This window comes from Myxococcus sp. MH1, assembly GCF_059738865.1.
Map to the genome: position 1 here is coordinate 7,512,244 of NZ_AP026947.1, position 115,343 is coordinate 7,627,586.

General features: G+C 70.6%; 93 protein-coding genes and 1 tRNA gene (2 of these 94 only partly in view). 38 read left to right on the forward strand and 56 right to left on the reverse strand.

All coding sequences use genetic code 11. The features are described from left to right. The 6 genes from AC6JA9_RS29360 to AC6JA9_RS29385 form a co-directional block, all read right to left on the reverse strand. Positions 1 to 3,008: the 5' portion of a CHAT domain-containing protein gene (locus AC6JA9_RS29360; RefSeq protein ID WP_497958182.1), read on the reverse strand. 4 nt of this gene lie to the left of the window's left edge; 3,008 of the gene's 3,012 nt are visible here — the first part of the coding sequence; its start codon is at positions 3,006 to 3,008; its stop codon lies off the left edge, out of view. Further along, a complete protein-coding gene (locus AC6JA9_RS29365) occupies positions 3,005 to 3,601 on the reverse strand; it encodes an RNA polymerase sigma factor (RefSeq protein ID WP_223745623.1) in 597 nt (198 codons plus the stop codon). The genes AC6JA9_RS29360 and AC6JA9_RS29365 overlap by 4 nt, the downstream gene beginning before the upstream one ends. Before the next feature lie 224 nt (positions 3,602 to 3,825). Next, positions 3,826 to 4,017 (reverse strand): hypothetical protein, encoded by a 192-nt coding sequence (locus AC6JA9_RS29370; protein ID WP_223784056.1) that lies wholly within the window; start codon positions 4,015 to 4,017, stop codon positions 3,826 to 3,828. Positions 4,018 to 4,162: 145 nt separating this feature from the next. Then, positions 4,163 to 7,156 (reverse strand): CHAT domain-containing protein, encoded by a 2,994-nt coding sequence (locus tag AC6JA9_RS29375; RefSeq protein WP_408889774.1) that lies wholly within the window; start codon positions 7,154 to 7,156, stop codon positions 4,163 to 4,165. After that, complete coding sequence (locus AC6JA9_RS29380; protein WP_497958183.1) at positions 7,153 to 7,740, reverse strand: RNA polymerase sigma factor; 588 nt, start codon at positions 7,738 to 7,740, stop codon at positions 7,153 to 7,155. Before AC6JA9_RS29380 ends, AC6JA9_RS29375 begins: the two co-directional genes overlap by 4 nt. A gap of 146 nt (positions 7,741 to 7,886) precedes the next feature. Beyond that, entirely contained in the window at positions 7,887 to 9,494 is a 1,608-nt protein-coding gene (locus tag AC6JA9_RS29385; RefSeq protein WP_497958184.1) for a sensor histidine kinase, read from the reverse strand. A gap of 80 nt (positions 9,495 to 9,574) precedes the next feature. Between AC6JA9_RS29385 and AC6JA9_RS29390 the strand changes: the two genes are divergently transcribed. The 3 genes from AC6JA9_RS29390 to AC6JA9_RS29400 all read left to right on the forward strand — a co-directional run bounded on the left by AC6JA9_RS29390 (position 9,575) and on the right by AC6JA9_RS29400 (position 11,710). Further along, positions 9,575 to 10,444 (forward strand): DMT family transporter, encoded by an 870-nt coding sequence (locus AC6JA9_RS29390; protein ID WP_223745618.1) that lies wholly within the window; start codon positions 9,575 to 9,577, stop codon positions 10,442 to 10,444. 103 nt (positions 10,445 to 10,547) lie between these two features. Next, positions 10,548 to 11,096, forward strand: coding sequence for a hypothetical protein (locus AC6JA9_RS29395; RefSeq protein ID WP_141325169.1), 549 nt, complete (start codon positions 10,548 to 10,550; stop codon positions 11,094 to 11,096). Next, the gene (locus AC6JA9_RS29400) at positions 11,093 to 11,710 is read left to right on the forward strand and encodes a tRNA-uridine aminocarboxypropyltransferase (RefSeq protein ID WP_223745617.1); all 618 of its coding nucleotides are present in this window, start codon (positions 11,093 to 11,095) and stop codon (positions 11,708 to 11,710) included. Before AC6JA9_RS29395 ends, AC6JA9_RS29400 begins: the two co-directional genes overlap by 4 nt. A 33-nt stretch (positions 11,711 to 11,743) precedes the next feature. Here AC6JA9_RS29400 and AC6JA9_RS29405 read toward each other — a convergent pair whose 3' ends face one another. Beyond that, a complete protein-coding gene (locus tag AC6JA9_RS29405) occupies positions 11,744 to 13,186 on the reverse strand; it encodes a protein-disulfide reductase DsbD family protein (RefSeq protein WP_223745616.1) in 1,443 nt (480 codons plus the stop codon). Positions 13,187 to 13,253: 67 nt separating this feature from the next. Continuing rightward, positions 13,254 to 15,080 carry an SPFH domain-containing protein gene (locus tag AC6JA9_RS29410; RefSeq protein ID WP_223745615.1) on the reverse strand — a complete coding sequence of 609 codons (1,827 nt, stop codon included), beginning with the start codon at positions 15,078 to 15,080 and terminating at the stop codon, positions 13,254 to 13,256. Positions 15,081 to 15,450: 370 nt separating this feature from the next. On the opposite strand from AC6JA9_RS29410, the gene AC6JA9_RS29415 reads away from it, so the two are divergent. From AC6JA9_RS29415 to AC6JA9_RS29445, 7 genes are all read left to right on the forward strand, one after another. Continuing rightward, on the forward strand, positions 15,451 to 16,812 hold the full coding sequence (locus tag AC6JA9_RS29415) for an IscS subfamily cysteine desulfurase (RefSeq protein WP_223745867.1): 1,362 nt from the start codon (positions 15,451 to 15,453) through the stop codon (positions 16,810 to 16,812). A gap of 98 nt (positions 16,813 to 16,910) precedes the next feature. Continuing rightward, on the forward strand, positions 16,911 to 17,312 hold the full coding sequence (iscU, locus tag AC6JA9_RS29420; RefSeq protein ID WP_015351027.1) for a Fe-S cluster assembly scaffold IscU: 402 nt from the start codon (positions 16,911 to 16,913) through the stop codon (positions 17,310 to 17,312). Between the two features lie 46 nt (positions 17,313 to 17,358). Further along, the gene (locus AC6JA9_RS29425; RefSeq protein WP_141325174.1) at positions 17,359 to 17,760 is read left to right on the forward strand and encodes a HesB/IscA family protein; all 402 of its coding nucleotides are present in this window, start codon (positions 17,359 to 17,361) and stop codon (positions 17,758 to 17,760) included. A gap of 115 nt (positions 17,761 to 17,875) precedes the next feature. Continuing rightward, complete coding sequence (gene hscB, locus AC6JA9_RS29430; protein WP_223745614.1) at positions 17,876 to 18,424, forward strand: Fe-S protein assembly co-chaperone HscB; 549 nt, start codon at positions 17,876 to 17,878, stop codon at positions 18,422 to 18,424. Beyond that, positions 18,421 to 20,265 carry a Fe-S protein assembly chaperone HscA gene (hscA, locus tag AC6JA9_RS29435; RefSeq protein ID WP_426745661.1) on the forward strand — a complete coding sequence of 615 codons (1,845 nt, stop codon included), beginning with the start codon at positions 18,421 to 18,423 and terminating at the stop codon, positions 20,263 to 20,265. The genes hscB and hscA overlap by 4 nt, the downstream gene beginning before the upstream one ends. Before the next feature lies 1 nt (position 20,266). Continuing rightward, positions 20,267 to 20,644 carry a 2Fe-2S iron-sulfur cluster-binding protein gene (locus AC6JA9_RS29440; protein ID WP_046715064.1) on the forward strand — a complete coding sequence of 126 codons (378 nt, stop codon included), beginning with the start codon at positions 20,267 to 20,269 and terminating at the stop codon, positions 20,642 to 20,644. A 93-nt stretch (positions 20,645 to 20,737) separates the two neighbouring features. Continuing rightward, positions 20,738 to 20,821, forward strand: a tRNA-Leu gene (locus AC6JA9_RS29445). Positions 20,822 to 20,889: 68 nt separating this feature from the next. Here the strand turns inward: AC6JA9_RS29445 and AC6JA9_RS29450 are convergent. Both AC6JA9_RS29450 and AC6JA9_RS29455 read right to left on the reverse strand, forming a co-directional pair. Next, positions 20,890 to 22,005: a lysylphosphatidylglycerol synthase transmembrane domain-containing protein gene (locus tag AC6JA9_RS29450; protein WP_497958185.1), complete on the reverse strand. Its 1,116-nt coding sequence runs from the start codon at positions 22,003 to 22,005 to the stop codon at positions 20,890 to 20,892. Beyond that, positions 22,002 to 23,549, reverse strand: a complete 1,548-nt coding sequence (locus AC6JA9_RS29455) for an alkaline phosphatase family protein (protein ID WP_497960775.1) — start codon at positions 23,547 to 23,549, stop codon at positions 22,002 to 22,004. The genes AC6JA9_RS29450 and AC6JA9_RS29455 overlap by 4 nt, the downstream gene beginning before the upstream one ends. A gap of 182 nt (positions 23,550 to 23,731) precedes the next feature. On the opposite strand from AC6JA9_RS29455, the gene omp85 reads away from it, so the two are divergent. Both omp85 and AC6JA9_RS29465 read left to right on the forward strand, forming a co-directional pair. Further along, positions 23,732 to 24,904 (forward strand): Omp85 family outer membrane protein, encoded by a 1,173-nt coding sequence (gene omp85, locus AC6JA9_RS29460; protein ID WP_223745611.1) that lies wholly within the window; start codon positions 23,732 to 23,734, stop codon positions 24,902 to 24,904. Between the two features lie 199 nt (positions 24,905 to 25,103). Then, complete coding sequence (locus AC6JA9_RS29465; protein ID WP_223784051.1) at positions 25,104 to 25,511, forward strand: hypothetical protein; 408 nt, start codon at positions 25,104 to 25,106, stop codon at positions 25,509 to 25,511. A 28-nt stretch (positions 25,512 to 25,539) separates the two neighbouring features. On the opposite strand, the gene AC6JA9_RS29470 is transcribed toward AC6JA9_RS29465, so the two are convergent. Genes AC6JA9_RS29470 through fni form a run of 5 tightly spaced genes read right to left on the reverse strand, consistent with a single transcriptional unit; the run spans position 25,540 to position 30,983 of the window. Then, positions 25,540 to 26,619, reverse strand: a complete 1,080-nt coding sequence (locus tag AC6JA9_RS29470; RefSeq protein WP_497958186.1) for a mevalonate kinase family protein — start codon at positions 26,617 to 26,619, stop codon at positions 25,540 to 25,542. Next, complete coding sequence (gene mvaD, locus AC6JA9_RS29475; protein ID WP_141325180.1) at positions 26,619 to 27,608, reverse strand: diphosphomevalonate decarboxylase; 990 nt, start codon at positions 27,606 to 27,608, stop codon at positions 26,619 to 26,621. The genes AC6JA9_RS29470 and mvaD overlap by 1 nt, the downstream gene beginning before the upstream one ends. An 8-nt stretch (positions 27,609 to 27,616) precedes the next feature. Then, positions 27,617 to 28,549, reverse strand: a complete 933-nt coding sequence (gene mvk, locus AC6JA9_RS29480) for a mevalonate kinase (RefSeq protein WP_223784049.1) — start codon at positions 28,547 to 28,549, stop codon at positions 27,617 to 27,619. 7 nt (positions 28,550 to 28,556) lie between these two features. Further along, positions 28,557 to 29,888, reverse strand: coding sequence for a hydroxymethylglutaryl-CoA reductase, degradative (locus AC6JA9_RS29485; RefSeq protein WP_223745608.1), 1,332 nt, complete (start codon positions 29,886 to 29,888; stop codon positions 28,557 to 28,559). Positions 29,889 to 29,924: 36 nt separating this feature from the next. Continuing rightward, on the reverse strand, positions 29,925 to 30,983 hold the full coding sequence (gene fni / locus AC6JA9_RS29490; RefSeq protein WP_408889767.1) for a type 2 isopentenyl-diphosphate Delta-isomerase: 1,059 nt from the start codon (positions 30,981 to 30,983) through the stop codon (positions 29,925 to 29,927). A 158-nt stretch (positions 30,984 to 31,141) separates the two neighbouring features. On the opposite strand from fni, the gene AC6JA9_RS29495 reads away from it, so the two are divergent. After that, the gene (locus AC6JA9_RS29495) at positions 31,142 to 31,552 is read left to right on the forward strand and encodes a hypothetical protein (RefSeq protein ID WP_223745606.1); all 411 of its coding nucleotides are present in this window, start codon (positions 31,142 to 31,144) and stop codon (positions 31,550 to 31,552) included. Between the two features lie 49 nt (positions 31,553 to 31,601). Here AC6JA9_RS29495 and AC6JA9_RS29500 read toward each other — a convergent pair whose 3' ends face one another. Next, entirely contained in the window at positions 31,602 to 34,199 is a 2,598-nt protein-coding gene (locus AC6JA9_RS29500; protein WP_497958187.1) for a TonB-dependent receptor family protein, read from the reverse strand. 121 nt (positions 34,200 to 34,320) lie between these two features. Further along, positions 34,321 to 35,730: a hypothetical protein gene (locus tag AC6JA9_RS29505; RefSeq protein ID WP_497958188.1), complete on the reverse strand. Its 1,410-nt coding sequence runs from the start codon at positions 35,728 to 35,730 to the stop codon at positions 34,321 to 34,323. Between the two features lie 199 nt (positions 35,731 to 35,929). On the opposite strand from AC6JA9_RS29505, the gene AC6JA9_RS29510 reads away from it, so the two are divergent. The 3 genes from AC6JA9_RS29510 to AC6JA9_RS29520 all read left to right on the forward strand — a co-directional run bounded on the left by AC6JA9_RS29510 (position 35,930) and on the right by AC6JA9_RS29520 (position 40,312). Continuing rightward, the gene (locus AC6JA9_RS29510) at positions 35,930 to 37,162 is read left to right on the forward strand and encodes an imelysin family protein (protein ID WP_223784045.1); all 1,233 of its coding nucleotides are present in this window, start codon (positions 35,930 to 35,932) and stop codon (positions 37,160 to 37,162) included. Beyond that, positions 37,155 to 38,579 carry an HTTM domain-containing protein gene (locus AC6JA9_RS29515; protein WP_497958189.1) on the forward strand — a complete coding sequence of 475 codons (1,425 nt, stop codon included), beginning with the start codon at positions 37,155 to 37,157 and terminating at the stop codon, positions 38,577 to 38,579. The genes AC6JA9_RS29510 and AC6JA9_RS29515 overlap by 8 nt, the downstream gene beginning before the upstream one ends. Before the next feature lie 746 nt (positions 38,580 to 39,325). Next, positions 39,326 to 40,312 carry a zinc metalloprotease HtpX gene (locus AC6JA9_RS29520; protein ID WP_223745602.1) on the forward strand — a complete coding sequence of 329 codons (987 nt, stop codon included), beginning with the start codon at positions 39,326 to 39,328 and terminating at the stop codon, positions 40,310 to 40,312. A 48-nt stretch (positions 40,313 to 40,360) separates the two neighbouring features. On the opposite strand, the gene AC6JA9_RS29525 is transcribed toward AC6JA9_RS29520, so the two are convergent. Then, positions 40,361 to 41,176: a 2-oxo acid dehydrogenase subunit E2 gene (locus AC6JA9_RS29525; RefSeq protein WP_497958190.1), complete on the reverse strand. Its 816-nt coding sequence runs from the start codon at positions 41,174 to 41,176 to the stop codon at positions 40,361 to 40,363. Positions 41,177 to 41,417: 241 nt separating this feature from the next. Between AC6JA9_RS29525 and AC6JA9_RS29530 the strand changes: the two genes are divergently transcribed. Then, a complete protein-coding gene (locus AC6JA9_RS29530) occupies positions 41,418 to 42,449 on the forward strand; it encodes a coiled-coil domain-containing protein (RefSeq protein WP_223745600.1) in 1,032 nt (343 codons plus the stop codon). A gap of 104 nt (positions 42,450 to 42,553) precedes the next feature. Here the strand turns inward: AC6JA9_RS29530 and AC6JA9_RS29535 are convergent, their stop codons facing one another. Then, a complete protein-coding gene (locus AC6JA9_RS29535) occupies positions 42,554 to 42,976 on the reverse strand; it encodes a MarR family winged helix-turn-helix transcriptional regulator (protein ID WP_267700192.1) in 423 nt (140 codons plus the stop codon). A 143-nt stretch (positions 42,977 to 43,119) separates the two neighbouring features. Here AC6JA9_RS29535 and AC6JA9_RS29540 point away from each other — a divergent pair, with 143 nt between their 5' ends. From AC6JA9_RS29540 to AC6JA9_RS29550, 3 genes are all read left to right on the forward strand, one after another. After that, complete coding sequence (locus AC6JA9_RS29540) at positions 43,120 to 44,496, forward strand: TolC family protein (protein ID WP_497958191.1); 1,377 nt, start codon at positions 43,120 to 43,122, stop codon at positions 44,494 to 44,496. Further along, a complete protein-coding gene (locus AC6JA9_RS29545) occupies positions 44,493 to 45,632 on the forward strand; it encodes an efflux RND transporter periplasmic adaptor subunit (RefSeq protein WP_497960777.1) in 1,140 nt (379 codons plus the stop codon). Before AC6JA9_RS29540 ends, AC6JA9_RS29545 begins: the two co-directional genes overlap by 4 nt. A gap of 76 nt (positions 45,633 to 45,708) precedes the next feature. Beyond that, positions 45,709 to 48,855, forward strand: coding sequence for an efflux RND transporter permease subunit (locus tag AC6JA9_RS29550; RefSeq protein WP_223784133.1), 3,147 nt, complete (start codon positions 45,709 to 45,711; stop codon positions 48,853 to 48,855). Between the two features lie 88 nt (positions 48,856 to 48,943). Here the strand turns inward: AC6JA9_RS29550 and AC6JA9_RS29555 are convergent, their stop codons facing one another. The 15 genes from AC6JA9_RS29555 to AC6JA9_RS29625 all read right to left on the reverse strand — a co-directional run bounded on the left by AC6JA9_RS29555 (position 48,944) and on the right by AC6JA9_RS29625 (position 68,411). After that, a complete protein-coding gene (locus AC6JA9_RS29555) occupies positions 48,944 to 49,318 on the reverse strand; it encodes a DUF488 domain-containing protein (RefSeq protein WP_223784041.1) in 375 nt (124 codons plus the stop codon). A gap of 973 nt (positions 49,319 to 50,291) precedes the next feature. Beyond that, positions 50,292 to 51,206: a glutaminase gene (locus AC6JA9_RS29560; RefSeq protein ID WP_223745598.1), complete on the reverse strand. Its 915-nt coding sequence runs from the start codon at positions 51,204 to 51,206 to the stop codon at positions 50,292 to 50,294. 257 nt (positions 51,207 to 51,463) lie between these two features. Beyond that, positions 51,464 to 52,183, reverse strand: coding sequence for a 2OG-Fe(II) oxygenase (locus AC6JA9_RS29565; RefSeq protein ID WP_223745862.1), 720 nt, complete (start codon positions 52,181 to 52,183; stop codon positions 51,464 to 51,466). Positions 52,184 to 52,421: 238 nt separating this feature from the next. Further along, the gene (locus tag AC6JA9_RS29570) at positions 52,422 to 53,723 is read right to left on the reverse strand and encodes a PQQ-dependent sugar dehydrogenase (RefSeq protein ID WP_497958192.1); all 1,302 of its coding nucleotides are present in this window, start codon (positions 53,721 to 53,723) and stop codon (positions 52,422 to 52,424) included. Positions 53,724 to 53,828: 105 nt separating this feature from the next. Continuing rightward, on the reverse strand, positions 53,829 to 54,725 hold the full coding sequence (locus tag AC6JA9_RS29575; protein ID WP_408889761.1) for an NAD-dependent epimerase/dehydratase family protein: 897 nt from the start codon (positions 54,723 to 54,725) through the stop codon (positions 53,829 to 53,831). 143 nt (positions 54,726 to 54,868) lie between these two features. Next, positions 54,869 to 55,729, reverse strand: a complete 861-nt coding sequence (locus AC6JA9_RS29580) for an ion transporter (RefSeq protein WP_223745595.1) — start codon at positions 55,727 to 55,729, stop codon at positions 54,869 to 54,871. Between the two features lie 54 nt (positions 55,730 to 55,783). Further along, on the reverse strand, positions 55,784 to 56,431 hold the full coding sequence (locus AC6JA9_RS29585) for a cysteine hydrolase family protein (protein ID WP_223745594.1): 648 nt from the start codon (positions 56,429 to 56,431) through the stop codon (positions 55,784 to 55,786). Between the two features lie 130 nt (positions 56,432 to 56,561). Continuing rightward, on the reverse strand, positions 56,562 to 57,533 hold the full coding sequence (locus tag AC6JA9_RS29590; protein ID WP_267700189.1) for an AraC family transcriptional regulator: 972 nt from the start codon (positions 57,531 to 57,533) through the stop codon (positions 56,562 to 56,564). After that, positions 57,526 to 58,650: a metallophosphoesterase gene (locus tag AC6JA9_RS29595; protein ID WP_497958193.1), complete on the reverse strand. Its 1,125-nt coding sequence runs from the start codon at positions 58,648 to 58,650 to the stop codon at positions 57,526 to 57,528. The genes AC6JA9_RS29590 and AC6JA9_RS29595 overlap by 8 nt, the downstream gene beginning before the upstream one ends. A 4-nt stretch (positions 58,651 to 58,654) precedes the next feature. After that, the gene (locus tag AC6JA9_RS29600; protein ID WP_497958194.1) at positions 58,655 to 60,145 is read right to left on the reverse strand and encodes an aldehyde dehydrogenase family protein; all 1,491 of its coding nucleotides are present in this window, start codon (positions 60,143 to 60,145) and stop codon (positions 58,655 to 58,657) included. A gap of 42 nt (positions 60,146 to 60,187) precedes the next feature. Beyond that, entirely contained in the window at positions 60,188 to 60,967 is a 780-nt protein-coding gene (locus tag AC6JA9_RS29605) for an SDR family oxidoreductase (RefSeq protein ID WP_497958195.1), read from the reverse strand. 51 nt (positions 60,968 to 61,018) lie between these two features. Beyond that, on the reverse strand, positions 61,019 to 61,339 hold the full coding sequence (locus tag AC6JA9_RS29610) for a putative quinol monooxygenase (RefSeq protein ID WP_223745861.1): 321 nt from the start codon (positions 61,337 to 61,339) through the stop codon (positions 61,019 to 61,021). 654 nt (positions 61,340 to 61,993) lie between these two features. After that, complete coding sequence (locus AC6JA9_RS29615) at positions 61,994 to 65,179, reverse strand: efflux RND transporter permease subunit (protein WP_497958196.1); 3,186 nt, start codon at positions 65,177 to 65,179, stop codon at positions 61,994 to 61,996. After that, positions 65,176 to 66,237, reverse strand: coding sequence for an efflux RND transporter periplasmic adaptor subunit (locus AC6JA9_RS29620; RefSeq protein ID WP_223745588.1), 1,062 nt, complete (start codon positions 66,235 to 66,237; stop codon positions 65,176 to 65,178). Before AC6JA9_RS29620 ends, AC6JA9_RS29615 begins: the two co-directional genes overlap by 4 nt. 785 nt (positions 66,238 to 67,022) lie before the next feature. Continuing rightward, on the reverse strand, positions 67,023 to 68,411 hold the full coding sequence (locus AC6JA9_RS29625; protein ID WP_497958197.1) for a hypothetical protein: 1,389 nt from the start codon (positions 68,409 to 68,411) through the stop codon (positions 67,023 to 67,025). A 271-nt stretch (positions 68,412 to 68,682) separates the two neighbouring features. Here AC6JA9_RS29625 and AC6JA9_RS29630 point away from each other — a divergent pair, with 271 nt between their 5' ends. Together AC6JA9_RS29630 and AC6JA9_RS29635 are read left to right on the forward strand one after the other, a co-directional pair. Beyond that, positions 68,683 to 69,519 carry a dihydroneopterin aldolase gene (locus tag AC6JA9_RS29630; protein WP_267700184.1) on the forward strand — a complete coding sequence of 279 codons (837 nt, stop codon included), beginning with the start codon at positions 68,683 to 68,685 and terminating at the stop codon, positions 69,517 to 69,519. A gap of 157 nt (positions 69,520 to 69,676) precedes the next feature. Then, positions 69,677 to 70,456: an SDR family NAD(P)-dependent oxidoreductase gene (locus tag AC6JA9_RS29635; protein WP_497958198.1), complete on the forward strand. Its 780-nt coding sequence runs from the start codon at positions 69,677 to 69,679 to the stop codon at positions 70,454 to 70,456. 1 nt (position 70,457) lies between these two features. Here the strand turns inward: AC6JA9_RS29635 and queD are convergent, their stop codons facing one another. Both queD and AC6JA9_RS29645 read right to left on the reverse strand, forming a co-directional pair. After that, on the reverse strand, positions 70,458 to 70,856 hold the full coding sequence (gene queD, locus AC6JA9_RS29640) for a 6-carboxytetrahydropterin synthase QueD (protein ID WP_141332869.1): 399 nt from the start codon (positions 70,854 to 70,856) through the stop codon (positions 70,458 to 70,460). 74 nt (positions 70,857 to 70,930) lie between these two features. Continuing rightward, the gene (locus AC6JA9_RS29645) at positions 70,931 to 72,718 is read right to left on the reverse strand and encodes a serine hydrolase domain-containing protein (RefSeq protein WP_497958199.1); all 1,788 of its coding nucleotides are present in this window, start codon (positions 72,716 to 72,718) and stop codon (positions 70,931 to 70,933) included. Positions 72,719 to 72,978: 260 nt separating this feature from the next. Here AC6JA9_RS29645 and AC6JA9_RS29650 point away from each other — a divergent pair, with 260 nt between their 5' ends. After that, positions 72,979 to 74,523, forward strand: a complete 1,545-nt coding sequence (locus tag AC6JA9_RS29650) for a sensor histidine kinase (protein ID WP_426730343.1) — start codon at positions 72,979 to 72,981, stop codon at positions 74,521 to 74,523. Then, a complete protein-coding gene (locus AC6JA9_RS29655; protein ID WP_426730342.1) occupies positions 74,520 to 75,806 on the forward strand; it encodes a M16 family metallopeptidase in 1,287 nt (428 codons plus the stop codon). The genes AC6JA9_RS29650 and AC6JA9_RS29655 overlap by 4 nt, the downstream gene beginning before the upstream one ends. 15 nt (positions 75,807 to 75,821) lie before the next feature. Here AC6JA9_RS29655 and AC6JA9_RS29660 read toward each other — a convergent pair whose 3' ends face one another. Beyond that, a complete protein-coding gene (locus AC6JA9_RS29660) occupies positions 75,822 to 77,147 on the reverse strand; it encodes a tetratricopeptide repeat protein (protein ID WP_223784029.1) in 1,326 nt (441 codons plus the stop codon). A gap of 40 nt (positions 77,148 to 77,187) precedes the next feature. Here AC6JA9_RS29660 and AC6JA9_RS29665 point away from each other — a divergent pair, with 40 nt between their 5' ends. After that, positions 77,188 to 77,532 (forward strand): hypothetical protein, encoded by a 345-nt coding sequence (locus AC6JA9_RS29665; RefSeq protein WP_046715102.1) that lies wholly within the window; start codon positions 77,188 to 77,190, stop codon positions 77,530 to 77,532. Positions 77,533 to 77,578: 46 nt separating this feature from the next. On the opposite strand, the gene AC6JA9_RS29670 is transcribed toward AC6JA9_RS29665, so the two are convergent. From AC6JA9_RS29670 to AC6JA9_RS29715, 10 genes are all read right to left on the reverse strand, one after another. Beyond that, positions 77,579 to 79,465, reverse strand: a complete 1,887-nt coding sequence (locus tag AC6JA9_RS29670) for an invertase recombinase-like protein (RefSeq protein WP_305070916.1) — start codon at positions 79,463 to 79,465, stop codon at positions 77,579 to 77,581. 295 nt (positions 79,466 to 79,760) lie between these two features. Continuing rightward, positions 79,761 to 80,453, reverse strand: a complete 693-nt coding sequence (locus tag AC6JA9_RS29675; protein ID WP_141326959.1) for an SDR family oxidoreductase — start codon at positions 80,451 to 80,453, stop codon at positions 79,761 to 79,763. A gap of 208 nt (positions 80,454 to 80,661) precedes the next feature. Then, positions 80,662 to 81,018 (reverse strand): hypothetical protein, encoded by a 357-nt coding sequence (locus tag AC6JA9_RS29680; RefSeq protein WP_223745579.1) that lies wholly within the window; start codon positions 81,016 to 81,018, stop codon positions 80,662 to 80,664. A gap of 266 nt (positions 81,019 to 81,284) precedes the next feature. Continuing rightward, the gene (locus tag AC6JA9_RS29685; RefSeq protein ID WP_223745578.1) at positions 81,285 to 81,719 is read right to left on the reverse strand and encodes a DUF779 domain-containing protein; all 435 of its coding nucleotides are present in this window, start codon (positions 81,717 to 81,719) and stop codon (positions 81,285 to 81,287) included. Continuing rightward, a complete protein-coding gene (adh, locus tag AC6JA9_RS29690) occupies positions 81,719 to 83,239 on the reverse strand; it encodes an aldehyde dehydrogenase (RefSeq protein ID WP_046715106.1) in 1,521 nt (506 codons plus the stop codon). The genes AC6JA9_RS29685 and adh overlap by 1 nt, the downstream gene beginning before the upstream one ends. Before the next feature lie 256 nt (positions 83,240 to 83,495). Further along, complete coding sequence (locus AC6JA9_RS29695) at positions 83,496 to 85,907, reverse strand: sigma-54-dependent Fis family transcriptional regulator (RefSeq protein ID WP_223745576.1); 2,412 nt, start codon at positions 85,905 to 85,907, stop codon at positions 83,496 to 83,498. Positions 85,908 to 86,023: 116 nt separating this feature from the next. Then, on the reverse strand, positions 86,024 to 86,224 hold the full coding sequence (locus AC6JA9_RS29700) for a hypothetical protein (RefSeq protein WP_046715108.1): 201 nt from the start codon (positions 86,222 to 86,224) through the stop codon (positions 86,024 to 86,026). Between the two features lie 110 nt (positions 86,225 to 86,334). Further along, positions 86,335 to 86,703 carry a hypothetical protein gene (locus AC6JA9_RS29705; RefSeq protein ID WP_497958200.1) on the reverse strand — a complete coding sequence of 123 codons (369 nt, stop codon included), beginning with the start codon at positions 86,701 to 86,703 and terminating at the stop codon, positions 86,335 to 86,337. 47 nt (positions 86,704 to 86,750) lie between these two features. Continuing rightward, positions 86,751 to 87,488, reverse strand: coding sequence for a hypothetical protein (locus tag AC6JA9_RS29710; protein ID WP_223745574.1), 738 nt, complete (start codon positions 87,486 to 87,488; stop codon positions 86,751 to 86,753). Further along, positions 87,485 to 88,168, reverse strand: coding sequence for a hypothetical protein (locus AC6JA9_RS29715; protein ID WP_141326946.1), 684 nt, complete (start codon positions 88,166 to 88,168; stop codon positions 87,485 to 87,487). Before AC6JA9_RS29715 ends, AC6JA9_RS29710 begins: the two co-directional genes overlap by 4 nt. A gap of 156 nt (positions 88,169 to 88,324) precedes the next feature. Here AC6JA9_RS29715 and AC6JA9_RS29720 point away from each other — a divergent pair, with 156 nt between their 5' ends. Then, the gene (locus tag AC6JA9_RS29720; RefSeq protein ID WP_223784022.1) at positions 88,325 to 89,059 is read left to right on the forward strand and encodes a DUF6600 domain-containing protein; all 735 of its coding nucleotides are present in this window, start codon (positions 88,325 to 88,327) and stop codon (positions 89,057 to 89,059) included. Here AC6JA9_RS29720 and AC6JA9_RS29725 read toward each other — a convergent pair. Then, a complete protein-coding gene (locus tag AC6JA9_RS29725; RefSeq protein WP_223745572.1) occupies positions 89,051 to 90,103 on the reverse strand; it encodes a fatty acid desaturase family protein in 1,053 nt (350 codons plus the stop codon). The genes AC6JA9_RS29720 and AC6JA9_RS29725 overlap by 9 nt on opposite strands. Positions 90,104 to 90,408: 305 nt before the next feature. Between AC6JA9_RS29725 and AC6JA9_RS29730 the strand changes: the two genes are divergently transcribed. Further along, positions 90,409 to 90,879, forward strand: coding sequence for an FBP domain-containing protein (locus AC6JA9_RS29730; RefSeq protein ID WP_223784020.1), 471 nt, complete (start codon positions 90,409 to 90,411; stop codon positions 90,877 to 90,879). Positions 90,880 to 90,888: 9 nt separating this feature from the next. On the opposite strand, the gene AC6JA9_RS29735 is transcribed toward AC6JA9_RS29730, so the two are convergent. The 4 genes from AC6JA9_RS29735 to AC6JA9_RS29750 are packed head-to-tail and all read right to left on the reverse strand — an operon-like array spanning position 90,889 to position 101,610. Beyond that, entirely contained in the window at positions 90,889 to 92,388 is a 1,500-nt protein-coding gene (locus AC6JA9_RS29735) for a DUF4388 domain-containing protein (protein WP_223745570.1), read from the reverse strand. 19 nt (positions 92,389 to 92,407) lie between these two features. Beyond that, positions 92,408 to 94,258 carry a GGDEF domain-containing protein gene (locus AC6JA9_RS29740; RefSeq protein ID WP_497958201.1) on the reverse strand — a complete coding sequence of 617 codons (1,851 nt, stop codon included), beginning with the start codon at positions 94,256 to 94,258 and terminating at the stop codon, positions 92,408 to 92,410. A gap of 38 nt (positions 94,259 to 94,296) precedes the next feature. Continuing rightward, positions 94,297 to 95,148 (reverse strand): diaminopimelate epimerase, encoded by an 852-nt coding sequence (dapF, locus tag AC6JA9_RS29745; protein WP_223745568.1) that lies wholly within the window; start codon positions 95,146 to 95,148, stop codon positions 94,297 to 94,299. A 24-nt stretch (positions 95,149 to 95,172) separates the two neighbouring features. Further along, a complete protein-coding gene (locus tag AC6JA9_RS29750) occupies positions 95,173 to 101,610 on the reverse strand; it encodes a methyltransferase domain-containing protein (RefSeq protein WP_497958202.1) in 6,438 nt (2,145 codons plus the stop codon). A gap of 197 nt (positions 101,611 to 101,807) precedes the next feature. Here AC6JA9_RS29750 and AC6JA9_RS29755 point away from each other — a divergent pair, with 197 nt between their 5' ends. The 5 genes from AC6JA9_RS29755 (at position 101,808) to AC6JA9_RS29775 (ending at position 108,271) form a co-directional block, all read left to right on the forward strand. Further along, positions 101,808 to 102,533 carry an IF-2 protein gene (locus tag AC6JA9_RS29755; RefSeq protein WP_426745636.1) on the forward strand — a complete coding sequence of 242 codons (726 nt, stop codon included), beginning with the start codon at positions 101,808 to 101,810 and terminating at the stop codon, positions 102,531 to 102,533. Between the two features lie 453 nt (positions 102,534 to 102,986). After that, on the forward strand, positions 102,987 to 105,494 hold the full coding sequence (locus AC6JA9_RS29760; protein ID WP_497958203.1) for a ribonucleoside-diphosphate reductase subunit alpha: 2,508 nt from the start codon (positions 102,987 to 102,989) through the stop codon (positions 105,492 to 105,494). A 202-nt stretch (positions 105,495 to 105,696) separates the two neighbouring features. After that, entirely contained in the window at positions 105,697 to 106,707 is a 1,011-nt protein-coding gene (locus AC6JA9_RS29765; protein ID WP_223745564.1) for a ribonucleotide-diphosphate reductase subunit beta, read from the forward strand. A gap of 391 nt (positions 106,708 to 107,098) precedes the next feature. Further along, a complete protein-coding gene (locus AC6JA9_RS29770; protein ID WP_497958204.1) occupies positions 107,099 to 107,293 on the forward strand; it encodes a hypothetical protein in 195 nt (64 codons plus the stop codon). Positions 107,294 to 107,593: 300 nt separating this feature from the next. Continuing rightward, entirely contained in the window at positions 107,594 to 108,271 is a 678-nt protein-coding gene (locus AC6JA9_RS29775; RefSeq protein WP_267700169.1) for a site-2 protease family protein, read from the forward strand. Between the two features lie 111 nt (positions 108,272 to 108,382). On the opposite strand, the gene aqpZ is transcribed toward AC6JA9_RS29775, so the two are convergent. From aqpZ to AC6JA9_RS29795, 4 genes are all read right to left on the reverse strand, one after another. Then, the gene (gene aqpZ / locus AC6JA9_RS29780; protein ID WP_370640301.1) at positions 108,383 to 109,216 is read right to left on the reverse strand and encodes an aquaporin Z; all 834 of its coding nucleotides are present in this window, start codon (positions 109,214 to 109,216) and stop codon (positions 108,383 to 108,385) included. A gap of 224 nt (positions 109,217 to 109,440) precedes the next feature. After that, positions 109,441 to 109,974 (reverse strand): hypoxanthine phosphoribosyltransferase, encoded by a 534-nt coding sequence (gene hpt / locus AC6JA9_RS29785; protein ID WP_497958205.1) that lies wholly within the window; start codon positions 109,972 to 109,974, stop codon positions 109,441 to 109,443. 13 nt (positions 109,975 to 109,987) lie between these two features. Continuing rightward, complete coding sequence (locus tag AC6JA9_RS29790) at positions 109,988 to 110,803, reverse strand: uracil phosphoribosyltransferase (RefSeq protein WP_223745559.1); 816 nt, start codon at positions 110,801 to 110,803, stop codon at positions 109,988 to 109,990. 49 nt (positions 110,804 to 110,852) lie between these two features. After that, positions 110,853 to 111,452: a thymidine kinase gene (locus AC6JA9_RS29795; protein WP_046715130.1), complete on the reverse strand. Its 600-nt coding sequence runs from the start codon at positions 111,450 to 111,452 to the stop codon at positions 110,853 to 110,855. Between the two features lie 205 nt (positions 111,453 to 111,657). Between AC6JA9_RS29795 and AC6JA9_RS29800 the strand changes: the two genes are divergently transcribed. The 6 genes from AC6JA9_RS29800 to rpsF form a co-directional block, all read left to right on the forward strand. Next, positions 111,658 to 112,035 carry a DUF5658 family protein gene (locus AC6JA9_RS29800; RefSeq protein WP_174816712.1) on the forward strand — a complete coding sequence of 126 codons (378 nt, stop codon included), beginning with the start codon at positions 111,658 to 111,660 and terminating at the stop codon, positions 112,033 to 112,035. 134 nt (positions 112,036 to 112,169) lie between these two features. Next, positions 112,170 to 112,469 (forward strand): septation regulator SpoVG, encoded by a 300-nt coding sequence (gene spoVG, locus AC6JA9_RS29805; RefSeq protein WP_046715132.1) that lies wholly within the window; start codon positions 112,170 to 112,172, stop codon positions 112,467 to 112,469. Between the two features lie 45 nt (positions 112,470 to 112,514). Next, on the forward strand, positions 112,515 to 113,465 hold the full coding sequence (locus AC6JA9_RS29810) for a ribose-phosphate pyrophosphokinase (RefSeq protein WP_046715133.1): 951 nt from the start codon (positions 112,515 to 112,517) through the stop codon (positions 113,463 to 113,465). Between the two features lie 179 nt (positions 113,466 to 113,644). Further along, positions 113,645 to 114,319, forward strand: a complete 675-nt coding sequence (locus tag AC6JA9_RS29815) for a 50S ribosomal protein L25/general stress protein Ctc (protein WP_223745558.1) — start codon at positions 113,645 to 113,647, stop codon at positions 114,317 to 114,319. Between the two features lie 72 nt (positions 114,320 to 114,391). After that, a complete protein-coding gene (gene pth, locus AC6JA9_RS29820) occupies positions 114,392 to 114,967 on the forward strand; it encodes an aminoacyl-tRNA hydrolase (protein ID WP_497958206.1) in 576 nt (191 codons plus the stop codon). Positions 114,968 to 115,222: 255 nt separating this feature from the next. Further along, positions 115,223 to 115,343, forward strand: partial view of a 30S ribosomal protein S6 gene (gene rpsF, locus AC6JA9_RS29825; RefSeq protein WP_046715136.1) — the start only. Its footprint extends 356 nt past the window's final position; only the first 121 of its 477 coding nucleotides appear in the window; it begins with the start codon at positions 115,223 to 115,225; its stop codon lies beyond the right edge, outside the window.

The window sequence follows — 115,343 nt, forward strand, 5'->3', positions numbered from 1 at the left end:
TCGAACAGCAGGACGAGGGCGGGCCAGGTCGCGGAGGGCTCGCGCGACAGCCACGCCAGGCGCTCGTCGCGCAGGGCCTGGGAGGCCGGGGCTCCGGCGCGGATGCGCTCGCGCACGGACTCGAAGAAGCGCCCCGCGGTGTCGGGGATGTCGCCGGTGGAGGCGAGCACGGTGCGCGCGCCCGCCTCGATGAAGGCCACCGGCAGGCTCACCGACTCGTGGAGGAAGGGCGCGGCGCGGGCGGCGCCACACGCGGCGAGCAGCACCAGGGGCGCGCCGTGCAGCGGCTGCTCGCGCACCTGCGTCGCCGAGAGCGCGTAGCGGCCATCCTCCTCGGGCGCCAGCACCAGCAGCGAGGCGTCCGACAGCTCCGGGCTGAAGAGGCCATGGGTGTGGAGCTCTATCTCCCGCGCCTGGGCCATCTCGCGCAGCACGCGCGAGGGGGTGGCCGCCGCGCCTCGCAGCTCCACCCGCAGCGGGTCCGGGACGCGCGGCGCCTCCAGGGGCTGGAGCTTCTCGAGGCCCAGCGAGCGGGGCGCCTCCACGCCCGTCACCACCAGGTGATGGCCCGCCTGTCCGCGCGTCTCCGGGGCGACGCCCGAGCGACCCACGCGGTAGCTCCACGCCAGGTCCGCCGGCAGGAGGCCCGGCAGGCCATGCACGGGAGGAAGGGCCAGCACATCCACGTGCGCGCAGCCGCGCAGGGCCGCCACCAGCCTCGCCGGGACGAGCCCGTCGGCGGAAGCATGCAGGGGCGCGGTGCGGTGGTCGTCGTACGTGCCCACGAGCGCCCCCTGGGAGTCCTTCACGGCGGCCACCGTGCGCTCGTGGTCCACCGCCACGGCGAGCACGCAGCGCTCCGGCACGGGCACGCGCAGGGCCTGGCCCATCAGCTCCAGCACCTGCTCCTGCGCGCCGGCGCGGCCCGCGTCGCTCACCAGCACGCCATAGGCGAAGGTGCGGGCCTTGCGCGCGTCCACGTCGAACGGGAGCGCCTGGGCCGCGTCGATGGCGCCGAGCAGCAGCTCACGCCCGGACGCGCGCTCGCGCTCCAGCATGAACTGGCCCTCCAGGAAGGACAGCAGCGCCAGCTCCCCCGGCGTGCGCGGGCCGCGTCGCAGCTCGCCCAGCGTGCGCCGCATCAGGTCCTCGTCGCGCACCGGCGCGCCATGGCGGGCCAGATGGGACAACACCCAGGCGCCGGGCATGCCCAGGGGACGTCCGCAGCGCGTGGCCTGCTCCAGCTCGTCGCGCGCCTCGTCCGGACGGAAGTCCGCCCACGCCACGGAGGCCAGGTTGCGGTGCACGTACGTGCGCTGCTCGCAGTCATCGGGGATGCGCGACAGCGACTCGCGAAGGAACGCGCGCGCGCTGGCGGCGCTGTGGCGGTAGCGGGCGATCTGCGCCATCTCCTGGAGGAACTGCTGCTCCAGGTTCCACTCGCCCAACTCACGCGTCAGACGCAGGCCCTCGCGAGCCTCCTCCAGCGCGTCGGCCGGGCGGTGCAGGCGCACGAAGAGGTCCGCGAGCCTGCGCCGCAGCGTCGCGCACCGGTACGCCAGCCCCCGCCCCGTGCAGGACGCCAGGGCCGCGCGCAGCCGCTGCTCCGCCTTCCACCACTGCCCCTCGCGCTCCTCGCGCACGGACAGCTCGCGCTCGGCCAGCAGCACCAGCCACGCGTCCTGGCTGGCCCGCGCGATGCGCTCGAAGTCGTCCAGGTGCCGCTCCGCCGCGTCCAGCGTGACGAGCGCGCCCAGGTACAGGTCGTCCTCTCCGGAGCGTCGCAGCGTCTCCAGGAACGCGTCCGGGGCGGCGTGCTCCTGGCGAAGCAGCCGGGCGTAGTCGCGCGCCAGGGGCCCTCGGCGCTCGAAGTCCGCGAGCGAGACGCGGTTCACGGTGTCGGCCAGCGTGGAGCCCCCCTGGACCTCGTCCAGCACCCGCGCGAGCGGCAGCAGTCGCAGCACCGCCTCGCGCGTGGGCGCGGCCCTCACCGCGTCATAGAAGACCAGGCGCACCACGCCCGGGAAGCGGCGGGCCTCCTCGAGCGGAAGGCGCGAGCCATCCAACGAAGCGAGGTTCTGCGCCGCCGCGCGGGCATCGTGGAAGTCGCGCGAGCGCAGGTTCGTCTCGCTGCGCAGCGCCGTGGCGCGAAGGCGCGCCTCCTCGCTCCAGCCCGGCTCTGCCAGCCTCACCACCGCATCGAAGGCCTCGGCCGCCTGGAGCGACAGCCCCAGCTCGCGCAGCACCAGCGCCCGGTTCCACAGGGCCTGGGGATGGTCCGGCGCCGCGCGCAGCACGGCCTCCAGCAGCTCCAGCGCCTCCTCGCGCCGCCCCTGCTCCAGCGCGATGAGGGCCAGGTCGCTGTCGCGGTCGACGGAAGGCCGCGTGCGTCGCAGGAAATCCGACGCCTGACGCCAGTCCTGCCGCACCAGGTACGCGGCGGCGATGCCGTGCAGGTCTCCTTGCTCCTCCAGCTCGGCGAGCTCGCTCAGCGGCAGGGGCGTCGTCGACTCCGGCGCCCCGGGCCCGGCGCGCATCGGCACGTAGCGCCGATACCCATCCGCCCGCGCATACGCCACGCGCCCCTCCAGCCCTCGCTGCTCGACATGGGTGCCCCACACCTCGGGCGGCGCCTCGCGCGACATCGGCACGGCCAGCACCAGCGCCAGCAGCACCGCGGCCAGCGCCACGCCTCCCACGGCCCAGACATGCACGGCGCGCGGCCGCGTGGGGCTCAGCGAGCGCAGCCGCTGTCGCCACGACGGCCGGGGCCAGGGCGGCGTGGGCCACGCGGGCAACACCACCTCCGGCGCGGCGGTCAGCGCGTCATCGGACGGCAGCCCCTCCTCGTGGAGCGCCTGGAAGCCGAGCAGCTCCAGTTGCATCGCCTCGTGCAGGCCCGTGGCGCACATGGGACAGCGCGCCAGGTGGTGGCGGAAGTTCTCTTCGTCGACCGGGGGCAGCTCACCATCCAGGAACAGGTACAGCTTGTGACACGGGGGGCTCATGCGTCCCCTCCGCCATCCGTCAGCGGCATCAGCAGCTCGCGCAGCTCCTTGCGCGCCTGGAACAGCCAGCTGCCCACGGTGCCCTCGGGCACGCCCATGCGCTGGGCGATGGCCCGGTAGCGCAGGCCCTTGGCGTGCAGCTCGAAGGCCTCACGCACGCGGGCGTTGGGCAGCCGGGCGATGGCCTTGAGCAGGTCCGCGTCGGAGATCCGCTCCCACATCTCCCCCGTCACCGCGTCGGGAGAGCCCACGTCCTCGCGCACGAGCCGGATGTCCCGGCGCTCCTGCTCCAGCAGCTCCGTGCGGCGCTTGCGGCACTGGTCCAGGAAATGATTGGTCAACGCCCGGCACAGCCACGCGCGATACACGGGCTCCGGCTGCGCGGACAACGCCGCGTGGTGCACGAGCGCGCGCACCAGCGCCTCCTGCGCCAGGTCCTCCGGGTCGATGCCCCCCTGACCGCACAGACGCTTCGCCAGGGCCACGAGCATGGGCCTGACGCGCTGAGCAAACTCCTCGAAGCCTTCGTGTGCCACGCTGGCACTGTAGGCCACGGCGAATCGCTTCACCGAGGCAATGCGATGGTCCTTCATCGACCCCTCGCCCTCCTTCCACGCCCACTCGAAACGCAGCCACCCGGAATCCTTGGGTCGTCGTCTGGAAACCGACGCAGTCACGCTGGGTTCCGGTGGCTCCAGGACATCGCTCCGGGCCCTGGGGCCGGGTGGCCCCGGGACGTGGTGGGACTGACACCGAGCACCTCGGACGCCCGCTCGGATGCCCTACGAGCAACGCGCGCCGTCGGCCGCGCACGCGCTCAGCCCGGCGGCCCACCCGGAGGCGGGTCCCTCACGTCCGGTTTGGAGGAAGGCGGCGGCACGGCCACCTCCCCGGCGCCACCCGGCTCCACGTCGGAGGACTGTCCCGGAGTGGGGGGGTGGACCTCCGGGAGCATCACCGTCGCGGTGAGCTGCTCCGAAGACTGCGCCTCGTTCATCCTGCCCGTCATGGCACGCGGCTCCTGGGACCTCGCCCCTCTCCCGCCGGATGCGGGAGCGCGCGGTCCTCATGGAACAAAACGCCCCAGGTCCTTCTTGTTGCGTTGAACCTCCCACATCTCAGCGGGCAGGGAGCGCGCGTGCCGCGAGGCGGGCTCACTCGAACAGCAGCACGCGCGACAGCCAGCGGGCGTCGTCGGGGCGCTCGAGCAACCACGAGGCGCGCAAGTCCCTCAACGCCACCGAGGGGCGCTCTCCCGCGCGGATGCGCTCGCGCACCCGCTCGAAGAAGGCGCCCGCGGAGTCGGGAATCTCCACGGACGCCGCCAGCACCGCGCTCGCGCCCGCCTCGATGAAGGCCATGGGAAGGCTGAAGGACTCGTGGGGAAAGGGCGCCGTCCTCGCGGCCCCACAGGTGGCCAGCAACACCAGCGGCGCGTGGCTCAACCGCGCCTGGCGGACCTTGTCGACCGTCAGCACGTAGCTGCCGTCGGCCTCCGGCGCGAGCACCACCATGGACGCATCCGACTGGGACGCGCTGAACAGCCCATGCGTGTGGAGCTCCACCTCCGACGCCTGGGCCATCTCGGAGAGCACGCGCGAGGCCGTGGCCTCCGCGCCGCGCAGCTCCACGCGCCACGGGTCCGGCACGCGAGGCGGCGTCAACGGGGCCAGCCTCGACAGCCGCAGGGAAGGCGGGCTCGCCACCTCGGTGACGACCAGGTGGGTCGAGGGCCCGGTGCGAGCAGGCACTCCCCGCGCCCCCCGCCCCACGCGGTAGCTCCACGCGAGCGAGTCCGGCAACAACCCCGCGAGCCCATGGACCGGAGGACGGGTGAGCACGTCGACGTGGTCGCAGCCCGACAGCTCCTTCACCAGCTCGGCGGGCACCAGGCCCGTGGCCTCGTCGCGCAGCGGCACCTGGCGCCCCGTGGAGTACGCCCCCTTCAGCTCTCCCAAGGGCCCACGCACGAGGACGAGGGTCCGCTCGTGTTGCACGGACACCGCGAGCAGGCAGCGCTGCGCCACGGGCTCCACACGCAGCTCGTGTGCCATCAGCGTCAGGGCTTCATCCCACGCCCCCGTGCGCCCCGCCTCGGAGAGCAGCGCGGAGTAGCCGAAGGCGCGGGCCTTGCGCGCATCGACGCTGTCCGGCTCGAGGTCCGCCATCGACAGTGCCCGATGCACCAGCTCACGGCCGGAGCTGCCCGGTTGCGCGAGCAGGAACTGCCCCTCGATGACGAGCAGCAGCGACTCCAGCCCGGGAGAGACAGGCCCCCGTCGCAAGTCAGCCAGGGCCCGACGCAGCAGCGCGCCGTCCTGCGGCCGGGGCACCGAGCGCGCCATCTCCGACAACACCCAGGCGCCCGTCAGCCCCAGCGGCCGCTCACACTCCATCGCGCGCTCCAGCGCCGCGCGCGCGGCCTCCGGTCGGAAGCGCTGCCACTCCAGCAACGCCACGGTCCGATGCACATGCGTGCGCTGGGCGCAGTCCTCCGGCATGCGGCCCAGGGACTCCTCCAGATACGCGCGCGCGGTGGTGAACGCGTGCTGGTAGCGCGCCACGTCCGCCAGCTCCTGGAGGAACTCCTGCTCGAAGCGCCACTCCCGGGCCTCCAGCGCGCGCGCCCACCCCTTCCACGCGTGCTGGAAGGCCTCCGCGGGGCGGTGCTGGTCCAGGTAGAGGTCGGCGAGCCTCCGCTGCAGGCCCAGGCAGCGGTACACCAACCCCTGCTTCTGGCAGGTATCCAGCGCATCCAACAAGCGTTGCTCGGCCTTCCACCACTGGCCCTCGCGCTGCCAGAGCTTCGCCTGCTCCTGGTCCGCGAGGACGCGCATCCACGGGTCCCCGGAGGCACGCGCCAGACGAATCACCGCCTGCGAGTCGACGGGCTGCCGCTGTGCGTCCGCGAGGACCAGCGCGCCCAGGTACAAGTCCTCCTCGCCCGAGCGCCGGAGCGTCTCCAGCACCTCACCCGCCGGAGCGAGCGAGCCCATCACGAGCCGCCCATACAACCGCGCGAGCGGCCCCCGGTGCGTGAAGTCCCGCTCCGCCACCCGCGCGAGCCACGTGCGAAGGACGCTCCCGCCGTAGCGCTCGTCGAGCACGCGCGCCAGCGGCTCCAGGCGCAGCACCGCCTCACGCGAGGGCGCCGCCCTCACCGCATCGTAGAAGCCGAGCCGGAGGATGCCGGGATGCTCACGCGCCGCGGCGAGCGGCAGGGGCGCGGACGAATCCGTCACCAGCTCCCGCACCGACGCGTAGGCGTCCTTCCAGGCCCGGGCGCGCAGCGAGGTGGACTCGCGAAGCACGCGCTCGCGCTGCGCCGCCTCCTCGCTCCACCCGGGCTCCCCCAACCGGGCGACCTCACCGAACGCGTCGGCCGCCAGGAGCGGCAGCCCCAGCTCGCTCAACGCCAGGGCCCGGTTCCACAGGGCCTGGGGGTGTCGAGGCCACTCGCGCAGGACCCCCGAGAGCAGCTCCAGCGCTTCCTCCAGCCGCGCCGGTCGGGTGTCGAGCGAGCCCTCCTGTCGCGCCTGCTCCAGGGCCAGCAGCGCCAGGTCGCAATCCCGGTCCGCCGAGGCGGGCATGCGCTTCAAGAAGGCCTGTGCCTGTCGGGGCGCGCCATGGAGCAGATAGGCCGTGGCGACGCCGTGGAGATCTCCGCGCGCCTCCATCCGCCACAAGTCCTGCAGCGGCAGCGAGGGTACCGGCGATTGCGCCGCGTCAGCCCCCCGGTCCGGCACATACGGTCGATGGTGGGCATCCACCGCCCGATACGTCACCCGCCCCTCCAGCACGCGAGGGCCTTCCGCGGACAGCCAGGCGCTCTGCTCCCCGCCCCACGGGAGGGAGAAGGGCAGGAGCATCCACACCGCGACGCCCGCCACCAACACCTCGAGCCCGCGCAGCCCCCGGAGCCACGTCCGCCGAGCCCGCCGCTCCGCGGGCGCCGATGGCGCGGGCGCGTCCGACGAGGCCACCTCCTGCGCCTGCGCGAGGTGCGCGAGCAGCTCGAGCTGCATCGACTCCCGGAAGCGCGCCTCGCACGCGCCGCAGCCCCCCAGATGCTGTCGGAACCTCCCCTGCTCCCGAGCCTGCATCTGTCCATCGAGGAAGCGTTGCAAGTCCTTGCAATCAACCGTCATTGCCTCCGCTCCCGCCGACGCCGCTCAGCCGTCTCCCTCAAGACCTCGCGCAGCTCCAAGCGCGCGTGGTGCAGCCGCGCCCCCACCGTGCCCGGCGCCACGCCCGTCTCCCGGGCGATTCGCGAGTAGGACCACCCTTGGAGATACAGCTCGAACGTCCGACGCAGCGTGGGGCTCAGGAAGCTCAGCGCCCACCGCAAGTCCTCCACGCCGACGTAGCCCCAGAGCTCGTCCTGCTCCAGCCCGTCGTGCTCCTCCGCGTCCACCGACAGCTCGAGTAGCCCCCGCAGCCGGTCCGACTCACTGCGGCGACGCCGACACCGGTCCAGGAAACAGTTCTCCGCCACCCGCCCCAGCCAAGAGCGCTGCTTGAAGCAGTCCCATCGCTGTAGGTGCTCCCACCGGAGGAGCGCACGAAGCAATACATCGTGCACCAAGTCCTCCACTTCGTGTTCAATCCCGACACAGTACTTGCGAAGAATGGCAAACAACAGCGGCTGATACTGACGGGCGAAGGCCTCGAAGTCCGAGCCTGGCGCCCCTGACGGAGGCTCCACCACCCTCAATCGCGGCCTCGAGCGCATTGCCCCTCCTCCTTGACCAGAGAACGCGTCAGGTCTGCTTTATTGCCGACACCCCCTTATTCTTACAAACACGCCACCCCTGGGATGAGGAGGGAACGTCCAAGGTGGGGTGTTGTGATGACAACACGACACGGCCCCGCGGGGTGTCATGACGCAGCGGCGGAGAGCGGTGCGGGCTGCTTCAACGGCAACGTGAGGGTGAAACATGCGCCCCCCAGCGACTCGGAGCGGCTGGCCCGCACGGTGCCTCCGTGGCGCTCCAGGATGCCTCGAGCGATGGCCAATCCCAGCCCTGTCCCCGGACGAGGACCCTCGCGCCGCCGCCCCGTGACGAAGGGCTGGAACAGCCGGGGCAACAGCTCCGGTGGGATGCCCGGACCGCTGTCCTCCACGTGGACCTGGAGCATCGTGTCGGATTGAGACAGGCGGACCTGGAGCCTGGGCCGCGCGACCTCCCCCAGCGCGAGCAAGGCATTCTCCAGGACAATGACAAACACCTGGGAGAGCTGGGATTGGTCCGCCTCGACGGCCAGGGGCTCGCCTTCCTCCAGGTCAAAGGAGACATCCGGCGCCAGGGTGCCCAATCCCTGTCGCGCGGTGGAGTACGCCAGCGCCACCGTGGCATGGACATCCACCCGGCGCAGCTCCAGCGGGCGGGGCCGGCCATAACGCAACAGCTCGTCGACGAAGTGCCCCGCGCGGGAAATCTGCTCGCGCATGCCGGCCAGGGTGTCCGCGTCCGCGCCCTGGTGCTCCAGCAGCTTCAGCTGCGCGGCGAGCACGCCCAGCGGGTTTCGCACCTCGTGGGCCACGGCCGAGGAGAACTGTCCCAGCTCCGCCAGGCGCGCGGCCTGGTCCGCGCGGGTCTCCTGCTCGGCCAGCGCCGCCACCAGCTCCGTGCCCGTGGCGCGCCCTCGCAGCAGCCTGCGTCCCAGCCACTCCTGGAGCCCCTGGCGCAGGGGCTCGAAGGCGAGCGCCGCCAGGGCGAGCAGGAAGAAGGCGCCCGCGCGGTACTCGGCGAGGAAGGGCTGGCCGCTGCCCGCCATCAGCGTCAGCACGCCGAAGAGGAAGCCCGCGGACAGCACCGCCGCCATCGCCGAGTAGACGAGGCTGCGCTCCAGGAGCCTGCGCTCGGAGGGCGGCTGGTGCGCGTTGATGACGTGCACGAGCACCAGCAACGAGGCCAGCACCAGGTACATCCCGAAGGGCAGCGCGTAGCCGGCGGACAGGAGCAGCGCCGTGGCCAGCCCGCCCGAGTACGCGAGCGCGCCGACGATGCCCAGGCTGCGCAGGAGCGGACGGCGCTCGGGCGTCTCCTTGCGGTACGAGCGCGCCAGGAGCACCAGGGGCACGCCCGCCGCGGAGACCGACAGCGCCATGGTGGGCCAGAACAGCGGGCCGCGCCTCATCGCCAGGGGGCCGTACAGCGCGTCCGGGAAGAGCGCCCCCACCAGCGTGACGACGGTGGCCACGACGTACGCGAGCACCACCAGCCGGGGGGAGCGCTGGCGCGAGACGTCCTGCGCGGTGTGGAAGAAGGCGGCGGCGGTGAAGGCGCCACTGGCGGCGAAGCGCTCACCGAGCCACGCGGCCTGGGGCACGCACAGCAGCAGCAGCGAGCCGCTCCAGAACGCGGTGGCCAGGCAGTACAGCGTCAGCCCCGCGGCGTCGCGGCCTCGCAGCGCGGCCGTGAAACACAAGAGGAGCGACACCGACAGGACCGGCACCAGGCTGTAGGCGAACAGGGGCCCCATGGACGGAGTGTGGCAGATGTTCCTAGTGTGCGCCCCGTCGGCGCCTCGAGGCGCTCCGACGTCACCAGGAGTCATGAGCAGTGCGGCATTTCGCGATGGTCGCGGCAGGGGCCACCCTGTGGGGGTGCTGGTCCCTCTTCCTCCGGCCCGCGGGCCTGTCCTGGGCGCAGAACGCGTTCCTGGCGCTGGTCGCCATGTCGCTGCCGGTGCCCCTGCTGCTGCGCGGCGCCCCGTTCCATGACCGGCGCGCCACCGTGGCCCTGCTCGTCGTGGCCCTGGCGGACGCGGCCAACATCAGCCTGTTCTTCGCCGCCATGAAGCGGGGCCCCGTGTCGGTGGCCGTGCTCACGCACTATCTCGCGCCCCTGCTGCTCGCGCTCGCCGCGCCCTGGGTGCTGGGGGAGAAGCGCTCCGTGCGGGCCCTGGTGGCCGGGCCAGTAACGCTGGCGGGGCTGGTGATGCTCATCGGCCGGCCCGACGGACAGGGAGGAACGGGGATGACGGCGGCGCTCGGCGCGGGCAGCGCCCTGTTCTTCGCGGCCATCGTCCTGGGGACGAAGGCGGCGACGCGAGCCTACTCACCCCTGGCCGTGGCCTCGCTGCACGCGCCGGTGTCCGCCGGGGTGCTGCTTCTCATCGCCGGGACGGACGCGCTGCCGACCGCGCTGGACCCGGCCACCCTCCAGGTGCTCGCCGGGGGCGCGGTGTGCGGCCTTGCCGGGACGTGCCTCTTCAATGCGGGGCTGAGCCGTGTGCCCACGGCGGCGGCCGGGGCGTTGACGTACCTGGAGCCGCTCACGGCCTCCCTGGTGGGCTGGGCCGTCTTCTCCGAGGCGCTCACACCCGTGGGCGTGGCGGGGGGACTCCTGGTGCTGGCCGCGGGGGTCTGGGTCGCCTCCGAGCGTCGGGCGCCCGCGTCAAGCATGGCCCTCCCGTCCGCCACGTCTTGAAATCTCCACCCAACTCCCCACTTGCAAGGTCGGGGAATCCTTTGGTCCTCTTGGGCCAACGCAGCTCCTCCCCGCAGCGCCGTGCTTGCGACGCCGTATGCCCATGGAAACCGCAGCAGACAGTCGTGAGTACCGCGTCCTCTTCTTCTGCCCCGCGTCGAGCGCGAGGTTGGAGCGGCTGGAGGCGCCCGTGCGACGGCTGCTGTCGCGCATCCAGGCCCCGCCCGCGGAGCTGACGCCCATCCAGGAGTCCGGGGCGCTGTCGGAGGCCGGGTGGCAGGTGTACCTGGTGCGCTCGCTCACGGAGCGCTCGGCGGCGCAGGCCATGGCCGCGTACGTCAGCGAGGCCACGTGCGCGCTGGCGGCCGAGGTCGACGCCGAGGTGCTGGGGCTCTACGTGGACGTCTCCGGAGACTCGGCGCGCATCTGTCGCTGCGGGCCGGAGGATGGACCAGAGACCTTCGCGGGCCGTCGGCAGGCCGCGCTCAACCGCACGGCCGAGTGGCTGGAGGTCGCGCCCATCCTGCTCTCCGCCATCTTCCAGCTCGACGTGCCGGACGCGGACTACGAGCCGGACGCGGATGACCGCTTCGTGGAGGAGAAGCTTCGTGAGGCGCGCGTCCTGATGGAGCGCTACCGTCAGGGGAAATGAGGTCTCGAACTCCGGAGGACCTCGCGGGCCGCTGTCCGCGCTGCTTCCTGCCTTCCCCGCTGTGCCTGTGCGCCGAGCTGCCGAGCATCCCCACGCGCACGGAGCTGCTCGTCATCCGGCACCACAAGGAGACGCTCAAGTCGACGAACACCGCGCGCATGGCGGCGCTCGCGCTGCCGCGCTGTCACATCGTCTCGTATGGCTCGCCGGGTCAGCGCTTCGATGCGTCGGTGCTGGAGGACGACGGCTCCACGTGGTTGCTCTTCCCGGACGCGCAGCAGACGGCCGCGCCGGAGGCCGAGAAGCCCCGGCGGCTCATCGTCCTGGATGGCAGCTGGGGACAGGCGCGCCGCATGGTGCAGCGACTGCCGGGGTTGCGCAGGCTGCCCGGACTGAAGCTGCCTCCGCCGCCCCTGGATTCACGCCGGCTGCGCAGGCCGCCGCATCCGGACGGCATGTCGACGATTGAGGCCATCGCCGGCGCGCTCACGTACCTGGAGGGTGAGGACGTGTCCCGCCCGCTCTACGACCTGCACGAGAAGATGATCGACCGCGTGCTCGCGAGCCGCGGCCGGGGCCCCGCGCCTTCGTGTGACGAGGACGACGGCGACTGAGCGTCGCGTCGTCTCACGAAGCGGACAGCGGACTCAGCAGGAGGCGCCCTCGGTGCAGCGCGCCTTGCGCATCTGCTCGGCGAACGGCACGGGCTCCAGGAAGCCGGTGACGCGCGGGCGCTTGAGCTCCGTGCCCGTCTGCGACACGAAGGCCACCGTGGGCAGGCCCTCCACGCCGAAGCGCTCCATCAGCGCGTCGAGCGCGTCGTCGCTGTTCGTCGCGTCGATCTTGATGGTGAGGAACTGCCCCTCGGACGACTGCGAGATGACCTGCGGCGCCGGGTACGTCTCGCGGTCCAGCTCCTTGCAGGCCGCGCACCAGTCCGCGAAGAAGTCGATGAGCACCGGCCGCCCCTCGGCCTTCGCCTGGGCCAGCACCTGGTCGAACGCCTCGCGGGAGAAGGTCGCCTTCTTCGCGGGCATCACGTGGTCCCACGCCCACGTCGGCGCACGCGGACGCTCGGCCATGCCCAGGCGCACCCACAGCTCGCCCACCGGGCCCGCGTCCAGCGCGCCGCCGCGCACCATCAGCGCCACCACCACCAGCGCCACACCGAACGCCTTGAACGAGAAGTCGCGCGCGCCTTCCTTGAACGAGCGGTGCACCGCGCCCAGGAGCACGCCCACCACCGCGAGCCCCCCCGCCAGCGCCGCGCCCGGCAGTCGCCCCAGCTCCGCGCCCGCCGCCTTCACCACGTCACGCGCCCACGGCGACGCGTCCTTCAGGTAGCTGAACGCCAGCGCGACGAGCATGATGCCCAGCACGCTCTTCACCCACTCCATCCACACGCCGCTCTTGGGCAGCCTCACCGTGGACACCCCGAGGATGAAGAACGGCACGCCGATGCCCAAGGCGTAGATGAACAGCAGCGACGCGCCGAGCGTCACGTTCGCCGTCTTCGCCACGAAGGCGAGCAGCCCCGTGAGCACCGGCCCCGTGCACGGCGCCGCCAGGAAGCCCGACACGCTGCCCATCAGGAACGCGCCCGCCACCCCCGCGCCGCCCACCGAGTTCAGCCGCGTCTGCAGCCCCGACGGCAGCGCCAGCTCGAACGCGCCGAACATCGACGAGGCGAGCAACAGCAGGAACACCGCCAGCCCCGTCACCACCGCGGGGTGCCCCAACATCGAGCCGAACGCCTGGCCCGTCTTCGCCGCCAGGATGCCCAGCCCGCTGAACACCACGCCCATGCCCACGATGTAGGACGTGGTGAGCAGCATCGCCTTGCCCCGGCTCTCCGCCTTGCGGGCCCCGAAGACGGAGACCGTGATGGGGATGAGCGGGTAGACGCAGGGCGTCAGCGCGGTGAGCAACCCGCCGCCGAAGACGATGGCCGCGCCGAGGAAGAGGCTGCCGGACTCCAGGAAACGCGCCGCGTCGAGCTCCGTGCTGGGGCCGGTGGGCAACAGCCACGGCACCACCACCACCGCCACGCCGGCCAGTACGGCCATCAACCCGAGCTTCTTGGCATCCATGCGCGCTCTCTTCCGTCATCCCCAGCAAAAAGGGCCCGCTTTGTATACGCAGGCCCCGGCCCGGGGGCTACTGCGCCGTGGGGGCAAGCGAGGAGGCGGGCACCTTCAGGCCCGCGGACCGCGCCAGCCCCATGACGCCCTCCACCGCGGCGGCGATGTAGCCAAAGGGGTTCGCCCCATCCACCGCCGTGACGTGGACCTCGCCCATCTTCTGCTGGAACGCGGCCGCCACCTGGGGGAGCTGCTGCGCCAGCGTCATCTGGATGACCTCCGGGCTGATGGTGTTCTCGATGTCCCGCAGGGCCCGGGCCCGCGACAGCTCCAGCTCCTGCCGCGCGTTCTCCCGCCGCACCTCCAGCTCCGCGATGGCCACCTCCGCCTCCGCGATGCCGCGCCGCGACTGCACCACCTGCAGCTGCGCCTTGAGCTTCTCGACCTCCTGGAGCTGCTCGGCCAGCTGCCCCTCGTGCCGGGCCGCCGCCTGCTCCTGCTCCCGGCGCAGCCGCTCCAGCTCCATCTGCGCCAGCGCGTTCTGCTGCTCCTGCTCACGGCGCAGCCGCTCCAGCTCGATGGTCGCCTTGGCGCTCTCGGTCTCCTGCTCGCGCTGCAGCCGCACCAGCTCGAAGCGCGCCTGGGCGGCCTCGGCCTCCTGCAACAGCTTCTGCTTCTCCAGCTCCAGCTTCGCGCGGCCCACGTCCGCGTCCTGCTCGCGCTTGAGCTTCTCCAGGGCGATGCGCGCGCGGGCCCCCTCCAGCTCCTGCTCGCGCGACAGCTTCTCCATCTCCACCTGCGCGCGGCTCGTCGCCAGCTGCCGCTCGGAGACGATCTTCGCCTCGGCCAGCCGCGCCTCGGCGGTGAGCGCCTCCAGCTTGGCCTGTTCGTCGGCCACCTGCTTCTTCTGACGCACGTCCTGCTCGGCGGCGAGCTTGGTGAGCGCCACCTCGCGCTCCACCGTGGCCTGCTCCTGCTTGAGCGTGCGCTCCTGGGCGAGCTTCGCCTCGGCCACGCGCGCCTCGACGGCCAGCGTCTCCAGCCGCGACTGCTCGTCCGCGGTCTGCCGGCGCTGGCGCACCTCGTCCTCGGCCTCGAGCTTCTGGAGGCTCAGCTGCCGCTCGGCCTCCGTCTCCTCGCGGTGGACGAAGCGCTCCTTGGCCAGCTCCGCCTCGCGGGCCTGGCGCTCCTGCTCGCGGCGGAAGCGCGCCTGCATGTTCTCGAAGACGGTGGACGACAGGACGCGCACGTCCTGGATCTCAATCGTGTCCAGCAGCACGCCCCAGCCCGCGTCCGTCGAGTCCGCCAGGCGCCCCTGCCCCGACAGCACCGGCGCGATTTCGCGCATCAGCTCCGCGGCGATGCCCTCCTTGCGCCGGGACAGGCACTCCTCCACGGAGAGGTTCGCCACCAGCCTGCGCGCGGCGCCCACGAACATCTCGCGCAAGAGCTCCGCCAGCTTCTCCTGCGCCCGCTCCGGGAAGGAGAAGTTCAGCATGCGGAAGGCCACCAACGGATCCGCGATGCGGTACACCGCCAGGCCCGTCACCTGCACGCCCACCTTCTCGCTCGTCACCTGGTCCGCGGTGAACTGCAGCCGCTGGATGCTGGTGGGGACGATCGCCACCGAGTCGCCCGGCAGCTTGAAGCAGCTGGCCCCCTGGCCGCTGATGTCGCGCACGCGGCCGCGGCGCATGTGGACCAGGAACTCGCTCGGCCGGGCGGTGATGAGGCCCCAGCGCTTCATCTTCTCCGGGTCCTCCGCGGGCTTCCCCGCACGCCAGCCGTCCGAGTAACGGTTCTTATCCATCCCCCCACCGCCACCCTCCATCCGGACGAGCTGTGCACGGCCCTGCTCTGTCGACTCCGACGACTCCTTCACCCGCTTCGCGTTCGCGCTCATGCCTGCCTCCTGGCGACGCGCCCCGGTTGCAGCCCCCCGGCCAGCCCCACGCCCCTCGGGAAATCAGCCGCTTGCGCGCGATGAGGCCCCCGCCTCGCCCCATTCCGGACCACCCCGCGCCAGGACGGCCCACCCGGGTGATCCACCCCGGCGCGGCCGTTCCAACGCCGACAGCCCCTCCTTCCGGCCAGTCCCAGCGGGTCTCCCGTACGCCTTATGTTCGCTTGACCCGAGGGCACCCGATTTTATAATTGACCAGTCCGGTCCACATTCATGTGTGACGGTGTATGCCCGCCGCAGCGCGCCCCCTGGGTGGCGCCGGGGTGCGGGGGCAGTCGCAAGCCCCTTCAGGAAGGTGTGGGACGCAATGGTGAAGCTGCCGATCTACATGGACAACCACGCCACCACGCCGCTGGACCCGCGCGTGCTGGACGTGATGCTCCCCTATCTGCGCGAGGACTTCGGCAACGCGTCCAGCCGCAACCACGTGTTCGGCTGGAAGGCCGAGGCGGCGGTGAAGAAGGCCCGGCAGCAGGTGGCGGAGCTCATCGGCGCGACGGAGCAGGAGATCGTCTTCACCTCCGGCGCCACCGAGTCCGACAACCTGGCCATCAAGGGGGTCATCGAGTACTACAAGTCGAAGGGTGACCACATCATCACCCTGAAGACCGAGCACAAGGCCATCCTGGACACCTGCAAGCGCCTGGAGCGCGTGCGCCAGGAGCGCCTGGACGAGCTCAAGCTCTTGCGCCTGTCGCAGCTCGCCGAGCGCGACGTGTCGCCCGAGGAGGTGGCGGAGCTCTCCGCGAAGCATGATTTGGAGAACGACGCGACGTACAAGAAGTGGGCGGACCTGCCCACCGGCGGCGCGCGCGTGACGTACCTGGACGTGGAGCAGGACGGCCGGGTCAACCTGGAGAAGCTCGAGGAGGCGATGACGCCTCGCACGGTGCTGGTCTCCATCATGTTCGCCAACAACGAGATCGGCGTGGTGCAGCCCATCGCGGAGATTGGCGCGCTGTGCCGCAAGAAGGGCATCCTCTTCCACTGCGACGCGGTGCAGGGCATCGGCAAGGTGCCCTTCGATGTCGAGGCCATGAAGGTGGACCTGGCCTCCATCACCTCGCACAAGATGTACGGCCCCAAGGGCATCGGCGCGCTGTACGTGCGCCGCAAGCCGCGCGTGCGCATCGCCCCCATCATCGACGGCGGCGGCCATGAGCGCGGCATGCGCTCGGGCACGCTCAACGTGTCGGCCATCGTCGGCTTCGGCCACGCGGCGCAGCTGGCGCGCGAGGAGCTGGCCGAGGAGTCCGCGCGGATCCTCCGGCTGCGCGAGAAGCTGCGCAAGGGCCTCACGGACGCGCTGGACATGACCATCATCAACGGCTCGCTGGAGCACCGCCTGCCGGGCAACCTCAACATCTCCTTCGCCCACGCCGAGGGCGAGTCCCTGATGATGGGCATCAAGGACGTGGCGGTGTCGTCCGGCTCCGCGTGCACGTCCGCCTCGCTGGAGCCCTCGTATGTGCTGCGCGCGCTGGGCGTGGATGAGGAGCTGGCGCACAGCTCCATCCGCTTCGGCCTGGGGCGCTTCACCACGGAGGAGGAGGTCGACTACGTCGTCCAGCTCGTCGTGGACAAGGTGCGCAAGCTGCGCGACATGAGCCCGCTGTACGAGATGGCCAAGGAAGGCATCGACCTCAAGAGCATCGAGTGGACGGCGCATTAGCGCGCCTTCCCGAGCAATCAGCGGGGCGCATGGCTCCCCGGACGGTGGGCATTGCTCGCCGGAACCTTTGGTGCGAAGCATCGGTTGAAGGAGTTGGCATGGCTTACAGCGACAAGGTCATCGACCACTACGAGAACCCCCGCAACGTCGGGACGATGGACAAGGAAGACCCGAACGTCGGCACGGGTCTGGTCGGCGCGCCCGCGTGCGGCGACGTGATGCGCCTGCAGCTGAAGATCTCGGACGACGGCCTCATCGAGGACGCGCGGTTCAAGACCTTCGGCTGTGGCTCCGCCATCGCGTCCTCGTCGCTCGTCACCGAGTGGGTGAAGGGCAAGACGGTGGACCAGGCGATGACCATCTCCAACAAGGACGTGGCCCGGGAGCTGGCGCTGCCGCCGGTGAAGATCCACTGCTCGGTCCTCGCCGAGGACGCCATCAAGGCGGCCATCGAGGACTTCAAGAAGAAGCGCGCCGCGCGCAAGGCCCAGGCATCTTGAGTCCTGGGAGCACGGTGCTCTCCACATGACTCCAGGAGGTGAACCCATGAGCGAACAGGCGACCCAGCAGATGACGCCCGGCCCGGTGGCCAACGCGGCGCCCGTGGCCAAGGCCGCCCCCAAGGGCATCGTCGTGGCGGACAGCGCCGTGGCGCGGCTCAAGGAGCTCCTGGAGCAGCGCCAGACGCCCGAGGCCGGCCTGCGGCTGGCCGTGAAGGGCGGCGGGTGCTCGGGCCTCCAGTACTCCATGGAGTGGTCCGAGAAGGCCCGCGAGCGCGACAAGATCTTCGAGAAGGACGGCGTGCGCGTCTTCGTGGACCCGAAGAGCTACCTGTACCTCATCGGCACGGAGCTGGTCTTCGAGCAGACGCTCATGGCCTCCGGCTTCAAGCTCAACAACCCCAACATCAAGGCCGCGTGCGGCTGCGGAGAGAGCTTCTCCGTCTGACGTGGGGACAGCCCTCGTCCCTCGCCTCGCGCGGGGGACCTCCAGTCACGCGGGGTCCGGCCAGCCGCCGGGCCCCTTTCGTTTATCCGCCCCCTGCCCCCATGGAGCACACCGAGTGAGGACCCACTTCGACGTCTTCGGGCTGCCGCGCGCCTATGACGTGGACGTGCCGGCGCTGGAGAAGCAGTACCGCGAGCTGTCGCTCCAGCTGCATCCGGACCGCGTGGCCCAGGCCGACGCGCGCGAGCGCCTCAAGGCCCTGGAGGGCACCACCGCCCTCAACGAGGCCTTCAAGGCGCTCAAGGACCCGGTGCGCCGCGCCTTCTACCTGCTCAAGCTCCACGGCGTGGACCTGGACCGCGAGGACGCGGGCGCGCAGAAGGACATGCCCCTGGAGTTCCTCGAGGAGGTCATGGAGCTGCGCGAGGCGCTCGACACCGCCATGGAGAAGAAGGACCTGGCGCGGGTGCAGGCCATGGGCACCCAGGTGGAGGGGCGGCGCAAGGCGGCGCTCGACGAGGCGGCCGGTGCCCTACGCGCCCTGGAGGGCGAGGGTGACTCACAGTCTCCGGTGAGAAAGGCGTCGCATGCCCTGGGTCGGGTGCGCTACTTCACGCGCTTTCTCGAGCAGGTGGAAGCGTTCGAGGAGGAGAGTCTGTCGTGAGCAAGAACGGCTACCTGCAGATCCATGATCCGCTCAAGCCCAAGGGCCAGGCGGTGGGCATCGACCTGGGCACCACCCACTCGCTGGTGGCGGCGGTGACGCAGGGCAAGCCCCGCTGCGTCCCGGTGGACGAGGGCGACTCGCTGCTCTTGCCCTCCGTGGTGCACTACGGCCAGGACGGCGGCGTGGTGGTGGGCGTCCGGGCTCGCGCGCTCGCGGCCTCGCACCCCACGGACACCATCGCGTCGGTGAAGCGCTTCATGGGCCGAGGCCCCGAGGACGCCGAGACGCGCAAGCTGGGCCACTACAAGTTCGTCCCCGGCGCCAAGGTGGTCCGCTTCGATGTGTCGGGCGGCAACCCGGTGACGCCGATTGAGGTCTCCGGCGAAATCCTGCGTGCGCTGAAGCGCCGCGCCGAGGCGCAGTTCTCCAGCAAGGTGGAGCAGGCCGTCATCACCGTGCCGGCGTACTTCGACGACGCCCAGCGCCAGGCCACCAAGGACGCGGGGCGGCTCGCGGGCCTGGAGGTGCTGCGCCTGCTCAACGAGCCCACCGCCGCCGCGCTCGCGTACGGCCTGGACAAGGGCAGCCAGGGCACGTTCGCCGTCTACGACCTGGGCGGCGGCACCTTCGACATCTCCATCCTCAAGCTGGTGGACGGCGTCTTCGAGGTGAAGTCCACCGGCGGCGACTCGGCCCTGGGCGGCGACGACTTCGACCGGGCGATTGCCACGAAGGTGTTCGAGGCGCTCGGAATCACCGAGCCCTCCCCTGCCCTGGTCGCCGAGGCGCTCGCGTCCTCGCGCAAGGCCAAGGAGGCCCTCACCGACGCTGCCGAGGCCACCGTCACGGTGGATGGCCGGACGCACGCGGTGAAGCGCGCGGACTTCGACGCCTGGATCCAGCCGCTGGTGGCGAAGACGGGCATCGTGTGCCGCCGGGCCCTGAAGGACGCGGGCGTGGCGGCGGGCGAGCTGGACGGCGTCATCCTGGTGGGCGGCTCCACGCGTGTGCCGGCGGTGCGCCGCTTCGTGGCGGAGATGTTCGGCCGCGAGCCGCTGGGCGACATCGACCCGGACCAGGTGGTGGCGCTGGGCGCGGCGGTGCAGGCGGACCTGCTCACCAACGCGGACCGGCAGGACGAGGTGCTGCTCTTGGACGTGATTCCGCTGTCGCTCGGGCTCGAGACGATGGGCGGCATCACCGAGAAGCTCATCCAGCGCAACTCCACCATCCCCACCGCGGCGGCGCAGGTGTTCACCACCTTCAAGGACGCGCAGACGGGCCTGGACGTGCACGTGGTGCAGGGCGAGCGGGAGCTGGTGGAGGACAACCGCAGCCTCGCGCGCTTCACGCTCTCCGGCATCCCCCCGCTCGCCGCCGGCATGGCGCGCGTGGAGGTGCGCTTCCAGGTGGACGCCGACGGCATCCTCTCCGTCTCCGCGAAGGAGCAGAGCACCGGCGCCACCCAGTCCATCACCGTCAAGCCCAGCCACGGCCTCACCGAGGATGAAATCGAGCGGATGCTGCTCGACTCCATCGAGTACGCCGAGGACGACATCCAGGCCCGGCAGCTGCGCGAGCAGCGGGTGGACGCCGAGCGCGTGCTGGCCGAGGCGGACCGTCAGCTGGGCGAGCACGCCTCGCTGCTCCAGGACGGCGAGAAGGCCACCATCGACGCGGCCATCGCCCGCGTGCGAGAGGTGGCCCAGGGCAACGACTACCTGAAGCTCAAGGAGGCCGTGCACGCCCTGGACGAGACGTCCCGGCCCTTCATCGAGCGGGTGATGAACAAGGCCATCACCCAGGTTGTCGCTGGCCACTCGGTGGAGGAGTACTGACGTGCCCAAGGTCACCTTCAAGAGCCCGCTGGCCGAGGTCAGCGTGGACGTCCCCCCCGGGACCATCCTCCTGGACGCAGCCGAACAGTCGGGGGCCCAGGTGGGCCACAGCTGTGGCGGGGTCTGCGGCTGCTCCACCTGTCACATCTGGGTCCGCAAGGGCCTGGACTCGCTCAGCGAGCAATCGGACGCGGAGGCGGACCGGTTGGACATGGGGTTCGACGTGCGTCCGTACTCCCGGTTGAGCTGCCAGACGGAGGTCAGCCAGGAGGACGTGGTGGTCGAAATCACCGAGGAGTCTCTCACGGCCTTCATGGACGAGAACCCGGTCATCCGCCGGGCCCTGGAGGCCGAGGGGAAATGGCCGCTGAAGAAGTGAGGTTGTTACGTAGTTCTTGACGAGCCGGGGCAGGACACCTATATGTCCGCCCCATCGCAGCGACGCCACGGCGCCGAGGCGGTGAAGCCACCTGCCCAGGTGGTGGAATTGGTAGACACACTAGATTCAGGGTCTAGCGCCTGCAAGGGCATGGAGGTTCGAGTCCTCTCCTGGGCACAAAGTCGATAAGGGGTCCCGGTTTCAAACCGGGGCCCCTTTTCGCTTTTCAGGGGTCCGCGCCCGGCTCACTGCGGCGCCGGCTCCACCGCTTCATGCGCCACGTGCTGCGCGGCCTCGCGCGCCAGGCTGCCGCCCTTCCTTAGGTCACGGATGCGAATCTTCCGGATGTAGACGGAGACGGCGCCCACGCCGGCCTGGCTGAACACCGTGCCCAGGTGGGTGAGCGTGGCGAACGCGGCCGCGTCCTCGGGGGTGGCGCCCAGGCTGCGGGCCGCCCAGCTGGTGACGAAGTAGTAGATGCCCATGCCCGCGGGCACGCCCGGGAGCGCCTGCCCCAGGGAGATGGCGCCCAGCACCACCGCGCCCGCGAAGAGGCCGCCGGAGATGCCGATGCCGTGGAGCGCCAGCCCGTAGGCCAGCGCCGACGCGAGCACCGGGCCCACCGAGTAGAAGAGCACCTTGCCCATGCCGATGAAGGAGCGCGCGGAGCCCAGCCCGTCGCTGACGTGGTGGAGGAAGCCCTCCAGCCGCGGGAAGCGGTGGCGCCGGTGCAGCGCGTTCGCCAGCGGGAGCGACCAGTGGGCCAGCAGCACCACGAGCGCGACGAGCCCCACGCACAGGGACACCGCCACCTTCAGCTGCCCCTGGAAGCGCGTGAGGGTGGAGCCGAAGGGCCCCAGCAGCGACAGCGTCACCAGCATCATCAGCGCGGCGAACTCCATCAGCTTGCCGACGGCGACGGTGCCCAGGCAGCGCAGGAACGGGATGCGCTCGGTGCGCGACAGCAGGAACGAGCGGAGGATGTCGCCCAGCTTCCCCGGCAGCGCGTTGTGGACGAACGCGCCGATGGCCACCAGGTGGTAGCGCTCGCGGAAGGGCACGCGCTTGCGCAGGGTGCTCTGCCACTGCACCGCGCGCAGCGGGATGATGGAGCCCTGCAGCATGACGAAGGGCAGCAGCCACACCAGGTGCCCGGGCAAGTCCCTCAGGAAGTCGTCCAGCGGGAAGCGCGGCTGCAGCAGGGGGCCTGGGCCCTTCGGGTTCCAGTGGAAGAAGGCAGTGGAGAGCAGGACGACGGACAGCACCAGCCCCACCACGCCGAGCAGCACCTTGGGCAGGCTCAGGCCCCGCGCGGACGGCCTGGGCCACGCCCCCTTCGCGCGACGCGTTGGGGTCTTCATTGCACCCACCTCAAGCGAGGCGCTTGGCGCACGTAGACCTCCGCGAGCCGGTCATGCAGTTGGGCGCAGTGCCCCAGTCCGGACAGGTCCACCGGCGCGTGCGCGGGCCAGCACACCAGGCTGTTGGCCTCCGTGCGAGTCAGGCCCCCGTGCGAGCCGAACTCCCACGCGAAGCCCACCGTGCCGCCCCGGCGCACCGCCTCTCCGAAGACGACCAGGTCTCCCGCCGTCGTCATCGCCGGCAGCCCTCGCAGGAAGTCCGCCACCGCGCGGCGGCTGAACTCGGGTGACAGCGGCGCGCGCTCCACCTCGTCCGGGCCGTACACGCCGCCGCGAATCACCGCCACCGCGGAGTGACCTCGTCTCAGCGCGACGATGCCGATGTCCTCGCTGCGCGTGGCGCGCGCCAGCACCTCCGGATGTCGCGCGAGCAGCTCGCGGGCCTCCAGCGGCTCTCGCGCACCGGAGAGATAGACGTGCGCGAAGTTGCCGCACTCGACGATGACGGGCTCGAAGGGCGCGCTCGGCACCGAGTCCTGAAGCGGACGTCCGTCGCGCAGTCCGCGCACCACGTCCTCGGCCAGCTCGCCGGGGGAGCCCTCGAGGAGCAGCGACTCCAGCCGTCGCCCCCGGCGCTGCTCCAACGGCAGGGCGTCCACGTGGCCGTGGTCCGACAGGATGATGACGTCGTAGGGGCGCTCCACCGATTGGGACATCGCGTACAGGTCCTCGAGGTACCCGTCCACGCGGTGCAGCTCGGACAGCGCCAGCTCCGAGCGAGGTCCCCGACGATGGGCCACCTCGTCGTAGTTTCCGAACACCAGGTAGATGGCGGGCACGCCGCGCACCATGTCCACCAGCGCCTTGGTGTACGCGAAGCTCCAACCCAGCCGCTGCAACAACACGCGGCTGACGAGGAAGGACTGCTCGTGCCGCCAGTCGTGCAGCGCGTGGGCCCAGTGGGCCACCTCGCGCGCCGAGCGCCACGTGTCCATGCCGAACGCGCCGAGGAAGTCCCAGAGGCCGCGCGTGCGCCCCGCCGACAGGCCCATCATCTCGTACGAGAACGCGCGCGACATCTGCTTGAAGCTCGCCAGCGTGCTCATGCTGAGCGCGTTCCGGGCGCCCGCGCGGAACAGCGAGAAGTAGCCGTGGCCGCCTCCATCCAACAGGCTCTCGCGCCCCTGGCCTCGCAGGCGCTCGTCGATGACGTGTGCGTCCGTGGGCGTGCTCATCCGCACCTGTCGTCCCAGCTCCCTGTCGAACCAGGAATATGCGGGCAGGTTCGAATTCCGCAGGCCGTACAGGAGCCCCGCCTGGAAGTACGGCGTGGAGGTGGGCGCGCCCCAGAAGGCGTCATCCAATTGAAACGTGCCGGAGCGGATGAGTCGTGAGACGAACGGGAGCTTGCCGGCGACAATCGCCTCGTCCAGCAGGGCCTTGGGTACGCCGTCGAGGTGGATGAGCAGCAGATTCCTGCGCCGATGCGCCGCTGCGGGCGGAACTTTCGTTCCAATCCGCCGCGCGAGCCCATGGGCCCACATCCAGGACGCCGGAGTAATCACACCACTCACGTTGACGCCTCCCCTCCCTCACCCGCCAGAATGAGCACTCGGGGGGACGGCCGCCTTCAGTCGAAGGCAGCCCTCCTGGAAAGCAGGCGGGCAGGTAGCGCCGTCCTTCTGTCGGGATGGTTCCGACTCAGAGAGACGTCACCACGGTCCCCATGCTCCTTCCCGCTGTCCTCCTCGTCGTGCTCGGCGCCGCTCCGGTGAAGTCGCCTTCCCGTCCAGCGCCCGGGCTGCCTCAAACGAAGGCGGACTCCGGCTCGGACATCATCGCCCTGCCGATGATGACGTTCAGCTCGGACCACGGCATCAGCTACGGCGCCGTCGGCGGCATCTACCTGTACGGCCCCGGCAAGACGCCGTACGCGCACGGCATCGGCGCGCAGGTGCTCTTCAGCAGCCGCGGCGTGCAGAGCCACTACGTGCGCTACGACGGGCCCCGGCTCATCGGCCCGCTGCGCCTGGAGGCCGGCCTGGAGTACAGGCGCGAGCTGAAGAGCCCCTTCTTCGGCGCGGGCAACCTCTCGGCGCCCGACTTCCGGGGCGACCTGGACAACGAGCGCTACACCTTCGACAAGGGCGCGCCGGGCGGCTGGTTCCGGCTGCGGGGGCGGCCCTTCGGTCCCACCCATCCGCTCCAGTCCTACGTGGGCTATGCGCTGCGCTACACCAGCGTGGACACGTACGACGAATCGATGCTCCACCAGCAGCGTCCGCTGGGCATCGAGGGCGGCATGACGGGGCAGCTGCTCGTGGGCGCGCTGTGGGACACGCGCGACGACGAGACGGACCCGCTGGAGGGCGGCGTGGAGGAGATCGCCCTGCGCGTCTCCGGCATGGCCACCGGCAGCCGGTACCAGTACGCGGGCATCACCTTGAGCGAGCGGCGCTACCTCAAGCTGTCGTCACGGCTGACGCTGGCGCAGCGGCTGACGTTGGACATGCTCTTCGGCGAGGTGCCGTTCTTCGAGTGGAGCAACACCGGCGGCGTCAACGTGTCGGAGGGCATCGGCGGGATGAGCAGCGTGCGCGGCATCGAGCGCAACCGCTTCTCCGGCAACGTGAAGGCCTTCAGCAACACGGAGCTGCGCTACCACGCCGCCAACCTCCAGGTGTTCGGCAAGAGCATGAAGGTGGGCGCGGTGATGTTCCTGGACCTGGGCCGCGTGTGGCACCCGGGCGTGCCCGACGGCAAGTGGCACGAGTGGCACCCGGGCATCGGCGGAGGCCTGCGCCTCATGCGCCGCGCCGCCGTGGTCCGCATGGACTACGCGCGCTCCACCGAGACGGGACGCCAGCGCGTCTACATCACCTTCGGCCACATGTTCTGACGCTTGCTCGCCATGACGCCGCGCGCTGTCTTCAACGCTGCGAGTCAAGCTCCGCGTGAGGCATGACAGAACCATGACAAAGGCATGGAGTCGTCATGGACCTTCCGACACCACCCCCGCTGTAGGTTGGCTGCAATCGCTGACCTGCAACGGGGCTTCTTCCATGCGTGTCATCTCCCCTGGCCTCCTCGTGGCGGCCGTGACGGAACTCTCCTTGTCGCGGAGCGCGAAGCTGGTCCGGCTCAAGGACGTCATCGCCTGGTGTGAGTGGAACGGCGTCGACTACGAGGGGACGGGCGGCAAGCAGCAGGCGCTGTGGGACGCGGACCGTGACGAGGCCCAGGGCCAGCACCGGCTGCTGAAGTTCAAGAGCGGTGAGTGCAAGCAGTCGCGCGCGGGCTGGGCGCTCATCGCCCACGGCGAGAAGGCGCGCGAGGCCGCCACCCAGCTGGGCTGGCGGGAGCAGCTGTGGGACGGAGAGAAGTGGGACTGGCTCGGCGGCAACGCCCCCGTGGTGGCCCGGCGCCCCAACGCCCGGCGCGCGCGCGCGAGCAACGAGCCCGCCCAGGAGCTCCTCGACGAGGGGCCGCGCCTCTCGGTCGGCTGATGCCTGAGGGGCCCACCGGGGCCCCGCTTCAGACGAGCGCGTCCACCCAGGCCCGCAGGCGCGCGTCCAGGTGCGCCTCGCCGCGGACGCCGGGCTCCGGCTCCAGCAGCAGCGTGTGGAAGCCGCGCGCCTCCAGGCCCTCACACAGCTCGGCGCGGGCCGCCACGTCCGGCGCGAAGAGGATGCAGCCGTCGCCTCCGCCCGCGCCGGACAGCTTCCCGACACAACCGTAGGCCGCCGCCAGCGACAGCACGCGGCGCATGCCTTCGGTCTCCAGCGGGCCCAGCTCCAACAGCAGCGCGTGCTGGGCCTTCACCGCCTCGGAGAACGCCCGGAAGTCCCAGCCGGCGAGCCCGTCCTCCACCGCCTGCCCCACCGCGTCCGAGCGCGCGACGAAGGCCTGACGGCCCAGCTCCTCCAGCCTCGCCTCCACCTGACCGATGAGCACGCGCGTGGAGGCGCTCTCGCCCGTGAAGGCATACGCCATGGGCACCCGGGGCGGAGGCAGCCGCCAGACGTCGACGGACGCGGACTCCGTCATGGCCGCGCTCAGCCGGCCGTGGTTGCTCGCCTCCACCAGCGCCGCCACGTCGTAGCGCCGGTAGCGCAGCACGCCGCCCGCGAAGCTCGTCGCCACGTCCCCGCCGCTGCCCTTGCCGCCCTGCCCCTGCGTGTGCGCCAGCAGCGCCAGCTTCAGCGCGTCGTAGCGCTCGTCCAGCACCCAGCGCGCGGCCTCCGACGCCAGCACCGTGGCGCAGGCGCTGCCGCCCATGCCCAGCTTCTGGCCGTTGGGCCCCACCGCGGACGGCGCCACCGCGAAGTCGAAGCCCTGGCTCGCCCGGCCGTGCGCGCGCAGCGCCTCGTCCAGCGTGCGCGCCACGAAGGAGAAGCCCGCCGGCACGTCGCGCTCCCAGCGGACCCCGCGCGGCGTCATGCTCCCGGCGAGCGTCCCCTCCTCCAGGCAGACGTGCACGCGCGCGTCCTCGCGCCGCCGCACGTAGGCGTGCGTGCGGGGCGCCACCGCCACCAGCCGCGCCACCCCACCCCACAGCACCGCGTACTCGCCGGAGACGAACAGCTTGCCCGGAGCCGAGAGCGCGCGCTCCATCAGAAGAGGTGCTCCGACTTCAGTGTCGCGTCACCACCGGGCACGCAGCGAATCACGTCCAGCGCGCCGCACGCGCGGGCCAGCGCCTCCGCCGCCACCTCGTTCGCCGCGTCCGTCAGCAGCACCGGGTTGGGGCCCGCGTCCAGCGTGAACCAGACGGGCACGCCCTTCTTGCGGTGCTCACGCAGGTGGTGGATGAGCCCCACCGTGGCCGCGTTCAGGTAGCAGAGCGGCGGGTCGGCCGCGAGCGACGTGGAATGCATCCGCCAGGCGTTGCGCTCACACATCTCGCCCAGCGCCTGCAAGTCCCGACGGGCGATGTACTCGCGCGCGCGGGGCACCTCCGCCTCCGCGTCCTTCACCCAGGCCGCGTAGTAGGGGCTGGTCTCCACCGCCTGCTTCATCCCGTCGCGCGACTTCACGTCCTTCTCGCCGCGGTCCAGGATGGCCACCACCATGCGCAGCTCCGGCCAGTGCGCCGCGTCGAAGCGCTGCACCGCGAAGCTGTCGTCGCCGTCCGGGCGCTCACCGCGCTGCCACTCGCAGAAGCCGCCCTGCACGCTGCGGCACGCCGAGCCGCTGCCCAGCCGGGCCAGGATGCTCTCCGCCTTCGTGTCCCGCGGCAGGCCCGCCGCCGCGCGCCCCGCCACCGCCAGCGCCGCGAAGCCCGCCGCGCTGCTGGCCAGGCCCGCCGCCATGGGGAAGTCGCCACGCGAGACGACCTTCGCCGGGCCCAGGGACTTGTCGCCGGCCTGCGCGCGCACGGACTCCAACAGGCGCAGCACCCGCTCGCGCTCGCTGCCCTTGGCGACGTGGCCGTTGAGCTCCACCGCGTCCGTGGGGACGCCGAACTCCACCGTCGTCGTCACCGACAGCGGGGAGAGCGTCAGCGACAGGCTGGACTGGTGCGGCAGGATGAGGGCGTCGTCCCGCTTCCCCCAGTACTTCACCAGGGCGATGTTGGGATGCGCCAGGACAGTGGCTTTCATGCGGACACCTAGGTCGCTCGCGGACCCGCGAGCTGGCTGCTGAAGCAGCGCACGCCGAGCCGGGTGAGCTGGTCCACCGCGGGCTCGGGTTCGAGGAACAGACCGACCACGGCCCCGCCGTCCCCACCGGCTCCGGTGAGCTTGGCGCCCAGCGCTCCCAGGCCCCGCAGTCGGTACACCATCTCTTCCAATGCCGGCGAGGACAGGCCCAGCGCCGCCAAGAGGCCCTGGTTGACGTTCATCGCGTCGCCCAGGCCCTCCAGGTCACCGGCCTCCACCGCCCGCGCGCCCTCCGACGCCAGCTTCCCCATCTGCGCGAAGAGGCGCTGGTAGCGCTCGGGCCAGCGCGCCTGCCGCTCGCGCAGCGCCCCGACGGTCTTCTTCGTGGGGCTGCGCTCACCGGCCAGCGCCACCACCACGCGCAAGGGACGCGGACTGTCCACCACCTTGCCGCGCCCCACGTCGGAGGAGCCCGGCGCGCGGCGGTACAAGAGCAGCTGCTCATGGGCGCTGGTGGTGTGGTCCACGCCCGAGGGCGTGCCGTGGAACTCCTGCTCCATCTCCCACGCCAGGCGTCCGGCCTCCTTGGGCGTGGGCTCCCGGCCCGCGGCACAGAGCAACATGCGCGCGCAGGCGACGGACACCGCTGCGGAGCTGCCGAGCCCCGCCGACAGGGGCAGCTCCGGGTCCAACGACACCTTCACGGGAGGCTCGCCCACCAGCCTCGCCGCGCGCAGGAAGGCGCCGGTGAGCTGGGCGCGCTGGGCGCGGCTCATCGTGGCGGGAAGCGTCAGCTGACACTTCCGGGCCGGCACGCCCCGCGCCTTCACCCCCTGCGACAGCGGCCCCGCGAGCGCGGGGTGGCCGTACACCACGCTGTGCTCGCCCAGCAGGATGACCTTGCCGGCGCCGAACGTGGACAGTGGGGGCGAGGTGGCCACGGGCGCGCTAGACGGTGGTACCGGTGGTGGCGGCCTTGGCGTCCTCGGCGGACAGGCTGGCGAGAATCTCCCGGGCCTTCTCCACCTTCACGTGGCCCGCCTTCACCAACAGGTCCGCCAGCTTCTCCACCCAGTCGCCGCGCGCGCCGGCCGTCACCGCCACGCAGCGCGCATGCAGCGCCATGTGGCCCTTCTGGATGCCGATGCTGCCCAGCGCCCGGAGCGCCGCGAAGTTCTGCGCCAGGCCCACCGCCGCGAACACCATGGACAGCTCGCGCACGCCCGAGGCGCGCAAGAGCTTGAGCGCCATCTGCACGCCGGGGTGCACCTTGATGGGGCCGCCCACCATGCCCAGCGCCATGGGCAGCTCGATGCGGCCCACCAGGTGCCCCTCCTCCAGGTACCAGGTGGACAGCGGACGGTACTGCCCGTTGCGGCAGGCGAAGGCGTGCGCGCCGGCTTCGATGGCGCGCCAGTCCTGGCCCGTGGCGATGGCCACCGCGTCGATGCCGTTCATCACGCCCTTGTTGTGCGTGGCCGCGCGGTACGGGTCCGCCTCCGCGAAGCGGCTGGCCTGGGCGATGCCCTCGGCGATGATCTCCCCCGGCATCTCGAAGTCCGCCAGCGCCGCCAGCGGGATGCGGCACGTGGCGCGCGCCAGCCGCCGGTCCGCCAGGTTGGAGAGGATGCGCAGGTACACCTTGCCGCCGGTGATCTGCTCGACGAGCGGCGCCACGCCCTCCGCCACGGTGTTGATGAGGTTGGCCCCCATCGCCTCCTGCGTGTCGATGAGGATGTGCACCACGAGCAGCGGCTCGCCCCTGGGGCCCTCGGGCGCCGGGAGGATGCGCACCTCCACGTCCCGGGCGCCGCCGCCGCGCGCCACCATGGCCGGGTGGAAGCTGTTGGCCAGCGCCAGCAGCTGCTCCTTGTGCGCCAGAATCTTCTCGGCCGCCTCCGTCGGGTCGCCGAAGCGCGTCACCTGGATCTGGCCGATCATCATCGACTCGTCCGCCTCGGCGCTGAAGCCACCGTTCTCGCGGACGATCTTCGAGGCGAAGGACACGGCCGCCACGACGGACGGCTCCTCCACCGCCATGGGCACCAGGTAGTCGCGCCCGTTCACCTGGAGGTTGAGCCCCAGGCCCAGCGGCAGGGAGAAGGTCCCCACCGCGTTCTCGATCATCTGATTGGCCAGCACCGGCTGGAGCGCCTCGGTCCCACGGAGCTGCTCCAGGTCCCCGGGCGACAGCCGGAACATGCGGGCGAGCGTCGCGAGGCGCTCGTCCATCGGCAGCTTGTGGAACCCGGATAGCCGGGACGTCACCGTCTCAGACATGATGAGTCTTCCCTCTTCCTGCGTTGGCGGTCCCCACTACAGCGCCGCCATCCAATCCTTCAATACACCGGTCACCACCCGCGGCCGCCGCCTCAGCTCAGCGCAGCTTCTGCTTCCGGTGAGCACGAGCGCCTGACGAAGCCCCGTCAGGATGACCTCCAGCGCCTGCTCGGCCGCCGCCACCCCGCCCGCCTGATGCGCCCGGAACAACGGCAGGGCCATGCCCGCCACGTCCGCCCCCAGCGCCAGCACCTTCGCCACCTCCAACCCCGTGCGGATGCCTCCGCTCCCCACCAGCCGCACGTCCGGGCCCACGGCCCCGCGGACGGTGGCCACCGCCGCCGCCGTGGGGATGCCCCACGCGCTGAATTCCGCGCCCACCTGGGCTTGTACGCCCGTGGCCCGAAGTTGTTCCACCCGGACCCACGACGTGCCTCCCAGCCCGGACACGTCGATGTTGCGCACACCCAACTCCACCAGGCGCCGCGCCACCTCCGGGCCGATGCCGCACCCGGTCTCCTTGACCAGCAGCCGCTCGCCCAGGGCGTTCACCAGCGACTCCACCACCGCGTAGCCGCCGCGGAAGTCCCGGTCGCCCTCGGGCTGGGTCAGCTCCTGCCCGGCGTTGAGGTGCAGCGCGATTCCGTCCGCGCCGATGCCGTCCATCAGCCGCCGCACGCCGTCCACGCCCAGCCGCACCGCCTGGTACAGGCCGATGTTGCCCAGGAGCGCCACCGTGGGCGCCACCTGCCGCACCTGGAACGAGGCCGCCCGCGTCGCGTCCTCCGACATGGCGCGCTGGCTCCCCACGCCGAAGGCCAGGCCGTGGCGCTCGGCCACCAGGGCCAGGTCGCGATTGACCACCCCCGCGCGCTCGGTGCCGCCGGTCATGCCCGTGACGAGCAGCGGGTGGCGCAGCCGCTTGCCCAGGAACAGCGTGGACAGGTCCACGTCCTCCACGGACATCTCCGGCATGGCGCAGTGGACCAGGTGGACCAGGTCCAGCAGGGTGCTGTTCTGACCGGGCTCCACGTCACCGGTGGCACACAGGTCGAGGTGAGCGTCCTTGCGCCGCGCTGTGATGTCCTCGACCATTTGGTGTGGGTCCGTCCCGGGTGCCCGACAAGGCGGAGGTGTGCGGAAGGCCCGAGTTACCTAGCAAGCGCCGGGGGAGGGGTGCAAGCCAAAGGGCCGAGCGGTCCAAGAGGGCATGCCAATGGACGAAATCCACTGCGGGACAGTATGAGGCCCGCATGAGCGCCCCCGCGTCGCCCAAGGTGGTCGTCTTCCTTCACAGTGGAGACTACGACCGCGTGCACCAGGGCCTGTCCATCGCGGCGGCGGCGACGGCGGCGGGACGGCGCGCGGAGATCTACCTCTTCTGGTGGGCGCTCGAGCGCTTCCTGAAGGACGCGCTGGATGAGCCGGACTTCGCGGGCCGCGAGGACGTGGCGGACCGCTTCGAGTCCCGGGGCATGCCCACGCTGCGCGCGCTGCTGGAGCACCTGACGGATTCAGGGCTGTGCACGCTCGCGGGCTGCACCGGCTCGCTCGGGGCGCTGGGCGGCGAGGCGCTCACCGGCGACAGCCGCATCCCGCTCTGGCTGGGCTGGAGCGCCATCCTCCAGCGCACCGCCGGGGTGACGGACCGCTTCTACCTCTAGGCCCACGCCGCCCCGGGAGTCACGGCCCGGGGCGGGGCCCGAGCGGGCCTCAGTGGGTGAGCTTGAAGCCCAGGATGACGGTGCGCGGCGCGTTGGGGCGCGCGCCGTACGGCCGGCGGGAGGCGATCTTCACCGTGTCGAGGATGTTGCGCGCGCTCAGGTAGAGCTGCCCCCAGCGCGAGAAGTTCCAGTTCGCGTTGACGTCGAACGTCAGCAGCGAGTCCGTCAGCTCCCCGGGAGGGGCCTCGCCCTGCCCCGCCTTCTCTCGCATCGTGTCGATGTAGAGGGCGCTCACGGCCACGCCGCCCAGCCGGCCCTCGACGCCGACGGACGCGGAGAGCTGGTGCCGGGGGACGTACGGCAGCTCGTCGCCGGCCTTCACGTTGCCGAACTGCGGGTCGGCGGACTGGAAGTCCTCGAGCAGCTCCGTGCGCGTGAAGGTGTACGACGCGGTGACGGGGAACGTCAGGCCGCCGCCGGGACGGAAGACCTTCTCCGCGAAGACCTCCAGGCCGTAGATGTGGGCGCGGCCCGCGTCCGTCTGGCGGTCCAGGTCGTCGTCCACGCAGCCGCTGGAGAAGGTGCAGATGGCGGTGAGGTTCGAGTAGTCGTTGAAGAAGCCCAGCACCTCGAGGCGCTCGCCGCGGCGGGTCCACCGCGCGCCCGTCTCGTAGTTGATGCTCCGCTCCGCGCCCACCGAGTCCGGCTGGCCGGGCGCCGGCGGTGAGAAGCCCCGGTACGCGCCGGCGAAGAGGCCCAGGTTCGGCGTCAGCGCGCCGAACGCGCCCATGCCTGGCATCAGCACCTCGAGCGCTCCGTTCGTGTCCTCGCCGGTGAGCCGGTCGTACGAGCGGGAGCGGATGACCTCCAGGCGCACGCCGGGCGTGAGCACGAGCGGGCCCCAGGCGATGGCGTCCGTCACGTGGAGCGCGAGCGCGTGCGTGGCGTCCTTGTTGTTCGCGGTGGTGGACGTGGCGGTGTGGGTGGCGACCAGCTCGCCGCCGGCCATGCGGAACGCGTCCTCGGTGTGCAGCCGGTCGATGCTGTCGAAGTGGAAGCGGGCGCCGAACTCCAGGTTGTGGCTCAGCGGACCCGTGGTGGTGGTCCACCGCGCGACGCTCTGGACCCCCTGGGACACGAAGGTCCGGTCATTGGGGCCGATGAAGAGCAGCTCCTGCGAGGACGAGCTGTCGAGCTGACCGGTGAGCACGCCGTAGTAGATGGAGTTGCGCGCGCTGGTCGGGTCCGCGAGCACGGTGGCGATGGCGGCGCCGCCCAGGCGGTTGATCTTCCGCCAGGCGCGCGTGAGGTCGTGGCGGTAGGCCGTCGTGGTGATGGCCAGCGAGCCCGCCTCCAGCACGTGGCTGACGGCCACCTGCGTGCGGTGCCACTCCATGCGGTCCAGCGCGCTGGAGGCATAGCGGCGCAGCGGGTTGGCGCGGAAGTCCTCGTCGGACAGGCCCAGGTAGGTCTCGTTGGAGACCTCGTCGGAGTAGCCCAGCTTGAGGTTCAGGCTCTGGCGCACCTCGCCGTCGGGCACCAGCCAGTAGCGGCCCTTGGCCATCCACTCGTTGCGGCGAAAGCCCGTGGTGCCGCCGCCGTCCAGTTCCTTGAAGCCGTTGCTGCGCAGGTGCAGGCCCTCCAGGAGGAAGCCCGCGCGCTCGGTGCTCGCGCCGAAGACGCCGTGCGCCTTGCCGTACAGGTAGCCGCCGCCGGCGATGTCCAGCCACGCGGACTCCGAGGCGGGGATGTCGCGGGTGATGAACTCCACGGAGCCCGCCACCGTCTGCGGCCCCTGCTGGATGGCCGAGGGGCCCTTGAGCACGCGCACCGACTGCATGCGCGTGACGAGCGGGAAGAAGTAGGCCGCGGGCGCGCTGTAGGGCGCCGGGCCGAAGAGCACGCCGTCCTCCAGCAGCGTCACCTTCTTGCTGCGGTCCGGGTTGACGCCGCGCAGGCCCACGTTCGGCCGCAGCCCGAAGCCGTCCTCGCCGCGCGCGTAGACGCCGGGCACCGTCATCAGGACCATGCTCGGGTCATCGCGCTTGAAGCGCTCCAGCTGGGACGGCTTGAGGACATGCACCGAGCCGCTGGTGCGCGTCTCCGACGTCCCCACCACCACGCTCTCGAACTTGCGCTGCCCGGGCTCGGGCGTCGGGTCCGGAGGCGCGGGGGGCACCTCGCCCGAGGCCTGCGTCGGGGCGTCCCCCGGAAGCCCGGGCGCGGGGTCGGACAGCGGCGCTCCCGCAGCCTCGCCGGAGGCGTCACCCGCCGCCGCGGGCGGGGCTCCGGCCGGGGTCGCGTCTGGAGCGACGGCGCCCTGCTCAGCGGCGGTGCGCGTCGCGGCTTCAGCCGGCGCGGCGGCGCCCTGCTCGGCCGACTGCGTCGTGGCTTCAGCCGGCGCGGCGGAGCCCTGCTCGGAGGAGGGCTGGACCGGTGCCGCCCCTGTCGGGAGGGACACCTGCCCGGTGGCGGCCGGCGCCCTGTCGGGGGGCGCAGCCACGGAAGCGTCCGTCGGAGCGGGGGCACCCTCCGCGCCCGACGCCTGTTGCGCGTGCCCGGCCGCGGGGGCCGCGACGATTCCCACCAGGAGCACCGGGGCCGCCCAGCCTCGTGCCCGCCTCAACCTGTCCTTGAGCCATGCCATCTGCGAAGTACGCCTCTATCCCGGTGCTGCGGTGGCACTGTGTCAGACGCCAGGAGCCGGGGCGAGCGGGTCCGGACATGGACCCACCTCCCCGGCTCCGGCACTGACCACTCCTACGTGACTACTTCTCGACCGTGGCCGCCACGACGATCTTGCCGTCGGACTGGACCACGATGCCGCGCACCGCCTCCTCCGTCTTGCCGACGGAGAAGTTGTGCTTCACGACGCCGCCCGTGCCGAACGACGTGTCCAGCACGCCGGCCGTCGTGTAGCGCGCCACCGCCAGGCGGTTGTCGCCGCCCTCGGTGACGAAGCCCGCCGCGTAGATGCGGTTGGTCGAGTCGAAGGCCACCGACCAGAACCGGTCGTTCTCCGTCTCGGAGATGGGCGCGGCGATCGCGATGTCCGCGCCCGGATTCGCGCCCACCGGGAGGATGACGAGCACCGCGTCGTCATCGTTGTCGCCGCCCGCGCGGTAGCCCGCCGCGGCCACCCAGTTGCCGTCCTGCGACTTCGCCACGCCGAAGAACGCCTGCTCCGGGCGCTCGAAGTCGTACAGCTTGTAGCCGTCCGTGCCGAGCTGCGTGGTGGGCACGCCGTTCTTGTCGGTGATGTGGATGAGGCCCTGGATCTTCTGCGCCGCCGGCGTCGCGCTGCCCACCGTCACCACGCGGTCGTCGTTGAGGACCACCAGGTGGCGGCCGCGGTCGTTGTCGCCCACCAGGTCCAGCAGCACGACGCCGCCGGTGCCGAACGTCAGGTCGCGCTCGCCATTCGGCTTGTACTTGAAGTTCACCATGTCCACCGTGCCGGTGGACGCGCTGCGGCCGTAGCCCGTGGTGACGTAGCTGCCGTCGGACAGCTGGCCCGCCGTGTACGCCTCGGCCATGCCCCACTCGGGGTTCACGTCACTCACCCGACCGAACGGCGCGTCGTTGACCACGCCCTTCCAGCCGAAGCTGTTGTCCGGCTTGCCCGCGTCATCCAGACGCAGCAGGACGATGCGGTTGGCCGCCTGGGTGCCCGCGCCCGTCGGCTGGCTGGTGTAGCCCGAGGCGAGGATCTTCCCGTCCGCCTGCACGATGCCGTTGCGCGCGCCGTCGCTCAGGTTGGAGATGTTCAGCGTGTGCACGCCCTCGGTCGCGAACGTGGTGTCGCGCGCGCCGTTGGCCGTGAAGCGCACCACCACGCGGTCCGCGTCCACGCGGTCACCGTCACCGCGGCGAGCACCGAAGACCACCAGCCGGTCCGTGGCATCCGCCGCCACGCCCCACACGGAGTCGCGGGCGCCGCCCGGCACCACCGTGGTCAGGTCCAGCCGCGTCGTGCCACCCGCGCCGAACGTCGTGTCCACCGTGCCGTCCGCGTTGAAGCGCATCAGGCCGATGTCGCTGTCGAGCAGCGCCGTGCCCGGGCCCGCGTCGGGCGTGCCGGAGTCAGGCGTGCCAGCGTCGGGCGTGCCGGAATCCGGGGTCTGCTGCTGGGGCTGCTTCTCGTCGTCATCACCGCACGCGCTGCTGAAAACGGCCAACGCCGCCGTGAGGAATGCTACGCCGACGAACTTTCGCTGCTCACTGCTTCGCTTCATGGTGGCCCCGCTCCCGGGTGATGGTAATAAGCAGTAACCTGCTAACGATAATCGTTCTCAAAATCGGATGCGGCTCCTAGCCCAGGGCTTCACTGGGTGTCAAGGCAAGAGCCGCGAACCCGACCGAGACAAGCGAGAATCCATGTCTTTCCCCTCCGTTTCCTCCCCTCGCGCGCGGAGCACTCGCGCGCTGCTTCTCATCACCGCCCTGGCGACGCTCGGGGGCTGCAAGGAGTCCGAGCGCGGCAAGGACGACGCGGGGCCCGGCGGTCCGGGTGGTCCGGACACGTCTCGGGGGGCGCTCCTGAAGGCCACGGGCGTGTGCGTGGAGCGCACGGCGCGCGAGTTCCACACGACGAGCACCGCGCTGTCGCAGGCGGTGTCCGCGTGGGCGGCCCAGCCGGACGCGGCGAGCCTGGCGCAGGCGAAGGCGGCGTACCACGCGGCCATGGATGCGTGGCAAGTGGCGGAGGTGATGCAGGTGGGCCCGGCGGCGCCTCGCAGCGCGGCGGGTGGGGCGGAGCTTCGCGACAACATCTACTCGTGGCCGCTGGTGAGCCGGTGCGCCATCGAGGAGCAGCTCGTCTCCAAGGGCTATGAGGCCCCGGGCTTCCCGACGTCGCTGGTGAGCCGGCGCGGGCTGTACGCGCTGGAGTATCTGATGTTCTACGCGGGCGAGGACACCGTGTGCCAGGGCACCTCGCCCATCGTCGCGCAGGGGACGTGGGCGGCGCTGTCCACGGAGGAGCGGGCCTCGCGCAAGCGCGCGTACGCCGCCGTGGTGGCGCGCGAGGTGGACGTGAAGGCCGCGCAGTTGGTGAAGGCGTGGGCGGCGGACCAGGACAACTTCGCCAACACGCTGGCGTCGGCGGGCTCCGGCAACGCGGTGTTCCCCACGAGCCAGGCGGCGCTCAACTCCATCAGCGACGCGATGTTCTACTTCGAGCGCGAGGGCAAGGACCTGAAGCTGGCACGGCCCTTGGGCATGCGCGAGTGCTCCACGGACACGTGCCCGGAGCACCTCGAGTCCCAGTTCGCGCACCGCTCGAAGGCGAACCTGCGCGCCAACGTGAAGGGCTTCCGGCTTCTCGCGGAGGGCTGCGAGGAGGGCTACCAGGGCACGGGCTTCGACGACGTGCTGAAGGCCGCGGGCGCGGAGGCGCTGGCGCAGAAGCTGGTCGAGCGCGTGGTGGCCGCGGAGGCCGCGCTCTCCGCCATCGAGGAGGACGACCTGCACCAGGCCCTGGCGCAGGACAAGGCGTCGGTGCGCGCGCTGCATGACGCCTTCAAGGGCGTCACGGACGTGCTGAAGACGGAGCTCGTCACGGTGCTGGACCTGGAGCTGCCGCAGTCCGTCGAAGGGGACAATGACTGAGCAGGCTCGGGGGGCCGCGCGGCTCTGGAGCTGGCTGTTGGCGCCGCGGGACATCGCGGCGCTGGTGGCGTTCCGCGTGGCGCTTGGCGCGCTCATCACCGTCTCGTCGGTGCGCTTCCTGGCCTACGGCTGGGTGGACGTGCTCTTCACGGGGCCGCGCTACCACTTCACCTATTGGGGCTTCGGCTGGGTGCGGGCGTTGCCCGCGCCGTGGATGCAGGCGCTGTTCGCGGGGCTGGCGGTGCTCGGGGTGCTGCTGTCGGCGGGGCTGTTCTACCGGGCCACGACGGTGCTGTTGTTCGTCGCGTTCTCGTACGTGCAGTTCGTCGACGTCAGCAACTACCTCAACCACTACTACCTGGTGAGCCTGTTGCTGGGGCTGCTCGTCTTCGTGCCCGCGCACCGCGCCTTCTCGCTCGATGCGTGGCGCAGGCCCGTGCTGAGGAGCGACACGCTGCCGGCGTGGTGCACGTACCTGCTGCGCTTCCAGGTCACCGTCGTCTACGTGTTCGCGGGGCTGGCGAAGCTCACGTCCGACTGGCTCGTGCACGCGCAGCCGCTCAACATCTGGCTGTCCGCGCGAACGAGCCTCCCGCTCGTGGGGCCGTTCCTGGATGAGCGTTGGGTGGCGTACACGGCGGCGTGGGCCGGCTTCCTGTTCGACACGACCATCGTCGCCTTCCTTCTGTCGCGCAGGCTGCGGCCCTTCGCGTACGTGGTGGTGGTGGGCTTCCACGCGGCGACGTCGGTGCTGTTCCCCATCGGGATGTTCCCCTTCATCATGGTGACGGCGGCGCTCGTCTTCTTCGACGCGTCGTGGCCTCGTCGCATCGCGGCGCGGGTGCGCGCGTGGCGGCGAGGGACGGTGGCTCCAGTGTCCGTGCCTGCCCTTCCCGTCCCTGTTCAGCCCGTGACGCGGCTCGCGTGGGCGGGGCTCGCGGTGGCCGTGGTGTACGGCGTGCTCCAGGTCGCGATGCCGCTGCGCACGCACCTGTATGGCGGCAACGTGCTGTGGCACGAGCAGGGCATGCGCTTCTCCTGGCGGGTGATGGCGCGGGAGAAGAACGGCAGCGCGACGTTCGTGGTGACCTCGCCCGCCACCGGGCGCGAGTGGCACGTGCCGCCCAGCGACTACCTCACGCGGCTGCAGGAGCGCGAGATGTCCGTGCAGCCGGACCTCATCCTCCAGCTCGCGCGGCACATCGCTCGCGACTTCGAGGCGCGGGGGTTGGGGCCCGTCGAGGTGCGCGCCGACGTGCGCGTGTCGTTGAACGGGCGCGCGGCGCAGCTGCTCGTGGACCCGGACGTGGACCTGGCACGCGTGGAGGATGGGCTCGCCGCGAAGCCGTGGATCCTCCCGGCGCCCGAGACGCCTCCCGTGAAGCTGCGCCCCACGTGGCGCGCGCAGGTGCATTGAGTCACGCGCGACGATGGCCGCGGCACCGCGGGACACGTCTCGCGCGTGCCGCGGGTCAGTCGGCCTCTGCATCAGGTCGTGCGTGCGCTGGTTGCGCGTGGGCGAGGGGGACGTGCTTGGACTGAGCATCGGCACGTGCGCGAGCGATGCGGCAGCACATGTCTGCCGGCCCCCGCATCATGTCGTGCGTGCGCAAGTTGCGCGTCGGCGAGGGGTACGTGCTTGGACCGAGCATCGGCACGTGCGCGAGCGATGCGGCTGCACATTGTGCTCCGACACTGCGTCAGCAAATGGCGCGTGATTGAGCGATACGCAGGCGCGTGACACCTGCACGGCGGATCATCGGCACAGGATGCATGCTCACGCGCTGCGCCCGCGCGATGCGCCGACTCGTCGTGCATGTTCGAGACATGCGTGAACGTCCGAATGTTGTTGTTCGGCCTCCGACCCTACACGGGAGTCCCGCTCTCGCGTCCTGGAGCGAGCGAAGCCGCGCAGCGGTCACCCTCCCGTCTTTCAAACAGACACCCGAGTGAAACGTCGGCGCCTGTCGCGCATCGCGCTCACGGTGCCGATACATGCATACAGGCGCCTGCCCGCCAGCCCGCCAACGGACAGTCCGACCGTCGACGCGGAGCGGCCGCAAGCCCCTGGATTCACGGGCCTCTCCACGGGCTTTCATTGACGAGCCAGCGCCCCTGTTTACGTTTCTGAAGCCCCTGAGCGGGGGAAAGGAACGAGACGACATGGCTTTCACCGACACCCACGAAACTTCCCGGAACGGCGGCGGACGTCCGGCGCTGCACGGCGGCGGTGGGTGGCACCGCCTGGGCAACGCGCTCAAGACGACGGTGCTGCTCGCGGGCCTCACCGCGCTGGTGCTCGTCATCGGCCAGCGGCTGGGCGGCGCGCAGGGCCTCATGTTCGCCGGATTCTTCGCCGTGGTGATGAACTTCGGCTCGTACTGGTTCAGCGACAAGATCGCCCTGGCCATCCATGGCGCCCAGCCGCTGCCCTACGAGCAGGCCCCCTGGCTCCATCAGATGGTGGAGCGGCTGTCCGCCCGCGCGGGCATGCCCAAGCCGAAGGTCTACATCCTGCCCACGCGCGCGCCCAACGCGTTCGCCACCGGCCGCAGCCCCAAGCATGCCGCCGTCGCGGTGACGGCCGGCATCATGGAGATCCTCGACCAGCGCGAGCTGGAGGGCGTGCTCGCCCATGAAATCGGTCACGTGAGAAACCGCGACACGCTCATCGGCACGGTGGCGGCCACGCTCGCCGGTATCATCAGCTACGCGGCGCAGATGCTCTTCTGGTTCGGCGGCTCCATGCTCGGCCGGAGCGATGACGAGGAGGGCGGCGGTATCGCCGGCGCCTTCGCCAACCTGGGCCTGCTGCTGGTGGCGCCCATCGCCGCCACGCTGCTGCAGCTCGCCGTCAGCCGCTCGCGCGAGTACGGCGCGGACGCCACCGGCGCCGAGCTGAGCGGGGACCCCGATGCCCTCGCGGACGCCCTGCTCAAGATGGAGCGCGGCGCGGAGATGATGCCGTACGACAGGGCGCCGGCGACGTCGCACCTGTTCATCGTCAACCCGCTGCACAGGGGCGGCGTCATGGCGCTGTTCTCCACCCACCCGCCCATCCCCGAGCGGGTGCGCCGGCTGCGCGCCATGAGCGCCCGAGCGGGCGGCTCGCGCGCCCGAGGCCGCGGCGGCTGGGAGTACGCGTACTGACGGAACCGCCGAGCGCGGGAGCCCAGGACACCGGGCTCCCGCCGCGCTTCACCCCGGAGGACCGAACGCCGACTCCGGATCCTCCAGCAGCTCCTTCAACGTGTTCGCCAGCACGCCCGCGTGGAAGCCGTCGATGAAGCGGTGGTCGATGGACGCGTTGAGGCTCATCACCTTCCCCACCACCACCCGCCCCTGCTCCACCACCGCCACCTCGCGCACCGCGCCGGGCGCCAGGAACACCGCCGCCCGGGTGAAGGGCACCAGCGGCAGATAGGCCGCGTCCAGCCCCAGCGCCCCCACGTCCGTGACGATGGCCGCGCCGAACGCGTCCCGGGGCAGCCCGAAGCGGCTCAAGTCCACGTTGAGCGTCACCGCCAGGAACGACACCCACCGGGTGAAGCCCCGCATCAGCGGCCCAGGCATCCGCTCCACCCACCGCCAACCCCGCGAAGCCGCCGCCACGTCGCGCGGCCCCGCCTCCAGCTCCGCGACGATGTCCCGCAGGCCCTTGAGGTCCGCGTCCGCCACCCGCACCGCGCTCCACCGCGCCTCCCCACCCGAGGTGTCCCCCAGCAGCGCGGCCACCGTGGCGCGCTCGCGCAGGTAGAGCCGGTGGAAGCGCAGCACCGCGTTCGCGTCGGGACAGCGGCGCAGCGCCACCGCCAGGGCCTTGAGCACCAGGTGCGTCACCGTCAGCCGCGTCCCCGTGCCCCGCTGGAAGGCGGCCATGTAGGCCAGCGCCCGGTCCATCCGGACCGTGAGCGAGCCGTAGACCGTGGGGTCATACGGCGCCGCCCAACTGCCGAGGGCCAGCTTGCGGAAGCTGGAGATGCGCGGCTTGGGTCTCAGCTCCAGGTGCGCCATGTCAGGCGGGTCCTCGACGGGGAGATCGACGGCGGTGCAGCATCGCGGCTCACGACGGGGCGGGGAAGACCCCGACCGGCCGGACGCCCGGCTTCGTGGAGATTTCCAGCAGTCCCCCCCGCGCACGGACGAGGCAGGGAGGCGGTGAACCCCGCGCACGCCCCCAGCGCACCCTTGACGCGCCTGTGCTGGACGGTAGGCTGCCCCGCTTTTTGCAGATCCCTCCCGTGGAGGTCGTCCCGTGTCGTTCCTGGTCATCGCCCTGGCAGTCGGGCTCGCCATCTCGCTGTATTTCAACCTCTTCGGCGGCGCGAAGCAGGCCGCGCTCCCGTCGTCCTCCTCCGCCTCCACCAACGCGCCCCGCGTGGAGCTGGAGGCCGACCACAAGGCCGCGCGCGCTCGCGCCGAGGCGGAGCTGCAGCGCAAGCAGAAGGAGCTCGACGAACAGCGGGTCCAGCTGCAGGAGGTGAAGGAGCAGCTCAAGCAGACCAAGCGCAAGGTCTTCGAGCAGAAGGAGTCCGACAAGGGTTCCAATGACCTGGCCAAGGCCCGCGCCGAGGTGGAGCGCAACGCCTCCATCCAGCTGGAGCAGACCCGCCTGGAGCTGGCGCAGGTGCTCACCGAGAACCAGCGCCTGAAGGCCGAGTCCGAGGGCAAGGGCCGCCGCCGTGAGCCCCAGGCTCCCGCGCCCGTCGCCGCCCCCGCGCCGCAGATTTCCGCCCCCGCCAAGGAGGGTGAGTCCGTCGTCGCCGCCGCCGTGCCGGTGGTGCCCGCCGCCGAGGCCGCGCGCGAGGACCGCACGCCCCGCCGCGTCATCCGCGAGCTGAGCGAGGCGGACAAGGAGAAGATGGACCGGCTGGAGCAGGCGGCCAACAAGGACCGCCTCCGCGCCGTGGAGCTGGAGAAGGAAGTGCGCCGGGTCAAGGGCCGCGCGGAGACGCAGCAGCGCGTCTACACCGTGACGAAGCACGACCTGGACCTGATGAAGGACAAGTACAAGGCCCTGGAGAAGCGCCTGAACCGGACGCTGCTCGAGCGCGACCTCATGCGCCGCGCCATCAAGGACCTGGAGAAGAAGACGGGCATCCTCGCCGAGCGCACCGAGCTCACCCCCGAGGAGATGGCCGCCAGCGACCAGCGCACCGAGGAGACCTCGCGCGTGCGCGCCGAGTCCGAGGCCCAGGCCGCCGCCCAGCAGCAGGCCACCGAGGCCCCCGCCGCCACCGACTCGCACGCCGCCGACGGCGAGGCCAAGTCCGCGCAGCAGGCCTGAGCCCCACGCCGCGCCTGTCGAGCCCGAGGGGCTCGGCCTTCCGGGACATCCGTTCCGGTGGGCCGGGCCCTTCGTCGTTCACGGCCCCCGCGCGCGCCGAGGCGTCACTCGCACCCGTCCGTCGGGGGCGCGCCGTCGCCGGACTGCCGCGTCACCAGCCCCTCCTGGAGCTTGCCCATCAGCCGCTGCAGCTCCGTCACCTCCGAGGCGGGCAGGTATTCCCCCAGCTCTCCATCCAGCTCCCGCAGCGCGTCCACCAGGAAGGACAGCTCGCGCTCACCCGCGGCCGTCAACTCCAGCCGCACGCAGCGCCGGTCCTCTCCCGCGCGCCGCAGCACCAGCCCGTCCTCCTCCAACCGGTCCACCAGCCGGCTCGCGGCGGGCGCGTCCACCAGCAGCCGCTCCGCCAGCGCCGCCTGTCGCCGCGCGCCCTCGGAAATGCCCTTCAACGCCAACAGTTGATTGAACGGCCGGTTCGTCCGCGCACCCAGCTTCTCGGTGAGGTGGCGGCGGATGGCACGACGCAAGGAAGCGAGTTGCTCCGCGAAAGTCATCTGACTTCCGAAATAGTTGTCACCTACAACGGTTGTCAATTACATCGGCTCGGCGCATCTGGCCGCACGGGGGGAATCCAGTCGCACCTGTCGTCACCCTTGCCTACCCCCTTGGTATGTCCGCCCCCACCGTCATCCTCCTGGCGCTCGTCGCGACCTCGACGCCGCCCGAGTCGAGCCCTTCCGTCCCTCCGCCTCAGCCCTTCCAGACGAAGGTGGAGGACCCGATGCTGGCCCCCGTCCCACCCGCCCAGCAGCAGGTGCGTACCTGGGACGAGGCCCTGACGCTCGTCCGGGAGCGCTCCACCAACCTGCGCTCCGCCGAGGCGGGCGTGCAGCGCGCCGAGGGCCGCTGGCGTCAGGCCCTGGCGTCGCTCCTGCCCAACGCGAACGCCCGGGCGACGGCGGCCCACGACCTGCTCAACCCGGACACCGCCGTGGGTGTCTTCCCCTCCCCTGCGCTGGACGGCCGCACGCCCACCGCGCCCATCCTGGGCACGCTGACGGCGTCGCTGACGCAGTCGCTGGTGGACGTGGGCGCGTGGCGCAACCTCTCCTCCGCGTCCGCGGCCGAGCGGGGCGCGGTGGCGAGCCTCCAGGACACCCGGCGTCGCCTCACGCTGGGCCTCGCGCGCACGCTGGTGGCCACCGTGGCCGCCGAGCGCGCCGCGGAGCTCAACCGCGTGGGCCTGCTCCAGGCGCTGGAGCGCGCCGCGCTGACGACGCGCTCGTTCGACCTGGGCGCCAGCAACCAGCTGGACGTGGTGCGGGTGAACCAGGACGTGGCGCTGGCGCGCGGGTCGCTCGTGGCCGGTGACGAGCAGCTGCGGCGGGCGCGCGAGGCGCTCGGCATCGCGCTGGGCTTCGGCCACGCGGTGGGCGTGGACCCCTCCTTCAACCTCAACGGGCTGATGGAGGAGGCGCGCCAGGCGTGCACGCCGCTCCAGGACTTGGAGTCCCGTCCGGACCTGGTCGCCGCGAAGGCGCAGGTGGACTCCGCGCGCGACAGCCGGCGTCAGGCGTCCGCGGGCTACCTGCCCACGCTGGGCCTGGCCTCCAACCTGAACGGCGTGACGACGGACCCGGGCTTCGGCCGCTTCTCCACGTGGACCATCTCCGCCGTCATCGCCTTGCCCCTCTGGGAGGGTGGCCTGCGCGGGGGCCTGGTGCGCGAGCGCACGGGCATCGAGCGCCAGGCCGCCGAGACGCTGGAGGGCAACCGCCGCGACGTGTCCGTCGAGGTGGCGCAGGCCCGGCGCAGCGTCGAGGTGGCGGACGCGCTGGTGAAGACGGCGAGCGAGGCGCGCGAGCTGGCGGACCGGACGGACCGGCTGACGCGACGTTCCTTTGAAGTGGGCCGCGGCAGCAGCCTGGAGCTGGTGCAGAGCGGCGCGGCCCTGCGCCAGGCGGAGCTGGCCCTGGCGCTGCGTGAATTCGAGGCGGTCCAGGCGCGCCTGGACGCATTCTTGACGGAGGCCCGGTGCGACTGGTGAGACGGGTGCGCCCCCTGATGGCGCTGAAGATGACGGTGTGGAGCACGGCCCTGTTGATGGCGGCGGGGTGCTCGGGCAAGGTCGCGGCGCCCGCCGCGCCTCCGCCCCGCGAGGTGCAGGTGCTGACCTTGTCGCCCAGCGAGGTGCGGGACACGGGTGAGTACCTGGGCTCGCTGCTGTCGCGGCAGAACATCACCGTGCTGCCCCAGGTGGCCGGCTACGTGCGCCGCATCCACGTGAAGCCCGGCCAGAAGGTGGAGGCGGGAGCGACGCTCCTGGAGGTCGACTCGCGCACGGAGACGGCCGCGCTCGACAGCGCGCAGGCCCAGCAGAGCTCCGCGAACATCAACCGCGAGCTGGCCAGGCGCACCTTCGCGCGCACGGAGGCGCTCTACAAGGAGGGCCTCGCCAGCGCGCAGGAGCTGGAGCAGGGCCGCGCGCAATTGGAGGCCTCGGAGGCCGCGGCGCGCTCGGCGGCCGCGCAGGTGGCGCAGCGCCAGGTGCAGTTGCAGTTCCACGCCGTGCGCGCGCCCTTCGCGGGCACGGTGGGCGACGTGCTGGTGCGCCTGGGTGACTTCGTGGGCGCCACCACGCCCCTGACGACCATCGCCCAGGCGGACGTGCTGGAGGTCAGCGTGTCGCTGCCTTCGGAGCGGGCGCGCGCGCTCAAGCCGGACACGCAGCTGGAGGTCCTGGACGCGCAGGGCAAGGTGCTGCTCACCAGCCCCCTGTTCTTCGTCGCGCCGCAGGCGGACCCGCGCACGCAGCTGGTGGAGGTGAAGGCCGCGTTCCAGAACACGGTGGGGCTGCGCCCCAGCGAGCTGGTGCGCACGCGCATCGTCTACGCCAAGCGGGACGCGCTGCAGATTCCCGCGCTCGCGGTGGTGCGCCTGAGCGGCCAGCCCTTCGCCATGGTGGTGCAGGAGAAGGACGGCAAGACGGTGGTGGAGCGCCGCCCGATTACGTTGGGCGCGCTGGGTGAGATGGCCTACGTCATCGAGAACGGGCTGAAGCAGGGGGACCGCGTGGCGGTGTCCTCACTGCAGGCCCTGCGTGACGGGATGGCCGTGAAGGTGAAGTCCGCGGACAGCGCCCCGAGCACGGGCGCGGGCGCGGCGACGGCGGGCAGCCGCTGAAGCGCTGGATGGACCGGGCCTCGGACGGCACGCCGCGAGGCCCGGCCCCCACCATGATTTCGAGGGCTTGAACGCCGTGTTCGTCGACTTCTTCATCCGCAGACCCGTCTTCGCCATCGTCTGCTCCATCCTGCTGACGCTGGTGGGCTTGATTGCCATCCCCACCCTGCCCATCTCCCAGTACCCGGACCTGGCACCACCGCAGGTGACGGTGACGTCCACGTACGTGGGCGCCAGCGCCGAGGTGGTGGAGAGCGCCGTCACCATCCCCATCGAGCAGGAGCTCAATGGCGTGGAGGGCATGCGCTACATCACCTCCACCAGCGGCAACGACGGCACCAGTCAAATCACCGTCACCTTCGAGCCCACGCGCGACATCGAGGTCGCCGCCGTCGACGTGCAGAACCGCGTCAGCCGCGCCGCCTCGCGCCTGCCCTCTCAGGTGAACCAGACGGGCATCGTGGTCAACAAGGCCTCCAGCCAGATGCTGATGACGGTGGCCCTGTCCAGCCCGGACAACCGCTACGACGCGCAGTTCCTCTCCAACTACGCGGATGTGAATCTCAAGGACGCCATCAAGCGCGTGCGCGGCGTGGGCGACGTGCGCATCTTCGGCGAGCGCAAGTTCTCCATGCGCGTGTGGCTGGACCCCACGGAGCTGGCGCGCCGCAAGCTCACGCCCATGGACGTGACGCGGGCCCTTCAAGAACAGAACCTCCAGGTGGCCGCGGGCCAGGTGGGCCAGCCGCCGTCCACCGAGGAGCAGCCGTACCAGATTGCGGTGCGCGCGCGCGGCCGTCTGGTGGAGCCGGCGGAGTTCGGTGAAATCGTCCTGATGCGCGACCCGAGCGGCAAGGCGGTGCGCGTGAAGGACGTGGGCCGCGTGGAGCTGGGCGCGGAGAACTACGGCACCATCCTGCGCTTCAACGGCCGCGTGGGCGTGGGCATGGGCATCTTCCAGCTCCCCACCGCCAACGCCCTGGACGTGCGCGACGGCGTGTACCGGGAGCTGGACCGGCTGTCCGAGCAGTTCCCCCCGGGCATGGAGTACCTGACGGGCACGGACACCACGCTGGCGGTGCGCGCCTCCATCCACGAGGTGCTCCAGACGCTGGTGGAAGCCATCATCCTGGTCATCCTCGTCATCTTCCTGTTCCTGCACGGGTGGCGAAGCGTGCTCATCACCGCCTTCACCCTGCCCGTCTCGCTGGTGGGCACCTTCGCCTTCGTGCAGCTGTTGGGCTTCTCCATCAACACGCTCACCCTGTTCGGCCTCACGCTGGCCACGGGCCTCGTCGTCGACGACGCCATCGTCGTCATCGAGAACATCGAGCGACTGATGGCCGAGCGGGGGTTGTCACCCCGACAGGCGGCGCGCGAGGGCATGAAGGAGGTGTCCGGCGCCGTCATCGCCATCTCGGTGGTGCTGGTGGCGGTGTTCGTGCCGGTGGCGCTCTTCCCGGGCACCACGGGCGCCATCTACCGCCAGTTCGCGCTGACCATCGCCGCGTCGGTGGCGCTGTCCACCTTCTGCGCGCTGACGCTGACGCCCGCCCTGAGCGCGCGCATGCTCAAGCACCACCATGGTGAGAAGTGGGTGTTCTTCCGCTGGGTGGACAAGGTGCTGGACGCGACGAAGGCGACGTACGGCCGGGGCCTGCGCGCCATGCTCCGCCACCCGGTGCTGGTGCTCCTGGCGTTCCTCGCCTGCATCGGCGCCACGGTGGTGCTGTTCAAGGTGGCGCCCACGGGCTTCATCCCGGACGAGGACCAGGGCTACGTCATCATCTCCGTGCAGGGGCCGGAGGGCATGTCGCTGGCGCAGACGGAGAAGGTGCTGGTGCAGGTGGAGGAGATCCTCAAGGCGCAGCCTGAGGTGCGCGCGATGTTCGCCATCGGCGGCTTCTCCATGCAGGGCTCCGGCGCCAACATGGCGACCGTCTTCAGCAGCTTGAAGCCCTGGGAGGAGCGCCCCGGCAAGGACAGCACCGTGGCGGCGCTGGTGGAGCGGCTGCGCGGCCCGTTGAGCCGCATCGGCGGGGCGCGCGTGCTGCCCTTCCAGCCGCCGGCGATTCGCGGCGTGGGCAGCGTGGGCGGCTTCCAGTTCATCGTGGAGGACGTGGCGGGCTCGCGCACGCTGGACGAATTGGCCTCGGCCACGGACGACCTGGTGAACAAGGGCAACGAGGGCGGACAGCTTCGCGGCGTGTTCACCGCGTTCAACGCGAACACGCCGCTGTTGGACGTGGACGTGGACCGGCAGAAGGCCAAGGCGCTCGGGGTGCCCATCGAGCAGATCTTCGGGACGATGCAGGTCTACATGGGCAGCCAGTACGTCAACGACTTCAACTACGCCAACCGCACCTACCGCGTGTACACGCAGGCCGAGCAGCAGTTCCGCGACAGCCCGCAGGACATCGGCGCGTTCTACGTGCGCAGCGACAGCGGGGACATGATTCCGCTCGAGTCACTGGTGAAGGTGACGCCCACGGTGTCCGCGCAGGTCATCCGGCACTACAACCTGTTCCGCTCGGCGGAGATCAACGGCCAGCCCGCGCCGGGGGTGTCCTCCGGTCAGGCCATCGAGGCGATGGAGGCGCTGGCGGCGCAGAACCTGCCGCAGGGCATGGCGGCGGAGTGGACGGGCATCAGCCTGGAGCAGAAGGAGAGCGGCGGGCAGACGCTCATCATCTTCGGCCTGGGCATCCTGTTCGTGTTCCTGGTGCTGGCGGCGCAGTACGAGAGCTTCAGCCTGCCGTTCGTCATCATCCTGTCGGTGCCGCTGGCCATCATGGGCGCGGTCGCGTTGCAGCTGCTCCGGGGCTACGCCAACGACGTGTTCTGCCAGGTGGGTCTGGTGATGCTGGTGGGCCTGGCCAGCAAGAACGCGATTCTCATCGTGGAGTTCGCCGAGCAGCTGCGCGAGCAGGGCAAGAGCGCGCTGGACGCGGTGGTCGAGGCCGCCGAGGTGCGGCTGCGTCCCATCCTGATGACGTCGATTGCGTTCTTGCTGGGCGTGGTGCCGCTGATGCTGGCGCAGGGCGCGGGCGCGGCGGCGCGCAACTCGCTGGGCACCGCGGTGTTCGGCGGCATGCTGGTGTCCACCATCGTGAACCTCATCTTCATCCCGGGCCTCTACGTGCTGATGCAGAAGGTGCGCGGCGAGACGTCCCGGCGTGACGCGTCGGAGGACGAGCTGCCGGCGCCGGCCCACGCGCCCTGAAGGTTGGCGGTACGGGCCCGCCGGCCGGTGAGGGAGCGACCAGGCTCCTTCACCGCGCCGGCGGAGTCGTGTCCGGGGAGGTGAGGGTTCAGGTGCCTCGGGCGGACTGGATGAGCTCGGCGAGAATGGTGCGGTGACACACCGGCTCCAGGATGCAGTCCTTGGAGCAGAGGAGCGTCACGGTTTCGCCCGCGTCCACGCGCCGGGCCAGTGACGTGATGATTCCACGCTGGGACTGCATCTCTTCGAGATAGCGGGCGCGATAGGCGTCCAGGGTGATGGGCGTCTGGCCCTTTCCATAGAAGGCGTCGAAGAGGTCGGGGCTGGGGGCGAGCTCGCGGCGCCACTCGTCCCAGGTCTCCTTGGCCTTGGGGAGGCCGCGGGGCCTGTAGCGGCAGATGAGGACTCTCCAGCCGTCATCGGGCTCGCCAGGGACACACCAGCGACGGGTCTTGATGGGCATTCAGGGTCAACGCGGTGGCGCGCTTTCGGTATTCCGGAAGGACGGCACCGGACTTCTTACTGGACCGCGTGACTCACTCGCTGGGGGTGCGGTGCAAGTGCTTGGAAAAACTTGGATCAGTGGAGGTCATTCGGACGGCACGCGCCCTGCTATGGGGTAGAGCACGCAGCGAAGATGACGCAGCGGTGGGCGGGTCGGGCGGGGCAGCACGGGCGGCGGGTTGGTCGGGGCGGTACGCAGGACGGGGCGGTACGGGGCAGCACGGGTGGCGGGTTGGTCGGGGCAGCACGCAGGACGGGGCGGTACGGGGCAGTACGGGCGGCGGGTTGGTCGGGGCAGTTCGCAGGACGGGGCGGTACGGGGCAGGACGGGCGGCGGGTTGGTCGGGGTAGTTCGCAGGACGGGGCAGCACGCAGGACGGGGCAGCACGGGCGGCGGGTCGGACGGGGCAGCACGCAGGACGGGCAGCACGGGGCAGCACGGGTGGCGGGTCGGACGGGGCAGTACGGGCGGCGGGTCGGACGGGGCAGCACGCAGGACGGGGCAGTACGGGCGGCGGGTCGGACGGGGCAGTACGCAGGACGGGGCAGTACGGGCGGCGGGTCGGACGGGGCAGTACGCAGGACGGGGCAGTGCGGGCGGCGGGTCGGACGGGGTAGCACGCGGGACGGGGCAGTACGGGCGGCGGGTCGGACGGGGCAGTACGCAGGACGGGGCAGTACGGGCGGCGGGTCGGACGGGGCAGTACGGGCGGCGGGTCGGACGGGGCAGCACGCAGCACGAGCAGCACGCGGTACGGGGTAGTTCGGGGCGGTACGGGCGGCGGGTTGGATGGGCGTGTCGCAGCGAGCGAGGCGGGAGACCGCTTCAACAAGGTGAGACGGCTCGGGCGTGAAGGATGGGCGGTGGGAGCCGGTCCTCGGCGGAAGCGTAACTTCGCGAGGACCGGTTCGCCTTCATCCACGCGGCGACGTCAGAACACCGAGAGGCCCGTGAGCGTCGTGAATCGATCCAGGGCTTCCACGCCCGCGACCGAGTTCCCGTGGGCATCCAGCCCGGGGCTCCACACACACAACCCACAGCGATTCGGGATGACGGCGATGATGCCGCCACCGACACCACTCTTGCACGGCAGACCCACGCGATAGGCGAACTCGCCCGCGGCGTCGTAGGTGCCGCAGGTGAGCATCACCGCGTTGACCTGCTTGGCCTGACTGCGCGTGAGCAGCCGCCTCCCCGAGGCGCCCTGCCCATGTCGCGCCAGGAATCCACAAGCACGCGCCAGGTCCGCGCAGCTCATCCGCAGCGAGCACTGCCAGAAGTAGTGCTCGAGCACTCGGGGCACCGGGTTCTCGATGTTCCCGTAGCTCGCCATGAAGTGCGCCAGCGCGGAGTTTCGATGGCCATGCTCGGCCTCGGACGCGGCGACGACCGGGTCGAAGTCCACCGAGGCATTTCCGCTCTCCTCGCGCAGGAACTCCCGCAGCAGACCGCGTGAGTCCCCGGTGAGACTGAGCAGCCGGTCCGTGACGACCAGTGCTCCCGCGTTGATGAACGGATTGCGGGGCACACCCTGCTCGTACTCGAGCTGAACCAGGGAGTTGAACGGATTGCCCGAGGGCTCCTTCCCCACCCTGCGCCACAGCGCGTCCCCGTCTCTCGCGAGCGTCAGCGCCAACGCGAAGACCTTCGAGATGCTCTGCACCGAGAAGGGCGTGCGCCAATCGCCCACGCCGAAGACCTGACCATCGAGCGTGGCCAGCGCCATGCCGAACCGCGACGGGTCCACTGCGGCCAGCGCGGGGATGTAGTTGGCCACACGGCCCTGCCCCACCACCGGCAGGACGGCCGTCATCACCTCGTCGAGAATCGCCTGAAAGTCGTCCATCGCGCGCCCACCTGCCTGGGCGCCAGGATAGCCGCGCGAGCCCGCCCTCCGTGCAGGTTTCCCAGGACACACCGCAGCAAGGAACCGGCACGAGACACGGCCTGTCCCGAGGCCCTTCATGCGCACGCCCTGCCGGCAGCGCGAAGAGAGGCTCTCTTCGCAGCAGCAAGCATCTTGGGCTGCCGAACCCCATCGCGCAGCGCCCTGAGCGGATACGGCCGACACCAGGCGCGACGAGGAGGCGACCTGTCCCCGCGTCAGCGCGCGTCGTGGAAGATGATGCCCACCGTGTGCCGGTGACCGGAGCGGATGCGGCTGACACCGTGACGCATGTTGACGCGGTAGACGCCGCGAGTGCCCTGCACGGGGCGATGGTGGACCGGGAAGATGACGCCATCCCCCTGCCGCAGCGGCACGACCTCCACGCGAGACTGCATGCGGGGACGCTGCTCTGTGAGCACCAGCTCGCCACCAGCGAAGTCGCGCCCCGGCTCGGACAAGAGGATGGCCACCTGGAGCGGGAAGACCTCGTCGCCGTAGAGGTCCTGGTGCAGGCAGTTGTAGTCCCCTTCTCCGTACTGGAGCAGCAGCGGCGTCGGCCGGAGTTGCTCCGCCGCGTGACACCGCTGGAGATAAGCGGCGTGGGTCTCGGGGTATCGCGCGTCGATGCGCAGCGCCTCGTTCCACCGATTCGCGATGGACGCGAGCCCGGGATAGAGCGAGGTCCGCAGTCGAGCCACGAGCTCAGGGAGCGGATAGGCGAAGTACTTGTACTCCCCTCGCCCGAAGCCATGGCGAGCCATGACGACCCGACTGCGAAACGGTGCATCCGCCGGATAGAGCGCCGACAAGGCGCCGCACTCCTCGGGCGTGAGCAAGCCGCTCAGGGTGGCGCACCCGCGCGCATCCAGCTCCGCGCCGAGCCCGGTCCAGTCGAGCGCCTCCAGCTTCGTCTCCACCGACACGGCGCTGCGCATCGGCCGCGCACGAAGGGCTCGGGCACTCACGACGCCCCTCTCAGCTGGACTCCCGACAACCCCACCCTGCTTCTCCGCATGTGCCCACTCCCGTTCGTCACCGAGGCATGAAGCTCGCGCTCGGACACGGTTCAGGAATGACGCACGTGATGATGCAAGGCGACCCGGTTGTTGCGGTCAACCACCGCGCGCGGAGGCGAACCGGGCCCGCCCCCGCACGCGAGCACCCCGCCTGGATTCAGCGCGGCGTCACCTTCAGCAGCTTGCCGTTCGAGTCGTCGGTGAGCAGGTACAGCGCGCCCTCCGGGCCCTGGACGACCTCGCGGATGCGGGCCTTCTGGTCCATCAGCAAGCGCTCCTCACCCACCACGCGGTCGTTCTCGAGCACCAGTCGCACGAGGGCCGTGCTGGACAAGCCACCGATGAAGAAGTTGCCCTTCCACTCGGGGAACAGCTCACCGGAGTAGATGGTCATGCCCGAGGGCGAGATCACCGGGTCCCAGTAGTACACCGGCTGCTCCATGCCCGGGCCCTGCGTCGTCTTGTGGATGGGCTCGCCGGAGTACTCCTCGCCGTAGCCGATGGTGGGCCAGCCGTAGTCCTTGCCGCGCTCGATGAGGTTGAGCTCGTCACCACCGCGAGGCCCCATCTCCACCTCCCAGAGGCGTCCCTTGCTGTCGAGCGCCGCCGACAGGATGTTGCGGTGCCCCAGCGTCCAGATCTCCGGCCGCGCGTCCTTCTGCCCCACGAAGGGGTTGTCCTTCGGGATGGAGCCGTCCGGGTTGATGCGGACAATCTTGCCGAAGTCGCTCTTGAGGTCGCGAGCCTGGACGCGGCCCTCCATGATGGAGCGCTCGCCCAGCGTGACGAACAGCTTCCCATCCGGCGTGAAGACGAGTCGGCCACCCGCGTGCAGCGTGGACTCCAGCGTCGGCTCCATGCGGAAGATGACCTTCACGCCCTCGACCTTGGGCTTGGGTCCATCCACCAGCTTCGCGCGCGCCACCGCGAGGCCGTTGCCGCCCTTCCGGGGCTCGTAATAGGTCCAGTAGATGAGGCCACTGGTGCCGTAGTCCGGCCCCACCTCGACGTCGAGCAGACCGCCCTGGTTGCGACCATCCACTTTGGGAAGGCCCGCGATGGCCGGCGACTTCTTGCCCTCGGGCGTGACGATGAAGAGCTTCCCCGTCGGCTTCTCCGTGACGAGCATCCGCTTGTCCGGCAGGAACGCGATGGCCCAGGGCTTGTTGAAGCCGGAGGCGACCTCGGTGACCTGCAGGGCCGTGCGCGTGTTGACGGCGGGCGCGCGCGTCTGACCGGGGAAGGCCGGCTTGAATTCGGGGACGTTGGGCGGGGCCTGCTCGACGGGAGCGCCCGTCGGGTTGGGGCCCTGCCGAGGATCCGTCTGCTGACTGCCCTTTGCCTGCCCGGGGGCCAGGTTGCCGCCCTGGTCCGCGGGTTTGCCCGCGGGCTGTGCGTGCGAGGTCCCCGCGAGGGTCAGCAGGGAAGTACAAGCCAGGGACGCCAACAGGGAACGCATGAGCACACTCCTCCAGGTGGGACGAACGACGCGCAGCAAACACGAAGTGCCGCGAGCCTCGTGCGAAAAGGATGTGGGGATGTCGGACGGCGGACGCAAGCCGCCTCAATCCAGGGGCATCTCCTCGCGAATCCAGCGGGTCACCGAGTCATGGCGAGGCGCCCAGCCCAGCTCGCGCCGCGCGCGCTTCCCGCGCACCCGGCTGTTGGAGCCGAACGAGTAGCGAGCGTGGCCCTCGCCCCACTCGCGTGACGCCTCCTCCACGGACCAGGACCGCACCGGGCCCAGCTTCAGCCGCGCCGCGATGGCCTCGCCAATCTCCGCGTAGGACGCCTCGCCGTTCTCCACGAAGTAGAACGCCCCCGACGGGGCCTTCTCCAGCGCCAGCGCGTAGAGCGCCGTGACGTCGTCGATGTGGACGTTGGACCAGCGGTTGACGCCCTTGCCGACGACGCGCACCACGCCGCTCTTGCGAGCCTGCGCCACCAGCGGAGGAATCTGCACGCTGTCGCGGCTCAGGCCCTTCCCCGTGCCGTAGATCATCGTGTTGCACAGCACGATGCCCCGAGCCCCCGGCGCCGCGAGGACGCTGTTGTCGAGCGCATGCCGCGCCTGCTTTTCGGGCTCGACGATGAACGGCGTGTCCTCGTCGAACACGTTGGGTGACAGCGCGTCGCCCTTCACGTCGTCGCCGATGACGCTGGAGCCGCTGGTGTGCAGCAGCGGCTTGCCCGAGCCCTTCACGCCTTCAATCAGGGCCCGGATGGCCTTCTCGTGGTCACTGCTCGCCGCGTTGATGACACCGTCCGCGCGCCGGGCCTCGGCCGTGAGCACCGCGACGTTGTCCAGGTCCCCCAGGACGGGCTCGACGCCGAGCGCCGCCAGCTTCCGGGCCTTGGCCTCATCGCGCACCAGTCCCCGAATCGAATGGCCCCGGGACTTGAGGTCCACGGCCAGCGAGCCGCCAATGAAGCCGGTGGCGCCAGTGATGAAGAGGTTCATCGTGAGGTCTCCAGGAAAGGAAGGGCCTCACTGTGCCGCGCCTGGAGCGGAGAGGCTCGGATTGATGCACGGGCCGGGCACGCCCCGGCCAGCAATGAACATCCCGACTGGGGCAGGTGGCCTGCGTCGAACAACGGCGCGACTCAGGGCGTGGGTGGAGGCTTCGGCGGCGTCCAGTCCAGCACCGACCCACAGCTCTTGCAGAAGCGCGCGTCCAGGTCGTGTCCCTGGTTGCCACAGCCGGGGCACGCCTGGGTGTCCACGGGGCCACGGGCGGCGGCGGCCAGCTCCACGGAGACGATGCCCGTGGGCACCGCGAGGATGCCGTAGCCCATGATCATCAACACCGACGCGATGAACTGCCCCGGAATCGTCTTCGGCGTGATGTCACCGAAGCCCACGGTCGTCATCGTCACCACGGCCCAGTACATGGCGCGGGGGATGCTGTCGAAGCCATGGGCCTCGCCCTCGACCAGGTACATGACGGAGCCCATGATGACGACCACTGTCAGGACGAAGCCGAGGAAGACGGTGATCTTCCCCCGGCTCGCGCGCAGCGCCGTCATGAGGATCTCCGCCTGTCCCAACAGGTGCCCCAGCTTCAGCACGCGGAAGACGCGCAGCAGGCGCAGCACGCGGACGACGAGCAACGTCTGGGCGCCCGGGAACAGCACGCTCAGGAACGAGGGCAGGATGGCCAGCAGGTCCACGAGGCCAAAGAAGCTGCGCGCATAATCCAGCGGACGGCGGACGGCGACGAGCCGCAGCACATACTCCGTGGCGAAGATGGCGGTGAAGGCCCACTCCGCGATGGAGAGCGCGGTGCCATGGCGCTCCCGCACCGGGGCGACACTCTCCAGCATCACCGCGATGACGCTGAACAGGATGGCCCACATCAGGGCCACGTCGAACGCCTTCCCCGCCGGTGTATCGGCCTCGAAGATGATGGTGTGGAGACGGGCGCGGAAGCCGCCCACGGGGCTCTGCTCGGAAGACCTGGACACGCAGGGCAGTCTAGACGCGGCGGCGCTCGATTCGAGAAACCTTGCGTCCCGACGTCACAACCGCCCTGCCCCCTTGGCGGAATGCGCCGGCTTCCGAGCGCGGCGGGTGCGCTTCACCTCATCCGCCCGGCACACGCGCACGCCCAGGAAGCGCTGGAGCTGGTCCAACGCCAGGTCATGGTCCCCGTCGCTCTCCGCCGCGCAGCAGTCGCTCAGCACGGTGATGTCGTACTCGTGCATGTGCGCGTCATGCGCGCTGAAGAAGACGCACAGGTTCGTGGCCATCCCCGCCATCAGCAGCTTCTTCGTCCCCAGGTGCTCCAACAACGGAACCAGTGACGTCGCGAAGAACGCCGAGTGCTTCGGCTTGAGGACGAAGTAGTCCCTCGGCTCGGGCTTCAACGCCCGCGCCACCGGCCGTCCTCGAATCCCCTTGCGCGTGCAGTGCCGATAGACGTCCCGGAAGTTGCTGCGCCAGTGGTTGAAGTTGTCGTTGACGTAGATGACCGGCACCCCCGCCGAGCGCATCCGCCGGGCCAGCGGCCCCAGCCGCTCCACCATGCGCAGCGCCCAGGGCAGCACCTTCTCCCCGCCCGGGAACTCCAGGTCATTGATGACGTCGATGATGAGCAGCGCCGTGTCCGAGCGTCGCTCCTTCGTCGCGCGCGCCTTCCCGCCGGACCGTGCCCCTGACTTCGCCACGTGCACCTCCTGGCGGCCAAGCTAGGCACTCCCCCCGCACGCCGGCATCTTTCGTCCAGAACCGTGCACCCCGCCCCCAACACGAGAGGTCGCCTTCCCCCTGAGAAGACGGCCCCTCGCGGGCCTACGGTCACGCGCGCATCGAGCGCGCGAACCCGCTCGGGGAACACCCGGCGTGACGCGAGAACGCGACGCTGAAGGCGCTTGCCGACTGGTAGCCGATCCTCTCGGCGAGCTCGGCAAGGGGCGTGTGCTCGCGAAGCAGGACGTCCTTGGCGATCGCGATGCGCCACTCGAGCAGGTACTCCATCGGCGGCATGCCCACCGTTCTCGCGAATCGCTCGGCGAACACCGCGCGCGACATGCCGGCGACACGTCCGAGCTCCGCGACGGTCCACCGGTGCGCGACGTCGGCGTGCATCTTCCGAAGGGCACGCGCAAGGTCAGGGTCAGCGAGGCCAGCGAGCAAGCCCGTCTCCCGCCCCGCCGCTTCCGCGGGTCGAAGGCGCAGCGCCTCGACGAGCAGCACCTCGACGAGCCGCTCGAGGATCAGCGCACGCCCCGTTCGACGGGTCGCCGCCTCGTCTGCGATGAGCTCGACGAGCCGCCGCAGACGCACGGCACCAGGATCATCGCGGCGGATGAGGATCATCACGGGCAGGAACTTCTCGAGGAGACTCGCGTTCGCGCGGTCCACGAGGAAGTAGCCGCCGAGCTGGCGCATCGTCGGGCGGCCCGTGGGCGTACCGTGCCGTAGCTCGTTGCCGTCCGCCGCGGTGATGAGCCTCGGCTTCAGCCCCTGGGCGCTCGACATCGTGAAGCCCGGCGTCGAAGGCAGGAGCACGAAGTCGCCCTCCTCGAGCTGCACCCCGTCGACGCCGTCGACATCAAGGAAGCATGTTCCTTCCAGCATGATGCAGAAGCCGGGCTCGTTGTGCGCCGGGTACCGCACACTCCACTGCCCCGCGCCGCTGATGACCTTGGGCAAGACTGTCTGCGGACGGAGCAGGGAGATGACAGCCGCGAGCGGGTCGGAGGATTCGTGCGTGGGCGGCGGCATGTCGGACGCTGGCGAACGTTTTGCCATTTCGACATCATACATCGTCTTCACTCCTCAGCACGAGTTCGGTGATCTCCGGCGGAACGCCGAGCCGCATGGGTGGCCCTGAGTGGCCCGTGCCTCGGCTGACGTAGACGAGCGTGTCTCCCACCCTGCGAAGCCCATCGACGACGGGCTGGCCCGCCCGAAGCAGCCAACGCAGTGGCCAGAACTGGCCTCCGTGCGTGTGCCCGGAGAGCTGCAGGTCGACGCCGTGCCGCACAGCCTCCTGAACGGCCTTCGGCTGGTGCGCCATGAGGATGAGCACCTTGCTGCGGTCGCGGCCCTCGACGGCTCGCGCGAGATCGGGGCCATGGCCGACGTCGAAGTGCGCCGCCTCGTAGTCATCAATACCCGCGAGGTGGAGGACCTGTCCGGCGCGCTCGAGGGCGACGTGCTCATTGCGTAGGACTCGGACGCCGAGCTTGCCAAGATGCTCACACCACTCGGGCGCATCCGCGTGGTACTCGTGGTTCCCGGTGACGAAGAACGTGCCGTAGGTCGAGGTGAGCGCGCCAAGCGGCGCGATGTCGGCCGCGATGTCTGCGACGCGGCCGTCCACCAGGTCGCCCGTGATGAGCACGGCGTCGGGCGCGAGGGCGTTCACTTGCGAGACGACCTCCTCGAGGAACGCGCGCCCGAGCGTCTGGCCGATGTGCAGGTCCGAGAGCTGGACGAGGCGCAGCCGATCGAACTCTCGCGGCAGCTTGCGCAGGGGGATTTCCACGCGTTCGACACGCACCCTGCGGGCTTCATGCGCGGCCAACGCAGCCGCGCCGAGGCCCATCACCAGGACGACAGCCGCGCTCGACGCTCGGGACGTCGTGATGGGCAGCACCTCCATCACGGCCAACCCCATCGCGAGGAGCATGGAGGTGCCGAGCCAGAGGTAGATGGGCTCGAGCCACCAGACCGACCATCGATAGGGCACGAGCCGACTCGCGATCACGCCGAGCGGAACGCTCGCCGCGAGGAACACGAGGAGCGCCTTCAGTCCGAACGCCGTCGTCGGCCCGAAGCCCACGTCGCGCACGAGCCGCGCCCAGAGGTAGTAGTGGATCCCGCCGACGATGGCGACGCCGGCGGGGAGGTACACGACGAGCGGAAGAAGGCGTCCCATGATGTCATCCGACCAGGCGCGGGAAGTCGCTGGGGACGGCGATGGTCTTGGTCTCAAGGTACTCCTCGAAGCCCTCGACGCCGTTCTCCCTGCCCAGCCCCGACTGCTTGTAGCCGCCGAAGGGTGCGTTCGGAGAGAAGAAGAAGGCGCCGTTGACGTTCATCGAGCCCGTGCGGATGCGACGGGCCACTCGCATCGCGCGCGACGGCGACGCCGAGATGACCGAACCCGAGAGCCCGTAGATGGAGTCGTTCGCGATGCGGACCGCGTCGTCGTCGTCATCGAACGGGATGACGACGAGCACCGGGCCGAAGATCTCCTCCTGCGCGATCGTCATCGAGTTGTCGACGTCGGCGAACAGGGTCGGCTCGACGAAGTAGCCCTTGCTGAGGTGCTTCGGCGTGCCGCCGCCCACCACGAGGCGAGCGCCCTCGGCCTTGCCTTTCTCGATGTAGGCGAGCACGCGCTCGCGCTGCCCCGCGCTGATCATCGGGCCCATGATGTTCTTCACGTCGGCCGGGTCACCGTAGGGAACGTCGCGGTAGATCTGCTCGAGGATCGCGATGGCCTCGTCGTAACGGGAGCGCGGGACGAGCAAGCGCGTGTTCAGCACGCAGCCCTGGCCCGCGTTGGCGCAGACGAAGGCCGCGCCCGTCAGCGCCTCTGGGAACTTCGCGTCGTCGAGGACGATCATCGCCGACTTGCCGCCCAGCTCGAGCAGCGTGCGCTTGATGGTCTTCGACGCGCTCTCCATCACGCGACGTCCCGTGGCCGTCGAGCCCGTGAAGGAGATGACGTCGACGCGCGGGTCGGACGTGAGCATCGAGCCGAGCGAGCCGCTCCCCGTCGACGTCAGCACGTTGAAGGCTCCCGGAGGCAGGTCCGGGCACTGGGCCGCGACGCGACCGAGCATGGTCGCCGCCCACGGCGTATTCTGGGCCGCCTTCAGGACCACCGTGCAGCCCGCGGCCAGCGCGGGGATGCTCTTCTGCATGTTGGTCTGCACCGGCGCGTTCCACGGCGTGATGGCCACCACCACTCCGGCGGCCTCCTTGCACACCAGGCGACGCGCGGGGCCGCCGATGGGCGAGCCAAGGTCCTCGAGCTCGCGCTCGAAGTCGTAGGCCTCGAGGAGCTTCAGCGAGTAGTCGATGTCCGCCACCGGGCTGTCGAGCATCGGACCATGCGTGAACGCGAGGGGGCACCCGCTCTCCGCGACGACCTGACGCCGCCACTCCTCGCTGACCGCCTTGAGGCCATCACGCAATTGCGTCAGTGCGCGGATGCGCCTCGCGGTGTTGGTCGACCAGTCCGACTCGTCGAAGCAGCGGCGGGCAGCGGCGATGGCGCGGTCGCCATCCGCGACGGAGGCGGCGGCTACGACGCCGACGATCTCCTCCGTCGCCGGGTTGATGACGTCGTAGGTGGCGCCGCCCTCGGCCTCGACGAGGGTGCCGTTGATGAAGAGACGATGTTCCGCGTTGAGCTGTGACATGGTGTTCTCTCCTGGGTGTTGAGGTTGAAGTGGGTGCCGACGTCAGGCGACCTTGATGAGCGACGCCGACTTCGCGAGCGCGACGGCGTCTGGCCCGGCTGGAAAATGGAGCGTCCCGGTCTCATCGTTGGCCGCGCGCCAGATGGCCTCGGCCACATCGGACGCCGTCGTCGTGAGCCCCGGCTGCGCGAAGGCCGCGAAGATGGGCTGCGCGAACGCCTCGTAGGACTTGGGGATCAACCCCTGCATGCGCGTGGTGCCGTTCGCGGTGAAGCGCGTGCCCGGGCCGTAGCCAGGCTCGACGAGCTTCACCTTCACGTTGAAGGCGCCCAACTCGTGGGCGAGCGAGGCGGTGAAGCCCTCGACGGCGAGCTTGCTGGCCGTGTACACGGCGGCGAGCGGCATCGGCGCGAGCGTCACGCTCGAGGTCACGTTCACGATCACGCCCGCCCGGCGCTCGCGGAACCGAGGCACCGCGGCCTGGAGCACCGCCATGACGCCGAAGGTGTTGGTCTCGAAGACCTCGCGAATCGTCGACATGGGGGTGGCCTCGAACGCGCCGACGACGCCGATGCCGGCGTTGTTGACCAGCACGTCGATGGGCCCCGCCTGCTCGAGGGCTGCTGCGATGGTCTCGGGCTTCGTCACGTCCAACGCCAGGACGCGGAGCCGGTCGGACTTCGGCAGCTCGCCGAGCCGAGGGGTGCGCATCGTCGCGATGACATTCCAGCCCTGGTCGTGGAAGTAGCGGGCCGTCGCCTCCCCGTAGCCAGACGAGCAGCCGGTGATGAGAACAGTCTTGAGGGTCTTCGTGGTGTTCATGGAAATCTCCTTCGGTGGTTGGGGTTGGGGGTTTGGGGTTTGGGGTTCACTTCAGCCGCGCACGGAGCCGCCCACTGGGACGACATCCCGGTACTGCGCGGCGTCAGTCACGAGCGGCGCGAGCCTCGCGATCAGCGCCTGCGCCGACGCGCTCGCGAACGCCTCGGCGTGGGCCTCCTTCGAAGTCCAGCCCTCGGTGACGTCAATGACGTCGGGCTCGCTCGACGAGCGCCCCACGAGATAGACGAGGCAGTTCTCGTTGCTCGTCGGCGCTCCCGCGAGCAGTGCATCGATCAGCGCGTCGGCCCGCCCCGGACGAGCTCGCATCGTCGCATGGAAGCCGTGGGTCGCCTTCAGTCTTGCCTGGGGCATCACTTATCTCCTGGGTGAGCGTCGGAGCCGTCAGGGCCTCCGCGTTGTCCACACCCTCTCAATAAGCCCTCCTCCACAAGACGATCCATAACGCGGCGTCTGAATCTTTTTCGAGATCGTCTTGTGCGTCGGAACCCGAGCAGTACGCCAAGGCGCACCAGCGCCGCTGGGGCACGTCGTTTCGAGCGCTGGCAGCCCGCTCCCGCGCCAGCGGCTCGGCGCAGGCCGTCCTGGGCCGCTACAAGCGGCGCAGCGAGGATGGGCACTTGCTGGCCGTGCCCCTGGCTGGAACTGCTGCGCCAACTGCTCGCGCGAGGGGTGAGGGTTGTGCGGATGGCTGGATAGAATCCACTCCATCCGCACAAGAGTCCCCTGGGCGTCGCCCTTCGCTCACCGAAGGGGCCATGACATGCACTGACGCGCTTCTTCGTGGATGATGAGCAGCGCCGTGTCCGAGCGCCGCACCTTCGTCGCGTGCCGCCTCCTACCGGACCGCGCCCCTGACTTCGCCACGTGCACCTCCTGGCAGCCAAACCAGGCACGCCCCCGCACGTCGGCACCTTTCGTCCAGAGCCATGCACCCCGCCCCAAACACGAAAGGCCGTCTTCCCCCTGAGAAGACGGCCCCTCGACCCCCGACAAACTCCAACGACGTCAGTGCCCTTCCGCCCCCGTCGCTCCGGCGGGGATGGCCGGGGCCTCCCGCTCCTCGCCGCGCAGCGCGAGCTTCCGGATGACGATGTAGAAGATGGGCGTCAGCACCAGGCCGAACAGCGTCACGCCGAGCATGCCGGCGAACACCGCCACTCCCATCGCCTGACGCATCTCCGCGCCCGCCCCCGTCGCCACCGCCAGCGGCACCACGCCCATGATGAACGCGATGGACGTCATCAGGATGGGCCGCAGCCGCAGCCGGCACGCCTCCAGCGCCGCCTGCACCACGCCCATCCCCTCATCCTCCTGCGCCCGGGCGAACTCGACGATGAGGATGGCGTTCTTCGCCGCGAGCCCCACCAACACCACGAGCCCAATCTGCGTGAAGATGTTGTTGTCCCCACCCACCAGCCACACGCCGGCAATCGCGCTGAGCAACGCCAGCGGCACCGTGAGCAGCACCGCCAGCGGCAGTGACCAGCTGTTGTACTGCGCCGCCAGGATGAGGAACGCCAACAGGATGGCCAGCGGGAAGACGAACAGGCCCTCCTTGCCCGCGAGCTTCTCCTGGTACGTCAGGTCGGTCCACTCGAAGCTCATGCCGGCGGGGAGCGTCTCCGCCGCCAGTCGCTCCATCGCCGCCACCGCCTGTCCCGTGCTCACCCCCGGCGCCGCCGCCCCGTTGATGTCCGCGGACGGATACCCGTTGTAGCGCAGCACCTGGTCCGGCCCGAACGAGGGCGTCACGTCCACCAGCGAGGCCAACGGCACCATGCCACCCTGTGGATTGCGCACCTGCAGCCGGCCGATGTCCTCCGGCTCCATGCGGTGCTTCGCGTCCGCCTGCACGTTCACCTGGTACGTCCGACCGAAGCGGTTGAAGTCGTTCACGTACAGCGAGCCCAGGTGAATCTGGAGCGTCTCGAAGACCGAACCCAGCGGCACGCCCTGCTGCTTCGCCTTCACCCGGTCCACCTCCGCGTGGAGCTGCGGCACGTTGATCTCGAACCCCGACATCAACCCCATCACCTGCGGGTCCGCGGACGCACGCTGCACCAGGGCCTGCGTGGCCTCGTACAGCGCCTGCGAGCCCAGCCCCGCCCGGTCCTCCAACTGCAGCTTGAAGCCCGCCGTCGAGCCCATGCCCGGCACCGGCGGCGGCGGGAAGATGGCCGCGAAGCCCTCCTGCACGCCCATGAACTTCCCCTGGAGCTTCCCCGCGATGGCCCCGGCCGACAGCTCCGGCGACTGTCGCTTCTCGAAGTCGTCCAGGATGGCGAACACGACGGCCGAGTTGGGCGAGTTGACGAAGCCGTTGATGGAGATGCCCGAGAAGGCCACGACGTTGGCCACGCCCTTCTCCGCCAGCATCAGGTCCGACATCTTCTTCACCACCGCGTCCGTCCGCTCCAGCGACGACGCGGGCGGCAACTGCGCCAGGCCCACCAGGTAGTACTTGTCCTGCATCGGCACGAAGCCCGCGGGCACCTTCGCGAAGCCCAGCCACGTGAGCACCAGCAGGCCGCCGTACACCACGAGCGCCATTCCGCTGACGCGCACCACCCTGCGCACCAGGGACACGTAGCCCGAGGACGCCCGGTCGAAGAAGCGGTTGAACGGCCCGAACAGCCACCCGCCGAACGCCTTCTCCATGAAGCGCGTCAGGCCATCCTTCGGACCGTGGTGACCGCGCAGCAGCACACCCGCGAGCGCCGGGCTGAGCGTGAGCGAGTTGAACGCCGAGAGGAGGGTCGAGATGGCGATGGTCAGCGCGAACTGCCGGTAGAACTGTCCCGTCAAACCACCCAGGAACGCAGTGGGGACGAACACCGCCGACAGCACGGACGTAATCGCGATGATGGGACCGGTCACCTCGGTCATCGCCCTGCGGGCCGCTTCCTTCGGATTCACGCCCTGCGCGATGTGCCGCTCCACGTTCTCCACGACGACGATGGCGTCATCCACCACGATGCCGATGGAGAGCACCAGGCCGAAGAGCGACAGCGTATTGAGCGAGAAGCCCAGCATCTGCATGATCGCCGCTGTTCCCACCAGCGACACGGGCACCGCGGCCAGCGGGATGATGGAGGCGCGCCACGTCTGGAGGAACAGCAGCACCACCAACACCACCAGCACCACGGCCTCCAACAACGTCGTCACCACGTTGCGGATGGACGCGCGCACGAAGAGCGTCGGGTCGTAGGCAATCTTGTACTCCATGCCCTGGGGGAAGGCCTCCTTCAGCTCCGTCATCCGCGCACGGATGCCCGCGGACACATCCAACGCGTTGGAGCCGGACGCCTGGCTGATGCCGATGGCCACCGCCGACTTGCCGTCCAGTCGCGCTCGCACGGAGTAGGAGCTCGCGCCCAGCTCCACGCGGGCCACGTCCCGCAGGCGCGTCACCTGGCCCTCCTCGCCCACCTTGACCACGATGTCGCGGAACTGCTCCTCCTCCGTGAGCCGCCCCTGCGTGGTGACGGTGAGCTGGAACGCGGAGCGCTCGTCCGGCTGTTGACCGATGACACCCGCGGCCACCTGCACGTTCTGCTCGCGGATGGCGGCCACCACGTCGCTCGCGGTGAGGCCTCTCGCGGCGAGCAACCTCGGGTCCAGCCAGACACGCATGCTGTACTCACCCGCGCCCAGCACGTTCACGCTGCCCACGCCGGGCACGCGCTGGAGCACGTCCCGCACCTGGAGCACCGCGTAGTTGGAGAGGAAGAGCGGGTCCTGCTTCCCCTCCGGGGACACCAGGTGCACCACCATCAGCAGGTCCGGGCTCGACTTCTCCGTGAGCACGCCCAGCCGCTGCACCTCCGCCGGCAGCCGCGGAATCGCGCGGGCCACCCGGTTCTGCACCTGCACCTGCGCGGTGTCCGGGTTGACGCCCATGCCGAAGGTAATCGTCACCGCCACCCGGCCGTCGCTCGTCGCCTGCGAGGACATGTAGAGCATGCCCTCCACGCCGTTGATCTCCTGCTCCAGCGGCGCGGCCACCGTCTCCGCGATGACGGCCGGGTCCGCGCCGGGATAGGCCGCTCGCACCACCACCGTGGGGGGAGACACGGCCGGGTACTCGCTCAACGGCAGTTGGAACAACGACAGGCCGCCGCCAATCAGGAGCAGCACCGACAACACGGCCGCGAAGATGGGCCGGTCGACGAAGAAGTGCGCGAACTTCACGGCCGCGCCCCCTCGGCGTGCTCGGAGCCGGCCATGGCGACCAGCGTGGGCGCCACCGCCATCCCCGGCCTCGCCAGGCCCTTGAGCACCACCTTCTCACCCGCCGCCAGCCCCGAGCGCACCACCCGCAGGCCGCCCTCCGTCGTCCCCAGCTCCACGCGCCGCTGCTCCAGCGTCTGGTCCGGACGCACCACCAGCACGTAGCGCCCCTTCTGGTCCGTGCCCACCGCCAGGTCCTGGATGAGGACCGTGGGCCGCGCCGCGCCCGTCTCCAGCCGCACCCGCGCGAAGAGCCCCGCCGTCAGCTTCCCGTCCGGATTGGGCAGCACCGCGCGCGCTCGCGCCGTGCCCGTCCCCGCCACCACTTGATTGTCCAGGAAGTCGAGCCGCGCCTCGCGCGGGAAGCCCTCGTCCCCCGTCAGCGCCACGCGCACCGGCACCGCGTTGACGCGCCCATCCTTCCCGCGCGCGCCGGACGTCGTGCCCGCGAAGCGCAGGTACGTGGCCTCGTCCACGTCGAAGTAGACGTAGAAGGGCTCCACCGAGACGATGGTCGTGAGCAGCGCGCCACTGCTGACCAGGTTGCCCTGCGTCACCACCGCCCGCCCCACCCGTCCACTCACGGGCGCTCGCACGCGCGTGTCCTGCAGGTCGACCTCCGCGCCTCGCACCGCCGCCTTGGCGGACTCGACGCGTGCACGCGACTCCGCGCGCTCCGCCGTCAGCACGTCGAAGTCACTTTGGGAGATGGCCTGCTCGGCAACCAGCTTCTCGCCGCGCTCGAACCGCTTGTCGGCCAGCGTGCGGCGCTCCTCGGCCTGACGCAGGTCCGCGCGAGCCCTGTCCAACACGGCCTCGAAGGTGCGCGAGTCGAGCTGGAACAACACCTGCCCCGCCGTCACCAGCCCGCCCTCCGCGAAGCGCACCGAGTCGATGTAGCCGCCGACGCGAGGCCGCAGCTCCACGCTCTGCACCGCCGCCAGCGTGCCGGTGAACTCGGCGCTGTCGGCGACCTGCCGGGTGACGACCTCCGCGGCGACGACGGGGGCCGCCGCCATCTTCGCGCCACCACCAGCGGACGCATCCGCGCTCTCGCTCCGCGCAAGGACCAGACCACCGATTACGAGAGGGAGGGACAGGGCCCCTCCGACTGCTGCACGCTTCCAATTCATGGGGGACTCCGACTTCTTCCAAGGGTCGGGACACACCGGTGGCGTTCGCGCTCGTGCGCGCCCACCGCCGACGGTCCCTGAGTGACAGGACGAGGAACGACTTCACGGACGTCCGCCGTGCGGCGCGCGACGTCGCCGACGGGGGACTGGGGTGGCTCTAGGAATGCGTCTTCGAGGACATCTCCCGTGCGGCGCACGAGGTCGCCGACGGGGGACAGGGGTGTCTGGGGCTACGACTTCACGGACGTCTGCCGTCCGGCGCGCGAGGTCGCCGGCGGAGGACATGGAGGTGGCTGGGATTACGACGTCATGGACTCAAGCGGACAGGACGGGAGACGACGCGCACGTCACCCCTTCGGCGCAAGGGCCGCCGGAGGCGACACACTGGGGTGTGGAGGCACACGTCGACCCTCCGGTGCACGCGTCACCGATGGGAGGACGGCGGTACCTATCGAGGAGCTCGGAGCCGACGGCGCGACGCACCGGACCCGTGAGATGGCCCGGCCCTCCGCGCGAGGTCCGATGACGACGCTAACGACACATGGAGGGACAACAGCGTCCCGATGAACGGAACGCCCGAGGCGCGGCGCGCCTCACCGCCGAGGTAATTTGCAACATATCCCATTACTAATTGCCCGGCGCCCCGGAGCGCAACGCAATCTCGCGGGGCCTCACCTGCCGGGGACGGTGCAGCCCGGGGGCGGCGTCCACTCGCGCAGGGCGGTGACACGGGCATCCTGGACCTGGGCCACGCCCTCGGGGGCGTCGACCCGACTGACGGTGGTCGTACGGGTGAAGTCGAGCAGGTCCACGGGCACGGGGCGCGTCGGACAGCCCGCCTGGAAGGTCTGCTCGAGCGCCTCCACCAAGGAGTCCGCATGGTCATCGCCGGGGTCCGAGGCCTCGGGCCAGGTCAGATCTCCCGAGAGCGGCTCGCCACGCTCGGGAGGGAACCACGACCACCGGAGGACGGTCTGCCCGGTGTTGCCCCACACCACGCCCCCGGAGACGCCGCCCACGGTGGTGAAGTCGTCGGGGAGCTCCCGCCACTCGATGGCGAAGCCCTCGGGAACCCGTTGCCGGATGGGGGCGAGCCGCCGTACGTCGTCGAGTTCGCCCGACAACAGGAGCATCCACGTCAGCTCTCGCAGCCCGTCGCGACTCACCGTCCCCGCCGCCACGCGTGCCTTCCGGTTCGCGTCCGTGGTCTTCACGTCGACCTTGCCGATGTGCTCCGCGTCTTCGTACAGGGCCAGCTCGCTGCAGCTCTGCGACACCCACGCCGTGCCCGTGCCCAGGTGGTAGGCGCGCACCTCGTCGCAGAAGGAGTAGTGCCCGCGACGCCCGCGCAACACCAGCCAGCCCTCCGAGGGGACTCGCAAGCCCGCCAGCGGGAGCAGTTCCACCGAGGCCCCGAGGTTGGACAGGCACAAGCGCCAGGCGGGATATCGCCAGCGCTTGGACTTCTTGCGGGCCTCCTTCTCGCAGAACGCGGGTCCGAAGCCCTCATCGGCGGTGGCCGCATCCACGACGCTCGCGAGATGCTTCGCCTCTTTCTCCCGGTGGGCGGCGAAGGCCGCCTCGGCCCGGACGACCCAGGGCTCGGTCTCCCTTACACAGGCGCTGTCCCCCATGGCGCACAGCCACGGCGCGAGCTTGTGGTCCGGCTTCACCGTGTCGAGCATCAGCACCGCACGCACCGTCGGTGGCAACACCACCGTGCGGACGCCCGGCTTGCCCAGCTCCAGATAGGACTCCACCCACGTGCGCCCGCCCCGACGCCACCAGTCCTTCAGGGCCAGGAGCGACACGTCCGCGGGAACCGGCTCGTCCACCTCGCGGCTCAGCTCGAAGCAGCGCGAGGACAAGAGCTCGCGCAGCGCCGTCACGCCTGGCTTGCCGTCGGCTCCGTCGGGCAGCGACTCCAGCTTCGCGTCCAGCGCGACGAGGCGCTCGTGGGCCGCGCTCCACTCGGGCGTGGCCTGGGGACACGGCACGAAGACCTTCGCGGCCGGCGCCGGCTTCGCGGACAGCAGCACACCCAGGAGGACGAGGAGCATGTACCGCGCAGAATCGCGCAACTCGCGCCCCCGAGGCCAGGACCTGGAGGACTCGATGCCACTGGATTGCACCTCCAGCCGGGAAACAGGAACGAGCGCCTCGGGACGACCACACCGGGGGCCTCGGAGGCAGGGGGGCCCGGACGCCGCTTGGGGCACGGCCAGGGAGCCCGTCGGCAGTGCCTTCACCACCCCGGCCTGTTACTGAGGAGACGGGAGCCCTCGTCCGCGTTTCCCTCGGACGATGGGCGGCCTACATTCCCGGACAGCCATGAGCATCGAGCACGCCTTCCATCCCCCCACCATCACCACGGCCGAGGGCCGACCTCTGGACGTCATCGAGGTGCGGGGCCTCACGGTGGACTGCATCGTGGGCATCTTCAATCGGGAGCGCATCTCCGCCCAGCCGCTGCAAGTCGACGTGGCGCTGTTCCTGGACACGCGCGCCGCGGCGGGCGGCAAGCTCTCGCAGACGGTGAACTACGGCCGGCTCGCGGGGGAGCTGCGCTTCCTCTTGGAGTCGTGTCGCTTCGAGCTGCTCGAGTCCGCCGCCGAGGCCATCTGCCGCTACGTGCTGGCGCCCCCCACCGAGGACGTGCCGCGCGCTCAGGTCCACGCGGCCACGGTGCGAGTCACCAAGCCCCACGCGCTGGGCGGGCTGGCGATTCCCTCGCTCCAGGTGCACCGCAGCGCGCAGGAGATGGTGTACGGCAAGGAGGAGAAGTCCTTCGGCCGCGTGGACATCATCCACGAGGGGACGGGCTACGGCGTCTACCGGCTGCGAGTCAGGCCCGGAGGCCACATCCCCACGCACGTGCACCAGAAGATGGAGGAGAGCGAGCTGGTGCTGGGCGGAGGGCTGCACCTGCAACACCGGCCCGTGGCCCGGGGACAGGCGTTCCACTGGCCGCGCGGCTTCCCGCATCGCTACGACAACCCCTCGTCCACCGAGCAGACCGTGCTCTGTGTCGACAAGCCCGGCTTCATCCCGTCGGACGAGGTGGAGACCGAGGCCCCCGCCGAGGGTCTGACACCCGTCACGGGCACCTCCTACTATCCGCACGATGAGCTGGTCGCCTCGGAGTCCTCGACGGGGACGCGGTCATGAGCGCGGTGGCAACGGACGAGCACCTGACCGGGCATGAAGGACCGAGGAGAGACTCCCGCTCGAACGACGCCCTTCCAGGTGACGCAAGCCCTGCCGGAACGCCCGTCACCGTGAGCGACCGCCGCGCACAGGTGGACGTGCGCTGGGAGCGCTGCTCATGACGCCGACAGGCACCCGGAAGGTACTCATCACCGGAGGCGGGACGGGCATCGGCCGCGCGGTGGCGGAGGCCCTGCTGCGCGCGGGTGGCCGCGTCGTCGTGACGGGTCGTCGCGCGGACGTCCTCAACGAGGTGTCACGCGCGTGGCCAGGACAAGCCTTCGCCCTGCCCTGTGACGTGTCGTCCTCCAAGGAGCGCGAGGGACTGCTGCGTCGGGCCGCGGAGCTGCTGGGCGGGCTGGACGGTTTCGTCCACAGCGCGGGCCAGGTGGTGCATCAACCGCCGGGACACATCGGCGAGGACGCGCTGCGCTCCCAGCTGGAGATCAACCTCATCGCGCCGCTGCGCCTGGGTGAGCAGGCGCTGGAGGTGTTGGAGCCCGGCGGCGCGCAGGTCTTCGTCGCGTCCACGCTGGCCACGCGGCCCATCGTCACCAGCGCGGTGTACAGCGCGGCGAAGGCGGGCCTGCTCCAGGTGATGAAGGTCCTCGCGCTGGCGGGCGCGGCCCGGGGCGTCCGCGCCAACGCGGTGCTGCCCGGAGTCGTGGAGACGGACATGGTGCGCGAGGTGAGGCTCGCACCGGGCGAGGCGACGCCACCGCCCGAGGAGTACACCCGCCGTCAGGAGGCCCAGCTCGCGGGCCTGCGCTCTCTGCATCCCCTCGGCAGACTGGGCCATCCGGAGGACGTCGCCGAGGCCGTGCGCCACCTGCTGGGCGCGTCCTGGATGACCGGCACGGAGCTGGTGCTCGACGGCGGGCTGCTGCTGCGCGAGTGAGTCAGCCCTCTTCGGGATAGACGACACACTGAGACGTGCAGGTCTCCGCGACGCGAATCTTCACCACCTTCGCGGTGGGGAAGCTCAGCTTGCTGAAGACCCAGGCGGCCAGCAGCTCGCTGGTGGGGTTCTCCAGCCCCGGCACGTCATTCAGCAGCCGGTGGTCCAGCTGCGCGTGCATCGCCTGCCAGGCCTCGGTGAGCGTGGCGAAGTCGACCACCCAGCCGTAGTGGGGGTCCACCGGACCGCGCACGGTGACTTCGACGCGATAGCTGTGCCCGTGGACGCGCGAGCACTTGTGCCCCGGCGGGACGTTGGGGAGGAAGTGCGCGGCCTCGAAGGTGAACTCCCTCGAGATTTCGGTCACCAGCGAGACTTTGGGCTTCGAAACAGGCTCCATTGCACCGGCCTTCTACCCACGTTCCGCCCTGGGCGTCGAGCCAAGACACAGGCCCGACGCCCCCTCCCCCGCCCCTACCGCCGCACGGCCGCGAGGATGTATCGGGGCAGCAATTCCTCCCGGAAGGTCTTCCAGACGTTGAACTGCCCGTAATTGCCCCCGGTGAACATCACCGTGAGCTCCAGCTCGGGGATGACCATGACGTACTGCCCGCCGTTGCCGCCCGCCTCGTATTCCGCGTAGACGCGCTCGCCCACGCGCACCTCGTGTCGCCACCACGCATACCCGTAGGTGCGCTCGGGGCTCATCACCGAGTGCCGCGCGGTGGAGCGCTCGACCCACTGCCTGGACACCACACGCTTGCCGTTCCACACGCCGCCCGACAGGTACAGCTGCCCCAGCTTCAGCGCGTCCCGGGGCCGCGCGTAGAGGCCGCCGCCCAGGTACGCCTCCCCGTCTGGCATCAGGTTCATCGCGTAGTGCCGGAACTGGAGCGGCGTGGCCACGGTGCGCGCGAAGTGCTCGGGCAGCCACGTGCCCGTCGCGTTGCGCACCACGCCGCCCACCAGGTTGATGCCCGCCGAGCAATACACCGCCTGCGTCTCACCCGGCGCCCGAGCCATGGGCAGGTCCAGCGTGTACGCGTACCAGTCCCCCTCCTGATTCTGGAGGTTGTTCTCGTTGCCGGGCGTCTCCTCGTTGTCGTCGTCGCAGTCGAACCCCGACGTCATCGTCATCAGGTGCTCCAGCGTCAGCCCCGCCCTGCGCGCGTCCTGGGGCCCCTTCGGCTGATGGCCAGGGAACATCGAGTAGACGGGCGTCTGCGGAGACAGCTTCGCGCCCTTCTGGATGGCGGTGCCCACCAGCACCGGCGCCAGCGTCTTGGACGCCGAGCGCAAGTCGTGGAGCCGCTCCTTGTCGTAGCCGTAGAAGTACTCCTCCAGCACGAGCTTGCCCTTGCGCGCGATGAGCACGCCCTGCACGCGCTGCGCGGGCCCGGGGCCCACCTCCGTGTCGAGGAGCCGCTGCATCAACGCCTGGATGGGTGCCGCGTCCATGCCCACGTCGGACAGGGACGCCGTCGCCCAGCCGTCCTGCTCGGCCACGGGCGGACGGTAGACGTACGCCCCCGGCGCGGGCGTGCGCGGATACAGGCCCACCGCCTGGTCCCGCTCGCGACGGGTGAACTGGAGGTTCCCCAGGAAGAAGATGGGCACCGACAGCCGGCCCGAGTTCTCATCCAGCGTGCCCTCGAACGTCGTCGGCCCGCGCGGGTCCACCAGCTTCACGGCGCTGCCCTGCACGGAGACGTTCAGCGCGAACTGCCTTCCGAAGCCCTTCTCCGGGTCCCTCAGGTACGCGGCGATGGCGCCATCCGGCTTCTTGTAGACGACCAGGTACAGCGTGAAGCGGTCCGCCCACGGCGTCACCGTCCCGCGCCACACGCCCTTCCGCAGTGAGCGCAGCGCCACCGGCGTCGCGTACCGCACGCCACCCACCATGACGCGCGGCTGCACCCAGTGGCCCCTGAGCTCCTGGCCATCCGCCGCCACCGTGGCCCGGAACGTCCCCTGTCCGCCCGGCAAGGCCAGCGTCAGCGCGCCCTTCTCCACCTGGCCCGTGGCCTCGTAGCCCGAGATTCGCGCGCGCCACGTGGTGCCCTCGCGGAACACCGTCAGCTCGCCCTGGACCTCGGGCCCATAGACGGGGTCCGCCGACCAGATGCCCATCAGCTTCTCCGCCGCGTCGGCCGCGGGGGCCTGGGCGGGGGGCTTCGGGGGCGCGGCCGGCTCGGCGGCCCGGGCCGTGGGGGACAGGGAGAAGAGCGCCAGCAAGGCGCCCAGGGAGAGGGAGGAATTCATCAAGATTCCTGGGTGGACGAGCGAGGGGGCAAGGCCCGTAGGGCCTTACGGCGGACCCCGGCGGCTGATTGCAACCGACTTACAGAAACGTCCCCGCCCCCCACCCATCCCGGGGCCGGGCTATCCTTTCGCGCCATGACTCCGGAGGTCTGGATGGCGGCCCGCCCCACGGGAGGGCGAGCGGGAGGACGGCTTTGCTTGCGCCCGGGGTCCGGGTTGCGTAGCGATGGCGCCAGGACCCGTGCACGGTCCACGCGCGCATGAAGCTCTCCCTCGCCACCCGCATCTTCCTGGGCTACGCGGTGGTGCTCGTCACCTTCGGCCTGGTGTCGCTGTTCAGCGTGGCCGAGCTGCACCGCAACCGGCTGGAGATACGGCTGGTGAGCCAGGGCTACCTCCAGCTCTCCCAGGACGCGGCGGAGATGGAGATGAACCACGCCAACCAGCAGCGCCACACCGCGCGCATGCTGGAGGAGGACAGCGCGGAGATCCGCCGCGCCATCATCCGCCTGGCCCGCGTCTACGTGCCCACGGCCTTCATCTCCCAGCGCCTGGCCGCCACGCGCGAGCGCGCCACGCAGCTTCGGGAGATGGCCCCCGAGAGCGAGATTCCCTTCATCGGTGAACTGGAGGCCCGGCTCGCGGAGCTGGACTCGCGCTACCAGGAGTATGGCCGCGCGGCGGAGAGCGTGTTCGACGCGTTCAGCACCCAGGCGCCGGACAAGGCCGCGGTGGACCGCGCCACCGCGGACGTGCTCACCATGGAGGACGCCATCGGCCGCGAGCTGCGGCTCTTGCGCCTGTCGTTGTCCAACCGCATCCGCGAGCGCGTGGACGGCGCCGAGGAGCGCGAGCGCCAGACGGGCATCGCCATCATCAGCCTCTCGGTGGCCGCCATCCTCCTGGGCCTGGGCGCCACGGCGTGGTCGGCCCGCACGCTGCGCCCCGTGCGCACGCTCATCGAGGGCGTCTCGCGCATCGGCAAGGGCGACTACAGCGCGCAGCTGGGCGTGCGCGGACACGACGAGGTGGCCGTGCTCGCGCGCGAGTTCGACCAGATGGCCCGCTCACTCCAGGCCCGCGAGGCGCAGATCAAGGCGCAGGCGGAGGCCCTGATGCGCGCCGAGCAGCTCGCCGCCGTGGGCCGCGTCTCCGCGCAGATCGTCCACGAGGTGCGCAACCCCCTGTCCTCCATCGGCCTCAACGTGGAGCTCTTGGGGGACGCGGTGGAGCGCGCCACCTTCCCCACCCCCGACGAGTCCGGCGAGGTGAGAGATCTGCTCTCCGCCGTCACGCGGGAAGTGGACCGGCTGGCGGACGTCACCGAGCACTACCTGCGCATGGCCCGCCCCCAGCGGCCGGACCTGGACCCGCGCGACGTGACGGCGGTGCTGGACGGCGTGCTGGACTTCTCCCGCGAGGAGCTGACGCGCGCGGGGGTGGAGGTGGTGCGCCAGTTCGCCCCCACCACGCCCCCGGTGCTCGCCGACGAGGGGCAGCTGCGCCAGGTGTTCCTCAACCTCTTGCGCAACAGCCGCGAGGCGATGCCCCACGGCGGCCAGCTCACCATCGCCACCCGCCCCGTGGAGCAGGACGTGGAGGTGACCGTCAAGGACACCGGCCAGGGGATGACGGAGGAGGTGCGACAGCACCTGTTCGAGCCGTTCTTCACCACCAAGGAGGGCGGCACCGGCCTGGGGCTCGCGGTGAGTCAGCAAATCCTCCAGGCCCACGGGGGCTCGCTCTCCTGCCAGAGTATTCCCGGCCAGGGGACGGCCTTCGTGTTAAGGCTTCCTCGCGCATGAGCTTCACACCGTATCGGGACGTGCTGCCCTCCGGGCTGCGCGTCGTCACCGTCGAGACGCCCCACCTCCACACCGCCCTGCTCGCCATCTACGTCCGCACCGGCAGCCGGCACGAGACGCCCGCCAACAACGGCGTCAGCCACTACCTGGAACACCTGTTCTTCCGGGGCAGCGAGAGCTGGCCGGACACGGTGCGGATGAACGCGGCCGTGGAGGAGGTCGGCGGCAACCTCAACGGCGTCACCACCCGGGATCACGGCTACTACTACACGCCCCTGCACCCGGCGCACCTGCGCGTGGGCATGGACATCCTGGGCGACATGCTCACCCGCCCCCGCCTCACGGACATGGAGGTGGAGCGGCAGATCATCCTCGAGGAGATGCTCGACGAGGTGGACGAGAAGGGCCGGGACATCGACCTGGACAACCTGTCCAAGCACCTGCTCTTCCCCCAGCACCCGCTGGCGCAGAAGATCGCCGGCACGCGCGACTCCGTCTCCGCGCTGAAGCACGCGCAGGTGCTGGAGCACTTCGCCCAGCACTACGTCACCGGCAACCTGGTCGTCACGGCCGCGGGCCGCGTGCGCCGCGAAGAGGTGCTGGAGCTGGCCGAGCGCGCCTTCGCCCACCTGCCGCGAGGCCCCGCCAGCTCCGAGACGCCGCCGCCCCGCGGCGCGCCCGGGCCGCTGCTCCACTTCGTCACCCACGACGAGTCGCAGACGGAGTTCCGCCTCAACTTCCGCGCCGTGCCGGAGCAGCACGAGGACTACCCCGCGCTGCAGATTCTCCGCCGCGTGCTGGATGACGGCCTGTCCTCGCGGCTGCCGTTCGAAATCGTGGAGAAGCGGGGCCTGGCGTACTCGGTCCACGCCTCGCTGGACGGCTACCACGACGCGGGCCTGTTCGAGGTGGAGGCGGCGAGCGCCCCGGAGAAGGCCTCGCAGGTGGTGGAGGAGTCCCTGCGGGTGATTGCCCAGCTGTGCGACACGGAGATTGGCGAGGAGGAGCTGAGCCGCGCCAAGCGCCGCCACCGGATGCTGCTGGAGTTCTCCCAGGACTCGCCGGGGGAGCTGGCCGGGTGGTTCGGCGGCACGGAGCTGTTCCGCACGCCGGAGACCTTCGACCACCGCGCGGACCTGGTGGACTCGCAGTCCGCCGCGAAGGTGCGCGAGGTGGCGCGGCGCTACTTCCGCCGCGACAACCTGACGGTGGTGGCGGTGGGCCAGCGCAAGGGCCTCAAGGCGCTGGAGCGCGTGGTGGCCGAGGCCCCGGGACTCCCGTGAGCCCCGGCGCCGCCGTCAGCGGCCGCCGCGGATGATGACGGGGCCGGAGGGCTTCTTCTTCGGCTTCGGCGCCATCGAGACCAGGGACTTCTTCACCTCCTGGTACTCGGCGTTGTCGGGCTCCTTCTGGAGCGCCTCGTCGATGAGCTTCATGGCCCGGGGCATCTGCGTCTGGAGCTGGGCGGAGAGCCGGGCCAGGGCGACCTTCTCCTCCAGGGAGGCCTCGCCCAGGTTGAGCATGCGCTCCAGCGACGAGAACGCATCCACCTTGCGGTCCGTCTGGAGGTACAGCCGCCACAGCCGGGAGTGCACGGGCGCGAAGCGCGGCTCGGCGCTGAGGGCGAAGCGGTAGCTCTCCTCCGCGCCCTTCATGTCCTTGGCCTCCTCCTGCGCGCGGCCTCGCACGTAGAGGCCCCGGGCCAGCCGGGGACGGAACGTGAGCGCGCGGTCCACCAGCGCCAGCGCGTCCGCGCGGCGGCCCTGCGCGAGCACCGTCTCCGCCATCCACGCCAGGGCCTCGGCGTTCTGCGGCTCGGCGTCGACCAGCGCCTTGAGCGCGGCCTCGGCGTCCTTGGCGCGCCCTTGCGCGAGCAGCGCGCGGGCCCTCAGGGTGACGACGTCCGCGCGCTGGGCGTCCTTGCCCTCCACGGCCTGCAGGTCGGCCTCCGCCATCTGCGGCACGCCGCTGACCAGGAAGTAGCGGGCGCGAAGCAGGCGCGCGGCGGTGTGCGAGGGGTTCTGCTGGAGCAGCCGGTCCATGAGGTTGGCGGCGAGCAGCTCGTCGCCCTTCATGAGGAGGACCTCCGCCTCCACCGCCTTGGCCTCCGGGTCGTCCGGGCTGTCGCGCAGCACGCTGTTCAGCGTGGTGAAGGCCTCGTCGATCTGCCCCTCGCGGGCCTGGAAGCGCGCCAGGTCCAGGATGTCCTGCTCCTGGAGGAGGCCCGAGTCTCGCAGCGTCACGAGGATGGCCAGGGCCTCCTGGGTGTTGCCGTTGCTCCGGTACAGCTCGGAGAGCTGCTTCTGGATGGACGGGTCCGTGCCGGGGATGAGGGCCTCGGCCTGCTTGAGGGACATGATGGCCGCGCCCATGTTGTTGTTCATGCGGTGGGCTTCGGCCATCAGCAGGAAGGGCTCGGCGCTGTCGGGCGCGGCGGTGGCGGCGCGCTTGAGGGCGTTGAGCGCGGCGGCGGGCTGTCCACTGGCCAGCTGGACGCGGGCCTCGCCCAGGGCGCTCTGGGCTTGTTGAGCACGGTTCTGGACGGCCGCGGCCTCGGGCTCCTTGCAGGCAAGCGGGAGGAGGAGCGCCAGCGTCCACGGCAGGTTTCGTTTTCTCCAGGGCATCGCTGAGCCGGAGGGTACCGGATGTTATCCTCCCTCGTCGATGGACCCATTCGTTCGGCGCCTCGTGGAGAGGCTCCATGACCCCAGCAAGCCGCTGTCGCGCAACCGGCACTTCCACACGTTCGACACCCCCGAGGGGCGTCTGGCGCTGAAGGTGTTCCGGCGGCTGCGCAGCCTGCAGAAGGACATCCTCGCCTGCCGGGCGGAGGGGCGGCGGGCGCGCATCTTCCGTCGCGTCAACCCGGAGGGAGAGCACCGCATCGAGCTGACGATGGAGCGCGTCAGCGGCAAGCGCGTCTCCGTCCTCCAGACGGCCGAGCTGGAGCTGCTCTCCGCCCTGCCCGGCGTCCGCGAGGCGCTGGAGATACTGGACGAGGCCGCCTGAGCTGCGCGGCCCCGTCCGGCGAATCGTGGATTCTACGTAGTGCGGGCTAGTCCTTCGTGCAGACGACGTCGTCGACCTGGAGGTGGTCGCGATCGGCCTCGCTGCGGCTCGGGTAGAAGAACAGGCGCCAGTCGCGCACGTTGCCGGTGAACTTGAAGAACACCGGCTGCCAGGCATCGCTGTCCACCAGGATGAAGTCCGTCTGCGGGCTCCAGCCGGCGCTCGAGTAGACGCGGTGGCGCAGGGTGCCGTGGCCCCTCACCCGGTACGAGCAGGAGTAGTTGCCGCTGGGGACGTTGAACTTCTCCAGGGAGAAGCGCTCGGCCACCTGGATGGGGACGACGAACTGGAGCGCCGTCGTGCCGCCGTGCACCGCGGCCGTGTAGGGCTGCAGGCGCGAGGCGCGAATCTCCGTGCCCGGGTCCGCGATGCCGTTGTCCAGGCCGTACCAATAATCGGGGATGAGGTGATTGCCCTGGTAGGGGATGGAGTAGACGTTCCAGCTCTCGAAGCCGCCGTTGCGGATGATGTTCGAGGCGTGGTCCGCGGGCACGCAGCGCCGGGTGGCCGAGTCACACGCGGGCAGCGCGCCCACGCAGTCGTACGTGGTGAAGCAGGCGCCGGGGGCCAGCTCGCACACGCCGGAGGTCGGGTTGCAGGTGGTCGCCGGGTTGGAGCACGTGACGCCCGCGCACGGGTCGCCCGGGATGCACTGGTGCGTGGAGAGCTGGCAGACGGGGGTCTCGGGCGTGCCGGCGCAGTCGGCGTGGCGGACGCAGCGGTCCTCGGCCGTCACGCAGGTGTTGTTGGCGTCGCAGGCCTGCCACTCGTCGCAGTCGACGGTGTCGTAGCAGCGGCCCGCGAGCGGCTCGCACGTCACGGTGGTGTTGTCGCACTTCGCCCAGGGCTCGCACGTCACGGTGTCACACGGCTGGGGGGCGCGCGTGCAGCGCACGTCGTCGAGGGTCAGGTGCTCACCGCTGGTGTTGCGGATGCTGAAGATGAGCTCGAAGGTGTCGAAGACGTCGCCGGCGAGGTTGAACGTGTACGTCAGCTGCCGCCACGTGGCGGTGTCGACGGAGGTGTAGCCGGTGTAGCTGGAGTAGTCGTCGTCGAAGAAGGCGTTGCGGACCTCACCGGTGCCACGCACCTGGTAGGTGCAGGTGTAGCGGCCCGCGGGCAGCGTCATCGCCGCGGTGGTGAAGCGGCGGTGCGTGGACGAGGCATTCGTCAGACGGGCCGCGTTCGAGCCCTCGAACGCGCCGCTCGTCACCTTCTGCACGTCGCTGCCGGCGAGGTTCGACTTGCTGCCGAGCCACGCGTCGGGCAGCGAGCCGGACCAGGCCTCGAAGCCCCAGTTCGCGATGACGCTCACCAAGGGCGGCTCGCCACCCGCGTCCGGAGTGCCGCCACCGGCGTCGGGCGTCTCGCCGCCCGCGTCGGGCGTTCCGGCGTCCGACGGCTCGTTACCGGCGTCGGGCGTCCCGGCATCGGGCGTCTCGTTGCCCGGGCCGGCGTCTCCACCCGCGTCGGGCGTCTCGTTGCCCGCGTCGGGAAGCTCACCACCCGCGTCGGGCGTCTCGTTGCCCGCGTCGGCGGGCTCGTTGCCGGCATCCGGCGTCACGCCCGCGTCGGGGAGCTCACCACCGGCGTCGGGGATTTCGCCACCCGCGTCGGGGATTTCTCCCCCCGCGTCCGGAAGCTCGCCGCCCGCGTCGGGGATTTCGCCGCCCGCGTCTGGAAGTTCACCGCCGGCATCCGGCGTCTCCCCCCCCGCGTCGGGAAGGTCGCCTCCCGAGTCCGGCGCTCCTCCCCCCGAGTCGGGTGTCCCGTTGCCTGAGTCCGGCGCGTTGTGCCCGGCATCAGGAACCACCACCACTGGATCCGAATCACCATCACCGCAGGCGACCATCAGGACCAGCAGCGAAGTCAAACACACCCGAACCAACGTCAAAGCGAGCCTCCGGTTTCAAAAATCCAGGCTCCTCGTACCACACTTCGCGCCCCCGCCCCGGTGGCGCCCCAGTCACAGGCCGCCCCCTCGCGCCTGTTTCACGGATTGAAAGAATCTGTCGCGACGAGGGGTGCCGATGACACCCTGAGCGATTCCACCCCTACAGAACCTGGACCTGGTCCGCGCCAGCCCCCACCAGCCCGCGCGCGCCCAGGGCCCGGACCTCGAAGGAGCTGAGCGCGGGACCCGATGGCGGCTGCGCCCCCTTCTTCCATCAACGCTGGAGATAGACGCCCGCGGACAGCCCCTGCTTGACGTTGCGGCTCACCTCGTCGGCGAGCACCTCGTCCTGGCCGGCCTCGATGGCATCCAGCGTCTGGCGCACCACGTCCGCGGGGCTCGACTTCGGCGCGGTGACCTTGTGGGCCATGTCCGTGTCCATGTACCCGACATGCAGGGCCACCACCTGCGTCTTCTGCGCGGCCAGCTCCTTGCGAAGCCCGTTGGTCAGCGCCCACGCGGCGGCCTTCGAGGCGCTGTAGCTGGCCGACCCCGGGAAGGCCACCCAGCTGAGCACCGAGAGCACGTTGAGGATGGCACCACCGCCGTTCCTCGCCAGCACGGGCGCGAAGGCGCTGCTCGTCGCCAGCGGGCCCAGGTAGTTCGTCTCCAGCTCGGCCCGAGCGGCGGCCAGCGCGTCCTGCCCCAGCAGGCTCGTGCCCTTCAGGATGCCCGCGTTGTTGATGAGCAGCGACACGTCGCCCGCCTCGCGGACCAGCGCCTCCAGTTGTTCGGGCCGGGTGACGTCCAGGCGGACCGGGACCACGCCCGGGATGTCCACGCTCGAAGGCTCCCGCGCCGCCGCGTACACCTTGCGAGCCCCCCGCTCCAACAGCGCCTGCGCGAACGCACGCCCCAACCCACGATTGGCGCCAGTAACCAGGGCAACCGCATTCTTCATCTGCATGACCCGACTCCCGTGTGACGAGAACCCTTCGACCACCATATGATGAGCATAATATGGCAACCCATGGCTTTCACGGCAAAGCGCAGCCCCGGGCGAGCGCCCACGGGGAGGGCCGCGCCTGCGTGTCGGGTCATCACGGCTGAACGACGAAAAAGAGAGCCCCCTCGCGGAGGCTCTCCGAGCACACCCGGGAAGGGCGCGCCTCGACTCAGTGCGTCTCGACGTAGATCTGGTCCAGCGTCGGGCTGAGGCCCTGGTTCTGGACATACAGACGCGCGCCGGGCCAGGCGCAGTTCAGGCTCGTGGGATAGACCTGATTCGGCGCCAGGAGGATGGAGATGTTGTTGCCGCCGCAGTACGCGTTGAAGCGCGTGGACCGCGTCGAGGACATGTTCCGCACATAGAACGGCGTCACACCGAACAGCCAGGTCGAGAAGTCACGCGTCTGCCCCCCCGCGATGAACGCGCTCTCCACGGCCTGCGTCGTTTCTCCCATCTGCGCGTCCTGGGCAGCCTCTTCCGGCGTGTACTCCCCACCGCAGCCGACCACCAGCAGAGACACCACTCCCACGACTCCCAGAGTCTTGCACAGCGTCATGACTTCCCCCTCATAGTGAGTTGCCTCCTGGGTTGGAGGCGGGCTCTGTGTATAAGTACTTGCACGCAGTGTAAATGGTGTATTCGCGACACCGCGTGAGTCTATTTCGAGGGGGATGATTGCCATTGCCCGTGCTGTGACATGACGGGTTACGGTCGGGTGCGGGGCGACCCGGCGCCGCCCGATGTCTGTGAATACGCTCCGGGCCCGGCATCAGGCCCGGAGCACGGTGCTCACTCCGGAGGTCCGCGCCTCGGCGGAGGCTCGTGCTTCATGCGCTCGTATTCCTCGTCCGTGAAGACGCGGCTTCGCGTGAGGAAGCGGACGCCCAGCGGGGACTCGACGCTGAAGCCCGCGCCCCGCCCCGGCACCACGTCCAGCGTCAGGTGGGTGTGCTGCCAGAGCTCGAACTGCGCGCCGCCGATGTAGACGGGGCAGCCCTCGACCTCTCCCAGGAAGACGTCCCGCTGACCGATGCGGAACTCCTTGAGCGGGTAGCACATGGGCGCGCTGCCGTCGCAGCAGCCGCCGGACTGGTGGAACATCAGCGGCCCATGCGTGGCACGCAGGGAGCGGATGACCGCGGCGGCCTCGGGCGTCACCGCCACCCGGGCCACCGTGGAGTCCGCCTGCCCACCCGCGCCGGGCCCGGCACGGGTGTCACTCATCAGAAGAACCCCATCGCCTTCGGGCTGTAGCTGACGAGCAGGTTCTTGGTCTGCTGGTAGTGGTCCAGCATCTTGCGGTGCGTCTCCCGGCCGATGCCCGACTGCTTGTAGCCGCCGAACGCCGCGTGCGCCGGGTACAGGTGGTAGCAGTTGGTCCACACGCGCCCCGCCTCGATGGTGCGCCCCGCGCGGTAGGCCGTGTTCGTGTCGCGCGTCCACACGCCCGCGCCCAGGCCGTACAGCGTGTCGTTGGCGATGCGCATCGCGTCGTCGAAGTCCTTGAACGTGGTGACGCTCACCACCGGTCCGAAGATCTCCTCCTGGAAGACGCGCATCTTGTTGTGGCCCTGGAACACCGTGGGCGCCACGTAGTAGCCGTCCTTGAGGTCGCCGGGCAGGCTCACGCGCTCGCCGCCGGTGAGCACCTTGGCGCCCTCCTTCTTGCCGATGTCGATGTAGCCGAGGATCTTCTCCAGCTGGTCGTTCGACGCCTGCGCGCCCAGCTTCGTGTCGGTGTCCAGCGGGTTGCCCGGGCGAACCTTCTTCACGCGCTCCAGCGCGCGCTCGATGAACTGCGAGTAGATCTTCTCGCCCACCAGCGCGCGCGACGGGCACGTGCAGACCTCGCCCTGGTTCAGCGCGAACATGGAGAAGCCCTCCATCGCCTTGTCCAGGAAGTCGTCGTCGTGCGCCATCACGTCGTCGAAGAAGATGTTCGGGCTCTTGCCGCCCAGCTCCAGCGTCACCGGGATGAGGTTCTCGCTCGCGTACTGGAGGATGAGCCGGCCCGTCGTCGTCTCACCCGTGAAGGCCACCTTGGCCACGCGGGGGCTGCTGGCCAGCGGCTTGCCCGCCTCGATGCCGAAGCCGTTGACGACGTTGAAGACGCCCTCGGGCAGGAGGTCCTGGATGAGCTCGGTGAGCACCAGGATGCCCACGGGCGTCTGCTCCGCGGGCTTGAGCACCACGCAGTTGCCCGCCGCCAGCGCCGGCGCCACCTTCCACGCCGCCATCAGGATGGGGAAGTTCCAGGGGATGATCTGCCCCACCACGCCCAGGGGCTCGTGGAAGTGGTAGGCCACCGTGTCGTGGTCCAGCTCGCCCACCGTGCCCTCCTGCGCGCGGATGCAGCCGGCGAAGTAGCGGAAGTGGTCGATGGCCAGCGGCAGGTCCGCGGCGAGCGTCTCGCGGACCGGCTTGCCGTTGTCCCAGGACTCCGCCACCGCGAGCAGCTCCAGGTTCTGCTCCATCCGGTCGGCGATCTTCAGCAGGATGTTGGCGCGCGCCGTGGGCGACGTGCGGCCCCAGGACACCCGCGCCGCGTGCGCGGCGTCCAGCGCCAGCTCGATGTCCTCCGCCGTGGAGCGGGCGACCTCACAGAAGACCTGGCCCGTCACGGGCGTGATGTTCTCGAAATACTGGCCACGCTTCGGCTCGACCCACCGACCGCCGATGAAGTTCTGGTAGCGGGACTTGAACTTCACCTTCGAGCCGGGCTGGTTGGGGGCGGCGTAGATCATGGACGCTCTCCTTGCGGGTGGGGCTGCGGGTGGAAGCGCTCCGCCCCAGAGCAGCACCCGTGCCACTCACCCGCACCGCCGACGTCGCGCCGCGTCGTGTCCCGCGATGCGACACTCCCCGCGGACACACGTGGCGCATCCCGCGACAGTGTCGCGCGCAGGGTGTCCCACGCCTCGCTGGAATGTTCTGAAGTGGCTGTGAGCGGCAGGCCCGTCGGGCGTCAAGATGTGCGGTGGATGACCGCGACCGTGGCGCTCATGAGCGTGGCGGCAGCACCAGTCCGAAGCGCTCCACCATGCGGTAGAGCGTGCTGCGGGCAATCCCGAGCAGCCGAGCCGCGCGCGCCACGTTCCCACCGCTGCGCGACAAGGCCTCGAGGATGGCGTTCGCCTCCACCTCGCGAAGCCCCGTGGGGCTTGCGGGCTCGGCGCGTGAAGCCGCGAAGGGCTCGGCTCCCGGCACACGCCCTGGCGCGGAGCGCGATGCGTGCCGAGGCTCGCCCTGCATCGGCGTCGCGGGAGCATGCCCCGGCTCGGTGCGCGATGCGAAGCCAGGCTCGTCCTGGCGGGGCGACATCGGCGCCCGCACCGCCTCGGAGCGCGATGCGAAGCCAGGCTCGTCCTGGCGGGGCGACCTCGGTGCCCGCACCGCCTCGGAGCACGATGCGAAGCCAGGCTCGTCCTGGCGGGGCGACATCGGCGCCCGCACCACCTCGGAGCGCGCTGTGAAGTCAGACTCGCCATGGCGTGGCGACGTCGACGCCCACCCTGCATCGGAGCGCGATGCGAAGCCATGCGCGACATCCATCGGCGACGCGGGAGCGAATCCCAGCGCTGAGCGCGATGCGGGCCCGGCCTCCACGGGCACGCGCGCGCGCCCCAGCTCCGGCGGCAACGCGGACACATCGATGACGGGCGAGCCATCCGCGCGGACCAGCGCCAGGCGCAACACCGTCTTCAGCTCCCGCACATTCCCCGGCCACCGGTGCGCGCACAGCCTCGCGAGCGCCGCCGCGGACAACGTGCTCGGAGGATGGCCTCCCTCGCTCGCGAGCTGACGCAGCAGCACCTGCGCCAGCTCCGGCAGGTCCTCCCGCTCGCGCAGCGGAGGCAAGCGCAGGAGCGCCCCCTGGAGCCGATAGTACAGGTCCTGCCGGAACGCTCCCGAGCGCACCGCCGCCTCCAGGTCCCGACACGTCGCGCAGACAAGCCGGAAGCGCGAGTGCCTCACGCGCGACTCCCCGACGCGCGAGTACCCACCGTCCTCCAGCACGCGCAGCAACATCACCTGCAGCGCCGCGGGCATCTCCGCCAGCTCATCCAGGAACAACGTCCCGCCATCCGCCGCCGCCAGCTTCCCCGCCGCGCCTTGCGAGCGCGCCCCCGTGAACGCGCCGGGAGCATGGCCGAACAGCTCGCTCTCCAGCAGCGCGGCGGACAGGGCGCCACAGTTGACCGCCACGAACGGCCCGGAGGCCACCGCGCTCGCCGCATGCACCGCGCGCGCGAGCAGCTCCTTGCCCGTGCCCGTCTCCGACAGCAACAACACCGGCACCGACGTGGGCGCGAACCGGGCCGCCTCTCGCAGCGTCGCGCGATGCGCGGCGTCGCTGCCCTTCAACTCGGACCAGACATCCTTCTCGAAGCGGGCATCCACGGAGGCCCGAGTCGTCCGCGCCTGCGCCCGCGTCAGTCGGGGCTCCAGCCGCACCAGCACCGCGAGCGCCGACTCCCCATCCCCCTCCCCCACCGCCTCCGGATGCACGCGCCAGCTCGCGCCCGTGTCACGGTGGCTCGCCTCCAGGACCTGCCCGCGCAGCGCCGCGTCCTTCAACGTCCGCCACGACAGCCCGAGCACCCGCCCCGGTGACACCTCCTCGGAAGACGACTCCACGCCGAACAGCGCGCGCGCCGCCCCATTGAGCCGCCGCACCCGCCCCGGTGACTCGACGAGCAGCACCGGCCCATCCTCGCGAGCCAGCCGCGCCTCCAGCCCACCGCGCGCCGCCGCCGCCACCCGCGCCCAGGCGACCTCGCGCAGCCGCGCCTCCGCCGAGTGCGCGATGCTCGCCACGGCCACCAGCACCAACGGGTCCGCGCCACCCGCCGGGCCCGTGACGTCCAGCACGCCGAGCACCTCGCCGAAGGGGTCTCTCACCGGCGCCGCGTAGCAGACGAGCCCATGGTGGCGCTGCGCATAGTGCGCCGGTCCCACCACGGCCACCGCCGAGGACTCCGCCAGCGCGGTGCCGATGGCGTTCGTTCCGCGGGACACCTCGTCCCAGCAGGCCCCCGCCACCAGGCGCACGTAGTCCGCATGGCCCGCGAAGTCTCCGCCCGAGCTGCGCGTGGCGAGGATGACGCCTTCCCGGTCCGCCAGCAGCGCCACCCGCCCCGAGGGCAGCGGCGCGGCGGCGAGCACGTCCAGCATGTCCCGGACCTCGTGCCACACCGGCTCCAGCCGGGCCCGCCGCTCCACGAGCGCGAGTCCCCCGACGCTGGGTCCCTCGTCCGGCAGCCCCGTACTCGGGGCCCCGAGCGCCCGGGAGCGCTGCCAGCGGGAGAGGATGGGGGGCGGCTCCGGAACAGCGACCCCGTCCTCGTCGAGCGCCCCGACGAGGAACTGCTCCCACAGGTGCGCCGAGGCGCTGAGCGTGAGCGTTCCCATGGGGCTGATTATTCGGTCATGCCCCACACCGTCGGCAACCCATGACCTTCCCGAAGTCGCGCTCGCGAACCGACGCGGTGCGGCGTCCGGGAAGGCCTGGGTCCCCGCCACCCGACCTAGTTGTCGGTGGCGTCCTCGATCTTGTCGCCCGCCTCCTCGGCGGCGTCCTTGACCGCGTCGCCCGCGTCCTCGGCGGCGTCCTCGGTCTTCTCCGCGGCGCGCTCGGCATCGTTCTTCGCGCTCTCACGCGTGTTGCGGTGGCATCCCACGCCGAACGTCATGGCACCCAGCACCGCGACCAGAAGCAGCTTCTGCACCGTCGTCTCCTATCGTGACGACACCGGGGCGTCCGCCCCGGCGTCGAATGGTGCGCGGGAAGCTAGTCACGACCCGCCGGCTGCCAAGTGCTCACTGCCAACCCTTCGCGTCAGAAGGTGCAGTACCCATTCGTACCGCACGTCCCCTGGAGCCCCTCGCAGACGCAGTTCCAGTCCCCGGCGCAGCGCATGCCAGGGCACACCTGGGGCGTGGGCCCACCTCCGCCTCCACCGCCGCCCGGGTCCGGGTACGTGTACACGCAGTAGTTGTTCTCGCAGACCGCCGTGAGGGCCTCGGGGCAGTTCCACGCGCAAATCCAGTCGTCGCCGCAGCGGGCGCGCCCGCACGTGAGCAGCGAGGCCCCGGTCTCCTCGTCACAAGCCAGGGCCTGCTCCTCGGCAGGTTCGGCCCCCGCGACGAAGGCGAAGGACAACAACAGGGCGACGACCCACGGATACGACGCGCGACGAGAGGACATGCTCGGCTCCTTCGGTTGAACCTCGTTCGACGACGACAGCACGGGCTTCAGGGCGTGGCGCCCACCACCGGCTCGGCGCCGGCGAGCCACCGGGCGACGGCCTCCGCATCCAGGGACTCCATCTCATCGGGCCGCTGTGACTTCGAGCAGCGCACGCCCCCATCGCTCTTGAGCGCCAGCGGATCTCTCGCGAACACCATGAACCCGGTCTCACCGCCGGGCTCCACGCGCGACACCACGTAGTGGTTCTCCGAGGGCGCGCGCGTCTCCGGGTCCTGGAGCAGATACCTGGGAATGTCCGCGAGGGGCGTCCCCGCCTCCAGCCGCGCCACCGCCGCGTGGCACAGGCCCCGCGAGTTCCACGCGCTCTCCATCCTCCAGCGCGGCCAGTTGCTGCGCACCAGGGCCTCGCGTCCCGCCATCAACCAGCCCACGTGGTGGCCGATGCCCACCGACGCCATCGTCGCGCCGAAGAACAGCACCAGGAGCAGCAGGAGCGACACGCTCCAGCGCACGCGCCACGCCTGCGCGCGCTCCGGCTGGAGCTGACGCCACAGCCACCGCAGGAACAGGTGCGAGCCCACCGCGAGAATCCCCGCCACGAGCAGCGCCTCGCCGATGGCGCCCCACCGGAACGTCACCGACGGGCCCACGCTCTTGAGGAAGCCCAGCCACCCGAAGGCGAGCAGGAAGGGCACCTGCAGCACCCAGGACTGACCGATGAAGAGGAAGAACACCATCGTCAGGAGGAAGGTCCCCATCAGGACCTTCTTGAAGAGCTTCATGGCGAACCTCCCAGCACCAGCGCGCGGTGGATGTCACCGATGGGCATCCGTCGGATGTCTCCATCCGTGAAGAGCACCCAGCGCTCCTTGCCGAACAGGCCCGGCTCGTACGCCAGCGGCGCGGAGGGCGCGTCCGCCTTCTGTCCTCCCACGTAGATGAAGTGCAGCCCGGAGTCCCCCAGCACCTTCCAGCGCGCGGCCGGCAGCTCCGTGCCCAGGTCGTTCAGCGGGAAGGCGCCGCCATTCGCCTGGGCATGCGCCCACAGCGCCGTGCGCAGCTCCTCCAGTCGCTGGCGTCGAGCCTGTGACACCAGCTCCGTGTCGGCGGGGAGCTTCGCCTGCGTGAGCTGGTACGTGGCGCCCGTCTTCTCCCAGGCCCCCGGCGTCATCAGCTCGCGTCCGCCGGCAATCATCGACAGGACGAGCTGGAGGGCCAGCCCCACCAGGAACACCAGCGCGAGCGCCGCGCCGTAGCCGAGCCTCGGCAGCCTGGGCACGTCGCGCCTCAGCCGGTTCCACAGCGCCCACACGCCCGCGGACACCAGCAGGAAGACGGCGATGAAGAAGGAGATGGCCTCCAGCCGCTGCTCGGCGAGCTCCGTGAGCAGGAAGTTCGGCATGCCGGCCAGGGCCACCGACGGGCTCAGCGCGGACAGGAGGGCAAGGAGTCTCGGGCGCACGGCCGCCAGTCTGCCCCGCCTGCCCGGCCGGAATCCAACCAGGGGGCGGAGCCATTGCAGCGTCCGGCGCCCGGGGCATCACCCACGAGGCTCACCGCGTTGAACCCAAGGGCACACGCGAGACGGGGTGACATCCACCCACGGGAGGGGCTGGCGATGCGGACATGGAAACCATCCTGGCGCTGGCTGCGCGCGGGCGGCGCGGGCGCGCTGCTGGCCGTGGTCGGCTGCGCGACGGGGAGCGAGCAGTTCGGTCCGCAGGTGAAGGGCAGCTCCACCACGCTGAGCAGCAGCGTGTCCATCTACCGCGACCTGCTGTCCCCCTACGGCGACTGGTTCGAGCTCCCCGAGGTGGGCTGGGTCTGGAAGCCGTACGAAGAGCAGGTCGGCCGCGACTTCGTGCCCTACGCCAGCTTCGGACAGTGGCGCCTGAGCGACTGGGGCTGGACGTTCGACACCGACTTGGAGTGGGGCTGGGCGGCCTTCCACTACGGCCGCTGGTTCGTGACGCCCGCGCACGGCTGGGTGTGGTGGCCCGACGACGAGTGGGCGCCCTCCTGGGTGGACTGGCGCTGGGGGGACGGCCACATCGGCTGGCAGCCCCAACCCGTGCCCGGGCAGCAGGTCAGGCGCCCGTGGACCTTCGTGGCGTCGAGCGACTTCGTGAGCCCCGACGTCAGCCGCTTCCTGGTGCCGCCGGACCAGGAGGCCACGCTCGTGAGCAAGACACAGCCCGTGGGCGAGCGGGTGATGGGGCGCACGGGGCAGTGGAACGCGGGGCCCACCGGCGAGGAGGTCGCGCAGGTGCTCGGCGAGCCCGTGCCGCGCACCGGGCCGCTCGCCCCGCCCACGGGACAACCTCCGCTCACCGGCTCCTCCGCGTCACGCTGACGCGAGGGGGCCGGACACGTGCTCGCGCGTCGCGACGGGCGCGATGGCCGGCCTCCACGCGTCGCGGTAGCGCACCATCCGCCCCAGCGCCGGGTCCCACAGGTTCAGCCGCAGGCAGCCGAGGATGTCGCGCGGGCTCAGCGTGGTGACGTGGGGCGCCTGCAGCTCGGGGATGGCGGCCATCGCCTCCGGCAGCCGGTAGAACGGGATGCGCGGGTTGAGGTGGTGCACGTGGTGGTAGCCGATGTTGCCGGTGAACCACGCCATCACCTTGCCGCAGCGCAGGTAGCTGGAGGCCTCCAGCGCCGCGTCCGCGTGCGTCCAGTCGGACTCCGGCAGCAGGTTCACCTGGTCGAAGTTGTGCTGCGAATAGAACAGGTACGTGCCCAGCGCGTACGCGAGCACCAGCGGCACCAGGAAGGCGAGCAGGTACACCGCCGGCCCGAAGAAGACGCACAGGGCCACCGACAGCGCGAGGTGGACGAAGAGCGCCAGCCCCGACGTCCAGTAGCGCTTCGGGTCCTTCACGAAGGGCACCAGGCACAGGCTGTAGAGGAACGCCGTGAAGTAGCCCAGGAGGATGGTCACCGGATGGCGCTCCACGCGGTAGCCCAGCCGCTGCCAGCCGGAGGCCTGACGCCACTGCTCGGTGGTCCACGTGACGAAGGTGCCCGCGGAGTCCGCGGCGATGCGCGCCGTGTTCGCGTGGTGGTGGTTGTGCGTGTCGTTCCAGATGCGCGCGGGCGTGAGCGTCAGGATGCCCTGCACGTGGAACAGCACCTTCGCCCACTTCGACGTCGGCAAGAGCGCGCCGTGCATCGCGTCGTGGAAGAGGATGAACGCGCGGATGAGGACGAGCGCCTCCAGCACCGCGCCCACCACCTTGAGGGGCCACCAGGGCGCGGCCACCGCCAGCGTCACCGCCGCCGCGAGCGCGGCATAGGTGGCCACCACGTTCCATCCCGAGCGCGCCACGTCCTGCGTGGCGAAGGGACGGGTCCTTGCGATGAGCTCCTTGCTCGAGAGCGGCGCGGCGCGGTCCATGGACGGAGGGCTCCTGACAGGGGTGTGGCCGGCGCGAACACGCCGGAGTCGATGAGCCTGCTTGTCTCATCGCCATGTCACGCGTGAGTCAGCCCGCGACGCATGCGCTCGCCGGACGGCCATGACGCAGTGCCTCTTTCATTCCCGCCGGGGTGTGGACTCGCGCACGGTGTCAGCGCCCCCGCACGCCCGAGGGGCGGCCACCCGCCAGGCCTGGGGCCGGAGCGGGGCCTGGCTTCCTGGTGGGTTCGGGTAGAATCAGCAACCGCTGCCTGTTAGGTCCAGACGTACGCCAAGGAGCAGCCGTGTTCCGATTCGAGTCCGACCGGGACCTCATCGAGTCCTTCCGCCCCAGAGACCTCCGCGTCATGGAGATGCCGCCGGGCCTCTCCTTCCCCCTGTTCGTCCGTGACTACCTGGCCTGGACCGAGACGTCCGGCCTGCGCGTGTACCTCATCTTCTCCGCGCCCGGCAGCCGGCAGCCCATCGGCATCATCTTCCGACGCGACTCGATGGGCGGGGAGAACGTCACCCGCATGTGCGAGTGGTGCCACCACTCCGGCGCGTCGAGCGAGGTGACCCTGCTCACCACCGACGTGAACAACAAGCGCCGCGTGGGCATCAGCCTGTGCGCGGACCTCCAGTGCAAGGAGCGCCTGGAGGACGCGGCCGACCGCGCCGGCCGGCACGCGCTCGAGGCGCTGGAGCAGCTGCGCGCCCGGATGTTCCGCTTCGCGAACGAGGCGCTCGGCATCGAGCTCGAGCCCGCCGCCTGACGTCCCCCGCTACCCCGCGGAGGCGCTCGCGCGCTGGACCTGGGGCACGCCCGGCAACATGGGCGCCGGGTTGAGGGCCTGGACCAGCAGCGCCCGCAGCGCCTCGCCCAAATCGTCCACCACGCTCAGCGCGCCGGCCGGAGAGCCCTGGAGGCTCTGGGGCACGTCCAGCCCCACGACGACGACGGGCATGCGCGCCTCCCACGCCAGGTAGTGCGCCAGGCCCACCGCGGGCTCGGACACGTCCAGGAGCAGCGCGCCCACGGCGCCCGCGCTGAAGGGCCGCCACAGGGGCCGCGCGGCCTCGGCGGGAGGCAGCACGCAGAAGTCCAGCCGCAGCACCTCGCTGAGCACCAGCCGCCCCAGCGTGCCGAAGCCGCTCTTCACCGCGGTGGGCTCCGCGGACAGGGCCTCCAGCCCCGGCACGCGCGCCATGATTCGCCGCGCCGCCGCCGCGCCGCTGCCGCACACGAAGATCTTGGCGGTGGCCACCTTCGCCGGCGCCTTGGTGCGCAGGATGCGGCCGCGCAGCGCGTGCACCTCGGCGGCGCCCAAGAGCTCGCCCGCGTTCGCGTCCGTGCCCGCCGCGTCCGCCAGCTTCGCCACGCCCCGCTGCATCAGCGTGGACAGCACGCCCAGCACTTCCAGGTCCGTGGCGGGCGCCAGGTCCAGCACCTCGCCCAGGGCCCGGGGCTGGCGCAGCAGGTCCACCACCTGCGCCGTCACCGGGTGCTGGTCCTGCTGCAGCGCCAGGTCCGGCGCGAGCATCAGCCGCGTGTGACGCGGAGGCAGGCCCGGCAAGAGCCGGTTCACCTCGTCCGACTGGCGCATGCCCTCCAGCAGCGCGTCGTCCATGGCGCGGTTGATGCGCGCCTTCGCGGCGTTCGCGCCCGGCGAGAAGGTGAAGGTGCCGTCGCCCCAGGCCAGCAGGCGGAACAGGGCCTTCTCCCCTTCCACGCGGCCCAGCTTCGAGTTGACGGGGCGGCCCTCCACCACGTGGATCTCCCCGCGCTCGTTGCCGCGCTCCAGCGACAGCTTGCCGCTGCGCCGGTTCATGCCGAGCAGCTGCATCAGGTCGGGGATGCTCAGCTGGCTGAGCGAGCCTTCGATCTCCTGCTGCTCGACCTTGAGGTCCTTGGCCGCCTCGTTGCGCCGGAAGATGTGCTCGATGCGGCTGAGCACCTCGTCCAGGTTGAAGGGCTTGCGCAGGTAGCCGTCGCGCAGGCCCCGGTAGCGGTCGCCGTCGAAGCTGGACGTGGTGAGGACGACGGGGATGTCCTCGGTGCGCGGGTTGGTGCGCAGGATCTGGATGAAGGTGCGCGCCTCCAGCAGCCGACAGTGCTCGTCGAACAGCGTGAGGTCCGGGTGGCGCAGCACCGCCACCTCCAGCGCCCGCGAGCCATCCGGCGCGTAGTGCACCTGATATCCCTTGGTGCGCAGCGCGCGGGACAGCGCGCGCACGGACTCGAGGTCGGGGTCGGCGATGAGGATCTTGCGCACCTGGGCCACGACGACGCTCCGCTTCGTATCAGTAGGGCTGCAGGTCGTACTCGGCCTGCAGCTTGGAGATGAGCCCGTCCACCACCGCGGTGTCCGAGGTGTGGAAGCCCCACGTCGCCCCGCGTCCCCGCCGCTGGATGAGCGCGTACGCCGCGCTCTCCGACAGCCAGAGGATGAACTCGTGCCGCGCCACCCGCTCGTCGCCCTCCAGGAACACGGGCGTCAGCGCCGGGTGCGACTCCAGGTCCATGCGCCGGCCCAACAGGTAGATGCGCGAGGACAAGTCCGGCGGCGCCGACTCCAGGCCCGCCGCGATGGGCAGGTCCGAGCGGATCTCCGGCCCGCCCACGTACAGCAGGCCGCGCGAGCCCGGATCTCTCATCAGCTCGCGGGCGATCTCCGCCTGCAGCTCGTCGAAGAGCACGTCCGCCACCTTGCCCCGGCGGCTGGGCTCGGCGCGCTCGTCCACCGGCAGCTTGGGGCTGTTGGGCGTGCCCAGCAGCAGGTCCACCTCGTCCCAGAACGGCAGCCCGTCCAGCATCAGCCGCCGCTGCAGCGACGCGCGGCGCTCGTCCATCCGGCGCCGGCAGCGGTGCACCAGCTCGTCGAAGTCCTCGCCGTCCTTGGGGAAGGTGCTCGCGCCGCCCACCAGCGCCAGGGGCAGCCGCTGCTCCACGTCCTGGACCTCGGGCTCCTCGCGCACCGCCGCCACCGCGCGGCGCACAAACATCATGGCCCCGAAGAAGTCCGTCTCCGGCAAGAGCAGGTAGAACTCCTGGTCGCTCGCCTTCGCGATGACGTCCGAGTCGCGGATGATCTTGCTGAGCGCCTTGATGATGCCGCGCACCGCTTTCTTCGCGTCCGCCGCCCCCTGCCGCACCCGCACCAGCGGCAGGTTGTCGATGGAGAACGTCAGCAGCGAGAAGGTGCGGCCGTAGCGCCGGGCCTTGTAGATCTCCTTGGACGCGTAGTCGGTGAAGTAGCTGAGGTTGTAGGCCGCCGTCTCGCGGTCCCTCAGGCCCAGCCGCTGCAGCGCCATCATCCGGCGGCCGTTCTTCACGCCCACCGCGGCGAAGTCCGCCAGCACGCGCGCGTCGCGGGAGTGCTCCTGACGGAAGTCCCCGGCCAGCGGGTCGGACAGCTGCGCCAGGCCCACGATTTCCCCCGTGGCCATCAGCGGCACGTACAACACCGCCGAGCGCTCATCCCGCGCGAACCAGGGCTGCGCGTCCTTGAGCCGGATGGCCAGCGGCCCCTCGGGGCTCATGCGCTCGGCGAGGAACTGCTTGTCGAGCAGGCCCCGGTACGCGCGCAGCACCAGGTCACCCCGGTCATCCAGCACCCACAGCGCGGCGCTCTGCGCGTCGCACACCGCCGACAGCTCCGAGATGATGCGCTCCTGCAGCCACTCCAGATCCGACTGGGAGATGAGCTCCAGGCAGCGCTGGTGCAGGTTGTGGAAGCGCGCGAACTCCATGTTCTCGTCGCGCAGCTGGGCCCGCTCCTTGCGCAGGGCGGCGCGCTCCAGGGCGCGGTCCACCGCGAGCACCAGGTCCGCCTCGTCCACGGGCTTGGCCAGACAGTCCGCCGCGCCCGAGCGCAGCGCCATCTCCGAGCCCTTGATGTCGGTGCGCTGGCTGACCAGGATGACCTCCTGGTCCGGGTCCCTCTCGCGCAGGCGTGCGGTGAGCGCGAAGCCGTCCACGCCCGGCATCACCACGTCGGTGATGACCAGGTCGAAGGGCGTGCGGGCCGCTTCCTCGAGCGCGGCCGTGCCGTTCTCCACGGAGACGACGCGGTGCCCATGACGGGCCAGCATGTCGCTGGCGAGCTGGCGGAAGAACAGGTCGTCGTCGACGACGAGAATGGGACCGGCCACGCGCTGTCTGACCCGGGTGCGAAGGGGGAGGTCGGAGGTTACCGGCCCCCAGCAAGCCCGACAACGCCCTCGAAGACGAAGGCGACCGGTCCCCGGAGGCGGATGTCGGACAGGTCGGCGGGCACGCGGATGCCCAGGTCGCCTCCTGGCAGGGTGACTCGCAGCCAGGTCTCGGGGGGCAGGCGTCCGGCCAGCACCGCCGCCACCGCGGACGCGCACGCCCCGGTGCCACACGCCTGGGTGAGGCCACAGCCCCGCTCCCACACCACGACGGTGAGGCCATCCGGCTCCACCCGGACGAACTCCACGTTGGTGCGGTCCTGGAAGGAGGGATGCCGCTCCAGCTCGGGCCCCAGCCTCGGCGCGTCCTCCAGCGGTCTGTCGAGCAGGACCAGGTGCGGGTTGCCCATGCTCACCGCGGACGCGCGCAGCTCGGGGTGTCCGGGCAGGGGCGTGTCCAGGAACGGACGCCCCGTGGCGCCCGACGGGAGGTTCGGGGCGACGAGCCGTGCCGGCCCCATGGAAATGTCCACTGAGACCACCCCGCCGTCTCCGTAGCCGGGCATGCAGGTGAGCACTCCGGCGCCCGTCTCCACGTCGATGCGCGCGGGCGTCTCCGGGGAGTGGTCGACCAGGTACTTCACCGCGCAGCGCAGGCCGTTGCCGCACATCTCCGCGATGCTGCCGTCAGCGTTGTGGACGACCATGCGAGCCAGGCCGTGCTCGGAGGGCAGGAGCGAGAGCACACCGTCCGCGCCGATGCCCAGGCGGCGGTCGCACATCCAGCGTGACGTGTCGGCGTCGATGTCCACCCCGGACCGGCGACGGTCCAGGACGACGAAGTCATTGCCCAGACCCTGGTACTTGAAGATGCGCTCGCGTGCGTCCACGAGCGCAATCCTAGTCGCGGAACGTCACTCGCGCTCGTCCGCCTTTTTCGGCGGCGAGGGGTCGGGCATGTCGAGCGCGGGCACGGCGGTGCGTGGCGGCTTGACCTGGGGGATGGTGGGCGTGCGGACGGGGATGCCGCCCGGGGGCGTGTGCACCACGCCCGTACGCCGGGACAGCTCGCTCTTGACGGCCTTGAGCTCGGCGTTGGCGCGCTCGTAGATGTCCTGGACGGGGTTGGCGCCGGTCCGCGCCGTCTGGCGGCGCAGGGTGGCCAGCTCCGTCTCCTGGGCCTCGAGCTGGGTCTGGAGCGAGTCCACCAGGGACTGGAGGTGCTCCATCTCCGCGGCCATCTCCAGGACGGCCTCGGGCTGGGAGGAGGCCTTGAGCGCCTCGGTGGCGGCGAGCAGCTCGTTGCGCTCGGCCTCGATGGAGGACAGGCGCGCCTGCTGGTCCTTCACGAGCGACTCCAGGCGCTCACGCTCGTAGCGGTCCTTGAGGAGCTCCTGCTTCTCGGCGGTGAGGGCCTGGGCCTGGTCCTGGAGGCGCGTCAGCTCCGTGCGCAGGGTGGCGAGACGGTCGGACGTGGAGCCGTCCTTCTGCTGGAGCTGGCGGCGGGCCTCGTCGAGGGACTCGGAGAGGCGGGTGCGCTCGGCGCGCTCGGTGTCGAGCATGCGGACGGCGTCGGTGGACGCGGTCTCCATGGCGGTGATGCGGCCTTCCAGGCGGACGCGCGCGGCGCGGGCCACGGTCAGGTCGGACTGGAGGCGCTCGCGCTCGGCCTCGGCGCGGGCTGCGCGCTCCTGGAGGGACTGGAGGGAGGCGGCGCTCTGGGTGGCGGCGGACTCCAGCTCGGAGAGACGTGCTTCGAGCTCGGCGCGGCGGGACTCGAAGCCGGTGGTGGCCTCGGTCAGGCGGGCCTCGAGGGCGGCCTTCTCCGCGAGCCGGGCATCGCGCTCCTCGCGCAGGCTGACGGTGCTGGACTCCAGGTCGGCGAGTCGCGACTCCAGTTCGACGCGGCTCGCGCGCTCGGTGTCGAGCTGCGACGTGCTGTCACGGAGGCGGGACTCCAGCTCGGCGCTCCCCAGCCGCGCGGCCTCGAGCAGCGCCGCGGACTGCGTGAGGCGGGAGGTCAGCTCGGCCAGCTCCACGCGATGGGCCTCGAGCTGCTCGGAGGTCTGCGTGATGCGGACATCCAGCGCGGTGCGCTCCGCGCGCTCGGTGTCGAGCTGGGACGCGACCTCCAAGAGTCGGGCCTCCAGGGTGTTCCGCTCCGTCCGCTCGGTATCGAGCCGCGAAGTGGTCTCGGTGAGCCGCGCATCCAGCGCGGTGCGCTCGGCTCGCTCGGCGTCGAGCCGCGTCGTGGTCTCGGAGAGCCGGGCATCCAGCGCGCTCCGCTCGGCTCGCTCGGCGTCGAGCCGCGTCGTGGTCTCGGAGAGCCGGGCATCCAGCGCGGTGCGCTCCGCGCGCTCGGTGTCGAGCTGCGCGGTGGTGTCCGCGAGTCGCGCGTCCAGGGTGCCCCGCGCCGTCTGGTGCGTCTCCAGGTGCGCGGTGAGGTCGGCGAGCCGGGCATCCCAGTCCGCGCGCGCCTGCTCCAGCGCCTCGGTGGTCTCGCGCAGGCGGGTCTCCAGCGTCGCGGCGCGCTCCTGCTCCGTCCGAGCCGTCTCGGTGACTCGCGCCAGCTCGGCGCGGGTCGCCTCCAGCGAGGCGCGCTCGCTCTCGAGCGTGCTCTCCATCGCGGTGGCCTTGCCCGCGAAGCGCCGTGCCGTCTCGAGCTGCACCATGAGCAGCTCGGCGTTCTCGCGCTGGGCCACCAGTCGCTCGCGCGCGTCCACCAACTCCGCGTCGAGACGCGCGAGCTGCGCCCCACGCTCGTGCAGCGCGGCCATGGCGCGCTGGAGCTCCACCCCCAGGCGCATCACCTCCTGACGCGCGGCCATCAGCTGGGTCAGCTCACCGCGAAGGTCCAGCACCTCCTGACGGGTGGCCTCCAGGGTGTTCTCGGTCTTCTCCAGCTCCGCCTCGCGCAATGTGGCGACCTCGGCGAGCTTCGAGGCCTGGGCCTCGCCTTCGCGCACCTGCTCCCGCAGACGCTCCATCTGGGTCTGCAGCTCTTGCAGCGTCCAATCCCGCTCGGAGAGCTGGGCATCCACGGCGCGCTTCGCGGCCTCGGACTCGCCCAGGGACGTCTCGAGCGAGGACAGCCGGGCCTCCAGGGCCTCGCGCTGCGCCAGGGTCGAGGCTTCGACCTGGGCGCGATCCGTCTCCAGTCGCTCCACCGACTCGCGCAGCGACTGCTCACGGCTCGTGAGCTCCGCCAGCTCCGCGCGGACTTGCGCCAGGGCCTCACGCTCACGAGTCAGCTCCGCGCGAGTCGCCTGTCCACCTTCCTGCTCGGTCGCGAGGGCCGCACGGACCTGGGCCAGCGAGGCTTCCACCTCGGCGCGAGCCGTCTCCTCGGCGGACAGCGAGTCCCGGGTGCGAGCCAACGTCGCATCCACTTCGGCGCGAGCGCGCTGCTCGGCCTCGAGTCGTTCGTGGACGCGCGCGAGCCCGGCCTCACCGTCACTGCGCTCCTGACGTTCGGTCTCCAGCTCCGCGCGGGCGGCGGCCAGCGCCTCTCGCTCCGAGGACAGCTCGGAGACCAGCGCCTCGCGAGCCTCTCGCTCCGCCGTGAGCAACCGGCGAGCCTCCGCCAATGAGGCCTGGGACTGGAGTTCACTTTGTTCCAACGCCTCGCGAGCCTGCACCAGCGACGCGGACTCCCGGGTGCGCTGCTCGACTTCCGACTCGAGTTGGAGCCGCGCCGCGGACAGCGCCTCGTCCGCGCGGGCCTTCAGCGCCTCGATTTCGGCGATGCGGGCCAGCGCCGCCTCGAGCTCCGCCTCGGCACGAGCCTTCTCGTCGGACTCCTTTCGAGCACGAGCCTCGACTTCGGCGAGCGTGGCTTCGACGCGGGCTCTGTCTTCTGCCTCCTTCTGAGCACGAGCTTCCGCCTCGGCGAGCGCAGCCCCGGCCTGCGCCCGCTCTTCGGCCGCCCGCTGAGCGCGGGCCTCGACCTCGGAGAGCGACGCCTCGACGCGAGCCCGGTCCTCAGCCGACTTCAGAGCACGGGCCTCGACCTCAGAGAGCGCCGCCTCGACACGGGCCCGCGCCTCGACCTCATTCAGCGCGCGGGCCTCGACCTCGGAGAGCGCAGCCTCGACACGGGCCCGCTCCTCGGCCTCCCTCAGAGCCCGAGCCTCGACCTCGGAGAGCGCAACCTCGACACGGGCCCGCGCCTCGGACTCCTTCAGAGCCCGAGCCTCGACCTCGGAAAGCGCAACCTCGACACGAGCCCGCTCCTCGGCCTCCTTCAGAGCCCGAGCTTCCGCCTCGGCGAGCGCCACCTCGATACGAGCCCGGTCCTCGGCCTCGCGTCGAACCCGCGCGGCCACGTCGGCGAGCGACTCCTCGACCCGGGCCTTGTCCTCGCCACCCTTCCGAGCGCGCTCCTCCGCCTCCGCGAGCGACGCCTCGATGCGAGCCTTCGCATCCGCCTCCCGCTGGACGCGCGCCATCGTCTCGGCGAGCTCCGCCTCGACCTCGGAAGCACGAGCCTCCGACTCGACGAGCGAAGCCTCGACACGGGCCCGGTCCTCCGCCTCCTTCTGAGCGCGGTCCCGAGCCTCGGCGAGCAACTCCGCGACCCGGGCCTTGTCCTCGCCCTCCAGGCGCAGACGCGTCTCCGCCGCCTCGACCCGAGACCGCTCCTCCAGGAGACTCGCCTCGACCCGCGCCTTCGCGTCGCTCTCGCGCGACAGCTCGACGCGAAGCTCCGCGAGCATCGCCTCGACCTGCCCGCGCCGCTCGGACTCCTCCTGGAGTCGAGCCTGGGCCTCCGCCAGCGTGCCCTCGACGTGGGTGCGCTGCTGGCCCTCGCCCTGGAGTCGCCCCTGGGCCTCCGCCAGGGACTCCTCGGCCCGGGTCCTCCGCTGGAGCTCCTCCTGGAGCTGGACCTGCACATCCCCGAGCGCCGCCTCCCACCGCGCGCGCCGCTCCGCCTCCGCGTCCAACGCCTCGCGGCTCTGCGCGAGCGCCTGTCGCGCCTCGCTCAGCCCCGCCTCGGCCTCCGCGAGCGCCGCTTCCGAAGACTCCCGGCGCGCCTTCTCCGTCTCCAGCTCCGCGCGCAGCACCTCCAACGCGGAGCCCGACTTCAACCGTCCCTCCCGCTCGGCCTCGAGCATCGCCTGGACCTCCGCCAGCGAAGCCTCCAGCGTCGCCCGCCGCTCCACCTCCGCGTCCAGCGCCTCACGGGTCCGCGCCAGCGTGGCCTCGGCCTCCACGAGCCGCTGCGTCGCGCTCTCCAGCTTGCCGCGAGACACCCGCAGCGCGTCCTCGACCGCGGCGCGAGCCTCGCGCTCCTGGTCCAGCTCGCCGCCCACCCGCGCGGCCAGCGCCGCCGTGGAGTCCCGCTCCTCCCGCGCCGTCTCCAGGTCCGCCTGCGCGGCCTGCAGCGTCGCCTCCAGCTCCTCCGCCCGCGCCGACTCCTCACGACGGGAACGACTGAGCGAGGAGACCTCCGCCTCCAGCTCCACCACTCGCCGCACCAGCGCCTGACGCTCGTCCTCCAGCTCCCGCTTGCGAGCCTCGGTCTCCGCGCGGATGGCGGCCTCGGTGCGAGCCTCCTCCCCCAGCACCTCCACCCTGCCCCGCTCGACCTGGAGCTCCCCCTCCAGCGCCGACAGCCGCGCCTGGAGCTGGGCACGCTCCGCCTCCAACGTCCCGGCAAGCCCCGCCTCGACCCGGGCGCGCTCCTCCTCCAATCCGGAGATGCGCACGCGGGCCTCGTGAAGCGACTCCTCCAGCTTCTGGGACGTCGCCCGGGCCAGGGCCTCGCGCTCGGTGAGCTCCGCCAGCTCGCGCGTCAGCCGAGCCTCGCGCGCCTGCGCGGCGACGAGCTCCGTCTCCTGCCCGCGCCCCTCGGCCTGGAGCGCCTCCAGCCGGGCCTCCGCGTCCCGCCGCGAGCCCTCGGCCGACGCCGCCCGCAGCGACGCCTCCGTCAGCTCCCGCGTCGCGCGCGCCAGCTCCGCTTCCTTCAAGGACAGGGCCGCCGCCGCCTCGCGCGCGGCCTCCTCGGCCCGAGCCGTCCCAATCTTCAGGTGCTCCACCGCCGCCAGGGCCGCCGAGTACTGCTCGGCGATGCGCAGCTCCCGCTCCCGCGCGGCCTCCGCGGCGCGACGCCGGTCCTCCACCTGCTCCCCGGCGCGCTCCGCCACCAACCGGTCCTTCTCCCGGTCGATGCGCAGCGTGGTCAGCTCATCCTGCAGCTCACGCACCTGCGTGTACGCCGCCGTCAGCCGCTCCCGAGCCTCCTCCAGGGACGCGGCCTGCTCCTCACGGCGCGCGCGCTCCAGCCGGAGCGTCTCCTGCCCCGCGAGCAGCTGGACACCGGCCTCCGCCTGCGCCCGCTGCGCCGCCTCCACCTCCAACCGCTGCGCCGTCAGCCGACGGTCCGCGTCCCCCAGCCGCTCGTGCGCGACCTGGAGCTCCAGCTCCCGCCGACGCAGCTTCCCGGCCAGGTCATCGCGCTCGCGCTGCGACTCCGGTGTGCCCCGCGCCTGCTCCAGCTGCGCGGTGAGCCGGGCCACCTCCTCGCGCGCCTCCTCCAACACCGGCTTGAGCGAGGCGACCTCCTCCTCGCGCGCCGTCAGCTCGGTGCGAAGCCGCGTCAGCGACTCCTTCAACCGCCCGCTGCGCTCCTCCCAGGACTTCGCGCGGGCGACCACCTCATCCAGCTTGCCCCGCGTGAAGGCCAAAGGCTCCGGCGGCAGCTGCACCCACGTGGGGTCCACCACCCGCGCCGGCTCCAGCCCCGCCACCACCACGAAGTACGCCGCCTCGCTGGTCTGCACCAGCGAGCCATCCACCTGCAGCCCATCCCCCTTCTCGAACGCCAGCTGGTACCCCAGCACCGGCGACTGCGTGGCCACCTCCACCTGGGGGAAGTGCACGTTGAGCGCATCCAGGAGCAGCCCGTACGTCGGCGGCGGCGGGCCCTCCTCGGCCTCCAGCAGCTGCGGCAGCGCCAGGCCCGCGATGTTGCGCAGGCCGCCCACCAGGAAGCCCTGCTTCGCCACCAGCCGCGCCAGCTCCGCGAGCAGCTCCGGGGCCCGGACGTACGGGGCCAGGTCCGCCACCATCACCACGTCGAAGCTGCCCGGCTCGAAGTCGTCGTAGATGTTGGCGCGGTAGCGCAGCGTGGGCCCACCGTGCGCCTTCTGCGCCGCCGACGCCGCCTTCACGTCCGCGTCGCACGCCACCACCGCGCGCGCGCCACGCTCCAGCAGGAAACGCGCGCTCTCGCCTCCGGTGGAGGCCACCGCGTCGACCTCCAGCACCCGGCGGCGCGCGAAGAGGCTCTCGGCGAAGATGTAGCGGGGCAGCAGTTCACTGGGCCCCATGCGACGGAATGTGTGATGCATGGGTGTGTTCGGGGGTAGGAGTATAGCCGTGGGCCTCCGCGCCCCAAGGAAAGCGCCAGGCCATACGGTGGCCCCGGCGCCCGGACGTCAGGAGAGCAGGCGACATGAACGGAGCGGCACAGCAGGGCTTTGGCTATCGCGCACGGCGGACCTTCACGCGGTTGCTCGTGTTTTTCCTGATTATTGGACTCGGAGGCGTGGTCGTCTTCCTCCTGTCCCAGCTCAACGCGCGCACCTTCACCCTGGCCCCCGTGGACGGGCAGCTCGTCGTGATGAAGGGCCGCATGGCCCCCATGGGCGCCGTCCCCTACCGCCCCGGCGACCCCCGGCTCGCGGACGCCTACGCCCCCATCCCCCTGGAAGGACAGGACGTGATGGCGCTGACGATGAACAAGTACACCGAGCGCGACGAGCTGGACCGGGCCCTCTTCCCCCTCCTGGAGTCCCTGGCCCGCCCGCGCATCAACTCCGAGGAGCCCGCCAAGGTGGAGCAGGGCCTGTACTACCTGCGCCGGGCCGAGAAGCTCTCCGGCGTCACCGAGGAGCAGCGCCTCACCCTCCAGAAGCTCATGACCGAGGTGGCCTTCTTCCAGGCCCGCCAGAAGCTCGAGGACGCGCGCAAGCTGGTCAGCGACGCCCTGGTCCAGCTCAAGCTCGCCGCCGAGAGCCAGACGCGCCACGCGCGCAGCGCCCACCAGATGCTCACCGTCGTCACCCCGCCCGCCCGGGAGCTCGAGGAGGCCCTCCGCCGCGCTGTCCACACCCTCAGCGGGCCCCAGGAGGTCCCCCAGGCGGCGCCTCCCGCCCAGCCCGTCCAGTCACCCCCACCCGCACCCACACCGACCTCGCCGGAGGGGGCTCCCGAGGGGGCCTCGCCCACGCCGCCGGTCGATTCGGGCGTGGACTCGGGGACGACTCCCTGAGAGGGGCGCGCAACATCCGTCCTCCCAGGTCCGATTCGGGGCGCTTCGTACGGAGCGTCTCCGGACCTGGGACTCAGTGTTGTGAGGAGAACGTGACGGAGACCGTTGGAGATCGATCATAGATTGCAAGGGACGGACCTACCCAAGCACTAGATCTCGCGTTGACACCAACGGGTGCCCCCCATACCTTGTGCCCGGTCGACGACGCCCCACCATTCCGGTGGCGTCCCAAAGGGCTCAGGGAGGGGTTGTGGTTTCTTTACACACAGTAATCTACCCCGTATGTCGCCTGTGCCCTCCGGTCGCCTTGAGACCGTAGGTCCGCTGCGGTAGAGCGGGCCTTGTTCCCTACACATCCGTGCAGTTGTTTTCGTGGCCCGGGAAACCCCTCCCAGGGCAAGCTCCCCGCTTGTCCCTGTGGCCACGCCATCGCCATTTTGGAGTGAGCCGCTCGTGAACTTCGAGACGCCCGTGAAGCCCGCCTCCGCGCCCATGCCTGTCCCTCCCGCCACCCCCGGCCAATCCGGACCGAGCGCGAGTGCGGCACCCGTCGCGGCCCCCGAGCCCACGCAGAGCGAGTTCGCCCCCACCACCATGCGCGTGCGCAAGCGCAACGGCACCGCCGAGCCGGTGGACCTGAACAAGATTGTCCGCGCGGTGGGCAAGAGCTGCGTGGGGCTGTCGCGCGTGGACGTGATGCGCGTGGCCACGAAGACCATCTCCGGCCTCTACGACGGCGCCACCACGCGCGAGCTGGACAGCCTGTCCATCCAGACCGCCGCCGCGCTCATCGTCGAGGAGCCCGAGTACGCGCGCCTGTCCGCGCGGCTGCTCGCCACCTTCATCCAGAAGGAGGTCAGCAACCAGGACATCCACTCCTTCAGCCAGTCGGTGGCGGCGGGCCACAAGCACGGCCTCATCGCGGACCGCCTGCTGCAGTTCGTCCAGGCCAACGCGCGCAAGCTCAACGCGGCCATCGACCCGTCGCGCAATGACCTGTTCGAGTACTTCGGCCTGCGCACCGTCTACGACCGGTATCTCTTGAAGAACCCGCAGACGCGCGAGGTGCTGGAGACGCCGCAGGAGTTCTTCCTGCGCGTGGCGTGCGCGCTCAGCGGCGACAACGCGCGCGAGGCCATCGAGCTGTACCGGCTGTTCAGCTCGCTGGAGTACCTGCCCAGCTCCCCCACCCTGTTCAACTCCGGCACGCGCCACGAGCAGCTCTCCAGCTGCTTCCTGTTGGACTCGCCGGCGGACGACCTGGACGCCATCTACCGGAAGTACTCGGACATCGCGATGCTGTCCAAGTTCTCCGGCGGCATCGGCGTGGGCTACCACCGCGTGCGCGCGCGCGGCTCGCTCATCCGCTCCACCAACGGCCACTCCAACGGCATCGTCCCCTGGCTCAAGACGCTGGACGCGTCCGTGGCCGCGGTGAACCAGGGCGGCAAGCGCAAGGGCGCGTGCTGCGTGTACCTGGAGACGTGGCACGCGGACATCGAGGACTTCCTCGAGCTGCGCGACAACACCGGCGACGACGCCCGCCGCACCCACAACCTGAACCTGTCCAACTGGGTGCCGGACCTGTTCATGAAGCGGGTGGAGACGGAGGGTGAGTGGAGCCTCTTCGACCCGAAGGTGGTCCCGCACCTGACGGACCTGTACGGCGCGGAGTTCGAGAAGGCCTACGTGGAGGCGGAAGGCGCGGGCCTGGCGATGCGCAAGGTGAAGGCGCGGGACCTGTACGCGCGGATGATGAAGACGCTCGCCCAGACGGGCAACGGCTGGATGACCTTCAAGGACATCTGCAACCGCAAGAGCAACCAGACGGGCCGTCCGGAGAACGTCATCCACCTGTCCAACCTGTGCACCGAAATCCTGGAGGTGACGAGCCAGGGTGAGACGGCGGTGTGCAACCTGGGCTCGCTGAACCTGGGCCGCATGGTGGTGGACGGGAAGTTCGACTTCGAGCGGCTGCGCGCCAACGCCCAGCTCGCGCTCAAGCAGTTGGACCGGGTCATCGACCTGAACTACTACCCCATCCCCACGGCGGCGGACTCCAACCGCCGCTGGCGCCCGGTGGGCCTGGGGCTGATGGGCCTGCAGGACGTCTTCTTCCAGCTGAAGCTGCCGTTCGACGCCCCCGAGGCGCGGGCCCTGTCGAGGAAGATCTCCGAGGAGATCTACTTCGCGGCGCTGACCACCTCGTGCGAGCTGGCCGAGCAGTTCGGCGCGCACCCGTCCTTCCCGGAGACGCGGGCGGCGAAGGGCGAGCTGCAGTTCGACAGCTGGGGCGTGACGCCGGAGGACCCGGCGCGCTGGGACGCGCTGCGCGCTCGCATCCAGCAGCACGGCCTGCGCAACTCGCTGATGATTGCCATTGCGCCCACGGCGACGATTGCGTCCATCGCGGGCTGCTACGAGTGCATCGAGCCGCAGGTGTCCAACCTGTTCAAGCGCGAGACGCTGTCGGGTGACTTCCTGCAGGTGAACCGCTACCTGGTGCGCGACCTCCAGGCGCTGGGGCTGTGGAACGAGTCGGTGCGCAACCGCATCAAGCTGGCCGAGGGCAGCGTGCAGGACCTGACGGAGCTGCCGGAGAACCTGCGCGCGGTGTACCGCACGGCGTGGGAGCTGCCCATGCGCTCGCTCATCGACATGGCGGCCGACCGCGGCGCCTTCATCGACCAGAGCCAGTCGCTCAACCTCTTCGTGGAGACGCCGAACATCGGCAAGCTCTCCTCGATGTACTTCTACGCGTGGCAGAAGGGGCTGAAGACGACGTACTACCTGCGCTCGCGTCCGGCCACGCGCATCGCCAAGGCGACCATCGCCGGCAACGGCGCCACCGCGACGGCGCCCGTCACGCCCGCCCCCGAGGCCAAGGCCGCCAAGGTGACGGACGCGGAGGCCGTGGCGTGCTCGTTGGAGAACCCCGAGGCCTGCGAGGCGTGCCAGTAAAGAAGTCCTGATTCACAGACTTTTCGTCCTGGCGAGCACGCGTTCTCACGCGTGCTCGTTTTGTTTTGTGCGGGTGTGTCACGCACGGTGCGGAACCCGCATGAAGGCGCACGTAAGCAAGAGTTGTCAGGCGTGCGACCGCCGCGGGAATCGGTGGTCGCGGAGGATCCACGCAGCAGCCTGCATGGTATGGATCGCGCCCATGCTGCTCGAACCCGGCCTGAACCTGACGCTGCGTCCCATGGCGTATCCGGTTTTCTTCGAGATGTACCGGAATGCCATCAAGAACACCTGGACCGTGGAGGAGGTGGATTTCTCCACGGACCTGGTGGACCTCCGCTCGAAGATGACGGACGCGGAGCGACACCTCATCCACCGGCTGGTGGCCTTCTTCGCGACGGGCGACAGCATCGTCGGCAACAACCTGGTGCTGAACCTGTACAAGCACCTCAACGCGCCCGAGGCGCGGATGTACCTGTCGCGTCAGCTCTACGAGGAGGCGCTGCACGTCCAGTTCTACCTGACGCTCTTGGACACGTACGTGCCGGACCCGGGTGAGCGCGCCAAGGCGTTCGCGGCCATCGACAACATCCCCTCCATCCAGCGCAAGGCGCAGTTCTGCATGAAGTGGATGGACAGCATCCACGACGTGGACGCGCTGAAGACGAAGGAGGACCGGCGGCGGTTCCTCTTGAACCTCATCTGCTTCGCGGGCTGCATCGAGGGGCTCTTCTTCTTCGCGGCCTTCGCGTACGTGTACTTCCTGCGCAGCAAGGGCCTGCTCAACGGGCTCGCGGCGGGGACGAACTGGGTGTTCCGCGACGAGAGCGCGCACATGGCGTTCGCCTTCGAGTGCATCCAGGTGGCCCGCAAGGAGGAGCCGGACCTCTTCGACGCGAAGATGGAGCGCGACGTGGAGGCGATGATTCGCGAGGCGGTGGAGTGCGAGACGCAGTTCGCGCAGGACCTCCTGAGCGGCGGCGTCGCGGGCCTGTCCGTGCAGGAGATGCGGGGCTACCTGGAGTACACGGCGGACCAGCGGCTGCAGATGCTGGGCCTCTCCCCGGTGTTCAAGACGAAGAACCCGCTGTCCTTCATGGACCTGCAGGACGTGCAGGAGCTCACCAACTTCTTCGAGCGCCGCGTGTCCGCCTATCAGGTCGCCGTGGGCGTGGGCGCCGCGGGCGACGTCGTGCTCGACGCGACGTTCTGAGTCGTCTCGACGACGGGCCCGAGCACGACCGGGCCCGTCGCTCTTCGTGGGAAGTCGTCTCGGTAGAGGCTGACGGCGCACCTCCTGGCGCCTCGCATCCCGAAACGACCTGAGACCTCCAGGCACGTCGAAACAGCCCCCACCCGGGCGATTGCCTTTGACATCGCGATGCCACGCCCCCGCGGGCACGACGTGGTCGAGAGACAGAAGACCCCCATCACGTACGGCGGTCCCGAAAGGCCACTTCGGCTCGACTTGCGCTGAACCCTCAATCCCCCACAAAAGACAGCTCAAACAGAAGACATCCATCACCATCCAGCGGATGGCGCACGACACCGTGTCCCGACACGTCGCTGTCGTCGGCGAAGCCCTGCTCCGCGAAGAGCTGACCATGGCCGTCAGCACTGGAAAGCTCATCGACCCCGGCGGCTGCGCCGCCTACTCCATCGAGCTGACGGTGCCTCCAGGCACACAGGGCCTCGAGCCGCGCTTGGCCATCGCCCAAAGCTGGGAGCGGATGACCCATGACGCGCCCCCGTGGGACTTGAAGACCCACGCGCGCTGGACGAGCGGCGACACCTGGTAGTCCTATACTTATGACCACGACGCCTGGGACAACCAGACTCGCATCGAGCTGCCGGGACAGGGCGTCATCACCGAGTCATTCGACTCCGACCTCCATGCCTACCTCAGCAAGCGCCTGCTGCCGCCCCTGAGGAGACCCCGAGCGCGCGCCAGCCCCTGCACCAGCATGGCCGCCACGCATCACCTCCAGACGCAATCCGAGACATCGGCGGCACGTCGACGAAGCACGGGCGGGTGTCCATCGGCGGAGCGCGCCCGCGGTGAATCCCCCGGGTGTCACGTGATAGACAGGGGGCACACCATGGACCGCGCCGCCCTGCTCTTCTGGCTCTGGATGCTCTTCTTCACCGTCAACGCGCTGTGGGCGCTGAGTCAGGCGGCCGTGGCCAGCTCATTCGGCGTCCGGCCCACGCTGGTGAAGCTGGGCGTCGGCCCGCGGCTCTTCACCCTGTCACTCGGTGGCATCCAGTGGGCGCTGCGGCCCCTGGTCCCCTTCGGCAGCGCGGTGAGCTTCGAGGACCCGACGCAGGACGCGGCGTCCTCGAAGGCGCCGGCCGACAACCGCCTGCGCCAGCTGCCCGTCGCGCGGCACGCGGCCACCATCGTGCTGCCGTGGGCCGTGCTCGTCGGAGTCGCCATGGCCTGCCTGGGCCCTGGTGAGGGCCTGCGCCACTTCGTCACCGGCTTCGCCCTGCCCTTCCAGGTCTCGCTCCTCCCGGAGCGAATCGAGCGCTTCGTCGCCGTGCTGCGCGACGGAGAGCTCCTGCGCGCCTGGGGTCTGCTCAGCGCCAAGGTGGCCGCCGCCAACCTGCTGCCGCTGCCCGTGCTCGCGGGCGGCTCGCTCGTCATGCTCCCGTGGCGCAACCAGCGCGAGCGCGTGCCCGTCTGGGCCGCGAGCCTCAACCTGCTGATGATGGCCTTCGCGCTGCCCTGGGCCTGCTACGTCGTCTACCTGCTGGGCGCCGCGCTCCTCCGCTGAGGGCGCCTGGAGCGCGAGCCCCTCCCCCCACGAGCAAGGCCCGCCACCGTGAACCTCCCGGCGACGGGCCCTTGACTCAGCGACTCGCTGACGCGCACCGCGACTCCGGGCTCACACCGGCGAGCGCGTGCGGCTCCGGTCCTGCGCGATGCGCTCCGCCCGCTCGGCGTCCAGCGAGCGCTCCGCCGTGCGCGCCGAAATCTCCGCGGCCGGCGCGAACACGGAGCGGTACACCGCCGCCGCGAGCCCACCGCCCAACAGCGGCGCGATGATGAACATCCACAGCTGGCTGAGCGCCTGCCCGCCCGCGAACACCGCGGGCCCCAGGCTGCGCGCGGGGTTCACGGAGGTGTTCGTCACGGGGATTCCCACCAGGTGGATGAGCGTCAGCACCAGGCCAATCGCCAGCCCCGCGAAGCCCACCGGCGCCCGCGCGTCCGTCGCCCCCAGCACCGTCAGCACCAGCAGGAACGTCAGCGCCACCTCCGCCAGGAACGCCGCCCCCGCGCCATACCCTTCCGGGGACGCGATGCCGTACCCGTTGGAGCCCAGCCCCGCCACCGACGCCTGGTAGCCCCCGGGCACGCCCTTGGCGATGAGCAGCACCACGCCCGCCGCCAGCACCGCGCCCAGGCACTGCGCCACCACATAGCCCAGGATGTGCTTGGTCTCGAACTTGCCCGCCAGCGTCAGCCCCACCGTCACCGCCGGATTCACGTGGCAGCCGGAGATGGGGCCAATCGCATACACCATGGCCAGCAAGGACAGCCCGAAGGCGAACGACACGCCCAGGAAACCGATGCGGTCCCCCGCCAGCACGGCCGCTCCCACGCCGCCGAGCACCAGGACGAACGTCCCGATGAACTCGGCCAGGTACTTCCGCATCCCCTCATTCACCCCGGCTGACACCGCAGCCGGGGTCCTTCTGTCCGTCGGCGAACGCATGCGAATCCTCTCTCGCCGCGCTCCTGCCGGACACGGACACTCGCGCCCGGCGCCTCGCGGCGCCAGCAGTCCCAACCGGGACGCTGTGCACGCACGCTCCGGTGACAAAGCGCCACCCCGCTCCATGCTCGGAGACCAGTTGTCACGCGGAGCGCCCGAGGCGCCGCCACCCTCGAGCCGGCGGGAGGACGGGCCTCCTCCCACACGGCCGGGTCCTGCCGAGCCTACTTGCCCTTCATCACGCCGATGAACGGCACGTTGCGCAGCTTCTCCGCGAAGTCCAGGCCATAGCCGACGACGAAGAGGTCGTCGATAACGAAGCCCTTGTAGTCGATGTCGATCTTCGTGCGCGCCCGCGACGGCTTCTCCAGCAGCGAGCACAGCTTCAGCGACGCCGGGTGCCGCGCGCGGAGGTTCTCCAACAGGAAGCTCATGGTGAGCCCCGTGTCGATGATGTCCTCGATGATGAGCAGGTGCTTGCCCGCCATCGGCTTGCTGACGTCGGTGGTGATGCGCACCTCGCCCGTCGTCTCCGTTCCGCCCTGGTAGCTGGACACGCCCAGGAACTCCAGCGTGAGCGGGAGATCCACCGCGCGCGCCAGGTCCATGGCGAAGAACGTGGAGCCCTTCAACACACAGACGAGGGTGAGCTCCTTGCCCGCGTAGTCCCGGGTGATTTCGGCACCCAGCTCCTTCACGCGCGCCTGCAGCTTGTCCTCGGTAATCAGGACGCCGACTTCCTGCTCGTAGAACGCCAAGGTCTCCTCCGCGCTACACGTAGGCGTTGTTCATGATCTCCCCGAAGCCGCCGCCTCCGGGGACGATGTACTGCCTGTCATCCAGGCCCCGCTCCTTCTCCCAGAGCGCGCCCGGCGCCGTGCCGAACACCTCCGGCGGGGACAGCCCCCGGTCCAGCCGGAGCGCGTAGATGATGACGTCCGGGTGGTCCGTCGTCATGCGCCGCAGGTACTCCGGCGTGACGATGAGGTTCAGGGTGATGATGCGCCGGGGGGTGCCGGGCACCTTGTCTTTGTAAAGCGTGATGGCCGTGGACAGGCTGCCGCCCGTGGCGCCCATCGGGTCCGGGAAGAGCACGAACGCGTCATCCACGTCCCCGCCAATCTTCGCGCCGCCGATCTGCGAGCCCACCACGGCCTCGGCCGCGTCGATCATCCGGCTCATGATGATGTGGTCCTGACGCACCACCGACGGGTCCACCGTCGCGTTGAGCAGGTCGTACGTCACCTGCGACGGCAGCGTGCCCGCCCGCGCGATGTTCACCGTCACCACCCGCACTTGGGGGTCGATGACCTCGCCCTGGTAGAGCCCCTGCGGCGTGGAGTCGATCATCCGGGTGGGCAGGCTCACCATCTTCCGGGGGAACTCCGCGTTCACCACCGTCTTCACCAGGTCGATGTAGAGCGTCTCCACCAGCCGGTTGATCTGCGGCTGGATGACGCCCTTGGCGCACAGGGTGGCCAGCTGGGAGAGCAGGAACGGATTGCCCACCAGGTGGACGTTGGGTCCATAGTGGTGGGTCATCTCGTTCAGCTTGAAGGGCACGTTCGCGTACAGGGTGTCGCGCATCCGGTCGGTTCCTCTCGCGCCCGCGCCCCTGCGGGCGCCCACGCTGCTGTCAGTCGAACAACTCCAGCGTCTGCGGCGGCGTGCCCTCGGAGGGCTCCGGCACGTGACACTTGCGGCAGCGCGGCTCGTACGCGCCCGCGGCGCCCACCACCACCCGCTCACCACTGGACACGATACGTTGGGAGCGATTGGCCGGATTCCCACACACCACGCAGATGGCCAGCTCCTTCGTCACGTACTCCGCGACGGCCATCAACTGCGGCATCGGCTCGAACGGGCGCCCCTGGTAGTCCTGGTCCAGCCCCGCGCAGATGACCCGCAGGCCCTTGTTGGCGAGAGCCTCCACCACCGCGACCACTTCGGTGCCGAAGAACTGCACCTCGTCGATGCCCACCACCTGCGTGTCGGGCGCCAACCGGTAAAAAATCTCTTCAGCCCGCTCCACCGGCGTGGACGTCACCCGGAGCTTGGAGTGGCTGACGACCGACGTCTCGTCGTACCGGTTGTCGATGCGGGGCTTGAACACCTGCACCTTCTGCTTGCCGTACACGGCACGCTGGACGCGGCGGATCAACTCCTCCGTCTTACCGGAGAACATCGAACCGCAGATGACCTCTATCCACCCGATATCTTTGGGGAATTGGTGCAAGTTAGCTCGCCTGGCCTGGGGGCGGAGGGGCGCGGATAGTCTGTCACCCCCCCGCTGGAGTCAACCGCCATCCGCGTGCCCGTGACACGGCCCGCCACGTCCTCCCCGCCCGTCCGCCCGCCTGCCCCTCCACGCCGCCTTCGAGCGCTGGCAAGCCGCTTGAAAGGGAGTGGTCCGGACGCAGGCGTGGGCGGGGAGGTGGGGCGTGGCGACGACGACGGTGGAGCAGGTTCAGGGCGCAATCCAGGGTGGTCGGGCTTCCTTCTATGCGTCACCGGCGTCGGTGGCGCTGCTGATGCTCAACCTGATGGACGGGCTGTTCACGCTGCTGTTCCTGCAGCTGGGCGTGGCGGAGGAGCTCAACCCGCTCATGCGCCTGGCCTACGAGCAGTCACCGATGTTCTTCATGTTCTCCAAGCTGCTCATCGTGAACGCGGGCCTGTGGCTCTTGTGCCTGCACCGCCGGCTGAGGGCCAGCCGCGTCGCCATCCGGGCGGGCGCCGTCGTGTACGGCATCATCGTGGTCTACCATCTGGCTTTTCTGACCCACCTGGTCCTGCACTGGCCGGGAGCCCTCGGGTAGTCCCGCTCGCGCCTGTCGGACTGTGAGCGAGTGGAACAATCGCAACACGAAGCCATCACCATACACTTGCATTTTGCACCCGGGATGTCCCAGGCTTCCCGCCAGCTCCGACCTTTCGGGTTCGGGGGGGGACCATGAACATCACCGACGTCCGGGTGTTTCCGGTCGAAGAGGACAAGCTCAAGGCGTACGTCACCATCACCCTGGATCACTGCTTCGTCATTCGCGACTTGAAGGTCATCCACGGCTCCTCGGGGCTGTTCATCGCGATGCCGGCGAAGAAGCGGAAAGATGGGACGTACAAGGATATAGCCCACCCGCTCAACGCGGATACGCGCAGTCAGATGGAGCGCGTCATCCTCATGGAGTACGAGCGGCACCTCCATCAGGCGCAAGCCGGGATGCTCGGTCCGATGCCAGCGGATCTCGACTAACGGCCTTCACATCGGCGCGTGTCCAGGTTAGTCAGCGGCTCCATCATGCAGCCGCGCGACTTCAAGATCTTCGCCGGGAGCTCGAATCCCGGCCTGGCTCACCGAATCTGCGAGTACCTCAAGCGTCCGCTCGGCAAGGCCGAGGTGGGTCGCTTCTCCGACGGTGAGATCCACGTCGAGATTGGAGAGAACGTCCGCGGTCACGACGTCTTCATCTTCCAGTCCACGTGCCCGCCGGCCAACGACCACCTGATGGAGATGCTCATCATGTGCGACGCCCTGAAGCGGGCGAGCGCGGGCTCCATCACGGCGGTGATTCCGTACTACGGGTACGCACGCCAGGACCGCAAGGTGGCGCCGCGCACGCCGATCACCGCCAAGCTCATCGCGGACCTGCTGGAGGTCGCGGGCGCCGAGCGCGTGGTGTCCATGGACATGCACGCCGGGCAGATCCAGGGCTTCTTCAACATCCCCTCGGACCACCTGTACGGCTCGCCGGTGTTCCTGGAGGACCTGCGCAAGCGCTTCCCGGAGTCGCAGGAGCTCGTCATCGTGTCGCCGGACGCCGGCGGCGTCGAGCGCGCGCGCGCCTACTCCAAGCGGCTGAACACGGGCCTGGCCATCATCGACAAGCGCCGCCCGCGCCCCAACGCCTCCGAGGTGATGAACCTCATCGGCGACGTCACGGGCAAGGACGCGGTGCTGGTGGACGACATGGTGGACACCGCCGGCACGCTCACCCAGGCGGCCGCGGCGCTCAAGGCCAAGGGCGCCCGCCGCGTGGTCGCCTACGCGGTGCACCCCATCCTCTCCGGCCCCGCCATCCAGCGCATCCAGGACTCGGTGCTGGAGGAGGTGGTGTTCACGGACACGGTGCCGCTGTCGCCCGCGGCCCTGGCCTGCTCGAAGATCCGCGTGCTCACCACCGAGCGCCTCTTCGGGGAAGCCATCGCCCGCATCCACCGGGCCGACTCGCTCAGCTCGCTGTTCGTCTGAGGAGACCGTCGCCCGGCCGTCGGGCGACTTGACTCCATGTCGGGGGGCTGGCATGTCCGGCCTCCTCCAACGGCCTCTTTCCATGGGCGCCGTCTTCGGGGCCCGCCAATGGGGCGGGATGCCGAGGGCGCCGGGGGTTGTTGGCAACCGTCGTTGCATCCCCCAATAAAGGTATTTCCATGTCCACCGACAAGAGCACCCTCGAGGCGAAGGCGCGTGAAGGTTCCGGCAAGGGCTTTGCCCGCCGTCTGCGCGGCCAGGGTCTGGTCCCCGCCGTGGTGTACGGCAAGCACCTGGAGAAGCCGGTGCACATCGCCGTGGACCCCAAGAGCGTGAAGGCGGCCATCAACACGCCGCACAAGTTCAACACGCTCATCCAGCTGAAGCTGGCCGGTGGCGACCAGCAGGTCCTCCTGAAGGACTACCAGATGGACCCCGTCACGCGTGAGATCCTGCACGTGGACTTCATCGGCGTGCGTGAGAACGAGCAGGTGAAGGTGAACGTGCCGCTCGTGCTGACGGGCAAGGCGCAGGGCGTGGCGGACGGTGGTCTGCTCACCCAGGCCCGCCGCGAGCTCGAGGTGTGGGCGCTGCCGAACGCCATCCCGGAGCGCATCGAGGTGGACGTGACGGCGATGAAGATCGCCGAGGCGCTGCACGTCAACGACGTGAAGCTGCCCACGGGCGTCTCCATCAAGACGAACGTCAACTACACCCTGGCCGTGCTGAGCGCGCCCGAGTCCGCCGAGGCGGCTCCGGCGGCGGCGGCGGCTCCCGCGGCGGCTCCGGCGGCGGCGAAGGCCGGCGACAAGGCGGCCCCCGCGGCGGCGGCCAAGGCTCCCGCGAAGAAGTAGTCCTCTTCCGGTGTACCCTGGACACGGGGCCGGCCTCGTCGGAGGCGGGCCCCGTTTCTTTTTGGAGTTCCCATGAAGCTCATCTGCGGGCTGGGCAACCCGGGGCGCGAGTACGAGCGGCACCGGCACAACATCGGGTTCATGGTGGTGGAGGCGATGCTGTCGCGCGCCCGCGCCGAGCTGAACCAGGAGAAGTTCGCCGCCAGGGTGGGCCAGGGGACGCTCGCGGGCGAGCGCGTGCTCTTCGTGGAGCCCCAGACGTTCATGAACCTGTCGGGCCGCTCGGTGGCCGAGGCGGCGCGGTTCTACAAAGTCCCGCCCGAGGACGTGCTCGTCATCCACGACGAGCTGGACCTGCCCATGGGGCGGCTGCAGCTCAAGGCGGGCGGCGGCGCGGGGGGCCACAACGGGCTCAAGAGCATCGTCTCGAGCCTGGGCTCGGAGGCCTTCATCCGGCTGCGCTTCGGCATCGACAAGCCGGAGGGCCCCAACGCCCGCGAGCGGGTGGCCGGCTACGTCCTGTCCAATTTCGACGACGGGGAGCGCCGCCAGCTGGAGGACCTCATCCCCCGGGCGCTGGACATGACGGAGTGCTGGGTGCGGGAGGGGCTGTCGGTGGCCATGAACCGGTTCAACCGGAAGGCCTGATCCACCCGGGAAGCGGCCGGGCGGGCTTTCCGGGTGCTTGACTTGCCCTGGGGCGCCTCCTAGAAGGCCCGTTCGCTCGCTGGAGGCTGCTCTGGCGGGATGTTCTTTTCCAGCTTCCCGTGTTCTGCACGGGACGTAGCGCGAAGGTGACGGGCGCGCGGTTTCCCGTCCCCGGTGGTGGCCCTCCAGGCCGCTCGCCGTTTCCCCGCTCCTCGGATGGTCCGAGGGGCACTCGACCCCAAGGGGAGAGAAAACATGGCAGAGACGCAGGCCGCCAAGCGGCTTCGTGAGTACGAGACCATCTTCCTGGTCAAGCCGGACCTGACGGACGACAACGTGGACAAGCTCAAGGAGCGCGTCCGTGGCATCGTCGACC

Bases quoted from the DNA above. Each gene is read 5' to 3' on its own strand.
- AC6JA9_RS29365 (WP_223745623.1), bottom strand. From the start codon at position 3,601: ATGAAGGACCATCGCATTGCCTCGGTGAAGCGATTCGCCGTGGCCTAC.
- AC6JA9_RS29370 (WP_223784056.1), bottom strand. From the start codon at position 4,017: ATGACGGGCAGGATGAACGAGGCGCAGTCTTCGGAGCAGCTCACCGCG.
- AC6JA9_RS29375 (WP_408889774.1), bottom strand. From the start codon at position 7,156: ATGACGGTTGATTGCAAGGACTTGCAACGCTTCCTCGATGGACAGATG.
- AC6JA9_RS29380 (WP_497958183.1), bottom strand. From the start codon at position 7,740: ATGCGCTCGAGGCCGCGATTGAGGGTGGTGGAGCCTCCGTCAGGGGCG.
- AC6JA9_RS29385 (WP_497958184.1), bottom strand. From the start codon at position 9,494: ATGGGGCCCCTGTTCGCCTACAGCCTGGTGCCGGTCCTGTCGGTGTCG.
- AC6JA9_RS29395 (WP_141325169.1), top strand. From the start codon at position 10,548: ATGGAAACCGCAGCAGACAGTCGTGAGTACCGCGTCCTCTTCTTCTGC.
- AC6JA9_RS29400 (WP_223745617.1), top strand. From the start codon at position 11,093: ATGAGGTCTCGAACTCCGGAGGACCTCGCGGGCCGCTGTCCGCGCTGC.
- AC6JA9_RS29405 (WP_223745616.1), bottom strand. From the start codon at position 13,186: ATGGATGCCAAGAAGCTCGGGTTGATGGCCGTACTGGCCGGCGTGGCG.
- AC6JA9_RS29410 (WP_223745615.1), bottom strand. From the start codon at position 15,080: ATGAGCGCGAACGCGAAGCGGGTGAAGGAGTCGTCGGAGTCGACAGAG.
- iscU (WP_015351027.1), top strand. From the start codon at position 16,911: ATGGCTTACAGCGACAAGGTCATCGACCACTACGAGAACCCCCGCAAC.
- AC6JA9_RS29425 (WP_141325174.1), top strand. From the start codon at position 17,359: ATGAGCGAACAGGCGACCCAGCAGATGACGCCCGGCCCGGTGGCCAAC.
- AC6JA9_RS29450 (WP_497958185.1), bottom strand. From the start codon at position 22,005: ATGAAGACCCCAACGCGTCGCGCGAAGGGGGCGTGGCCCAGGCCGTCC.
- AC6JA9_RS29455 (WP_497960775.1), bottom strand. From the start codon at position 23,549: ATGTGGGCCCATGGGCTCGCGCGGCGGATTGGAACGAAAGTTCCGCCC.
- omp85 (WP_223745611.1), top strand. From the start codon at position 23,732: ATGCTCCTTCCCGCTGTCCTCCTCGTCGTGCTCGGCGCCGCTCCGGTG.
- AC6JA9_RS29470 (WP_497958186.1), bottom strand. From the start codon at position 26,619: ATGGAGCGCGCGCTCTCGGCTCCGGGCAAGCTGTTCGTCTCCGGCGAG.
- mvaD (WP_141325180.1), bottom strand. From the start codon at position 27,608: ATGAAAGCCACTGTCCTGGCGCATCCCAACATCGCCCTGGTGAAGTAC.
- AC6JA9_RS29485 (WP_223745608.1), bottom strand. From the start codon at position 29,888: ATGTCTGAGACGGTGACGTCCCGGCTATCCGGGTTCCACAAGCTGCCG.
- fni (WP_408889767.1), bottom strand. From the start codon at position 30,983: ATGGTCGAGGACATCACAGCGCGGCGCAAGGACGCTCACCTCGACCTG.
- AC6JA9_RS29495 (WP_223745606.1), top strand. From the start codon at position 31,142: ATGAGCGCCCCCGCGTCGCCCAAGGTGGTCGTCTTCCTTCACAGTGGA.
- AC6JA9_RS29500 (WP_497958187.1), bottom strand. From the start codon at position 34,199: ATGGCATGGCTCAAGGACAGGTTGAGGCGGGCACGAGGCTGGGCGGCC.
- AC6JA9_RS29510 (WP_223784045.1), top strand. From the start codon at position 35,930: ATGTCTTTCCCCTCCGTTTCCTCCCCTCGCGCGCGGAGCACTCGCGCG.
- AC6JA9_RS29515 (WP_497958189.1), top strand. From the start codon at position 37,155: ATGACTGAGCAGGCTCGGGGGGCCGCGCGGCTCTGGAGCTGGCTGTTG.
- AC6JA9_RS29520 (WP_223745602.1), top strand. From the start codon at position 39,326: ATGGCTTTCACCGACACCCACGAAACTTCCCGGAACGGCGGCGGACGT.
- AC6JA9_RS29525 (WP_497958190.1), bottom strand. From the start codon at position 41,176: ATGGCGCACCTGGAGCTGAGACCCAAGCCGCGCATCTCCAGCTTCCGC.
- AC6JA9_RS29540 (WP_497958191.1), top strand. From the start codon at position 43,120: ATGTCCGCCCCCACCGTCATCCTCCTGGCGCTCGTCGCGACCTCGACG.
- AC6JA9_RS29555 (WP_223784041.1), bottom strand. From the start codon at position 49,318: ATGCCCATCAAGACCCGTCGCTGGTGTGTCCCTGGCGAGCCCGATGAC.
- AC6JA9_RS29560 (WP_223745598.1), bottom strand. From the start codon at position 51,206: ATGGACGACTTTCAGGCGATTCTCGACGAGGTGATGACGGCCGTCCTG.
- AC6JA9_RS29565 (WP_223745862.1), bottom strand. From the start codon at position 52,183: ATGCGCAGCGCCGTGTCGGTGGAGACGAAGCTGGAGGCGCTCGACTGG.
- AC6JA9_RS29570 (WP_497958192.1), bottom strand. From the start codon at position 53,723: ATGCGTTCCCTGTTGGCGTCCCTGGCTTGTACTTCCCTGCTGACCCTC.
- AC6JA9_RS29575 (WP_408889761.1), bottom strand. From the start codon at position 54,725: ATGAACCTCTTCATCACTGGCGCCACCGGCTTCATTGGCGGCTCGCTG.
- AC6JA9_RS29590 (WP_267700189.1), bottom strand. From the start codon at position 57,533: ATGTATGATGTCGAAATGGCAAAACGTTCGCCAGCGTCCGACATGCCG.
- AC6JA9_RS29595 (WP_497958193.1), bottom strand. From the start codon at position 58,650: ATGGGACGCCTTCTTCCGCTCGTCGTGTACCTCCCCGCCGGCGTCGCC.
- AC6JA9_RS29600 (WP_497958194.1), bottom strand. From the start codon at position 60,145: ATGTCACAGCTCAACGCGGAACATCGTCTCTTCATCAACGGCACCCTC.
- AC6JA9_RS29605 (WP_497958195.1), bottom strand. From the start codon at position 60,967: ATGAACACCACGAAGACCCTCAAGACTGTTCTCATCACCGGCTGCTCG.
- AC6JA9_RS29610 (WP_223745861.1), bottom strand. From the start codon at position 61,339: ATGCCCCAGGCAAGACTGAAGGCGACCCACGGCTTCCATGCGACGATG.
- AC6JA9_RS29620 (WP_223745588.1), bottom strand. From the start codon at position 66,237: ATGGCGGCGGCCCCCGTCGTCGCCGCGGAGGTCGTCACCCGGCAGGTC.
- AC6JA9_RS29625 (WP_497958197.1), bottom strand. From the start codon at position 68,411: ATGCTCCTCGTCCTCCTGGGTGTGCTGCTGTCCGCGAAGCCGGCGCCG.
- AC6JA9_RS29630 (WP_267700184.1), top strand. From the start codon at position 68,683: ATGAGCATCGAGCACGCCTTCCATCCCCCCACCATCACCACGGCCGAG.
- AC6JA9_RS29635 (WP_497958198.1), top strand. From the start codon at position 69,677: ATGACGCCGACAGGCACCCGGAAGGTACTCATCACCGGAGGCGGGACG.
- queD (WP_141332869.1), bottom strand. From the start codon at position 70,856: ATGGAGCCTGTTTCGAAGCCCAAAGTCTCGCTGGTGACCGAAATCTCG.
- AC6JA9_RS29645 (WP_497958199.1), bottom strand. From the start codon at position 72,718: ATGAATTCCTCCCTCTCCCTGGGCGCCTTGCTGGCGCTCTTCTCCCTG.
- AC6JA9_RS29650 (WP_426730343.1), top strand. From the start codon at position 72,979: ATGAAGCTCTCCCTCGCCACCCGCATCTTCCTGGGCTACGCGGTGGTG.
- AC6JA9_RS29655 (WP_426730342.1), top strand. From the start codon at position 74,520: ATGAGCTTCACACCGTATCGGGACGTGCTGCCCTCCGGGCTGCGCGTC.
- AC6JA9_RS29660 (WP_223784029.1), bottom strand. From the start codon at position 77,147: ATGCCCTGGAGAAAACGAAACCTGCCGTGGACGCTGGCGCTCCTCCTC.
- AC6JA9_RS29665 (WP_046715102.1), top strand. From the start codon at position 77,188: ATGGACCCATTCGTTCGGCGCCTCGTGGAGAGGCTCCATGACCCCAGC.
- AC6JA9_RS29675 (WP_141326959.1), bottom strand. From the start codon at position 80,453: ATGCAGATGAAGAATGCGGTTGCCCTGGTTACTGGCGCCAATCGTGGG.
- AC6JA9_RS29685 (WP_223745578.1), bottom strand. From the start codon at position 81,719: ATGAGTGACACCCGTGCCGGGCCCGGCGCGGGTGGGCAGGCGGACTCC.
- adh (WP_046715106.1), bottom strand. From the start codon at position 83,239: ATGATCTACGCCGCCCCCAACCAGCCCGGCTCGAAGGTGAAGTTCAAG.
- AC6JA9_RS29695 (WP_223745576.1), bottom strand. From the start codon at position 85,907: ATGGGAACGCTCACGCTCAGCGCCTCGGCGCACCTGTGGGAGCAGTTC.
- AC6JA9_RS29705 (WP_497958200.1), bottom strand. From the start codon at position 86,703: ATGTCCTCTCGTCGCGCGTCGTATCCGTGGGTCGTCGCCCTGTTGTTG.
- AC6JA9_RS29710 (WP_223745574.1), bottom strand. From the start codon at position 87,488: ATGAAGCTCTTCAAGAAGGTCCTGATGGGGACCTTCCTCCTGACGATG.
- AC6JA9_RS29720 (WP_223784022.1), top strand. From the start codon at position 88,325: ATGCGGACATGGAAACCATCCTGGCGCTGGCTGCGCGCGGGCGGCGCG.
- AC6JA9_RS29725 (WP_223745572.1), bottom strand. From the start codon at position 90,103: ATGGACCGCGCCGCGCCGCTCTCGAGCAAGGAGCTCATCGCAAGGACC.
- AC6JA9_RS29750 (WP_497958202.1), bottom strand. From the start codon at position 101,610: ATGCATCACACATTCCGTCGCATGGGGCCCAGTGAACTGCTGCCCCGC.
- AC6JA9_RS29765 (WP_223745564.1), top strand. From the start codon at position 105,697: ATGCTGCTCGAACCCGGCCTGAACCTGACGCTGCGTCCCATGGCGTAT.
- AC6JA9_RS29770 (WP_497958204.1), top strand. From the start codon at position 107,099: ATGGCCGTCAGCACTGGAAAGCTCATCGACCCCGGCGGCTGCGCCGCC.
- AC6JA9_RS29775 (WP_267700169.1), top strand. From the start codon at position 107,594: ATGGACCGCGCCGCCCTGCTCTTCTGGCTCTGGATGCTCTTCTTCACC.
- aqpZ (WP_370640301.1), bottom strand. From the start codon at position 109,216: ATGCGTTCGCCGACGGACAGAAGGACCCCGGCTGCGGTGTCAGCCGGG.
- AC6JA9_RS29790 (WP_223745559.1), bottom strand. From the start codon at position 110,803: ATGCGCGACACCCTGTACGCGAACGTGCCCTTCAAGCTGAACGAGATG.
- spoVG (WP_046715132.1), top strand. From the start codon at position 112,170: ATGAACATCACCGACGTCCGGGTGTTTCCGGTCGAAGAGGACAAGCTC.
- AC6JA9_RS29810 (WP_046715133.1), top strand. From the start codon at position 112,515: ATGCAGCCGCGCGACTTCAAGATCTTCGCCGGGAGCTCGAATCCCGGC.
- AC6JA9_RS29815 (WP_223745558.1), top strand. From the start codon at position 113,645: ATGTCCACCGACAAGAGCACCCTCGAGGCGAAGGCGCGTGAAGGTTCC.
- pth (WP_497958206.1), top strand. From the start codon at position 114,392: ATGAAGCTCATCTGCGGGCTGGGCAACCCGGGGCGCGAGTACGAGCGG.